This window comes from Brevundimonas diminuta 3F5N (assembly GCF_900163625.1).
In the GTDB taxonomy this organism is placed as follows: Bacteria; Pseudomonadota; Alphaproteobacteria; order Caulobacterales; family Caulobacteraceae; genus Brevundimonas; species Brevundimonas diminuta_A.
Genome location: NZ_FUIE01000015.1, coordinates 1 through 104,542 on the forward strand (window position 1 = coordinate 1; position 104,542 = coordinate 104,542).

At 66.4% G+C, this 104,542-nt stretch carries 137 protein-coding genes and 1 tRNA gene (1 of these 138 cut by a window edge); 57 read left to right on the forward strand and 81 right to left on the reverse strand.

The features are described from left to right. Positions 1–169: 169 nt before the first annotated feature. Together FM111_RS01815 and FM111_RS01820 are read right to left on the reverse strand one after the other, a co-directional pair. Positions 170–712, reverse strand: coding sequence for an FKBP-type peptidyl-prolyl cis-trans isomerase (locus FM111_RS01815; RefSeq protein WP_143276023.1), 543 nt, complete (start codon positions 710–712; stop codon positions 170–172). Then, on the reverse strand, positions 693–1,895 hold the full coding sequence (locus tag FM111_RS01820; RefSeq protein WP_087139028.1) for a threonine ammonia-lyase: 1,203 nt from the start codon (positions 1,893–1,895) through the stop codon (positions 693–695). The genes FM111_RS01815 and FM111_RS01820 overlap by 20 nt, the downstream gene beginning before the upstream one ends. A 149-nt stretch (positions 1,896–2,044) precedes the next feature. Between FM111_RS01820 and FM111_RS01825 the strand changes: the two genes are divergently transcribed. Together FM111_RS01825 and FM111_RS01830 are read left to right on the forward strand one after the other, a co-directional pair. Further along, positions 2,045–2,575 (forward strand): hypothetical protein, encoded by a 531-nt coding sequence (locus tag FM111_RS01825; RefSeq protein WP_087139029.1) that lies wholly within the window; start codon positions 2,045–2,047, stop codon positions 2,573–2,575. A gap of 172 nt (positions 2,576–2,747) precedes the next feature. Next, a complete protein-coding gene (locus FM111_RS01830; RefSeq protein ID WP_087139030.1) occupies positions 2,748–3,002 on the forward strand; it encodes a hypothetical protein in 255 nt (84 codons plus the stop codon). Between the two features lie 12 nt (positions 3,003–3,014). Here the strand turns inward: FM111_RS01830 and FM111_RS01835 are convergent, their stop codons facing one another. Next, on the reverse strand, positions 3,015–3,581 hold the full coding sequence (locus tag FM111_RS01835) for a helix-turn-helix transcriptional regulator (protein ID WP_087139031.1): 567 nt from the start codon (positions 3,579–3,581) through the stop codon (positions 3,015–3,017). A gap of 400 nt (positions 3,582–3,981) precedes the next feature. After that, the gene (locus tag FM111_RS01840) at positions 3,982–5,256 is read right to left on the reverse strand and encodes a dicarboxylate/amino acid:cation symporter (RefSeq protein WP_087139032.1); all 1,275 of its coding nucleotides are present in this window, start codon (positions 5,254–5,256) and stop codon (positions 3,982–3,984) included. Between the two features lie 398 nt (positions 5,257–5,654). Here FM111_RS01840 and FM111_RS01845 point away from each other — a divergent pair, with 398 nt between their 5' ends. From FM111_RS01845 to FM111_RS01870, 6 genes are all read left to right on the forward strand, one after another. Continuing rightward, entirely contained in the window at positions 5,655–8,435 is a 2,781-nt protein-coding gene (locus FM111_RS01845) for a M14 family metallopeptidase (protein ID WP_179204986.1), read from the forward strand. A 358-nt stretch (positions 8,436–8,793) separates the two neighbouring features. Then, a complete protein-coding gene (locus tag FM111_RS16310) occupies positions 8,794–8,955 on the forward strand; it encodes a hypothetical protein (RefSeq protein ID WP_179204987.1) in 162 nt (53 codons plus the stop codon). Beyond that, positions 8,952–9,182 (forward strand): hypothetical protein, encoded by a 231-nt coding sequence (locus FM111_RS01850; protein WP_087139033.1) that lies wholly within the window; start codon positions 8,952–8,954, stop codon positions 9,180–9,182. The genes FM111_RS16310 and FM111_RS01850 overlap by 4 nt, the downstream gene beginning before the upstream one ends. Continuing rightward, on the forward strand, positions 9,179–9,457 hold the full coding sequence (locus FM111_RS01855; protein WP_143276025.1) for a hypothetical protein: 279 nt from the start codon (positions 9,179–9,181) through the stop codon (positions 9,455–9,457). The genes FM111_RS01850 and FM111_RS01855 overlap by 4 nt, the downstream gene beginning before the upstream one ends. 299 nt (positions 9,458–9,756) lie before the next feature. Beyond that, on the forward strand, positions 9,757–10,065 hold the full coding sequence (locus FM111_RS01860) for a hypothetical protein (RefSeq protein ID WP_087139035.1): 309 nt from the start codon (positions 9,757–9,759) through the stop codon (positions 10,063–10,065). A gap of 427 nt (positions 10,066–10,492) precedes the next feature. Continuing rightward, a complete protein-coding gene (locus FM111_RS01870) occupies positions 10,493–11,251 on the forward strand; it encodes a hypothetical protein (RefSeq protein ID WP_087139037.1) in 759 nt (252 codons plus the stop codon). A gap of 195 nt (positions 11,252–11,446) precedes the next feature. Here FM111_RS01870 and FM111_RS01875 read toward each other — a convergent pair whose 3' ends face one another. The 44 genes from FM111_RS01875 to FM111_RS16325 all read right to left on the reverse strand — a co-directional run bounded on the left by FM111_RS01875 (position 11,447) and on the right by FM111_RS16325 (position 42,410). Continuing rightward, complete coding sequence (locus tag FM111_RS01875; RefSeq protein ID WP_087139038.1) at positions 11,447–11,821, reverse strand: hypothetical protein; 375 nt, start codon at positions 11,819–11,821, stop codon at positions 11,447–11,449. Next, positions 11,818–12,030 (reverse strand): hypothetical protein, encoded by a 213-nt coding sequence (locus tag FM111_RS01880; RefSeq protein WP_087139039.1) that lies wholly within the window; start codon positions 12,028–12,030, stop codon positions 11,818–11,820. Before FM111_RS01880 ends, FM111_RS01875 begins: the two co-directional genes overlap by 4 nt. Continuing rightward, a complete protein-coding gene (locus tag FM111_RS01885; protein ID WP_087139040.1) occupies positions 12,027–12,608 on the reverse strand; it encodes a glycoside hydrolase family 19 protein in 582 nt (193 codons plus the stop codon). Before FM111_RS01885 ends, FM111_RS01880 begins: the two co-directional genes overlap by 4 nt. 461 nt (positions 12,609–13,069) lie before the next feature. After that, positions 13,070–13,360 carry a hypothetical protein gene (locus FM111_RS01890; protein ID WP_087139041.1) on the reverse strand — a complete coding sequence of 97 codons (291 nt, stop codon included), beginning with the start codon at positions 13,358–13,360 and terminating at the stop codon, positions 13,070–13,072. Continuing rightward, positions 13,357–13,725 (reverse strand): hypothetical protein, encoded by a 369-nt coding sequence (locus tag FM111_RS01895; protein WP_087139042.1) that lies wholly within the window; start codon positions 13,723–13,725, stop codon positions 13,357–13,359. Before FM111_RS01895 ends, FM111_RS01890 begins: the two co-directional genes overlap by 4 nt. 59 nt (positions 13,726–13,784) lie before the next feature. Beyond that, entirely contained in the window at positions 13,785–14,117 is a 333-nt protein-coding gene (locus FM111_RS01900) for a hypothetical protein (RefSeq protein WP_087139043.1), read from the reverse strand. Positions 14,118–14,132: 15 nt separating this feature from the next. Then, positions 14,133–14,273, reverse strand: a complete 141-nt coding sequence (locus tag FM111_RS16315; protein WP_179204988.1) for a hypothetical protein — start codon at positions 14,271–14,273, stop codon at positions 14,133–14,135. A 3-nt stretch (positions 14,274–14,276) separates the two neighbouring features. After that, on the reverse strand, positions 14,277–17,753 hold the full coding sequence (locus tag FM111_RS01905; protein WP_087139044.1) for a hypothetical protein: 3,477 nt from the start codon (positions 17,751–17,753) through the stop codon (positions 14,277–14,279). Then, a complete protein-coding gene (locus FM111_RS01910) occupies positions 17,753–18,244 on the reverse strand; it encodes a DUF6950 family protein (RefSeq protein WP_143276026.1) in 492 nt (163 codons plus the stop codon). Before FM111_RS01910 ends, FM111_RS01905 begins: the two co-directional genes overlap by 1 nt. Next, positions 18,241–18,819, reverse strand: a complete 579-nt coding sequence (locus tag FM111_RS01915) for a hypothetical protein (protein ID WP_087139046.1) — start codon at positions 18,817–18,819, stop codon at positions 18,241–18,243. Before FM111_RS01915 ends, FM111_RS01910 begins: the two co-directional genes overlap by 4 nt. Continuing rightward, on the reverse strand, positions 18,819–19,406 hold the full coding sequence (locus FM111_RS01920; protein ID WP_087139047.1) for a hypothetical protein: 588 nt from the start codon (positions 19,404–19,406) through the stop codon (positions 18,819–18,821). The genes FM111_RS01915 and FM111_RS01920 overlap by 1 nt, the downstream gene beginning before the upstream one ends. Beyond that, a complete protein-coding gene (locus FM111_RS01925; protein WP_087139048.1) occupies positions 19,406–21,838 on the reverse strand; it encodes a phage tail length tape measure family protein in 2,433 nt (810 codons plus the stop codon). Before FM111_RS01925 ends, FM111_RS01920 begins: the two co-directional genes overlap by 1 nt. A gap of 668 nt (positions 21,839–22,506) precedes the next feature. Beyond that, complete coding sequence (locus FM111_RS01930) at positions 22,507–22,719, reverse strand: hypothetical protein (RefSeq protein ID WP_143276027.1); 213 nt, start codon at positions 22,717–22,719, stop codon at positions 22,507–22,509. 432 nt (positions 22,720–23,151) lie between these two features. Beyond that, positions 23,152–23,535 (reverse strand): phage tail assembly chaperone, encoded by a 384-nt coding sequence (locus FM111_RS16630; RefSeq protein WP_444861013.1) that lies wholly within the window; start codon positions 23,533–23,535, stop codon positions 23,152–23,154. After that, positions 23,508–23,918 (reverse strand): hypothetical protein, encoded by a 411-nt coding sequence (locus FM111_RS01945; RefSeq protein WP_087139052.1) that lies wholly within the window; start codon positions 23,916–23,918, stop codon positions 23,508–23,510. Before FM111_RS01945 ends, FM111_RS16630 begins: the two co-directional genes overlap by 28 nt. A 63-nt stretch (positions 23,919–23,981) precedes the next feature. Beyond that, positions 23,982–24,452: a hypothetical protein gene (locus FM111_RS01950; protein ID WP_087139053.1), complete on the reverse strand. Its 471-nt coding sequence runs from the start codon at positions 24,450–24,452 to the stop codon at positions 23,982–23,984. 64 nt (positions 24,453–24,516) lie between these two features. After that, a complete protein-coding gene (locus tag FM111_RS01955; protein ID WP_087139054.1) occupies positions 24,517–24,924 on the reverse strand; it encodes a phage tail terminator-like protein in 408 nt (135 codons plus the stop codon). A 2-nt stretch (positions 24,925–24,926) separates the two neighbouring features. Further along, positions 24,927–25,382 (reverse strand): hypothetical protein, encoded by a 456-nt coding sequence (locus FM111_RS01960; RefSeq protein WP_087139055.1) that lies wholly within the window; start codon positions 25,380–25,382, stop codon positions 24,927–24,929. 4 nt (positions 25,383–25,386) lie between these two features. Beyond that, positions 25,387–26,322, reverse strand: coding sequence for a phage minor head protein (locus FM111_RS01965; RefSeq protein WP_179204989.1), 936 nt, complete (start codon positions 26,320–26,322; stop codon positions 25,387–25,389). A 108-nt stretch (positions 26,323–26,430) separates the two neighbouring features. Then, positions 26,431–26,649 (reverse strand): hypothetical protein, encoded by a 219-nt coding sequence (locus tag FM111_RS01970; protein WP_143276029.1) that lies wholly within the window; start codon positions 26,647–26,649, stop codon positions 26,431–26,433. Further along, complete coding sequence (locus FM111_RS01975) at positions 26,646–27,008, reverse strand: hypothetical protein (protein ID WP_087139058.1); 363 nt, start codon at positions 27,006–27,008, stop codon at positions 26,646–26,648. The genes FM111_RS01970 and FM111_RS01975 overlap by 4 nt, the downstream gene beginning before the upstream one ends. After that, positions 27,008–27,484, reverse strand: a complete 477-nt coding sequence (locus tag FM111_RS01980) for a DnaT-like ssDNA-binding protein (RefSeq protein ID WP_087139059.1) — start codon at positions 27,482–27,484, stop codon at positions 27,008–27,010. Before FM111_RS01980 ends, FM111_RS01975 begins: the two co-directional genes overlap by 1 nt. Before the next feature lie 3 nt (positions 27,485–27,487). Beyond that, complete coding sequence (locus tag FM111_RS01985; RefSeq protein ID WP_087139060.1) at positions 27,488–27,835, reverse strand: hypothetical protein; 348 nt, start codon at positions 27,833–27,835, stop codon at positions 27,488–27,490. Positions 27,836–27,837: 2 nt separating this feature from the next. After that, positions 27,838–28,782, reverse strand: coding sequence for a DUF2184 domain-containing protein (locus FM111_RS01990; protein ID WP_087139061.1), 945 nt, complete (start codon positions 28,780–28,782; stop codon positions 27,838–27,840). A 15-nt stretch (positions 28,783–28,797) separates the two neighbouring features. Then, positions 28,798–29,274, reverse strand: a complete 477-nt coding sequence (locus tag FM111_RS01995; RefSeq protein ID WP_087139062.1) for a structural cement protein Gp24 — start codon at positions 29,272–29,274, stop codon at positions 28,798–28,800. An 11-nt stretch (positions 29,275–29,285) separates the two neighbouring features. After that, complete coding sequence (locus FM111_RS02000; protein ID WP_087139063.1) at positions 29,286–30,398, reverse strand: DUF2213 domain-containing protein; 1,113 nt, start codon at positions 30,396–30,398, stop codon at positions 29,286–29,288. 34 nt (positions 30,399–30,432) lie between these two features. After that, positions 30,433–31,053, reverse strand: a complete 621-nt coding sequence (locus tag FM111_RS02005) for an HNH endonuclease signature motif containing protein (RefSeq protein WP_087139064.1) — start codon at positions 31,051–31,053, stop codon at positions 30,433–30,435. Positions 31,054–31,116: 63 nt separating this feature from the next. After that, positions 31,117–32,490 carry a DUF1073 domain-containing protein gene (locus tag FM111_RS02010; RefSeq protein ID WP_087139065.1) on the reverse strand — a complete coding sequence of 458 codons (1,374 nt, stop codon included), beginning with the start codon at positions 32,488–32,490 and terminating at the stop codon, positions 31,117–31,119. Continuing rightward, a complete protein-coding gene (terL, locus tag FM111_RS02015) occupies positions 32,490–33,848 on the reverse strand; it encodes a phage terminase large subunit (RefSeq protein WP_087139066.1) in 1,359 nt (452 codons plus the stop codon). Before terL ends, FM111_RS02010 begins: the two co-directional genes overlap by 1 nt. Next, positions 33,835–34,299 (reverse strand): DUF2280 domain-containing protein, encoded by a 465-nt coding sequence (locus FM111_RS02020; protein ID WP_087139067.1) that lies wholly within the window; start codon positions 34,297–34,299, stop codon positions 33,835–33,837. Before FM111_RS02020 ends, terL begins: the two co-directional genes overlap by 14 nt. Positions 34,300–34,324: 25 nt before the next feature. After that, positions 34,325–34,858 carry a putative metallopeptidase gene (locus FM111_RS02025; protein WP_218779156.1) on the reverse strand — a complete coding sequence of 178 codons (534 nt, stop codon included), beginning with the start codon at positions 34,856–34,858 and terminating at the stop codon, positions 34,325–34,327. A 64-nt stretch (positions 34,859–34,922) separates the two neighbouring features. After that, entirely contained in the window at positions 34,923–35,120 is a 198-nt protein-coding gene (locus FM111_RS02030; protein ID WP_143276030.1) for a hypothetical protein, read from the reverse strand. Between the two features lie 310 nt (positions 35,121–35,430). Next, positions 35,431–36,189 (reverse strand): hypothetical protein, encoded by a 759-nt coding sequence (locus FM111_RS02040; protein ID WP_143276031.1) that lies wholly within the window; start codon positions 36,187–36,189, stop codon positions 35,431–35,433. Between the two features lie 294 nt (positions 36,190–36,483). After that, positions 36,484–37,416 carry a toprim domain-containing protein gene (locus tag FM111_RS02045; protein WP_087139072.1) on the reverse strand — a complete coding sequence of 311 codons (933 nt, stop codon included), beginning with the start codon at positions 37,414–37,416 and terminating at the stop codon, positions 36,484–36,486. Continuing rightward, positions 37,413–38,987 carry a DEAD/DEAH box helicase gene (locus FM111_RS02050; RefSeq protein WP_087139073.1) on the reverse strand — a complete coding sequence of 525 codons (1,575 nt, stop codon included), beginning with the start codon at positions 38,985–38,987 and terminating at the stop codon, positions 37,413–37,415. Before FM111_RS02050 ends, FM111_RS02045 begins: the two co-directional genes overlap by 4 nt. After that, positions 38,981–39,235 (reverse strand): hypothetical protein, encoded by a 255-nt coding sequence (locus tag FM111_RS02055; protein ID WP_087139074.1) that lies wholly within the window; start codon positions 39,233–39,235, stop codon positions 38,981–38,983. The genes FM111_RS02050 and FM111_RS02055 overlap by 7 nt, the downstream gene beginning before the upstream one ends. Continuing rightward, a complete protein-coding gene (locus FM111_RS02060) occupies positions 39,232–40,182 on the reverse strand; it encodes a ParB N-terminal domain-containing protein (protein ID WP_087139075.1) in 951 nt (316 codons plus the stop codon). Before FM111_RS02060 ends, FM111_RS02055 begins: the two co-directional genes overlap by 4 nt. Next, on the reverse strand, positions 40,179–40,424 hold the full coding sequence (locus FM111_RS02065) for a hypothetical protein (protein WP_087139076.1): 246 nt from the start codon (positions 40,422–40,424) through the stop codon (positions 40,179–40,181). Before FM111_RS02065 ends, FM111_RS02060 begins: the two co-directional genes overlap by 4 nt. Then, complete coding sequence (locus FM111_RS02070; RefSeq protein ID WP_087139077.1) at positions 40,421–40,900, reverse strand: hypothetical protein; 480 nt, start codon at positions 40,898–40,900, stop codon at positions 40,421–40,423. Before FM111_RS02070 ends, FM111_RS02065 begins: the two co-directional genes overlap by 4 nt. After that, positions 40,897–41,055: a hypothetical protein gene (locus FM111_RS16320; protein WP_179204990.1), complete on the reverse strand. Its 159-nt coding sequence runs from the start codon at positions 41,053–41,055 to the stop codon at positions 40,897–40,899. Before FM111_RS16320 ends, FM111_RS02070 begins: the two co-directional genes overlap by 4 nt. Then, positions 41,052–41,273, reverse strand: a complete 222-nt coding sequence (locus FM111_RS02075) for a hypothetical protein (RefSeq protein ID WP_087139078.1) — start codon at positions 41,271–41,273, stop codon at positions 41,052–41,054. The genes FM111_RS16320 and FM111_RS02075 overlap by 4 nt, the downstream gene beginning before the upstream one ends. Further along, positions 41,273–41,722 carry a hypothetical protein gene (locus FM111_RS02080; protein ID WP_143276032.1) on the reverse strand — a complete coding sequence of 150 codons (450 nt, stop codon included), beginning with the start codon at positions 41,720–41,722 and terminating at the stop codon, positions 41,273–41,275. The genes FM111_RS02075 and FM111_RS02080 overlap by 1 nt, the downstream gene beginning before the upstream one ends. After that, a complete protein-coding gene (locus FM111_RS02085) occupies positions 41,719–42,210 on the reverse strand; it encodes an HNH endonuclease (protein WP_087139080.1) in 492 nt (163 codons plus the stop codon). Before FM111_RS02085 ends, FM111_RS02080 begins: the two co-directional genes overlap by 4 nt. 50 nt (positions 42,211–42,260) lie before the next feature. After that, positions 42,261–42,410 (reverse strand): hypothetical protein, encoded by a 150-nt coding sequence (locus FM111_RS16325; RefSeq protein WP_179204991.1) that lies wholly within the window; start codon positions 42,408–42,410, stop codon positions 42,261–42,263. Positions 42,411–42,499: 89 nt separating this feature from the next. Between FM111_RS16325 and FM111_RS02090 the strand changes: the two genes are divergently transcribed. Continuing rightward, positions 42,500–42,769 carry a hypothetical protein gene (locus FM111_RS02090; RefSeq protein WP_087139081.1) on the forward strand — a complete coding sequence of 90 codons (270 nt, stop codon included), beginning with the start codon at positions 42,500–42,502 and terminating at the stop codon, positions 42,767–42,769. 225 nt (positions 42,770–42,994) lie between these two features. Here the strand turns inward: FM111_RS02090 and FM111_RS02095 are convergent, their stop codons facing one another. Beyond that, the gene (locus tag FM111_RS02095; protein WP_179204992.1) at positions 42,995–43,207 is read right to left on the reverse strand and encodes a helix-turn-helix domain-containing protein; all 213 of its coding nucleotides are present in this window, start codon (positions 43,205–43,207) and stop codon (positions 42,995–42,997) included. Between the two features lie 93 nt (positions 43,208–43,300). On the opposite strand from FM111_RS02095, the gene FM111_RS02100 reads away from it, so the two are divergent. From FM111_RS02100 to FM111_RS02115, 4 genes are read left to right on the forward strand one after another with little or no spacing between them, the layout of a single operon-like run. Further along, positions 43,301–43,903: an XRE family transcriptional regulator gene (locus FM111_RS02100; protein WP_179204993.1), complete on the forward strand. Its 603-nt coding sequence runs from the start codon at positions 43,301–43,303 to the stop codon at positions 43,901–43,903. Positions 43,904–43,958: 55 nt separating this feature from the next. After that, complete coding sequence (locus tag FM111_RS02105; protein ID WP_218779159.1) at positions 43,959–44,411, forward strand: NINE protein; 453 nt, start codon at positions 43,959–43,961, stop codon at positions 44,409–44,411. 11 nt (positions 44,412–44,422) lie between these two features. After that, positions 44,423–44,821 carry a hypothetical protein gene (locus FM111_RS02110; protein WP_087139084.1) on the forward strand — a complete coding sequence of 133 codons (399 nt, stop codon included), beginning with the start codon at positions 44,423–44,425 and terminating at the stop codon, positions 44,819–44,821. 56 nt (positions 44,822–44,877) lie between these two features. Continuing rightward, positions 44,878–45,600 carry a DUF3800 domain-containing protein gene (locus FM111_RS02115; RefSeq protein WP_087139085.1) on the forward strand — a complete coding sequence of 241 codons (723 nt, stop codon included), beginning with the start codon at positions 44,878–44,880 and terminating at the stop codon, positions 45,598–45,600. A gap of 592 nt (positions 45,601–46,192) precedes the next feature. Here the strand turns inward: FM111_RS02115 and FM111_RS02125 are convergent. Further along, positions 46,193–46,522 (reverse strand): hypothetical protein, encoded by a 330-nt coding sequence (locus FM111_RS02125; protein WP_087139087.1) that lies wholly within the window; start codon positions 46,520–46,522, stop codon positions 46,193–46,195. 236 nt (positions 46,523–46,758) lie between these two features. On the opposite strand from FM111_RS02125, the gene FM111_RS02130 reads away from it, so the two are divergent. From FM111_RS02130 to FM111_RS02240, 24 genes are all read left to right on the forward strand, one after another. Next, positions 46,759–47,100 carry a hypothetical protein gene (locus FM111_RS02130; RefSeq protein WP_087139088.1) on the forward strand — a complete coding sequence of 114 codons (342 nt, stop codon included), beginning with the start codon at positions 46,759–46,761 and terminating at the stop codon, positions 47,098–47,100. Next, positions 47,100–47,330: a hypothetical protein gene (locus tag FM111_RS02135; protein WP_087139089.1), complete on the forward strand. Its 231-nt coding sequence runs from the start codon at positions 47,100–47,102 to the stop codon at positions 47,328–47,330. The genes FM111_RS02130 and FM111_RS02135 overlap by 1 nt, the downstream gene beginning before the upstream one ends. Then, positions 47,327–47,599, forward strand: a complete 273-nt coding sequence (locus FM111_RS02140) for a TetR/AcrR family transcriptional regulator (RefSeq protein ID WP_087139090.1) — start codon at positions 47,327–47,329, stop codon at positions 47,597–47,599. Before FM111_RS02135 ends, FM111_RS02140 begins: the two co-directional genes overlap by 4 nt. 8 nt (positions 47,600–47,607) lie before the next feature. Beyond that, positions 47,608–47,826 carry a hypothetical protein gene (locus tag FM111_RS02145; protein ID WP_128115659.1) on the forward strand — a complete coding sequence of 73 codons (219 nt, stop codon included), beginning with the start codon at positions 47,608–47,610 and terminating at the stop codon, positions 47,824–47,826. Beyond that, the gene (locus FM111_RS02150; protein ID WP_087139092.1) at positions 47,823–48,578 is read left to right on the forward strand and encodes an ERF family protein; all 756 of its coding nucleotides are present in this window, start codon (positions 47,823–47,825) and stop codon (positions 48,576–48,578) included. The genes FM111_RS02145 and FM111_RS02150 overlap by 4 nt, the downstream gene beginning before the upstream one ends. Then, positions 48,578–48,787 (forward strand): hypothetical protein, encoded by a 210-nt coding sequence (locus FM111_RS02155; protein ID WP_087139093.1) that lies wholly within the window; start codon positions 48,578–48,580, stop codon positions 48,785–48,787. The genes FM111_RS02150 and FM111_RS02155 overlap by 1 nt, the downstream gene beginning before the upstream one ends. Further along, complete coding sequence (locus FM111_RS16330; protein WP_179204994.1) at positions 48,784–49,524, forward strand: hypothetical protein; 741 nt, start codon at positions 48,784–48,786, stop codon at positions 49,522–49,524. The genes FM111_RS02155 and FM111_RS16330 overlap by 4 nt, the downstream gene beginning before the upstream one ends. After that, the gene (locus tag FM111_RS02160) at positions 49,521–49,967 is read left to right on the forward strand and encodes a recombination protein NinB (RefSeq protein ID WP_179204995.1); all 447 of its coding nucleotides are present in this window, start codon (positions 49,521–49,523) and stop codon (positions 49,965–49,967) included. The genes FM111_RS16330 and FM111_RS02160 overlap by 4 nt, the downstream gene beginning before the upstream one ends. Next, positions 49,964–50,386: a hypothetical protein gene (locus tag FM111_RS02165; RefSeq protein ID WP_087139095.1), complete on the forward strand. Its 423-nt coding sequence runs from the start codon at positions 49,964–49,966 to the stop codon at positions 50,384–50,386. Before FM111_RS02160 ends, FM111_RS02165 begins: the two co-directional genes overlap by 4 nt. 381 nt (positions 50,387–50,767) lie before the next feature. Continuing rightward, entirely contained in the window at positions 50,768–51,619 is an 852-nt protein-coding gene (locus tag FM111_RS02170) for a hypothetical protein (protein WP_087139096.1), read from the forward strand. Next, positions 51,616–51,954 carry a hypothetical protein gene (locus FM111_RS02175; RefSeq protein WP_087139097.1) on the forward strand — a complete coding sequence of 113 codons (339 nt, stop codon included), beginning with the start codon at positions 51,616–51,618 and terminating at the stop codon, positions 51,952–51,954. The genes FM111_RS02170 and FM111_RS02175 overlap by 4 nt, the downstream gene beginning before the upstream one ends. Continuing rightward, positions 51,951–52,607 (forward strand): hypothetical protein, encoded by a 657-nt coding sequence (locus FM111_RS02180; RefSeq protein ID WP_087139098.1) that lies wholly within the window; start codon positions 51,951–51,953, stop codon positions 52,605–52,607. Before FM111_RS02175 ends, FM111_RS02180 begins: the two co-directional genes overlap by 4 nt. Beyond that, positions 52,604–53,299 (forward strand): hypothetical protein, encoded by a 696-nt coding sequence (locus tag FM111_RS02185; protein WP_087139099.1) that lies wholly within the window; start codon positions 52,604–52,606, stop codon positions 53,297–53,299. Before FM111_RS02180 ends, FM111_RS02185 begins: the two co-directional genes overlap by 4 nt. Next, positions 53,299–53,979 carry a Lar family restriction alleviation protein gene (locus tag FM111_RS02190; protein WP_087139100.1) on the forward strand — a complete coding sequence of 227 codons (681 nt, stop codon included), beginning with the start codon at positions 53,299–53,301 and terminating at the stop codon, positions 53,977–53,979. Before FM111_RS02185 ends, FM111_RS02190 begins: the two co-directional genes overlap by 1 nt. Further along, positions 53,976–54,539 (forward strand): hypothetical protein, encoded by a 564-nt coding sequence (locus FM111_RS02195; RefSeq protein ID WP_179204996.1) that lies wholly within the window; start codon positions 53,976–53,978, stop codon positions 54,537–54,539. The genes FM111_RS02190 and FM111_RS02195 overlap by 4 nt, the downstream gene beginning before the upstream one ends. Then, complete coding sequence (locus FM111_RS02200; protein WP_087139102.1) at positions 54,539–54,778, forward strand: hypothetical protein; 240 nt, start codon at positions 54,539–54,541, stop codon at positions 54,776–54,778. Before FM111_RS02195 ends, FM111_RS02200 begins: the two co-directional genes overlap by 1 nt. Continuing rightward, entirely contained in the window at positions 54,775–54,984 is a 210-nt protein-coding gene (locus FM111_RS02205) for a hypothetical protein (RefSeq protein WP_143276033.1), read from the forward strand. The genes FM111_RS02200 and FM111_RS02205 overlap by 4 nt, the downstream gene beginning before the upstream one ends. Next, the gene (locus tag FM111_RS16110) at positions 54,981–55,532 is read left to right on the forward strand and encodes a hypothetical protein (RefSeq protein ID WP_143276034.1); all 552 of its coding nucleotides are present in this window, start codon (positions 54,981–54,983) and stop codon (positions 55,530–55,532) included. Before FM111_RS02205 ends, FM111_RS16110 begins: the two co-directional genes overlap by 4 nt. Then, positions 55,525–55,797 (forward strand): hypothetical protein, encoded by a 273-nt coding sequence (locus FM111_RS02215; protein WP_087139105.1) that lies wholly within the window; start codon positions 55,525–55,527, stop codon positions 55,795–55,797. The genes FM111_RS16110 and FM111_RS02215 overlap by 8 nt, the downstream gene beginning before the upstream one ends. Then, on the forward strand, positions 55,797–56,195 hold the full coding sequence (locus FM111_RS02220; protein WP_087139106.1) for a hypothetical protein: 399 nt from the start codon (positions 55,797–55,799) through the stop codon (positions 56,193–56,195). Before FM111_RS02215 ends, FM111_RS02220 begins: the two co-directional genes overlap by 1 nt. Continuing rightward, positions 56,192–56,638: a hypothetical protein gene (locus tag FM111_RS02225; protein WP_087139107.1), complete on the forward strand. Its 447-nt coding sequence runs from the start codon at positions 56,192–56,194 to the stop codon at positions 56,636–56,638. Before FM111_RS02220 ends, FM111_RS02225 begins: the two co-directional genes overlap by 4 nt. Next, positions 56,638–56,910, forward strand: a complete 273-nt coding sequence (locus tag FM111_RS02230; RefSeq protein WP_087139108.1) for a hypothetical protein — start codon at positions 56,638–56,640, stop codon at positions 56,908–56,910. The genes FM111_RS02225 and FM111_RS02230 overlap by 1 nt, the downstream gene beginning before the upstream one ends. Beyond that, a complete protein-coding gene (locus tag FM111_RS02235; protein WP_087139109.1) occupies positions 56,907–57,326 on the forward strand; it encodes a thermonuclease family protein in 420 nt (139 codons plus the stop codon). Before FM111_RS02230 ends, FM111_RS02235 begins: the two co-directional genes overlap by 4 nt. 186 nt (positions 57,327–57,512) lie before the next feature. After that, positions 57,513–58,637, forward strand: coding sequence for a tyrosine-type recombinase/integrase (locus FM111_RS02240; protein WP_218779157.1), 1,125 nt, complete (start codon positions 57,513–57,515; stop codon positions 58,635–58,637). Between the two features lie 55 nt (positions 58,638–58,692). Here FM111_RS02240 and FM111_RS02245 read toward each other — a convergent pair. From FM111_RS02245 to prfA, 7 genes are all read right to left on the reverse strand, one after another. Beyond that, a tRNA-Gly gene (locus FM111_RS02245) sits at positions 58,693–58,767 on the reverse strand. A gap of 95 nt (positions 58,768–58,862) precedes the next feature. Beyond that, positions 58,863–59,816 carry a TraB/GumN family protein gene (locus FM111_RS02250; RefSeq protein ID WP_179204997.1) on the reverse strand — a complete coding sequence of 318 codons (954 nt, stop codon included), beginning with the start codon at positions 59,814–59,816 and terminating at the stop codon, positions 58,863–58,865. Between the two features lie 39 nt (positions 59,817–59,855). Further along, the gene (locus tag FM111_RS02255; RefSeq protein WP_003164157.1) at positions 59,856–60,053 is read right to left on the reverse strand and encodes a helix-turn-helix transcriptional regulator; all 198 of its coding nucleotides are present in this window, start codon (positions 60,051–60,053) and stop codon (positions 59,856–59,858) included. Beyond that, complete coding sequence (locus FM111_RS02260; protein ID WP_087139110.1) at positions 60,050–60,493, reverse strand: hypothetical protein; 444 nt, start codon at positions 60,491–60,493, stop codon at positions 60,050–60,052. The genes FM111_RS02255 and FM111_RS02260 overlap by 4 nt, the downstream gene beginning before the upstream one ends. A 10-nt stretch (positions 60,494–60,503) precedes the next feature. Beyond that, positions 60,504–60,941: a hypothetical protein gene (locus tag FM111_RS02265; protein WP_256968056.1), complete on the reverse strand. Its 438-nt coding sequence runs from the start codon at positions 60,939–60,941 to the stop codon at positions 60,504–60,506. A gap of 85 nt (positions 60,942–61,026) precedes the next feature. Continuing rightward, positions 61,027–62,241, reverse strand: coding sequence for a DNA recombination protein RmuC (locus FM111_RS02270; RefSeq protein WP_087139111.1), 1,215 nt, complete (start codon positions 62,239–62,241; stop codon positions 61,027–61,029). Between the two features lie 72 nt (positions 62,242–62,313). After that, entirely contained in the window at positions 62,314–63,381 is a 1,068-nt protein-coding gene (gene prfA / locus FM111_RS02275; RefSeq protein WP_087139112.1) for a peptide chain release factor 1, read from the reverse strand. A 189-nt stretch (positions 63,382–63,570) separates the two neighbouring features. Between prfA and FM111_RS02280 the strand changes: the two genes are divergently transcribed. Together FM111_RS02280 and FM111_RS02285 are read left to right on the forward strand one after the other, a co-directional pair. Then, positions 63,571–64,182, forward strand: coding sequence for a response regulator (locus FM111_RS02280; RefSeq protein WP_087139113.1), 612 nt, complete (start codon positions 63,571–63,573; stop codon positions 64,180–64,182). Positions 64,183–64,261: 79 nt separating this feature from the next. Continuing rightward, positions 64,262–65,041, forward strand: coding sequence for a sulfite exporter TauE/SafE family protein (locus FM111_RS02285; protein WP_087139114.1), 780 nt, complete (start codon positions 64,262–64,264; stop codon positions 65,039–65,041). On the opposite strand, the gene FM111_RS02290 is transcribed toward FM111_RS02285, so the two are convergent. From FM111_RS02290 to FM111_RS02315, 6 genes are all read right to left on the reverse strand, one after another. Then, on the reverse strand, positions 65,038–65,634 hold the full coding sequence (locus tag FM111_RS02290) for a glutathione S-transferase N-terminal domain-containing protein (protein WP_087139115.1): 597 nt from the start codon (positions 65,632–65,634) through the stop codon (positions 65,038–65,040). The genes FM111_RS02285 and FM111_RS02290 overlap by 4 nt on opposite strands. Positions 65,635–65,645: 11 nt before the next feature. Further along, positions 65,646–65,909 (reverse strand): putative hemolysin, encoded by a 264-nt coding sequence (locus FM111_RS02295; protein WP_087139116.1) that lies wholly within the window; start codon positions 65,907–65,909, stop codon positions 65,646–65,648. 24 nt (positions 65,910–65,933) lie between these two features. Further along, positions 65,934–67,067, reverse strand: coding sequence for a flavodoxin-dependent (E)-4-hydroxy-3-methylbut-2-enyl-diphosphate synthase (gene ispG / locus FM111_RS02300; protein ID WP_087139186.1), 1,134 nt, complete (start codon positions 67,065–67,067; stop codon positions 65,934–65,936). Positions 67,068–67,146: 79 nt separating this feature from the next. Next, positions 67,147–68,280 carry a helix-turn-helix domain-containing protein gene (locus FM111_RS02305; protein ID WP_087139117.1) on the reverse strand — a complete coding sequence of 378 codons (1,134 nt, stop codon included), beginning with the start codon at positions 68,278–68,280 and terminating at the stop codon, positions 67,147–67,149. A 99-nt stretch (positions 68,281–68,379) separates the two neighbouring features. Continuing rightward, a complete protein-coding gene (gene ptsP, locus FM111_RS02310; protein WP_087139118.1) occupies positions 68,380–70,659 on the reverse strand; it encodes a phosphoenolpyruvate--protein phosphotransferase in 2,280 nt (759 codons plus the stop codon). Positions 70,660–70,721: 62 nt separating this feature from the next. Next, entirely contained in the window at positions 70,722–72,011 is a 1,290-nt protein-coding gene (locus FM111_RS02315) for an aspartate kinase (protein ID WP_087139119.1), read from the reverse strand. A gap of 56 nt (positions 72,012–72,067) precedes the next feature. Here FM111_RS02315 and ubiG point away from each other — a divergent pair, with 56 nt between their 5' ends. Both ubiG and FM111_RS02325 read left to right on the forward strand, forming a co-directional pair. Beyond that, complete coding sequence (ubiG, locus tag FM111_RS02320; RefSeq protein WP_087139187.1) at positions 72,068–72,886, forward strand: bifunctional 2-polyprenyl-6-hydroxyphenol methylase/3-demethylubiquinol 3-O-methyltransferase UbiG; 819 nt, start codon at positions 72,068–72,070, stop codon at positions 72,884–72,886. Continuing rightward, positions 72,883–73,428 carry an AAA family ATPase gene (locus FM111_RS02325; RefSeq protein ID WP_087139120.1) on the forward strand — a complete coding sequence of 182 codons (546 nt, stop codon included), beginning with the start codon at positions 72,883–72,885 and terminating at the stop codon, positions 73,426–73,428. Before ubiG ends, FM111_RS02325 begins: the two co-directional genes overlap by 4 nt. On the opposite strand, the gene FM111_RS02330 is transcribed toward FM111_RS02325, so the two are convergent. From FM111_RS02330 to FM111_RS02360, 7 genes are read right to left on the reverse strand one after another with little or no spacing between them, the layout of a single operon-like run. Continuing rightward, positions 73,415–73,948, reverse strand: coding sequence for a GNAT family N-acetyltransferase (locus FM111_RS02330; protein ID WP_087139121.1), 534 nt, complete (start codon positions 73,946–73,948; stop codon positions 73,415–73,417). The two genes, FM111_RS02325 and FM111_RS02330, sit on opposite strands and share 14 nt — an antisense overlap. Continuing rightward, on the reverse strand, positions 73,903–74,370 hold the full coding sequence (locus FM111_RS02335; RefSeq protein WP_087139122.1) for a DUF6265 family protein: 468 nt from the start codon (positions 74,368–74,370) through the stop codon (positions 73,903–73,905). Before FM111_RS02335 ends, FM111_RS02330 begins: the two co-directional genes overlap by 46 nt. Before the next feature lie 43 nt (positions 74,371–74,413). After that, a complete protein-coding gene (locus FM111_RS02340; protein WP_087139123.1) occupies positions 74,414–75,223 on the reverse strand; it encodes an AraC family transcriptional regulator in 810 nt (269 codons plus the stop codon). A 6-nt stretch (positions 75,224–75,229) separates the two neighbouring features. After that, positions 75,230–75,679: a DUF1178 family protein gene (locus FM111_RS02345; protein WP_087139124.1), complete on the reverse strand. Its 450-nt coding sequence runs from the start codon at positions 75,677–75,679 to the stop codon at positions 75,230–75,232. Next, positions 75,676–76,515, reverse strand: coding sequence for a carbon-nitrogen hydrolase family protein (locus tag FM111_RS02350; protein WP_087139125.1), 840 nt, complete (start codon positions 76,513–76,515; stop codon positions 75,676–75,678). The genes FM111_RS02345 and FM111_RS02350 overlap by 4 nt, the downstream gene beginning before the upstream one ends. A gap of 1 nt (position 76,516) precedes the next feature. Next, positions 76,517–76,774, reverse strand: coding sequence for a glutaredoxin 3 (gene grxC, locus FM111_RS02355; protein WP_003164178.1), 258 nt, complete (start codon positions 76,772–76,774; stop codon positions 76,517–76,519). A 34-nt stretch (positions 76,775–76,808) separates the two neighbouring features. Next, on the reverse strand, positions 76,809–77,615 hold the full coding sequence (locus FM111_RS02360) for a ComF family protein (protein WP_087139126.1): 807 nt from the start codon (positions 77,613–77,615) through the stop codon (positions 76,809–76,811). On the opposite strand from FM111_RS02360, the gene FM111_RS02365 reads away from it, so the two are divergent. Next, positions 77,614–78,510, forward strand: a complete 897-nt coding sequence (locus tag FM111_RS02365; RefSeq protein WP_087139127.1) for a methyltransferase domain-containing protein — start codon at positions 77,614–77,616, stop codon at positions 78,508–78,510. The two genes, FM111_RS02360 and FM111_RS02365, sit on opposite strands and share 2 nt — an antisense overlap. Positions 78,511–78,528: 18 nt before the next feature. On the opposite strand, the gene FM111_RS02370 is transcribed toward FM111_RS02365, so the two are convergent. The 4 genes from FM111_RS02370 to FM111_RS02385 are packed head-to-tail and all read right to left on the reverse strand — an operon-like array spanning position 78,529 to position 81,472. After that, complete coding sequence (locus FM111_RS02370) at positions 78,529–78,711, reverse strand: Flp family type IVb pilin (protein WP_087139128.1); 183 nt, start codon at positions 78,709–78,711, stop codon at positions 78,529–78,531. Positions 78,712–78,738: 27 nt separating this feature from the next. Further along, positions 78,739–79,155: a (deoxy)nucleoside triphosphate pyrophosphohydrolase gene (locus FM111_RS02375; protein WP_087139129.1), complete on the reverse strand. Its 417-nt coding sequence runs from the start codon at positions 79,153–79,155 to the stop codon at positions 78,739–78,741. Next, entirely contained in the window at positions 79,152–80,534 is a 1,383-nt protein-coding gene (gene argJ, locus FM111_RS02380) for a bifunctional glutamate N-acetyltransferase/amino-acid acetyltransferase ArgJ (protein WP_087139130.1), read from the reverse strand. Before argJ ends, FM111_RS02375 begins: the two co-directional genes overlap by 4 nt. Further along, positions 80,531–81,472, reverse strand: coding sequence for a peptidylprolyl isomerase (locus FM111_RS02385; protein ID WP_087139131.1), 942 nt, complete (start codon positions 81,470–81,472; stop codon positions 80,531–80,533). Before FM111_RS02385 ends, argJ begins: the two co-directional genes overlap by 4 nt. Before the next feature lie 276 nt (positions 81,473–81,748). Between FM111_RS02385 and secA the strand changes: the two genes are divergently transcribed. Both secA and FM111_RS02395 read left to right on the forward strand, forming a co-directional pair. After that, positions 81,749–84,601, forward strand: a complete 2,853-nt coding sequence (gene secA, locus FM111_RS02390) for a preprotein translocase subunit SecA (protein ID WP_087139132.1) — start codon at positions 81,749–81,751, stop codon at positions 84,599–84,601. A gap of 150 nt (positions 84,602–84,751) precedes the next feature. Continuing rightward, the gene (locus FM111_RS02395; protein WP_087139133.1) at positions 84,752–85,915 is read left to right on the forward strand and encodes a kynureninase/PvdN C-terminal domain-containing protein; all 1,164 of its coding nucleotides are present in this window, start codon (positions 84,752–84,754) and stop codon (positions 85,913–85,915) included. 4 nt (positions 85,916–85,919) lie between these two features. Here the strand turns inward: FM111_RS02395 and FM111_RS02400 are convergent, their stop codons facing one another. The 3 genes from FM111_RS02400 to FM111_RS02410 are packed head-to-tail and all read right to left on the reverse strand — an operon-like array spanning position 85,920 to position 88,172. After that, complete coding sequence (locus FM111_RS02400; RefSeq protein ID WP_143276035.1) at positions 85,920–86,732, reverse strand: hypothetical protein; 813 nt, start codon at positions 86,730–86,732, stop codon at positions 85,920–85,922. 49 nt (positions 86,733–86,781) lie between these two features. After that, a complete protein-coding gene (locus FM111_RS02405; protein ID WP_179204998.1) occupies positions 86,782–87,669 on the reverse strand; it encodes an alpha/beta fold hydrolase in 888 nt (295 codons plus the stop codon). 5 nt (positions 87,670–87,674) lie between these two features. Then, entirely contained in the window at positions 87,675–88,172 is a 498-nt protein-coding gene (locus FM111_RS02410; protein WP_087139136.1) for a Fur family transcriptional regulator, read from the reverse strand. Between the two features lie 164 nt (positions 88,173–88,336). Between FM111_RS02410 and FM111_RS02415 the strand changes: the two genes are divergently transcribed. Then, positions 88,337–89,128, forward strand: coding sequence for a SapC family protein (locus FM111_RS02415; RefSeq protein ID WP_087139137.1), 792 nt, complete (start codon positions 88,337–88,339; stop codon positions 89,126–89,128). A 129-nt stretch (positions 89,129–89,257) separates the two neighbouring features. Here FM111_RS02415 and FM111_RS02420 read toward each other — a convergent pair whose 3' ends face one another. After that, the gene (locus FM111_RS02420) at positions 89,258–89,665 is read right to left on the reverse strand and encodes a MaoC family dehydratase (protein WP_087139138.1); all 408 of its coding nucleotides are present in this window, start codon (positions 89,663–89,665) and stop codon (positions 89,258–89,260) included. Positions 89,666–89,682: 17 nt separating this feature from the next. Continuing rightward, positions 89,683–90,705 carry an NADP-dependent oxidoreductase gene (locus FM111_RS02425; protein ID WP_087139188.1) on the reverse strand — a complete coding sequence of 341 codons (1,023 nt, stop codon included), beginning with the start codon at positions 90,703–90,705 and terminating at the stop codon, positions 89,683–89,685. 337 nt (positions 90,706–91,042) lie between these two features. Between FM111_RS02425 and FM111_RS02430 the strand changes: the two genes are divergently transcribed. Continuing rightward, entirely contained in the window at positions 91,043–91,309 is a 267-nt protein-coding gene (locus tag FM111_RS02430; protein WP_087139139.1) for a hypothetical protein, read from the forward strand. Positions 91,310–91,370: 61 nt separating this feature from the next. On the opposite strand, the gene phyR is transcribed toward FM111_RS02430, so the two are convergent. Then, positions 91,371–92,162 (reverse strand): anti-anti sigma factor/receiver protein PhyR, encoded by a 792-nt coding sequence (gene phyR / locus FM111_RS02435; protein WP_087139140.1) that lies wholly within the window; start codon positions 92,160–92,162, stop codon positions 91,371–91,373. Between the two features lie 198 nt (positions 92,163–92,360). On the opposite strand from phyR, the gene nepR reads away from it, so the two are divergent. From nepR to FM111_RS02490, 11 genes are all read left to right on the forward strand, one after another. Then, the gene (gene nepR, locus FM111_RS02440; protein ID WP_087139141.1) at positions 92,361–92,567 is read left to right on the forward strand and encodes an anti-sigma T factor NepR; all 207 of its coding nucleotides are present in this window, start codon (positions 92,361–92,363) and stop codon (positions 92,565–92,567) included. Further along, on the forward strand, positions 92,564–93,166 hold the full coding sequence (locus FM111_RS02445; RefSeq protein ID WP_087139142.1) for a sigma-70 family RNA polymerase sigma factor: 603 nt from the start codon (positions 92,564–92,566) through the stop codon (positions 93,164–93,166). The genes nepR and FM111_RS02445 overlap by 4 nt, the downstream gene beginning before the upstream one ends. Positions 93,167–93,249: 83 nt before the next feature. Beyond that, positions 93,250–94,929, forward strand: coding sequence for a sensor histidine kinase PhyK (gene phyK / locus FM111_RS02450; RefSeq protein WP_087139189.1), 1,680 nt, complete (start codon positions 93,250–93,252; stop codon positions 94,927–94,929). Between the two features lie 62 nt (positions 94,930–94,991). Continuing rightward, positions 94,992–95,129, forward strand: coding sequence for an entericidin A/B family lipoprotein (locus FM111_RS02455; RefSeq protein WP_024355200.1), 138 nt, complete (start codon positions 94,992–94,994; stop codon positions 95,127–95,129). Positions 95,130–95,268: 139 nt separating this feature from the next. After that, the gene (ald, locus tag FM111_RS02460; RefSeq protein ID WP_087139143.1) at positions 95,269–96,387 is read left to right on the forward strand and encodes an alanine dehydrogenase; all 1,119 of its coding nucleotides are present in this window, start codon (positions 95,269–95,271) and stop codon (positions 96,385–96,387) included. 74 nt (positions 96,388–96,461) lie between these two features. Continuing rightward, positions 96,462–96,782 (forward strand): hypothetical protein, encoded by a 321-nt coding sequence (locus FM111_RS16335; RefSeq protein WP_087139144.1) that lies wholly within the window; start codon positions 96,462–96,464, stop codon positions 96,780–96,782. Positions 96,783–96,835: 53 nt separating this feature from the next. Beyond that, the gene (obgE, locus tag FM111_RS02470; RefSeq protein WP_087139145.1) at positions 96,836–97,891 is read left to right on the forward strand and encodes a GTPase ObgE; all 1,056 of its coding nucleotides are present in this window, start codon (positions 96,836–96,838) and stop codon (positions 97,889–97,891) included. A gap of 51 nt (positions 97,892–97,942) precedes the next feature. Beyond that, positions 97,943–100,837 carry a DNA polymerase I gene (gene polA / locus FM111_RS02475; protein ID WP_087139146.1) on the forward strand — a complete coding sequence of 965 codons (2,895 nt, stop codon included), beginning with the start codon at positions 97,943–97,945 and terminating at the stop codon, positions 100,835–100,837. A 45-nt stretch (positions 100,838–100,882) separates the two neighbouring features. Continuing rightward, entirely contained in the window at positions 100,883–101,191 is a 309-nt protein-coding gene (locus FM111_RS02480; RefSeq protein ID WP_087139147.1) for a GNAT family N-acetyltransferase, read from the forward strand. 39 nt (positions 101,192–101,230) lie between these two features. Next, positions 101,231–102,454 carry an NAD(P)/FAD-dependent oxidoreductase gene (locus tag FM111_RS02485; RefSeq protein WP_087139148.1) on the forward strand — a complete coding sequence of 408 codons (1,224 nt, stop codon included), beginning with the start codon at positions 101,231–101,233 and terminating at the stop codon, positions 102,452–102,454. A gap of 147 nt (positions 102,455–102,601) precedes the next feature. Beyond that, complete coding sequence (locus FM111_RS02490; protein WP_087139149.1) at positions 102,602–102,952, forward strand: TFIIB-type zinc ribbon-containing protein; 351 nt, start codon at positions 102,602–102,604, stop codon at positions 102,950–102,952. Between the two features lie 13 nt (positions 102,953–102,965). On the opposite strand, the gene FM111_RS02495 is transcribed toward FM111_RS02490, so the two are convergent. Further along, positions 102,966–104,542: the 3' portion of a hypothetical protein gene (locus FM111_RS02495; protein WP_087139150.1), read on the reverse strand. It continues 151 nt past the right edge of the window; the window shows 1,577 of its 1,728 coding nt (coding positions 152–1,728); the start codon falls outside the window, past its right edge; its stop codon occupies positions 102,966–102,968.

The following is a 104,542-nucleotide window of genomic DNA, read 5'->3' on the forward strand; positions in this document are numbered from 1 at the left end:
CCCCTTGAGGGAGAAGGTGGGCGCCGGAGGCGCTCGGATGAGGGGTGTCGGCGCGACATTCAGAAACGAAGGGGCGACGTCGTGGCCGAACCTTCAAGCCGCCGCGACGCCACCCCTCATCCGTCTCGCTGCGCGAGCCACCTTCTCCCTCAAGGGGAGAAGGAAGCGGTCAGCCTGTCGCCTGGCCGACGCCGCGGCCGCCGCCGGGCACGGGGGCCACGTCCAGCAGCTTCAGGCGGAACACCAGCACCGCATTGCCGGGGATCGTCGGCGGGCCGCCCATCTCGCCGTAGCCCAGTTCCGGCGGCAGGAAGAGAATCCACTCGTCGCCGGGCTTCATCATCTGCAGGGCCTCGGTCCAGCCGGGCACCACGCCCTCGGGCGAGAAGACCGCCGGAGCGCCGCGCTTGAACGAGCTGTCGAACACCGTGCCGTCGGTCAGCGTGCCCTCATAGTCGACCTTGACCAGATCGTTGCGGTCAGGCTGGACGCCGCCCGCCGGACCGGAGGCCACGACCTTGTACTGCAGGCCGGACGGCAGGGTCTGCACCCCCTCTTCCGTCGCGTTCTGCTTCATGAAGGCGGCGGATTCCGCGGCGTTCTTCGCCAGGTCTTCGGGCGCCGCAGCCGGACGGCCGCAGGCGGCCAGAGCCAGCAGGGCGGTCGCTGCGACGGCGGCGATGGAGGGGCGTTTAGCCCATGCGAAGTTCATAACCCTGGTCCTTCAAGGCGGCGCCGATTTCCTCGGCATGACGGGAGTCGCGGGTTTCGACCATGATGTCGAACTCGGCCCCCTTGGCGGGCACGTCCAGCGCCAGCCGGTTGTGCACCACGTCGATGATGTTGCCGCCCAGACCGCCGATCACGGCGGCCATGGCCGACAGCATGCCGGGGCGGTCGTCGCCCAGGATGCGATAGACGATCAGCCGCTTCTCGCGGACCATTTCACGGTTCAGCACCACGGCCAGCATGCGGGCGTCGATGTTGCCGCCGGTCAGTTCGACGCCGATCTTCATGCCCTTGAAGCGCTCGGGATTGGCCAGGATGGCGGCCAGACCGCCGGCGCCGGCGCCCTCGGCCACCGTCTTCTCCAGCGTCGCCAGCAGCGCCACGCCCTTTTCAAAATCAGCCTCTTCGCAGACGAAGACCTCGTCGATCAGGCTGTCGGCCAGGGCGAAGGGGATTTCGCCCACGGCCTTGATGGCGATGCCCTCGGCGATGGTCTGGCCGCTGCACTTGGCCGGTTCGCCGCGACGCCGCGCGGTGAAGGACGGATAGCGGGCGGCCTCGACGCCGAAGATCTTGATGTCCGGCTTCATCGCCTTGGCCGCGATGGCGCTGCCCGCGATCAGGCCGCCGCCGCCGATGGGAATGATGAGGGCGTCGAGGTCCGGCGCGTCCTCCAGGAATTCCAGGCCGCAGACGCCCTGCCCCGCAACGATGCCTTCGTCGTCGAAGGCCGAGACGAAGACATAGCCGTGCTCGGCCTGAAGCCGCTTGGCCTCCTCGGTCGAGCCGGAGAAATCGAGGCCGTGGATGACGACGTTGGCGCCGTGGGCGCGCGTGCCGTCCACCTTCACGAAGGGGGTGCCTTCGGGCATGACGATGGTCACGGGCACGCCCAGACGGCCGCCGTGATAGGCCAGGGCCTGGGCGTGGTTGCCCGCCGAAGCGGCGACGACGCCGCGCTTTTTCTCGTCCGGCGTCAGCTGCAGCAGCCGATTCAGGGCGCCGCGCTCCTTGAAGCTGCCGGTGAAGTGCAAATTGTCGAACTTGATCCAGATCTCTGCGCCGGTCAGCTGCGACAGGCGGCGGGAGTAGCGGACGGGCGTGCGGTCGACCTGACCGGCGATGCGTTTTTGCGCCTCGCGGATATCGTCGATGGTGACGGTCATGAAGTCCCTGATTTTGTTTACGGCCGGCCTCTTTCGTCCGGTCTACGATCCCCTTGTGGAACAGGGCGGGACGGCGAGCAACCTTGACTCGCCCCGCCCTGCAAGGTCATGCCGGGTCGACGCCTGAACTGAAACCGGGAGCCGCCCTCATGACCACCTTCTCGCGCTCGCCCGCCCGCCTCAAGGGGCTGGCCGCCCTCGTGATCGGCGGTCTGGCGCTTTCCGCCTGCGCCACGACGCCGATGGGCGGCAGCGCCGTCGGCCCCGCCGTCTTCAACGCCGACGACTTCGCCTGGTCGACCCGCGCCGGCCAGGCCTCGATTGAAGGCCGCGTGGCCTTCGTCCAGGACGGCCGCGCCTTCCAGTGCGCCGGCAACATCGGCCTGATCCCCGACACCCGCTACACCCGCGCCCGCATCGACCGCCTGTACGGCGCCGCCGATCGCGCCGCCGTCCCGGCCGCCGTGGTGCGCGCCCGGTCGGCCGGCGAACAGGGCGCCGACTATCGCTCCTATGAACGGGCCGAGCCCTGCGCCGACGGCGGCTTCCGCTTCTCCGGCTTGCCGGACGGAAGCTGGTTCCTGATCGCCCCGGTCAAGGCCGACGACAGCGTCATGGTGCTGATGCGCCGGGTGCAGACCCGCGGCGGCCGGGCCGTCAATGTCACGCTCGGCGGCTGAAACTCCCCCAGCTGAGCCGTTAGCCAGGCTGTAAACTAGGCCGTTAGCTGAGCAGTTTTTCGACGGCCGCGTTCCTGCGCGGCCGTCGTCGTTTGATCAGCGTTCGCCATCCTTTGGCCCCAAGAAACCGCTCTCTGAGCCGTTCCGTTCAAGGAAAGTCGGGAGCGTCTTCTTGTCCCAGCACAACATCATCGGCTCCGAAGCCTTCAGCAATCACCCCTATGTGCTGGTGCGCAACGTGCGGCCGGGCGGGTTTCGCCGTCGCCGGTCGCGCTCGCTGATCGCTTATGGCGTGGTGGCCGTGCTGGCCCTGTCGGCCGGCGCCGCCGTCGCCGCCTTCGCCATGGGCCCTCTGCTGATCGACAAGGCCGCCGAAGCGCCTGCGACGGCGACGCCCGCGCCCCTGACGGCGCCGATCGCGCCCTAGGCCGCCTTCTTCTCAGGGCACCACGAAGGCCATGGCCTGGGCGAACAACTCGCCCCGGCTGCGGACGCCCATTTTCTGATAGGCCCGCTTGAGGTGAGACCGGACCGTCTCCAGCGAGACGTCCATGATCTGGGCGATGCGGCCCGTCTCATTGCCCGCCAGCAACATCTCCACGATCCGCCCTTCGGACGGCGACAGCAAATGGGTCTCGATCAGGGCCTGGAATCGCACTTCGCCGCCGACGCACTGCAGCGTCAGGCCGATCAGGCAGGTCGGCGCCGACGCCACCTCGCGCGCCCAGATCACCCAGGTCCGCCCGTCGGACCCCGGCGCCGCCAGGCACCGCGTCTCATCTGATCGGGCCTGGGCCATCAGGCGCGGCAAGGCGCGCGATCGTGTGGACAGCCGCCCTCCCTCGACGCCGAACAGCTCGCCGTCCTCTTGAAGCGCGCGCGCGGCTTCATTCAGCCACACCACCTCCAGCGTCCGCGTGACCAGCAGGCGTGCGCGCATCTCGTGATCGATCCAGGCTGCCAGGGCGCGATTGCACTGCCCCTCGACATCGTCGGCAGGCGCCATCCATGGCCGTCGACGGCGATCCGGGTTCAATCGTCTGTCCGGGGCGAACCACGCCCCCTCTCCGGCCCGGCGTCCTGCCCGGCCAGCCTCCCACACAGCTTGTTCCAACACCAACGCTCCAGGACTGGCGCACGGCTTCGCTCGAAGCCGGCCGCATCTTCAACGTAAGCAACGCCTGAGCACTAACGACACCTTAACGCATATCCACAGGAAGCGCATCTTTATTGCTTTTTGCGACTTGAATTTCACATTTCAGGGTTAAGCTTCGCTGCAAATGACGCATTCACGCCCCATCTCATCCTCCCGCGGATACGGCGGGCGTCGCCTTCAAGTCGGTGGGCGCAATTGAAAACGGCGGCCCTTCGCAGGACCGCCGTTTCCATGTGAGCGCCTCGGAAGACTAGGCGACAGCCGGCTGTTCAGCCCCGTCGGTCTCGTCCGAGGGATCGGGGATGTCGTCCAGTTCGCCTTCCCATTTGGCGACCACGGCGGCGGCGACGGAGTTGCCGACCACGTTGGTGGCCGAGCGGCCCATGTCGAGCAGGTGATCGACGCCCAGAACGATGGCGATCCAGGCCTCAGGCAGGCCGAAGTAGGTCAGGGTGGCCATGATGACCACCAGGGAGGCGCGCGGGATGCCGGCGATGCCCTTGGACGTCACCATCAGCAGCAGCAGCATGAAAATCTGCTGCGACACGCTGAGTTGCACGCCGTGGGCCTGCATGATGAACATGGTGCCGAAGGTGCAGTAGAGCATCGATCCGTCCAGGTTGAACGAATAGCCCAGCGGCAGGACGAAGCTGACGATGCGGCGGCGCACGCCGACCTTGGGCAGGGCCTCAAGGATGCGCGGATAGGCCGCTTCCGAACTGGCGGTCGAGAAGGCCAGCAAGGTCGGGGTGCGGATGGCCTGGAACAGCGGGATCACCCGCTTGCCCAGCACCACGGCGCCGGCCAGGAACAGCAGGCCCCACAGCACGCCCATGGAGCCGTAGAAGCCCAGCACGAACTTGGCGTAGGTGCCCAACATCTCCAGACCTTGCGTGGCGATGGTCGAGGCCAGGGCGGCGAAGATGGCGAAGGGCGCCATCTTCATCACGAACTCGGTCACCTTCAGCATGATGGAGGCGGCCTGTTCGACCAGGTGCAGCACCGCCGGGGCCTTGTCGTCCAGGGCGGCGACCGCCGTGCCCACGAAGACCGAGAAGACGACGATCTGCAGGATCTCGTTCTTGGCCATGGCGTCGAAGATCGAGGTCGGCACCAGGTGGGTGATGAAGCCATGCAGCGAGAAGGCGTCCGTCGAAGCCGCCGGCGCGGCGGCCGCCACGGCTTCAGGCAGGTGCATGTTCGCGCCCGGCTGCAGCAGCTGGACCATCACCAGACCCAGCACCAGCGACACGATCGAGGCGCCGATGAACCAGGTCATGGTCTTGACCCCGATCCGCCCCACCGAGGCGGCGTCCTCCATGTGGGCGATGCCCGCCACCAGGGTCGTGAACACCAGGGGCGCGATGATCATCTTGATCAGCCGCAGGAAGACGTCGGTGATCAAATTCAGGTTCGACGCCGCGGCCGACGCCTCGTCAGCCGTCAGGAAATGATTGAGGCCCCAACCCGTCAGGACCCCCAATATCATCGCTCCGACGATGAAATAGGCGAACAAGCGTTTCATACAAAAAGTCGTCCAGCTTTGCAGGCCCGACGTCGCCGGACCGCAGTTACAAACCGATGGAGGATCCCCACCCGCCCAGAAGGAAGAGGCAGCGAATAAACGAAAATCCTCTGACCTCCAACGAACTCCTCGAGGTCTAGGCGTGCGAAGCATGGATTGGCCGTCGAATTTCGGCCTAGAAACGAATATTTTCCGGCCTGGAGTCTGAAAATTCGTCCACGCCTGAAGCAAATTCCGAAAAGGGGCGATCTCACCCGAATTGTCCGAGGCGGCGCAGGAAAATACTCGCCTGATGCGCCGTTGACCGACGCGACGCAAATTGCGTCCGCGCCTCGAAGACGCCAAGCTGCGCTCAAGCCTCGCAGAAGGCTGATCGAGTGAACGCATCAGGAGTCCGCATGTCCCGTCCCACCCTTGGTTCCGCGCGCCGCTTGGCCGCCGGGCTGGCTGTCCTGGCCCTCTCCTCGACCAGCGCCCTGGCGCTGGAGGCGGCGGCCTCCATCTCCACCGTGCCGGCGGCGACCGCAGCGCCCGCCCGCACCCTGACCACGCCGATGGAAGCGTTCGGCCATGAGGTCGGCGCCGACTATCGCCTGATCACCTACACCCAGTTCGAGCGCTACCTGCACACCCTGGCCGGACAGTCGGACCGGATGAAGCTGCTGGAAATCGGCCGGTCGTCGGAGGGGCGGACGCAATACCTCTCCGTCGTCTCCTCGCCGCAAAATCTGGCGAACATCGACCGCTATCAGGAAATCGCGCGTCGCCTGGCCAAGGCCGAGGGCGTCAGCGAGGAAGAAGCCCGCGCCCTGGCCGCCGAAGGCAAGGCCGTGGTCTGGATCGACGGCGGCCTGCACTCGACCGAGACGGTGCCGCCCCAGGCCCTGATCGCCGCCCTCTATGAGTGGCTGACGGCCGAGGACGCCGAGGCCAAGAGCATCCTGGACGACGTGGTCATCCTGTTCGCGCCGCTGAACCCGGACGGGTGGGAGCTGGTCTCCACCTGGTACATGCGCAACGAGGATCCGCTGAAGCGCGAGTACGACAGCATCCCTGTGCTGTATCAGAAGTACGTCGGCCACGATAACAACCGCGACTACTACCTGTCGGCCATGACCGAGACGACCAACGTCAACCGGCAGTTCTTCCGCGAGTGGTTCCCGCAGATCATCTACAACCACCACCAGACAGCGCCGGCGGGGACCGTGGTCTTCATGCCGCCGTTCCGCGACCCCTTCAACTACAACTACGACCCGCTGGTCATGAGCACCCTGTCCGAGGTCGGCGCCGCCATGCACAGCCGCCTGATCGAAGAAGGCAAGCCCGGCGCGACCATGCGCAGCGGGGCGAACTATTCGACGTGGAACAACGGGATGGAGCGCTCCGTCACCTATTTCCACAACGCCGTCGGCCTGCTGACCGAGATCACCGGCCACCCGACGCCCAGCCGGATCAGCCTGATCCCGCAGAACCAGTTGCCGCGTAACGACCTGCCCATGCCGGTCGCGCCGCAGACCTGGCGTTTCGCCCAGTCGATCGACTATTCGCAGTCGATCAACCGCGCGGTGCTGAACTACGCCTCACGCAACAAGGACCGGACGCTGTTCAACATCTGGCGCATGGGCCAGAACGCCATCGACAAGGGCGAGACCGACACTTGGCGCCTCACCCCCTCGGCGGTGGACGCCCTGAACGCGGCGGCCGGAACGCAGGTTGACGCCCGGCGCGGAATCGACCCCGCCCTGTATGAGCAGGTCATGCGCGACCCGGCCCGGCGCGACCCGCGCGGCTATGTCATCCCGGCGGATCAGGCCGACCTGCCCACCGCCGTCGCCTTCCTGAACAGCCTCATCAAGACCGGCGTCGACGTCGAGCGCGCCACACGCGCCTTCACCGTGGGCGGCAAGACCTATCCGGCCGGCTCCTATGTGGTGAAGACGGCCCAGGCCTATCGCCCGCACGTGCTCGACATGTTCGAGCCGCAGGACCACCCGCACGACCTGCAGTATCCGGGCGGCCCGCCCGCCCTGCCCTATGACGCCACCGGCTACACCCTGGCGCTGCAGATGGGGGTTCAGTTCGACCGCATCCTCGACGGCTTCGAGGCGCCGACCGAGCGCGTCGCCGATGTCATGGCCCCGCCGCCCGGCAAGATCGAAGGCGCCGGCCGCGCCGGATGGCTGATCGATCATGCGCCGATCAACGGCTACATCCTGACCAACCGTCTGCTGGCGGCGGGCGTACCGGTCTACTGGCAGGAAGGCGAGACCCGCGCAGGCCGCGCGACCCTGGCCCCCGGCGCCCTGTGGATTCCCGCCGACGACAAGGCCCGTCCGATCGTCGAGGCGGCCGTGCGCGACCTGGGCCTGAACGCCCACGCCGTCGCCCGCGCCCCCGGCGGCGAACGGATCACGCTGAAGCCGGTCCGCATCGGCCTGGTTGATCGTTACGGCGGCTCGATGGCCTCGGGCTGGACCAAATGGATGCTCGAACAGTTCGAATATCCGTTCGAGGTCGTCTATCCCCAGCGCCTCGACGCGGGCGACCTGAACAAGGACTTCGACGTCCTGCTGTTCGCCTCGGACATGATCCCGGCCGACCTGTCCGCCGCCGCCCAGCGCCCGCAACCGGCGCCGGACAGCATCCCCGCCGAATACCGCAGCTGGCTGGGCCACATCACCGCCGAGAAGACCGTGCCGCAGTTGGACGCCTTCGCGCGGGCGGGCGGCAGCGTCGTCACCATCGGCTCGGCTCACCGCCTGGCCGCCGCCATGGGCGCGCCAGTGCAGGACGTGCTGACGGGCGCGGACGGCAAGCCCCTGGCCTCGACCGACTTCTTCATCCCCGGCGCGGTGATGAAGACCGAGGTCGACAACAGCCGCCCCCTGACCTTCGGCGCGCCGCGCCAGATGGACGTCTTCTTCAACCGCAACGCGGGCTTCCGCCATGCGGGCGAAGGGGCCTCCCTGGTGCGCTATCCGCAACAGGTGGCGGTCTCCAGCGGCTGGGCCATCGGCTCGGACAAGCTGTCGGGCGCCGACGCCGTGTTAGACCTGGAGCACGGACAGGGCCGCGTTATCGTCCTGGGCCCCGACGTGGTGAACCGCGCCCAGGCCCGCGCCTCCAGCCGCCTGCTGTTCAACGCCCTGTTCTACGGCCCGGCGACGACGGCGCGCTGAGTCTCAAGCGTCGCCACGAACAGGAAAGGCCGCCCGGCGATCAACCGGGCGGCCTTTTCATGGATGTAGTCTCTCGGAGGCCGGCGCAAAGCCAACCGCCAGCTTCAGAAAGGCTCTGTCTTTTCGGGGAGTGTTGGAGCGGGTAGCGAGAATCGAACTCGCGACATTCAGCTTGGGAAGCTCCAAGGGTAGTCGAAGAATCAATGAGCTAGCCCCCAACCGGGGCCTTCTTGGCCTATTTGTTTTCAATGGGTTACAGGCGTTTTCCCAACTGAAACCGGCCGCCGCCACGCCCTCTTGTTCTTATTTCGTTCTCATGTAGGAGTCCGCCTCGGGTCGGTGCTTGAGGAGGACGAATATGGAAACGAAACCCCTTGGCCCAGACGAGGCCTTCGCTCGCGATCTGGAGCAGCTGGACCGCGAGCTTGAACAGCGAGACGGCGCAGACATTCCCACTCCAACGGTCGATCTGATCGCAGGGCTGGTCGCGGGAATGCGGCTTGTGGGGCGCCCGCAATGAGCGACTTCGTGCCAACCGCTACCGAGCTTCAACTGGCGCAGATGGTCGCCGTCTGGCGCCAGGGCGAGGCCGCCAAGCACGACCCGGTGCTGGTCAATATGCTGGCTCGCCATGCGGCCACGCTGAACCGGATCGCTCCAGGCGCTGCCGAGAAGGTTCTGGCCGCCTTTGAGGACATGAAGGCGCAGGGATTATCGCTTCGCGCCGCATCAGGTGATCATCCATGACGCGATACAAGGGCATGTCGAGCAAGCAGGTGCTGGACGCGAACGACCTGGCGGAGCTGGACGACATCTACCGACGCCTCCAGCGACTTCATGGCCAGTTGAACCCGGTATCGTCTCAGCGCTTTCCGCTAATGGCCGCGTCGGCAACGGTGAAGGCCGCCTGGACCGACCTCAGCGGCGCTGCGTTTAGTTGGAGCTACCCTTACGAGGGCATGGCGCGCGCTGTCGATCGGTCTAGGATCAAGCTTCAGGAGCCCGACTCCACAACCGGCTGAGGGCGTGAGAGGCTTCGCCCAAGGTGGTCATATCCTCAGCGTTCGAAACGCGGTTGCTGACCAAAGCAAAGGCGAGCGCGGCGCGGCGAATCGAGACCTGGCGGCCCTAAGCTGACGCGCCCTCCATCGCAGACAACAATGGAGGGCGCCGCTTCCCCGGATGCGCACGCGGGCCAGCGAGGCGCGGCGCATCACCTTAACTGATCCAATATCCTGGGGTTCCGAAAGCAGGGAGGATTTTGGGCGCGTATCCAGGAGAGATTTGTCGGGCTCAAGGCAATGTGGGACGCTCCGGCATTATGACCGACAGCGCCCGCACTCTCAAAGACCTTGAAGATTTTGCAGAACGGCTTAACGGCCCCCTTGGGGATGCACTCCGGGCTACGGGCGTACTGCTGGAGAGGCGGCTTCGCGAGAGAAGTCTGGTTTGGGCGGATCTAGACGACAATCAGGTCGCCGATCTCTTTCTCACCGCATTCCTGGAAGCAGCGCCGGATGCCTACCCACACGTTGAACGGGCAGCGGTGGAAGAGGCCGTGCAGGCCATGGCTGCAAACGTGAAAATGGAACTGGCCGCCAACGCTGGCGGCAGCACTACGCAGAACTGAAAGCCCCTCGCCGGCGCTTGGGGCATCCGGCGAGGGGCTCTGTCCAGAAGGCAGCCCCAGAGGATGGGAAGGGCTGCGATGAGCCAACTGACCAGACTGAAGACGGTTCCCAACGAAGAAAGGCCCGCCCTCCGAAGAGAGCGGGCCTCAAAGGCGGAGCCCAAAGCTCGACGCTGACTAAGCTGCCAGCGGCTCTGCCCGCCCGCCGACTAGCAAATCGAATAACCTGACGGCGGCGTCATATGAGGGCGCCTTAGCGATCACCTCGAGCCCGGCCCGTGGGTTCTGGCTGTCGATTTCGTAGACGAAATACCCGAAGTCGCCTCCGAGACCGCTTTTCACCGACTCACGGTATGCCTTTGCTGAAAGGGGGGAAACGCACAGCGTGCGCCCTCCGGGAACCGTCGCTGAAAGGAAAACATCTTCCATGGCTCCGCTCTCCAAAAAATACCGATACAATGCCGAGCCCAGGCTGTCCGCCAATCAGCTCGCTGAATATCTTAAGGCTTCGTCCGCGAGGCGTAAAGGAATCATTAAGGACGCCAAGTTTCCAAGAACCGCAGTAGTCGCTCAATACAGACACGCGAGGGAGGCAATATCAAAGTTCATCTGCTCCGATATTAGAGATCATAGAATTTTAGCAGATGTCACAAACGCCTTGACCGAAAAGGAGAGCGACGAAGATGCGACCGGTTGGTCACGTGACGACGCGAGGCGGTCTCTAGAGGCGATTCAGGTTTTCCAGAAAAGCATGAATGCCATGGGCGTGGATAAGTTGGATTGTCGCCCGATCGCTAGCGCGCAGCCGCCTCTCCTTATCGGCGGCGTCACCATTAGTGTTTCCCTCGACGCCACTGCCCATCGCATATCCAAGGGCAAAGATATGGTTGGCGGTGTCAGCTTCCTCTTTTCAAAGGCCGCCGAGACTTCCGGGACCGCGAGAGCTGACCGCTGCAAAGTGGCATCGGTACTCACCATGCTATTTGCCCAGGAACACTTAGCATATCTCGGTCAGGCAGACCCCGCTATTTGCTTTTCCTTCGATGTGATGGCCGGAAAAGCCTACCCGGCGCCCAAAACCTACAAAACGCTGCTCACAAATATGGAGGCGGCCTGCGAGGAAGTAACCTTACGTTGGGCGGTTACCCCTGCTCCCGATGACTATGACGGACCTCCGTGGTCCTAACGCCAAGCTCGCCACCACGGCCGCCCTATTCGCTCGACGGCCTCCGCATCCCTGGCCTCGCAGGCGCGCACGATCCCGATCACGTCCGAGGTCCTGCCGTTCGCCGTCCTGAGAGCGCCAGTCTGCGCCACCCCGAACGCCATCCAGTCCCGCTCGTCGGAGGGCTCCTGCGGAAGGGCGGCGGACGGGACAGGCTCAGTCCACCCGGCCGGGATCAGTGCGGAACACGGCGCACTGTGCATCACGGTAATCGGAGAGCTGGCACACCCTGCGGCGAGCAGCGTCAGCGGCAGCATTGCGATCAGACGCATGGCGGATTTCCTTTTCAGCCTGGGTGACGATTGAGGCGGTGGATTGGTCTCGGGCGTCGGCCCTGTCGCGGATGGCGCTGGCGTCCTGCGCAGCGGCCGTGCGGCCCTCGGCCAGGGTCTTGTGCGCCTCGGCCTGCCGGAGCCTCTCAGCGGCCTTCTGTCGGTCATCGACGGCGCACATGGTCAGAAGGATCAGGGCGAGGGCGAGACAGGCGACGGCGAGCCAGCCGGTGGCGGTGATGTCGCGGAGCCGGATCATCGGCGTTTCTCCGCCTTGACTGCCTCTGCCATGGCCAAGATCACGTCGTCAGAAAGCCCGCCGATGAAGGCTCTATCGTCCCTTTGGCTGGCCTCATCCCGATACAGCGTCCATTCGGTCGCGCCGTCATAAGCGCGGCTCTTCACAAGACGCAGCGGTTGCTTATGGCGGGTCTGTCCGACCGCATATTCGATCTTTGCAGGGGTCATAGGATCAGTTCCTTCGCTTGCGCGGTCCGACGGCGGCGATCTTCCAGCCCGTTCGTCCCGCCGTTGATGGCCTTGGTCAGACCCAGCAGATCGTCAGCGTCGGCCTTGGCGTTCAGCTTGCGGTCGCTCCAGTAGACGCAGCCCACCAGCAGACCGATCGACGGATGCGAGACGATCTCCGGGTGGCGCTCCAGATCGATGCCGATCTGCCGGCCGTCGCGACGATAGTTGTCGCGGCCCGTAGTCTGAATCGGCCCGCGTCCCTTGAACCGGCGGCCGTCGCCCGGCTGGGTGTTGCCGAGATCCGCGCGTCCCTCATAGGCGGCCCCGCTGGCGATCTCCTCCATGTATCGGAAGCCGCCGCTCTCATGGGCGCACTGGCCCATGAAGTGCGCCAGGCGCAGGCCGCTATCGAGGATGCCGTAGGTGCGGAAGTGGACATTGGCCGCGAGGCCCAGTTCCTCGGCAATCGGCTTCTGCGCGCCCATCCGCGCGAACAGGGCCGTCAGGGTTCCGGCGCCGATGATGCCGTCAACGGACACGCCGAGGCGGCCCTGCAATCGACGTGCGTCGAGCATGGAGGTCTCCAGTTCAGATTGTAAGGGGAATGGCCGCACAGCTAGACAAGCGGGCTGGCCAATTACACAGTATCGTCGTTCACCGAGAGGGATCGAGATGCCACGAAGACGATCCAAACACTTACTGGAATCTGCGCTGATCGCCCTGTGTCTCGCGATCTTCGGAGTGCTTTATTGGCTGGCGGCAGGCGGGTAAGCGCCAGATAGCACTGCAACCACATCGAAGATCGCTTCGTTCAGGATCGGCCGAAAACGAGGTTCATAATGAATCAGAAGCCAGTTATTGAGCGCGCCTTCGAGTTGGCCGACAGCGGACGCTTCCGTATTCCTAGTGAAGTGCGCAAGGCGCTATTTCATGAAGGATACACGCGTTCAGATTTGTTTGGCCTAGAGGGTAAGGCGACGTGGAGCCAATTGCGTGACCGATGCAGCAAAGCAGGCAGGCAATCGCTCACGCCTGCTTAGGCGACGCGATTAACGCTCTGCCGTCTCACGTTCCGCCACAAGACATGGGCGGTGTAGGCCACGGCGCAGACCAGCAGCGCCTCAGTGTGCGACGCGCTGTAGTCTCCAACGGCAACCGTCAGGGCGTAGGCCCCCAGGACCAGCGACAGGGCGAACAAGGCTCGCCGCACGTCGCCCGGCCCCTCGGGATAGTCGCCCATCCGGGGCTTCAGCGCTTGCGCACGCAGCTGCAGGCAGGCGCTGCCGTAGCTGCTGGCCAGCGCAGCGATCCAGTCGACCCAGGTCATCCCGACTTCTCCTTGCCCAGGCGGGAGGCCCAGCGCTTGGCCCCCTCGATGACGAGCGGCAGAAGCTCCCAGCCCAGCCCGCCGACGACGAAGCCGACGGCGACGGGATCGACGGCCGCCCTCAACCCCTCGAACGGGATCAGGGCCACAAGCGCGGGGCCGAGGGCATAGGCGCCGATGGTCCCGACCAGCAGCCCGGCCGTGACATTGACCAGAGCCCGCCAGAAGTCGGTCAGCGTCGGCCGATGGCCCGCCTTCACCAGTTGGACGAAGGTGTAGACGCCGTAGACCAGCGACCCGGCCGCGCCGCCGAAGGCATAGCGCAGCCGCCCCAGGTCGAAGCCAGGGGGTAGATCAGACAGCATGCGCCGCCCTCCTCTTTCAGATTGTCAGGAAACAGCCCGCCAGAGGCGAACCGGGTTCGTCAGGCTTCCGGCTCGGCCAGGGCCTCGGGCGCCGGTTGCAGCGCCTGAACCCGACCCTGCGCGGCGGACAGACCGCTCTCCATCGACGTAACGATGCGTTGGAGCATCTGCTTGGTGCCTTCAGCTCCCTGCGTTCCGAGCGGGCGCGGCAGGTCGTCCACGCTATCGGCAATGGCGGCCTTCACACCGGACAAGAAGGCAACTGCCTGTTCCCCCGAAAGGAAGGCAACGGCTGCGTTTGCGGATGGCAACCGAGCTGCCTTGGCGGCTTCAGCGGCGGCGGCCATGGCGGCTTCAGCGGCGGCGAGCCTTTCAGCGTCTGTTTGCGTCATAGCGATCACCCTCCCCTAGTTATGTTCGCTACGGCCGGTGCCGGTCGTTCGATCCTCACCGCCGCGATGGCGGGTAGACCTTCGAGCGTTCACCCAGAAGATCAGGGCGATGACCCCCAAAAGCAGGGCTAAACCGAGATAGATCATCGGCTGCATGGCTCACTCCTCGTTGTAGAAAATCTCGACCTCGATCACGACATTCCCCGTGTTCCCGGCCGCGTCCCTAGCAGAGCACCCGAAGACAGCTCGCTTCGTCTGATTGGTCAGGTCGGTGTCGAATGAGAAGACGTGCTGGAAGGGCGCTGTCGTGTCGGTCCAGCGCGACAGCGAAGCCTCAATCGCAGCGTCACCGCTCATGCGGTAGACAATGAAGTCAACCGGCCCCACGGCCCCGACCGCTTCAACTGTGACGTTGGCAGTGCCGACCGAGCCCGGTCCCGTGCGTGAAGCGCTGATGTACATATGGGACGACTTCACATGGAAGCCGACCCCGCTGGTGTTGTCGAAGTTATAGGGAGCAGTGGTCATTCGACCGCTGTACCCGTTGGCTGTCGTCATGGCGCCGAGCGCAATGCCGACAGGCCCCCACCATTCCCGCAGGTTCGCATTGGCGCCGAACGGCGCGCCATCCGCCCGGACATAGACGGTCGATCCCTCAACAGTCTGCCAGGTGTCAGTCGCATCGTCGAAGACGGTGTTGCCGCCGAAATAAATCTGCTCCGCGCCGAAAGCCACATACGCGCCCCCCAGAGCCGATACGGCCTCGATGATCGCAGGCTTACTGCCTGACGCCTCGGACTTGATGCGCCAGGAAGCGATGGCCTGCTGGTTCTCCAAGTCAATGATCGCGAGGGACTGTTGGGTGACCGCCGCGTTGACTTGGGTCGAAGCGCCCTCACTATAACCAGACAAAACCGTCTGCGTTGCTGTCGCGGGGCGGCTATAGGGCCGGATGAACGGCATGAAGGTGTAGCCGACACCTCCGGGCGAAAGGTTCCGGACCAGAAGCCGTCGGTATGCGGTCCCGGCCGGAGCCGTTGCAAACCCACCCACGCGATCGAAGTTAGCCGGGTTACCACCATGGCCGCCGCCCGGTCGGCCTCCTGTCGCGAGCAGTGCGTTGTCGATGACGTTCTTGCTCTCGTCGCCGAACTCTATCCAGACCTGGCCGATAGCCGCGTGGATAGCGAGCATTGCGCCGCCCTCGTATCGCGCGTGCCCTTCCGCGGTCATCCAGCCAGAGCGCCAGTCCCCAAGCGCCCCTGCAGGCGGGTTGCCATTCAGGAAGCTGTAGAGGACGTTCTGATTGGCGGACCAATAGACATCGAAGTTCGCGCCAGACGACGCGCTGAGGTAGTTGCTGGCGAAGCCCCAGCTCGTATCGCCTGCCACATAGCCCCTGAACTCACTGTCCAGGACCTCGTTTACTCCTGAACGCGCCTCGACCCGATTGACAGCCTCCGCCCGCGCCGTCACCTCATTCGCCAGGGCGTTTTCAAGGTCGATGATGTCGGCCTCGGTGTTCGCCGTTCGAGCTGCAACGCCGCTGATGGCGATTGCGTTGGCCTGGTCGCCGTCGATACGCGCCTGATTGACGCCAGAAATACGAGCGCTGAGGTTGGCCTCCCCTGCCCGTGCTGCCGCGATCTCTGCGCCCTGGGCGTCCAGCTGGGTCCGGGCGTCAGTCAGAAGCTCCGACACGTCGAAGATATCGCCGAAGGCCGCCTCGATGTCGTTTCTGATGCTGACGATGGTCGGGGCGGTAGGAGACGGGTCCAGCAGCGGCGCCGTGCGGGGTCCGTAGACGTACCGTTCGGAGTAGTTCTGGTCGCGCTGGTACCGGACCGCGATGTAATAGGTCGCGCCAGGCTGCAGGCCATCGATCGGAATCGTCGTGACCGTAGGAGGCCCCTGATAGGCTTGCTTCCACGGCCCCGTCACAGTCGGCCCGTACTCCACGATCACCGCCGTGGCCGTCTCGTTGGAGACGATCCCGCCGAGGTCGAAGCCAGGAAGCTGGCCGCCGCCGGGTGCCGGCGGGCGCGGCGTGATCGTCCAGTCTCCGGGGAGCGGTGGCGAAACCGTATTGTCCGCCGGTTGTAGGGCGGGCGCAGGCGGCGGGGCGTCGGCCTGCCCGAAGGCAAACGGATACTTGCCGTCGCTCTCGGAGGCGAAGGTCACATTGATGATGTCGTTCTCGAGGTCGGGGTCGACGTTGAGAACGATGCACTTCTGGCCGTTCAGGACAGCCTCAGGCACCTCGAAGGTGAAGCAGTCACCCACCTCCAGATCGAGGTAATGGCGCAGCGGAGCCGTGCCTCGAATGCCCTCACGCGTATGAGCGATCTGCAGGGCGGCCAGCTCGCGCGCCTGCTTGGAGCCCGGCACGTAGTTGTAGGCCAGCCCCTTGGACCGGGTGACGGCAACGCCCTGCCCGTCCTCTTCGCGCCAGACATCCGAAGTGACCTCATCGGTGGCGACCATCTGCCAGCCGTGGGCCTCTGACCAATACTCCGGACGGATCGTGTTAATCCGCTCCAGCAATGAGGTGGTCGTGTCGTATTCGATGGTGCCCGCTGTATCGTCGGCAGTGATCGTGACGACGGACGTGCGCGGCGCGGCTCGGTGCAGGCAGCTGATCTTGCCCTGGCGCTCTGCGTAGATGCCGCCTCCCGCTTGCAGGAAGCTGTCGAGAACGGCGGCTTTGCTCTGGTCTGCGTCAGGCCAGGCCGCGCAAGCCCAGGCGTTCTCATCGAACACGTTCGCGGCTTCGACATAGCCGGAGAAGTCGATGCCTTCAGGCGTGGCGCCGATGCCGCCCACCTTCATCGAGGCGTAGGGTACGCCGTAGCGGGCGGGACTAAAGCCTCGAGCCTCCCCCTCCCAGCGGCCGATGCTCCAATTCAGGGCATGGATGTACGCATTGGTCGAATAGACCCATGTTGTGGGATCATCGATGCGGCAAGGGCCGGTGCCGCCGGGGTAGGTGCTATCGAAGCGAGGGTCGTAGCAGTACAAGCCCTCGATGTAGTGGATGCCGGTCGGCACCTTGCCCTTGAAGGCAGAGCGCTTCGAGTTCTCGGCGAGCGTGTACATATACGCCGCCTTGCCGCTGAGCTTATAGCTCGCACCCCAGCGAGGCATTGCCGCGCCGTTTTTCAGCCCCGACGGCGACGGCAGATAGGATGGCTCAGGCTGACGACCCCGCTGCCGCCCGAGATACATCTCGTTGGCGTATTCGGTGTTGATCGCCTTGCCCGAAGCGTCGAACGAGACGAAGGCGTCATCAGCCTTGAAAGCCTGCCAGCTCTTGATCGGCCCCGAAGCCGACATCACCCCGACGAAGCCGACGAACATCTTGTCGGGGCCATAGGTGGCGTTGTGGATGATGTTGCCCGCGCCGCCGACGCGACCGAAGGCAAATCGGTTGGGGGCGTTGGGGTCAGCGTTCCATTCGAGGGCTGTGCTGGACGACTTCACCTGCGGCTGGACGGCTTTAAACGCCTCGTTGGCCAGAGCCGCCGCGCCGATGATGTTGGCCGCGTTGAACGCTGCGACGGCCAGCGGGCCAGCAGCCACGACGGCGCTCGTCACAGCCGTGATGGCGGTGACGACCAGGGGAATGATCTGGGGCATCAGTCCTCGCGCGGATACAGGTCTTCGAAGGCGGGGAGACTCATCGGGCCGATGATCTTCCAGGCCGCGAGGTAGGCAGACGGGTCATCGACCCGGCAGACCGCGCCAACGCCGTTGACGAAGCCGATCACCCTGCCGTTGTCGAAGGCGACGGTCAGAGCGCAGCCGAAGGCGTTCTCGTCATGGGTCTTCAGGGCGACGATGTCGCCGGGACGTGCCATGGCGGGCGGGATCTGCCGGCCGGGGAAAGCCGCATCGACCGCTTCGATCAGCGACTTGAAGCCGAGCTTGCGCATCGCTCGCAGCCCAGCCGCCTCGGACGTGTAGCGAAGCCCCTTGGTCAGGCTGACGCGCTTGCCCAGCTTGTGGGCCGAGTGGCCCGCCAGACGGATGCAGTCGCGGTTCGCCTTGGGGTCGTAGGGCTTGCCAACAAAGCGTTCGTGGCAGGCCTTGGCAGCGGCGGCGCGCCGCTCGCCGATCGTCTTCTTCACGTGCGCCACTCCATGGTGCGGGTTGCGTTCACGACGGCCGAGACGTTCGCGTAGCCATTCTCACCCGGCCAGGCGCGGGTGTGGGCTGCGTGGTTCTGGCGGTAGTCCGCGTTGGCTTCTTTCTGCAGCGACCCATCGGTGATCAGTTGCATCGTCATCGTCAGGGACTTCCCGGCGCTGATGGCCGGTTGATCGACCTGACCGGAGAACTCCAGCTTGGGCGCGCTGACTAGAAGGCCCGAGGCGCGGTCAATGGCCCCGGACCAGATCTTGACCTTCGAGCCCTGGATCAGGGGCGATCCAAGAGCGGCCGCCGCGACATCGTCCTTGGGCAACAGCCCCAGGCTGGGACGCGTCGTCTGGTCGCCCGAACCGTTCGTGATGCCGGTGACGGACGACAGCAAGCCGTAGACGGGGTGCTCGCCGTAGTAGGCTTCCCAGCCCACGCCGCCCGCGTCGGAAACGGCGATGCCGCTATCGGTCCAGCAGACCGGGCCGTCGGGGCCAGAGATGCGGACGAGGATGCAGCGGATAGAGACCGCCTTGCGCCGCTCTGCGATGAGGGCGGCTTCCATCAGCCGCGCTCCTCGATGGTGAACGTCAACCAGACGTAACCGTCTTCCCGGATGGTGAAGGCGTCATCCTCGAGAGCGGGGAAGCCCTCTATCCACGGGTCGAACTCGACCACGTCATTGTCGAGGTGGTTGGTGCGGATCATCACTTCGAGAGGGATGGCGATGTTGCCCGAGCCATTGGCGGTCGCATCGGCGTCGGCCGCGTAGAGCCAGCGGCGCCCCAGCGTGAGGATACTGAAGAACTGGCCCTGGCGAACGACGTAGCCCGGCGTCAGGCCCTTGAGGTTGAGCGTCGTGCCGAGCTGAAGCCCGCCGTTGATCCTCGGCGCTCCGGGGTTGCCCACATCGAAGCCCGGTTGAGGCATCTTCATCAGCACCGTGTCGGAGGCCGTCATCAGCTTGCGCCAAGCCCGAGCGTCATTCGGCTCCATCGGCGGCATGTTGAAGTCGACGCTGTAGTGGTCGCCTTTCCGCGCGTTCCGCTGGCGGTTACCTCCCACCAGAGAGGTCACATCATTGCTCAGTCGCATCACCCCGTAGGAGAAGGGCGAACGCGGCTCAGGCGTGGTGGGGAGGACGTGGACCATCAGACAGAGATCTTTCGATTGCCGACCTGGCGGGCGTTCAGCGTATCCATCACGTCGCGTTTCGTGCCGGCCGCTGCGGCGGCGACCATCGGAGCAGCCACGCCGAAGGCTTCCTTCTGGGCAGTGCTGGCGACGTAGGCGTTCAGGCCCTCCCGGTCGGCCGTGACGCGGATTTCGACCTTGGAGGCGATGGCCGAGGTCGCTTGGTCGCGAGCTTGGGCGTCCATGGCCGAGTAGGAACGAACAGCGTTGGTGCTGTGATCTGGGCCGATGTCGTTATCGTTAGCCGCCCCTCTTCCGCCACCGCCCCCACCACCGGCGATCTTCACGCCTATAGCGGCGAGAGCGGCAATGGTCGCGGCGCCGGCTGCGAGGTTTAGCGGGAACGGCAGGGAGGCGATGGCTCGAGCTACGGCGACTACGCCGTGTGAGGCCGCCCGAATGGCGTTCTGGCCCAGCGTGAAGGCGGTCTCTTGCCCGCCGAGTGTCATGGATTGGATGGCCGACGCCAGTTGGTAGGCACGGTAGACCTGCTCAATCGCAAGCAGCGCCCTGTAACCGTCCGAACCTTCAGAGAAGTAGCCGCGGGCGGCGGAGAGCATGTCGCCATATGCCCCGATCGTTGCGGCCGCCCGGTCCCGCTCGAGTTCACCTGCGCGAGCACTGGTGAGCATGCCCCGGCGCTCTAGGTCATCCCGCCGCTCGGCGATCTCCGCCAGGCGCGCGTTGAGACCGGTCACGCTGGTCAGCATTCCACCAATGGCGTCGCCAGCCTCGCCAAAGGCCTCTCCGAACCCTCGCGCCGCATCCCGCATGATGTCGTCCGCTTGGCGAGCGAGGTCGAGTGTCAGGCGGAGGCTGTCGTTGAAGCGGTCAATGGCGTTGTCTTTGTCCCAGCGCTCGCCCTCGATCTGACCCGCCATGCCTATAGCGTCGGAATAGCCGGGGTCGCCCTCTTTGAGGCCGGCTTGGCGTAAACGCTGAGCTTCTGCCAACTGCGCCAGGGCGACCGCCCGCTCACGGTTTGTCGCGCCAATGAGCGACCGCTCCAGGCGGATCATGTCCAGTTGGTCGCGTTTAGCCGTCAGGTCGGCCGCTTCGATGCGCATCTTGTTCAGCAGTGCTTCGCCGTAGCGCTCGATTTCCCTCCGCAACTCTTCGGTTGGGGCCTTGAGCGCGCGCTGGGCAATCTCGTATTGCTTGGCCGCGATGGCGCTCATGCCGTACGTGGCGGCCTGGTCTTTAAGCGCCTCTATGTATCGCAACGTCTCGTCTATGCGCTTTTCGAGGTCGCTCTTTCCGCCGCTGCGCCCCTTGTTCGGATCGCCAGCCTCCTCCAGGGCTCGCCGCACGGCACGGGCCAGTGCTTCGTCACCAATCTCCCTACCCAAGGCGATGAGCGCGGCTCGGGCGTTCGCGATTTCGGCCGTGACGTTCGCCTGCAGGGACCGTCCGATATCGGCCGTGGCGCCATCGAAACGCTGGGCGATCCGAGGCAGCGCCTGCTCCGCCAGACTGGAGATTTCTACGAACGGCAGGCGGTTTGCTTGATCGATGAAGCTGTTGAGCCCGCGCACTGCCGCATTGACCAAGTCTTCAATGCCGCCGATGGCTGCGTTCACGCCGTCGATGACGATCTCGCCCAATGCCGCTGGGAAACGACGCCAGTTCTCGACAATCGTTTTGTAGGCCCCCACCGCCACGCCGATTTGCAGCGCCCAGCCGTCAACCCACGTCTTAGCGATCCAATCCATCACCTCGGAAAAGCGATCACCGAGCCAGCCAAGCGCCTCTCCTACCGGCCCTTCCATGATGTGGCGCCCAATCACAGTGAAGGTGGCCGCGATCGTATCGCCGAAGGTGACGCTGCGACTTTCGACGCGCTTCAGCTGCTCCTCGGTCAGGCCGAGGCCGACCGTGATATCGTCCGGAATGCCCTTTTGGAGTTCGCGGTTGAGTAGTCCAAACCCCGCGGTCGCTGACCCGGCAGCTACCGCGACAGCCGCCAGGGGAGCCAACACCGGAGCAAGGCGAGCGTAGAGCCCCGACAAGACGGTGTTGAAGTTGCGCCCCTCAGCGGCCGCCTGTTGGAACACGTCGGCAATCTGCGGCCCCTGTTGAATGAACACCAACATTGGGTTCATGCCCGATGCCAGCGACACACCGACGTCCGCAAACTGCCGGCTGAGGTTCAACCCCTCCAACGTTGAGGACCGCATAGCCGCCTGCTGCGCCCTCAGCACAGCGTCCTGCTGACGAACTGCCGCATTCATCGTCGCCAGCGCAGTGCTCGCCCGTCGCGCGCCACCGGCAAGGCTATCAGATGCGGCCTCTGCACGGTCAGCCGACGCCGCAAAGGCGTCGAGACGCTGATCGGCAAGCGCGGCCTCTTCCGAAGATATACGAATGCCCAGCTCGGCAAGGTCAGCCATAGAGCCTCCAAAGAAAAAGGCCCGCCGGAGCGAGCCTTGTTCGAATTCTGTTCAGGGTGACGGGGAGGAAGCGGCGCCGCAGGGTGCCCAAAAGACCGTTGGGGGCGGGATGGCGGATCAACCGAAGATATTCGTCTCATTGCCCAGTTTTCTGGCCAGCGGAGACGCATCATTTTGGCATTCAGTACTCAAAGACAGCGACGTTCTAGCTGAGCTATCAGATGGATCTGACCGAGTTTTAGCTGTTGTAGCGGGCGGAGCCCTTGAAGCTGACATCAAAGGCATGATTCAACGGTCAATAGTGGATGATCCTGAACTGTCGGATAGGTTTCTCGGCTTAAACGGCCCAGCAGGCGCCTTTGGCACCCAAGTCAACTTGGCGTACCTGATTGGCCTAATCGACCTGAGGATTCGAGGCGACCTCCTTAAGGTCGCAACTATTCGCAACCTATTCGCGCATCAGGCGCGAGGCTTGAGCTTCACATCGTCGCCCGTTCGTGAGCACTGCCGCGATCTTCAAATGCCTGACGTCTACACTCGATCGTGCGGTGATAATCCGACGCACGGGATCATGGTTCACAGCGAGTATGCTGGTAGAGTCATTCAACTGGGCCTAGACCTCGGCCAGAGAGACGAAAGACTAGCGAATCCGCGCTGGCGGTTCGAAATCACTGTGCAACTTCTAAGCTTCCTTTTGAAGCAAACCAGCCCGGCGCGCCCTGTTCCAACCACACCCTCAACATCGTGGGGAATGCAGCCCTGAGCCCGTCGTATTCGTCGTAGCAATCCCTCGCACCGACCCTAATTTCCTCGCACGCAGACCATCCCGCGCGCATCATCTCAGGCGTGACCACGATCTCCCGCGCCTCTTGCTCAGTCATGGTGATCTCCTGGGGGGGCACTCAATCGGCGTGGCTTTTCAGTGCTGACGCGTGATCGCCAGGAATCCATTCCCGCTCATGGGACCCGCACTCGCGCTCCAGCGCTGGCGCGACGACCTCATCGTTGGTCAAGGCTAGGCGCGGCTCTGGCTCCTCGATCTGGACGAAGAATCGGTGCCAGCCTCCGTACCCGCCCATCTGCGTCTTGGAATTGACTGCTCCGCATAGATACTTGGCATCTGCGGCTATCCGCACATCTCTGAACCGCGCGCTGGGATAATCGACTAGCCTATCGTCCAGAAGTCGCTTCGCTTGCGCGACCAGACTGCCCTGCGTCCATTCCTGCTGCCCAGCCGCAGGCGCCGCTGCGGCAACGCTCAAGCCAACAACTAATGCAACTGCTCTCATGGTGTCCTCCGCCGCGCCAACCTGTCATGGCGTCGCGATGGAGTCACCTTTCTGCTTTTTGCGAGCCGCTAGACCCCGGAGCATCCCCACCACGCCCTTGCCATTGCGGGTGCTGATTTGGCTGCTGGGGTTGTACTCTCCTAGGGCCACCGCCCTAACGGCATCGTCGATCCGGCGGATCAATCGCTTCTCCCAAGCCGTCAGGCCAGCCAGAGCGGCGCCGTTGAAAGCCTCGATCTCGCTCCATGTGATCGGGCTCATGACCTGCGCCACCGCCCGCGTCGCCGTTAGTTGGGCGTAGGCCCACCAAACATGCTGGAGCTCGTCGGGAAACGGCGGGAGCGTCCGATTGCCCGCCTGAACGGCTTCGGCGTAGCGGATCAGACCTTCGGCGAGGTCTTCACCCAGTTTCCCCGGTCGCGGACGAACCTCTCGGCCTGGATGCGAAAAGTCGGGAACTCACGATAGAACTTTCGCTTGCTGTCATCGTCGCACGCCCAGGTCTCGCCCCCAACGACGATGTTGGCGAACTCGGTCGTGGCTGCGGCGAGGAAGTCGATGGTGTTCGAAAGCGACTTCTCCGCCGTGACGCCGGCTCCGGGCGTGCGCTGGTTCAAGAAGCGGTTCGTCTGCTGGTTGGCCAGCTCGGTCAGCGTGTCGCTGTCTTGGCCCAACAGGTAGACGCCTACGGGTTCGCCCGCGTCGGTTTGGATCGGCTGATCGTCCAGATCCTTGAAGTGGCAAAAGGCGGGCGCGTTAGCGTTCGACGCCTTGAAGGCCGAAAGATCCATGGTGCGTATCCTGCAAAAGGACTGGCGGGCGCGACCCGCCAGTAGAGTTTAGGGGATGCGGCCTTATTCGGCCGGGACTTCGTGGATGTCGGTGTCGATGCCAAGGTTGAACGTGCGCTTATTCACGGCGTTGGAGGCGCCGACGTTCACTCGCTTCGACATCACCAGAGCGCCAAAATAGAACTCGCTCTCGCTGCCGGCTTCATCGGGGGCGTCGTTCGCCACGATCTTGAAGGCGTAACGGAAGCGGGTGCCTTCGGCCGCAATGGCCGCCAGTTGGCCGGGGTCGTCGGGGATGTTGGCACAGACGATCGACACGTCGCCGGCGTCGCGCGCGCCCTTGCGCTTGCGAACGCGCGCTGCGGACAACGAGGTGAAGTTGATGGCCGAGGCGGCGTCGCCGAACTCGCCAATGCTTTCGACTTCAGCGATTTCGACCCAGCCGGTCAGCGCGGCGTAGGTGGAAGTGTCGTCGGACGTGGCGACCGGGCCGATAAAGACCTTGGTGCCCAGCCCGTCAGAGAGTGCGCTCATAGGAGGCTCCTTCAGGTGGTGATGAAGCCGGCGCCCATCTCGGCAGTAGGGCGGTCAGGGACGGCTAGGAGGCGGTCCAGCTGATGGTGACCGGCGTCTCCGTGGAGACATCGCCGGGGATCGGTGACGCGGCCCAGGGCTCGCGGTTTACGGTCACGCGGGTGGCAGGGCCGAACAGCTTCAAGCCCTTCGCGAAGTGATCCATCACCTGCTTGGCAGCCCGGCGCTGGACGATCAGGCCCTTGCCCTTGGGCCAGACAACTGTGACCTGCAACAGGCCTTGATCAACCCGGCCCGAGGTCAGGCCCTCCCAGAAGGGAGCGTTGGTGAAGAGGTCGACGCGGAGATAACGACCATCGGCCGGCGAGTTGAACGCCACGTCCGGCATGGCAACCGGCATCTTCGGTGTGCCGACGTTGAGGGTCGCGCAGCGCGCCAGCAGCAGGCCAGCGACAACGACAGGATCGGCCATGACTAACCCTTCTGTCGGGACTGCACGGAGGCCTTGGCCTTGGCGCACTCTTGATCGACCACCTGGGGCCACTGTTGCGCCGCCAGGCCGACCCAGCGGTCGCCAGGTTGACCGCGGGCACCGTACTCGCGAGGGCGGGCGTAGTTGGCCGTGTAGACGACGGTGATAGGCTCGCTGATCTCGGCGCCAGCGATGACCAGATTGATCGGGCCAGCATCGTAGGCAAACGCCTCGACACCATCCGGCTTGGCCGTTGCGGGTGGGAGATTGCTGCCCGTGGTCGCCGTGAGAGACGCGCGGAGGAATCCGGTATCGATCCGGAGGTTGCCCCCTGCCGCTCGGGGCGTCTGCATGATCTCAACGATCCGCTGGGCGCTGCCCCGGTAGACGGCGTCGCGGCGCTCTCTCGTCTCCTTCACCCAGCTGCTGATCTTCGCGGAGAAAGAGCCCTGGGCCATGTCGTCACCTCAGGTTGGCGTAGAAGTCGATCCGATACTCGCAGTCACACCGGCACCCGATGATCTCCTCGGTCCCTGCCCCGAGGCTGGTGTCCATCGGGAACTGGAGGCGGGCGCCGGACGGGCTGACGAAGGGCTCGCCAAAGCGCGCGCTGTCGCCGTTTAAGTTGCGGTGGGTGTGGCGGACTCGAAAATCTCCGGCCGAACGCCAGACTTTCGTCACCGTGTTCTCGGCGACCTTCCCCGAGGCGATGGCCTGCCGGAACGCCTCATGCTTGGCCTTCTGCATTGAGGTCATCGTCTCGACGCGGCCGATAGTCTCCCCGCGCAGCTGCAACAGGCGCCGCTCGTACGCCGTGATGGCCCTGGCGGCGATGGCCGGCTCGACCGCACGGCCCTCCCTAATGGCCTTGGTGACGGAGCGATCGAAGCGCTTATCCCGACGCCCTCGGGTCAGATAGTGCTTCATCGCGGCAGGATCGCCGCTGGACAGCTCGTCCTTGGCCGTGCTGACGAAGCCCGCCTGTTGCGATGTCAGACCAAGGATGCCGCCCTCACGCTTGCCCGTTGCCCGGTTAACCCGCCCCACCACATCCAAGGCGGCCTGACGAGGGTTCACGCCGCGGCGCATGCTCTCCGACAGGCTCTCGCGCACCAACTGGCGCTGCTCGGTCGTGATCCGGGAGATCAGGTCTGACGACTGGCGCGAGAGCCATGTCTCAGCCTCCGGGTTTCGACCGTCGAACCGGACCACCAGAGCCGTTCCGTCCGGCCGGCGCTTGGGCATGTTCTCCGATGCGACGCGGCCAGCCTCGGCATGGGCCTGGCGGGCACGCTCGGCGATCTCGTTGAACGCCTCAGGGTCGATGTGCAGGGCGTCCAGCGCGCCTTCGATGTCATTGGCTTCAATGGCGGCTGTGACCCGCTGGATCTCGGCCATAGCCCTAAGATTGTCGAAGGCGTGGAAGAAGGCGTCAGCGACCAATCGCCCATAGCGATCCGCCAGCTCCTGGTAGAGCCGGGCCTGCGCTCGATTGGATGGCATGGTCTAGCGCTTAAGGATCGTCATCTGAGCGCGGGCGGCTTCCGCGTTCATGTCGAAGCAGTTGTCCAGCATGTCGTGGGCCTCCTGCCTGATCTTCTCAGCCGCCTCTTGGTCGCCTGTCACCAGCGCCCGCAGGATCGCCGCCTGATACTCGCTCTGCTTGGCGTTCAGGTCTTTCCACGCCGCCTGAGCGAGCATTGCAGCATTGACGAAGTTGCTCATGCGCGGACCTGCAGGACATAGAGGATAGTCGTGGTCGCCGGTCGCAGCAGATCGACGTTCACGATGGTCAAGGTCGCACCGTCTGCGGTGACAAGCAAATCCGAGGTGGTGGGCTCGATGCCGATGGCGGGCTCGACCAGGGCTTTGCGGTCGGTGGAGAGGATGCGTTGTCCGTCGATCTCGCGGTTGGAATAGGCGGTCAAGACGATGTGCGCGGCGTAGTCGGTGACGGTCGGCTCGCCGGGGTCGTAGGACGGGCCAGAGCCGGGCGTCTCGCGACGGATCGCGCCGGCGGCTCCGAACTTGCGGATCAAGCGCTCAGCCGTGGCGGCGGCACGGGCGTAGTCGAAGCTGGGCATCAGACGACGAAGATGGCGGGCAGAGGAGCAGAAAAGAACGGCGTCAGCAGCCCTTCGACTGCTGAAAGGCGGACCGTGGCGTCGGCGACTGCGTTACCAGATCCGGCTGCGTACTCGACCTCCAGAACGTCCACCTTCTCGCGCTTGACGGCTCCTGAGGTCGAGGCGGCGACCGACAGGCTGCCGGGACTCACTGCCTCCTGATAGGCCGCATGATAGCTGGCGTGTTCCCAAGCGAGGGGAATGACATCAGCGGGGATCGCTTCGCCATTAAAGGTGGCGCCCGTGCGCGGCTGGGCTCGCTCTTGAGCAAACCCTCCCGCACGGGAACCGGGGAGACGGACCTCATAGAGGCCGTCGATGTAGGCACTTCCGCGTTGGCGCAGGACGGCGGGCGTAGGCGCACCCAAAGGCAGGACAAGGCCGTTGTCGGCCAGCCAACCCTCAAATGCTGTATCGGTGCCGTAGCCCGCCATCGTTCAGCCCTCGGTCTTGGCTTCGCGAGCCAGTTCGATGGCCGCGACGATGTCGGCCTTCTTGGTGGCGTCGCCCAGATCGACGGCCTCGGTTTCTGCGAGGGCCTTCAACTGGCTGACGGTCATGTCGGCCAGATCATCGCCCTCGCTGGGGTTGAAGCCGCCGGCCGAGCCATCGCCGTCATGGTCCAGCGGATGCCTCGGCTTGGAGAACCAGCCCGTCTTCTTGGAGGCAGCGGCTTCTTCGTCGCTGATCTCCACGTCGACCGTTTGGCCGGCCTCGACGTGAACGAGGCCAGCCAGCGTGTTCAGACCTTTGGGACCTTGGGTGTAGTTGGTGAACTTGGCCATGATCAGATCCCGTCCCGATAGGCCATGCCCTTCGGCAGGCGGATCTCGACGCCACCGACGTTCATGATCCCGCCGACTTCCCACGTCATCGAGGACTTCTGGAAGGCAGGCAGGAACTCATGCGGGCCAGGCAAGTGGAACTGCACAACATCGCGGCTGCGGTCGTAGGCGATCATGCGAGCAGAACCGGCAGCGCCGGCCGTCTCCAGCTCGCGCGAGCCGATGATGGTCAGCTCCTGACCGGTGGCCAGCGTGTAGGCGTTGTTCTCCCGGATGTACTTCATCAGGGTGTCGGCGCCGTCACCGATGCGCAGGCCAGCGATGTACTGCAGACGCGACGTCGGCAGCAGCAGGGTGTCCGCGACCTGGGTCTCGTTGGTCGCGTTGTAGGGGGCATTCAGAGCCGCGTTGATGTCCCGCAGGATCAGGTCGGGGTTCTTGGTCGCCCAGGTCGTGCCAGAGCCGGTGCCGTCGGCGGCGACGGTTGCTGCCGGGACATTGGTGTCGTTGACCAGGCCGGTCAGGCCCTTCTCGACGTTGCCGCGGATCGCGATGCCATAGCAGAAGCTCTCGGCGACCTTGGACGCGGCCAGCGCCTTGTCGGCCGACAGTGAGCGACCCAGCTTGGCCGCCCGCTGAAGCTCCTGGAGCGACCACTCATAGCCAATGCCGGCCAGGTGGTTCTGCTGCAGGAACTGGCTTTGGCTGATGTCGGCGAAGGGCATGTCGAAGCCCTTGCCAGACAGGAACTCGGCCTTGCCGGCGATGTCGCCCGAGTAGAACACCGATCCGATGTCCCACATGTCGCCGTCGGTGTTGACGGTCATCAGGCGGGAATAGTCGAAGCTCGGGTACTTGGTCTGATAGACCTGGGTCTCGATCCGCAGAAGCTGCGGCGTGATGAAGCCGAGCGCCTGTTGAGCGTCGGCGAAGTTGATGTCGCGCATGGTGATGACGCTCCTTTAGCGCTTGGCGATGCGGGCGAGGCCCGTCGCAGTGGTGGTGTCGTCGAAGACCCAGCCGCCGGTGGCGATGTGGGTGGCGTCCGCGGCCGTGTCGCCGATGGCGTCAGCAGCGCCCGCGCCGGTGCCGATGGTCACAGCAGCGCCGTCAACATTGGCGCCGGTTGCGGTGACCCAGATCACGCCACCGGTCAGGATGCCGACGCTGGCGTAGCGGGGGTAGATGTCCGCAGCGACGCCGCCGGGCAGCGCCTGGACGCCGTGATCAGCGATGGCGAAGCCGAGGAAGTTGGCGGCGGTGCCGACGGTAGCAGTGCAGCCCCGGTCGCCGGCGCCACGCCAGACGGGCGCGCCGAAGGGAATGCCGGCTGCATCCTCGCAGGTGCGCGAGATGCGGTTCGAGGTTTCGCCATTGGCGACCATGCCCGGATAACCGACGGGAATGTCACTGGCGTAGGTGGATTGAACGACAGCCATGTCAGGTCTCCTTAGGCCGCAGCTTCGGTGATGCCGTTGAGGCGGTTCAGGCGGGCGGCCTTGGCCTCGTCGCGGGCCTTCACCGCATCGACGATGGTCGTGCCGTCCGCGATCACCTCACGCAGCGGGTCAGGGGTCTTGATGTCGGCCGTCTTCAGGTCGAAGGCGGCGTCGACGTAGGCGTCCGACTTATCCTTGGCGGCATCGCCCAGGACGGCGCGCTTGATCTCGGCGTTCGACTTGCCCGCGGTGTCGATGGTCGGGGCGATAGCCTTGGCCTTGGCGACGATGGCCGAGCGTTCGGCGACCAGGGCGTCCAGCGCAGCATCGTCCAGCACCTTGGCCTTCAGGTCCGCGATCTCGGCGTCCTTGGCAGCCAGTTCGGCATCCTTGGTGGCGAGGGCGGTGTCGTGGGTGGTCTTGGCGGCGGTGAGCGCATCGGCGGCTTGGGCCAGCTTGCCCTTCAGCAGATCGATGGCGATAGCGCCGGCGTCCGTGGTTTCGACCGGGAGGCCGTCCACGGTGATGGTCTTGAGCGTCATGCGACGGTCTCCATGGTTGATGGGCGCGGGTTCTCGGCCGGTTTCGGGTGCGCCCTTACGGTCCCCGACACGGCAATGGGGTCCGGCGCGCCCTTTGGGGACCAGCGCCAGGTGATTGATGCGGATGTCGCGCTGGATGGCCTGATACGGCTCACCCTCGGGGGTCATGCCGTCCTCGAAAGCGAGGTCGCAGACGTATCCCATCGAGATTTCGCGGGTTCCGTCCTGCACCGCTTTGATCGCCGCAGCGTCCATGAGCGCCAGCGGCACCTTCACGAACCCGCCGTCCCGAACAACGTCGCCGCCGACGATGCCGACGGCCAGGTCTTTCCAGGTGTCGGCCGTAACGCCTTGGGCGGGGTGATTGATGGTCACCGGTTTGAAGCCGTAGCTGGCCAGGCTGTCCGCCGAGAAGACGCTTTCAGGCGGGCGGTAGACGTTGACGACAGCGAGGTCGGGCCGGCCAACCTCAGAGCCTGCGTATTGCTGGATACCGGTGCGAGCGGCGCGAACCTCGGCGACGGCATAGCCATCGCGCGTCAGGCGCACGCCCGCGACCGGCGCGGTGTCCGTGAACAGCATAGGAGGCTCCTTCTGGCCCCCCCGAGAGGCCGGGTCAGTCGAGGTGCGTCCAGACCTCGCGGCGCTTGATCATGCCGATCAGGCCTTGGGTGACGCCGTAGATATCAGCCAGTTCGATCTGCATCCGTGCGTCGGCCCGGATCGCCCGGACATCTTCGTCGGTCAGCTTGGCCTTGTGGTGTCGAACGCCCTGTAGCGAGCGTCCTTTGCTGGCCATGTCCGCCATGTTTTCGTCGTGCGTGCCGGCGAACAGGTGAGCAGGGTTGCAACAGGGCGGGTTGTCGCAACGGTGACAGACCATCGCGCCTTCCGGTACGGGGCCGAAAGCGATCTCAAATGCGAAACGATGAGCCCGGACCTCGCCGTCACCGACAGACAGGCGTCCGTAGCCTTGTTCTACCCGGCCCTTCGTCCATCCCCAGCAGTCGCCCTCAGGCCCCTGGCCGGGAGATTGGTCAACGCCGCCCCAGAACCGCTCTTCAGCAGAGGCGCGGTTGCGATGGGTGTTGTTCCAGATGGTCGCGCAAGAGGGAGAGCAGAAACGCTTCTGGAGCCAGAAGCTGTCAGCGAACCGAACGGGCCGCCGGAAGTCTGCTCCGCACTGTTCGCAGGGCTTTACATCCGGCAGGAGCCGGGGCTTTTTATGAGCAGGCATTTCGCTTCTCCACAAGCGGTGTGCTTAGGCCCCTCTCGATGCGTCAACATCGTCTGGGGCCGCCTAACCTTCGGCCGTTTCCGCTTCTGGATCAACCTCATTCAGAGGACGTGGAAGCGCGGCGATTTCCTCCTCGCTCTCGTCTTCTTGCTCGCTAAGACGGCCATATTCGGCCATCGCCGCTTCAAGGCCCGGCAGGGTTCCGTCCTCGATGAGCATGTTAACAAGGCCGTCCGAGAGCGCTTCGATAGGCAGGAGGGCGGGAGACGTTCCGCCGGTGCCCGCAAGCGTCCGTGCGGCGTTCGCCTTCCTCTCGAATATCTCGGCCTTCTCGCGTTCGTTCATCTGCTCCAACGGCGCGAACTCGAAGTAGATTTCCGGGGGGCGGGAGCCTAGCGCAGACCGGATCAGCACCTCGTCTAGGCGCTCCAGCCGAGGACGGAGGTAGACTTCCTGCTCAGCCGCCAACCGGTCATGGTAGTTCTTCATGTCCGACGCGCCGGTGCTGTTCATTCCGGCTGGCGACTGCCCCAGCAGACGGGTGGCGGGGATGTCGGCGGCCCCTGCGGCGATCTGCAGGTAGAGGCTCAGAACCTCGGGCAGTTGCGAGAAGCTGATCTGCTTCTGCTGATATTCTTCCTCGGCGTCCATGAGGAGGCCGTTGGTGATCGACTTCGCCTGGTTGGCCAGCGTCACCCGGTCGACAACCTGCTTGCGATAGGTCTCGTCGCCGACGTTCTCCATGAAGCGCGGGATCTTGAAGACGTCGACCTTGGCCTCTTGCAGAAGCTGGGCAATGCTCGTCGCCGCCAGCCCTGCATTCGCAACGGCTTCCTCCAGAGCCTGCAGGACCGAGTCCCCCCAACCTTGCGACATGGTGAGGTCCGGCAGATCTGCGCCGACGAAGGTGATCACGCGAGAGGGGTGGATTTTCAGGCTGCCGCCGGTCGTCGACGACATGGTGTAGGACTTGGGCTGCCCCCAGCCGGCCGACGCCGCATCGCGGTCCACCTCTCCGGCGGTGATCTCGTAACGGCTGGCCACGTGGATGAAGTCGAGACCGCCAGCCGCGAGCCGGCCGACATTGAGCGGCTGAGTGGGGTCGCCGTTCTTTTCGCCCAGGATGATCGCCGAGCCCCCATAGAGGCGGGCCAGTCGCAGCGCCTTGGCAAGCTTCGGCCATAGCTGGATGCGGGCCTCTTCGGCTTCCAGCTTCTCGATCAGCGTGTCTTCAGCCTGCCAGTTTCGCCCTTCGCGGATCATGTCGAAGGCGGGAATGTCCACCACCTTCCGCGCGATCCAGTCCGACCGATACATGGCTAGGGCCTGCGGCTGGGCAAGCTCGCGAACCGCGAAGGCCGCATGGCTGTTCTTGTCCTTCGCCGTGCCGAGGGCCGAAACGAGATTGATGAGGCGGTCGCCGAACTGATGCAGCATCAGACGTTGTCCAGCGAGTAGCGCGAGCCAAGCGAAACCGTGTTGAAGGCGCGGGCCGTGCTATCGGCATCGTCATCATGCGCGGCGTCGGGAAAGGCTTCGAGTTCCATGAACCATTCCTCGTTCCAGGGGCCGCGCAGCACATCCACGTTTCCGGCTTCGCACTGAGCGGAGAACGGTCCGAAGCGGGTTTCCTTGTCGCCAGTCTCTGGCGTGGCGCGAGCCGTATAGCTCGACAGCATCTTGATCAGTGTGGCCACCTGAGCCTTGCCGGCCTGACCCGGATCCTGCGGGAGGCTGATCTCAACCTTCTTCCCGTCTTGCGATGCGGTGTTGGCTATGAGGCTTTCGATCTTGTGCGGAGTGTCTCGCTCTCTGACGTGGTGCAGCACGATGTACCTGCCACTTGATCGCGAGAGCCCGATCTTCGTTCCAGTCGTCCAGTCGGGATCATTGCCGTCCACCTTGGGCGTCCCTGCCAGGTCCCAGCCGCGGACAATCTTGAGGTCGGCCGGCGCCACATCCACCACGGTCACCCATGACCGCTTGAACAGCAGGCCCGCCGCCGCCCTGATCTTCCAGTTGCCGCCAAGAAGGCGTTCGCGTTCGACCTTGGGCAGGGCCAGCAGGTTGGCCATGTAGCCGGGGTCCGCAGCCATCAGGGCCGCGTTGTCCGTCAGCTTGGCCGGAATGAAGGTGGCCGACTTGGGCGGAATGCCCGGATGCTTCTCTTCCAGCTCAGCCGGATCATCAGCCCAGATCAGCGCGTCGTTGATGCGGACGAACCAGCGCACCACGCCAGCGCGCTCTGCGATGGGAAGACCGGTCTCCTGGTCGATCCACCAGGAGATAAACTCCGCGACCCAGCTATCCGCGTCGGGGTTGCAGGTCGCCCGGATGTAGGGCCGAACCCCGCACATCGAGCGGTTCCGGCTAACCATGTACCAGAACTGCTTCTGGCTGAAGTGCGTCAGTTCATCGAAGCAGATCAGCGGAATCTGCGAGCCCTGCCAGTTGAGGACCGTCTTGTCGTGCTCGAGGTGCGCGAAGCTGACCGTCGCCCCAGAGGGAAACTGCCAACTGAGGACATGCTCTTTCGGCGTGGCCCCGATGACCGGATAGAGCTTCTCGCTCTCGTCCCATAGCCCGCCCTCGTTGCGGACCTGGACCGTGGTGCGCCGGAAGAAGACCGCCCCGAAGTTCTCGTTGCCGATGTGCCTCAGCGGCTCCATCAGGAGCGCCCAGGTTTTCCCCCCACCCGCCGCGCCGCCGTAGATGGCGATGTCGGCCGAACTGCCGAGGAAGGTTTCTTGCGGCCCCGGCTGCGGCCGGATGACCGTGGCTTCAGCCGCGTCCATTATCGGGCAGCTGGTACATCACGACGGCGGGAGCGGCCGCAGGCAGGGGCGCCCCGTTCTTGCCGGTCAGTTCGCGCCGGTTGGTGTAGCTGTCGCCCGCTTCCTTCGCGGCCTGTTCGAACAACTGCGCAGCCAGCGCGATGTTGCCCATGGTCTCGGCCTTCTCAGCCATACGCTGGAGCGCCCGGAGGCGCACAGCCCGATGCGAAATGGCGATCTTGCTGGTGTCTTCCAGGAAGGCCTTGCGGGTCTCTTCAAACAGAGTGACCCAGCGCTGCGCCAGTGACCTCGCGGCGCGCTTGTTCGGATCGTAAGCCTCCACCTTCTGGCGAGAGACCGTCAGGCCATATTCGCGTTTGACTGCCTCAGCCACGACCGAGGGCGTGTCGAAGCAGGCAAGCGCTTGCACGATATAGGTCTGAACCTCGGGCGGCAGGGCTTCCTTGGCCATCAGGTTGTCTGGTCCCTGTCTGGTCTCAAGCCGCCCTCAGCAAACACGTCCCGCAAGCCTGTGCGATCGACGCCCTGCCTATCAGCGGCTCATGGGACGCGGCCTCTACAAGGTCCCTGACCCCGGAAGCATCTGCGCCATATCTGCGGACCACACCGACGAACTCTTCGACGTCATGGCCGCGCATGGTGAAGGCGGGCAACCCGCTCTTTCGGAACTTCGGGGCGCCCCACTCATCACGCTCTTGGCCGCAGTGGTAGAGCTCATGCTCAACCAGGGCGCAGAACTCGGCGTCCGAAGCGTGCGCCGCATAGGGCGCGCTGAAGGTCAGAATGAAGTCGGGGATATGGCTGAACCACTCCCTGACCTGTTGCTCGGCGCGAGCCTTGGCCCATCGACCCATGGCGCGAGGCGAGCCGATCTCCGCCTGACCGACTACGGCGCGGCCCTGACGTGAGTTGGCGGCTGTCGTCCACAGCACGCCGATGCTGGCTTGTCGGAGATGGGCGTGATCCTCGTTTGTGAGGTCGCCGCCGTCTTCGATGAAGGTCTCGCTCAACCACTCCGTCAGGCCGGGTGCCGGGACGAAACGGTCAATGTTGGCGAGGCTGACTTCTAAGAGGTCAGGCGGCGGAAGGGGGCGCACTGGCCTTTTTCGTTTCAGTCTTCGGCGCGGTCTGGGCCTCAACCTTCACCCGCTCCGCAACACCAGCCGCCTCCAGGCGATCCGCTGCCTTCGCGTCCTTGGCGTTGAAGGTGGCGCCGGCGGCGGCCGAACCGTCCGACAGGGAGAAGCCGACGAGGGCTTTCATGGGGACCATGGCCATCTCCTATTGGTATCCGCCGATCCAAACTCGCTGGAAGGTGTTCCCAACCACTTGGCAGCGCAGGCGCTCAAAGTAGTCTCGCCCGATAGTGCGTCGCTGGATGATGGTCGGCTCGCACTCATCGCCGCAGCAGGCGCACGTCATCCGCCTAGCGTGCGACTGAGCGATCAGCCCTCCGACGTCAGCCATCTGACCTCCGGGCAAAGAAAAAGGCCCGCCGGTTTCCCGTGGGCCATGTTTCCGGACGCGCGAAGCGACCTTGTCTTTTCGTACCCTGCTTCGACCGGTCGGGCAATGACTGCTCCTAACCGAAATCCGCGCCCCTGAACCACGTCAGCGGCTTTTGATGCGGCTCAAGCGGAACGGTGTCGTTCGCCACCTGCTTCGGTTTTGCCGTGGCGACGCCGCGGGCGTGGATGAGGTTGTCGCCCAGCGCCCGGATACGGGCCGTTTGTCCCTCGTCGGCCGTCTCCCCCGTTTCAGCCTGGACCGTGGCGCGCCAGTTCTTCGCCAGCGCGCGATCGCCAGTCATCAGCGCCGTGAGAAGGCGAGCATCCGAGGGGCTTAGCCCTTGGAGGGTCTTCTTGACCCGAGTGGCTCCGTCAATGGCCTCCTGAGTGATGTTCTGGCCTGGCGCGCCATCGGACGTGGCGCGGATGTAGTCTGGCCTGCGCTCGCCACCCGTCGCCCCGACAGAGATGTGGATGTCCAGCTCATGAGCGCGGAACGCCTCATAGGCCCGTTGCGAGAGCGCGGGCTTGCCCTTGGGATAGCCCTCGGACGGCTTGCCGTAGCGCGTGCGCAGGATCGTGAAGACGTCCCGACGCCACGCAGCCAGGATCACCCCGGACCGTTTGTCCGCGTTGACCTCAGCCCCTTGAGCTTTCAGGCGAGCGATCTCGGCCCGGCGATCGCGCAACTGATCATTCGAGACGACCGGAGCCTCGGCCGTCTCCACGCTGGCGACCTTGCGCAGCGTGATCTTCTGTTTCTTCTTCCTGCTCATGTCGCTGTTCCTTCTAAAACCTATTTGCTGGTTGGAGAGAGCCTGAGCGGAAGGCATAGGACGACTAGCCCAGGCGTCAGGCGACACCCGAGCTAGTCCCTATGCCTCCGCGATCTTGCTGGCCGGAGCCGAGCCGTCGCATTGGCCGATCCAGTGGAGTGACCATCCCCGGATCGTTGAGAGCTACTTGCGACACGTCATCGTCACCGTGCCGGGGATCGCGCTTCTCTCTTTCGGACTGCGCTTCGCCTGTGATCCCGCCCCGTGGTAGGCTTCCGGTGTCTGGCGCCACTGTCTTCAAACCGTCCGCCAGCCCGGCCCTGCGTTCCTCGAGAGCGCAGGGTCTCTCAATCATCCCATCGCCTCCCTGAGGCGCAGGGCGACGGCCCTCAGCCCCTCCCGCTGGTGCATGTCGTTGAAATCGTCACCGAGGGCCGGAGGCATGACCCATGTCCGGCCGGAGCGGCGCGCGTAGAACTCGCCTGCACCGAGCCCCTCGAGACTCTCCACCGGCTTGTCGTGGTCGGCAGCGATCCTTGAGCCAGGGATGGCTTCAGCCACCTGACCGACGTTGGATGCCGAGAAGGCCGAGAGGACCGTCGCAGAGACGCCTAGGAGGCGCAGCGCAGCCCGCACAGTCATCGCCGTGGCGATCCCCTCGCAGACCCATGTGTCGCGCCCTGTCGCGATCCTGTGTGAAGCGCCGGACATGACGCCCCTCAGGATGTTCTTCTTCGTGCCGTCCGGTGCGATGAACTGGAGCGTGGTGATCATCTTGCCGACGCGGCCGGGGATGATCAGGAGCGGTCCCTGGGCATCGGGCAGAGCGTTGGCCAGCATTTCGCCGAGCCGTCCTGACGGGAAGAAATCTCGCGGGTCGTCGCAGACGAGGCCCCTCTCCTCAGGGAAACCTTTCGCCTTCAGGTAGGGATGCACGTCCGTCCGGCAGCCCCGCACTATGTCGACGCAGATGCGTTCGACCTGGCGACGCTCCGCCTCGCGCTCGGCTTCTCGGGCCCGCCGCTGGGCATCGATCTTGGGGTCGGCTGGGCGGTTGTCATTGGCGCCGTCGATGCGGAATTTCTGACCTTGAGCCGTCTGGTAGTTATAGACGAAGCCGCCCTTCTGATCGTCATCGATCTTTACGGCTGCATCGTTCTTGCCGTTCTTCCCGAGCGAGTCCGTACGGGTCCATCGACCCGGCGAGCATCGACGTTTGGGAGGAGCAACCTTCACGGCGTCACAGGCCCGGCGCATCGCCTCGTCCAAGGAAAGAGCGATCATGCGGCCCTCCGCAGATTGCTCTGCTTGCGGAAGCGCTTCACCTCGCGCTCGATAAGCGCATAGGCATTCGGGTCGACAACGGCGGGGACCGCCATGTCGTACCAGCCAAAGGGCAGCTTCGCGCTTGGGTAGATGCCGCGCCAGGATCCGTAGGCCCATCGGCGGGCGTGATCTTCGCCCTTTCGCGTGGACTGCGCGCAGTAGTGGAGCGCAGCTTTCCAGACCTCTCGCGGGCTCTTCAGGCACTCTGCCCGAAGGCCGGCGCGCGCCTCGATCCCCAGCGTTGTGGGGTCGAACTCCTTCAGCTCGCCTTCCACGGCGTGGATATGAGAGCGGGCTGGTCGCTCCCACCCGCAGGACATGCAGGTGTTGCCGCTCAGGCCGCCCGAGCATTCCGGGCAGACGACCTTCTCTCGTATCTGAGGATCGCGCTCGCGGGCCACGCTGTCGCGCTTCTCAGCCTTATCCAGCTCGCCTGGGCCATTCTCCCAGACGTCGTACATGTCGAGGGCGAAGCGTTCGAAGTTGCCGCTATGGTCGAGCCACAGCGCCTTCTTCTCCTCGCCGGGGATCGTGCGCATGACGCGGCCGATCTCCTGCATGTGGCTGGACAGGCTCTTGCGGTAGGGCTTGCAGGAGACGCCGATCCGAACGTCAGGAACGTCAAAGCCCTTCGTCAGCACGCCGCAGGACACCAGGCCGTGAATGATGCTGTCCGGGCGCCGGAACTCCGCGATCTTTTCGGCGCGAGCGTCGTCGTCCTTGTCGAGGTAGCTGATCTGCTGGAAGTTGTAGCCTGCTGCGGCAAACGCCGCGCAGAGTTCCCGTCCGTGCTCGACGGTGGGGCTGAACACGATGGTCTTGGCAGGCCCGCCGAAGTGCTCCTGCGTCTTGGCCTCCCACTCCTTGACCACATCACCGACAATCTTGATCCCGGCCGAGGCGGCGCTCTCGTCAGAGAACTCGCCGAAGCTGTTGCGGGTCAACTCGCTCTCATCGGGGCTTCGCGCGATGTAGATCTTGGGCTCGACCAGATAGCCCCCCGCGATGAGCTGGCGCGTTGGGATGACGTTCACCATCCCGTCCCAGTGGTTGCCCATGCCCTTGGTGAAGGGCGTCGCCGTCAGTCCGATCTTCACGGCGTCGGGATAGCGGGCCATCAGGTCGAGGGTGGACTGATACTGAGCGTGGCATTCGTCCACGATGATCAGGTCGGGCTCCCGAGGAAGACCGCGGCGAGCCAGCGTCTGGGCAGAGCAAATCTGGACGTGCTCGCGCGGCGACCAGCGCCGATTGATCCCCTGGATGACGCCATGCTCGACGCCGTACTCGTCCATGACCTCAGACGTCTGATTCACCAGAGCGACACGGTCGACGATGAAGAGGGCATAGCTCCCCTTGCGGCTGGCTTCCTTTAGGAGATGAGCGGCGCAGATGGTCTTTCCTGCCCCGGTGCCGGCGCACAGGATCAGCCGCCGGATGTGCGCGCGGATGTTCTCTCGCAGCGACTCAATGGCGCCGTCCTGATAGGGGCGCAGAACGATCTCTTTGCTCTCGAAGAGGTTTAGCACGCCGCGATCTCCGCGTAGGCGGCGCGCTCGGCGTCGGCTCGCGAAAGCCCGCCGTCGAATTCCATAATGGCCGCGCGCTCTTCCCACAGGTCGAACCGCGGCCAGACCTCACGGCACACGTCGGCCCAGCGCGCGCGGACCCAGGCCACCGCCTCTTGGGTCAGGCGGCCGCGACGGAGAGCGAAACGCCACTCCTGACGGATCACGTCGCCGCCATTGGCGCGAATGCGAGCGAGGATAGAGCTCATGCTGGCACAACCTCCATTTCCTCCAGTTCCTTGACCCGCGCCTCGGCCTTCCTCAGCCGGTATTCCAGCCGCTTCACCTGAGCCATGTACTCGTTCATCCGGCCGGTAGCGGTGTCAGCCCGACGCTGTGCGTTGCCCAGGGCGCGCCCCAGATCAGCCGACGTGGCTTCCTTCAGCTTGGCCCTCAGGTCATCCCGCTCGCGCGTAACCGCGTCGGCCTTCGCCTTGGCGTCGTCGAGGTCGGCTCGCAGTCCAATCACCTCATCGATCAGGCCATCCGTGGTCAGCCGCGCCAGTGCGCGCCGAACCTTGGCTTCAGGGTCATCAGCAGCGGGCTCCTCTTCGAGCGCTGACGCGGCATCCTGGCCCGCACCTTCCTCAGGAGCAGGCTCGGCGGTGCCGAACTCGCTCATGGCTTGATCGGGCTTTGACGACGCGCCGATGTTGGCCGTGTTCTGCTGGTAGGTCGTGCCGCCGCGGCTGACGGTCCGCTCAGGTGCTATCTGCGGCTTTTCCGCAGATGCCTCTTCCCGATAGCGGCGGACGGTCTTCTCATCGACCTGGCATTGGCGGGCGATTTCGCGATTGCTCCAGACGGCCCACTCCGGATCGTTCAGCAGGGTCTGGACGGCGCGGCGCTTGTCGTCGTTCGTGCGGCGCAGGCCGTGCGAGGCGTTGGCCCCGACGCTGAACAGAATGGCGTCGCGCTGCGTCCCCTGCCGGATATCTGCGGGGGCATCGTAGACCTGGGCCAGCGCATAGGCCTCGTAGCGGTGGAAGCCGTCCGCGAGCCAGTAGGATACGCCGTCGAAATAGACGGTGATCGGCGGGAACGTGGCGCCGCCTTTGATGGCGTCGGCATATTCCGAGACGACCCCGCGATCGATGGCAGCGCGAGACTGCGTTCCACCATTCACCCGGACATCAGCGATGTTGATCGTGCTCATGCCATGCCCTCCAGTTCGTCGGCCAAGGCGCGCAGGCTCTGCGCCGTCTCAAGCGGTTGGAGCCATCCGGCGTAGAGGGCGGCTTGGCGCGTGAAGAGGCGCGCGACTCTGATGCTGTCTTTGCGATCGGTCGCCAGACTGGCGATCTCGCCGGTGACGACGTCGGAGATGCGCGCGACCTGCTCGGATGGCGCGAGAGCTGCGCAACGCTGAGGGTTCAGGGGGATGATCTGAGCGCTCATGCTGCCCGCCCCTGCTTGATCAGATTGCTGATGTAGGCCTTGTCCCGAAGGAAGATGCCCTCGAGTTGGATCAGCGTCAGGCTCGGGAAAGCCGCCCGCACCGTGGCGACGCAGGCCCGCAAGGCGCGCATGTTGCTGACGCCCTCGCGCTGCCCATTGGCAGGGTTCGGGCGAAGCGACTTTGGCGTGACGCCATGCTGGCGGCACACGGTTTCGATCAGGCTCCGGACCGGCGCGTCACAGGCGCCCAGCGGCCAGGCGGGAGCAACGTCGTTCGCGGGCTTCGTTTGAAACAGCGCGCGGATTTCTATCTCTGACCGGCCGTAGCGGATGGCCAGGGCCTGCCACGGCGTCGGCCGATCCTTGGCCCGGTGAGCTTCGATCTCGCGGATTTCCTCGTGGGTGAGCCCGCCCCGGCGACAGGTGGCGAAGACGCCAGCATTGCCTTGGGCCCCGGCGTTGGTGGCGCGGGTCATCCGATCACCTTGCCGTCGCGCACACGCACGTCGGTCCCCGGCTGGACGGACTTCGGAGAAAGGGCGGAATAGACCGACGAACCGACCCGGTACGTGACCAGATGCTGGCCGTCCCGGCGCAGGGTACAGGTCTGGACGTTGACGCGCTGGGTCATTGCGCCACTCCAACCTTGGGGCGGCGGCGCAGGCTGACGACGTCCATTTCGGCGCGCATCTGAGCATTCCGAGCCGCGCGCAGGTTGGCGCCGGCAATGCCCATGCGACGGGTATCCTGGCGGTGATACGCCTCGTTCCACTCGTCCTTGCAGCGGAGGAAGTCGGCCTCAGCGACGGCGAGGCGATAGCGAGCCCTTAGGGTGCGGAAACCAAACATCAGCAGGCCTCCCGAAGGCGTGTGACGTTCGTGGCGACGGCGCGCAGTTCGCGGGCCTCGTGCTTCACGCGGTCGAGGCCGTCCATCAGGGCGTCGATGGCGGCCAGATCACCCGCCTGGATCGCCGAAGCGATGGGGAGGATGGCGGCCGCAGCCTGAACCACGTCGTGGGATTCCTTGACCGGACACGCCGTCGTGGCGACGGCAGGTGGCTCGATCTCCGCGGCGAAGGCTCCGAAGATCACCGACTGGCCGCAAGCGTCCTCCAGGGTCCACACCTGTTCCCACGTCGGGATATCGCGGGCGTGTTCGGGATTGGCGCTGCACAGTTGCGAAACGCGCTGGCGGCTGATGCCAAGGCGCGCCGCAGCTGCGTCTTGTCGGCCGACCTTCACGACCAGCTTAGCGAAGAGGGCCTTGAGCCTAGCGTGGTCGAATGGAGCACTCATGATGCGCTCCCGTTCAGGCAGGCGTATTCGCCCCAAGCCTCTGCGGCTCTCTTGTCGTAGTGGGTCGCAGCTTCCTTCGCAGTGTCGTAAGTTCCGAGGTTCTCCAGCACCCCGTTGATGCGGATTCTCGCAGTCCAGCGCCTTCCATTCCGAAAGACGCCCTTGAACGTGCGGCCCGACGCCGGGGATCGATTTCTGACGTTCTCTGCCGCCGTGCAGAGGCGAAGGTTTTCCCTTCGATTGTCCAACGGATCGCGGTTGATGTGATCGACCACTTGGCCAGTCGGGTCTCCCATGATCTGGCGGTGCATATAAACTTGCGCAGGACCACAACCGTCCGATTTGCGCCGCCTTCTAACAGCACGAGGAACTCCGCTGTTCTTATGCGATGCAGACCATCGGTATTTGCTCAGCTCGCCAAAGTCTTCGGCGCTGACTTTGGTCGTTAGACCGCCTGTCAAGGGAATGGTGTGTTCACTTTTGTTCATTGCGCTTATCCAGCAGCTTGCAAGGTGACGCTTCCCCGCTGCGGGCCTACTCAGGCCGCATGCAAAGGAGGCTCGGGGTCGGGATCGTTGGCGGGTTGGGGAGGAGGTTCAGGCGACGGGCGCAGGACGCTCGGGTGCAGCGTCCGCACGAGGACGCCGTGAACGATCTCCGCGATGCGGGCGTATTCGGCGTCAGTCATGGGGGTCCCCCGGCGAGGGCGCGGTGGGGGATGACTCCCTCGCCGGGGCTCTCCACAGTGCGGATGTCAAACAGCACCGGAGAAATGGAATGTCCGTCGAACGCGAAATCGAAATCGAGAGCATCGTCTTCGAGGCGGAGCCCCCTGAAAGTCACTTCCGGCGCTCCGCCCTGGTCACATGGAGAATCTCCACAGCGGGAACGAACAACCAGTTCACCGTGCCGATCCGCATCATGGTCACGCCGGAATACCCGGAGACCGAGGTCGTTAAATTCGCTCGCGCAGCCCTTCATGTCGTCATGGCCTCGCTTGCGAACCAGACGACGCAGTGGCGGATTGAGGCTGAGAAGGATCAGTGACCCAGGACTGATTCAGGTTGTCCCACTCCCGGCCAAAGATATCGCTGACCGAAGGGATGGGCTCTTCGCTGAAGCCGCCCTGCCCGTCCGCCACCCGCCGGTAGCCACGGCGCGTGATGAGACCAGCGCCTTCCGCCTTGGTCAGCCAGTAGTCATGCACGGCCTGTGCCTCAGCGAGGTCAGCCGCACGCTCGGCAAGGCGTTGGAGGATCAAAGCGCTGTCCATCACGCAGCCTCCGATGAGGGAGAGGTGTCGTTGGCAGGCGAAACCCAACGCGCCGGAGCAATGCCCAGCACTTGTTCAATTTTGACGGCCAGCCGGAGCGAAGGCGTCCGTTGGCCGTGGGCAATTTCGTGAGCGTAGCTTGTGCTAATTCCGACGCGATCTTTCAGCGCTTTGGCGAGCGTCGACTTTTCGCAAATCTCGGTCTGGGTCATGCGAGATATTTCGCACATAGCGAAAATCTTCGCAAGGTCGATTTCGCTATGTGCGTAGGGACGCCGCCCGGCATTCTATCGCAGACTGCGAATATGTCGGACGTTCAATGGTTTGCTCGGGATTGGCGCAAGGAGCGAGGCCGCACGCTCGAGAGCGTTGCGGAAGAACTTGGCACGTCGGTGGGCTATCTCAGCGACATGGAGAAGGGGAAACGTCGCCATAATAGCGACTGGGCCGAACGCCTTGCCCGCGTCTATGCCATCACTGCACAGGACCTTTATCGGCATCCCGATCGCGCGGTCGCGGGTGTTACGACCGATTCTGTCCCAGTCGTTGGCTTAGTGGGCGCGGGGTCTGTCGCGACCCTGTTTGCTGAAGGCCAGGGTCCCTTGGATTATGTCGAGCCGCCGCAGAACGCGACGCCACACACCGTTGCCCTCCAGGTTCGCGGAACCAGCCTAGGTCCCGCATGGGACGAGTCGATCATCTACTACGACGACGTGCGCTCGCCGGTGACGCCCGACCTGCACGGCCGCCTGTGCGTGGTCGGCCTGCCAGACGGGCGCGTGTTGGTTAAGATCTTGAAGGCCGCAGGCGACGGCACGTTCCACCTGCTGTCGAACTCCCTCGAAGAGCCACTGCTCAATGAGGAGGTCGCCTGGGCCGCTCGTGTAAAGGCGGCTCATCCGCGCTGATTGACACCTCAGGCCACGCCTGAAAGAACCGCGTCATCATTTGGGGGCTGAAACCATGACGACCAACTCTTTGAGCGCCGATACCCAGGCGATCATGAGCTTCGAAGCGAACAAGAAATCCGCGGGCGTAGCCTACCTGCTGTGGTTTTTCACCGGCGGCATCGGCGGACATCGCTTCTACATGGGCCGCACAGGCTCGGCCATCGCTCAGTTGATCTTGTCGATCTTGGGTTGGCTCACGATTTGGGCCGCGGGGTTTGGCCTTCTGTTCCTTATACCGCTCGGGATTTGGCTTTTGGTCGATGTGTTCACGCTCGGCGGAATGGTGTCGGACCACAACAACAAGCTGATGCAGCGCTTGAATGCTGGCAGCGCACCGCGCGCCAACCCGGCGGATGAGTTGGCGAAGTTCGCAGCGCTTCGCGATAGCGGCGCGATCTCAAACGATGAGTACGAGGCTCAGAAGCGCCGGCTTCTGGGCGTGCCTGACGCCGTCGTTGTTCCCTGACGGCACAGCGCGTGAACAAGCTCATCATAGCGGGGGCTGCGGCCCTGGTGATCGTCGGTGGCGTCGTCGCTGCCAATGCGATCCTCAGTCCGGAACCCACAGTCCCAGCTTCAACACAGGCCATGCATGAAGTGGGCCCAGGCTTCTTCGTTGTCGCGGTTCAGCCCAATGCCGATCCAGCAACGTTCGAAGATCTCGCCGGCCTGAAATGCCTGGACGTCGACAATTGCATGGTCGGGTTCTGGAAGCACGGCGAGGAGCCCACGGCCCTCCCCTTCACTGAGGCGCAGATCAAGGCCCAGCTCTTTGCGTACGCGGTCAACCGGGAGACGGGCTTCAAACGAGTGGCCTGGGACTGTGCGTCCTACCCGGCGACGCCGCGCAAGGACTGCATAGCTAAGGCCGGCTAACACGCGTCACCTGCTGCTGACGGCGAACTGATCCTAAAAAAGAGGGGCATGGTGGCATGAAGGCTGAAGAGTTGCCCTCGTTGTCATTCTTTGGCGATGCCAGCAGCAAGAACAGCACGTTCATGGTGGCGGGCGGCTTCGCCGTAAGCGGCAACCGCATCAATGAAATTGAGGATCACATCGCCAAGCTGCGCGATGATGCGGGCATAAAATCTGAATTTCATTGGGCCGACTATCGCGGCGGAAGCCGACGCCAAGCCTATGAAGCCCTTGTGAAGTACGGCTTCGATCTCGTGAATAAGCGGAAGGCCGCGCTACATCTGATCATTGCGCGCTTCGAGGGGTACAACCATCGACAGAAAGAGGGGGAGGATCGGGACACAAGCGTCAACCGCATGTACTTCCAACTCGGCCTTCACCGGGTAGCCCGCTTCTATGGAGCGAGCCGCGCAATCCACTTCAGATTGGACGCAGGCAACGACTGCAAAGACATTTGCGGGATGCGAAACGAGCTATGCGCAAAGGCTTATCGACAATACGACACACGCCCGAACTGCATCCGATCCATCGAGCCCGTAAAATCTCAGAACGTTGGCATCGTGCAGATGGCGGACGTCATCATGGGCGCGGTAGCCGCCAAGCAAAACGGCATCACTCACAAGAACGCTAAAGCTGATTTGGCTGATTTTGTTCTTCGCTCATCGGGAAGACAATCTTGGGGGGTGAGTACCCCAAAATCCGCGCGCTTTCTAACGGTGTGGCACCACGAAAAGCGATGAGGTCCCCCGCAGCCCTATCTCGCGGTTTCCCGGAGCACAGCTGGTCAAGCCAGCGTATTCGAACTGCGGAGGCCTTGCATTCAAGGTAGGCGATTCTGACCGAATCAGCAAGGCTGAAAGGCGCCATTTTATCGCAACGTCAAGACTGGTGCGCGCACCATCAACAGCCCCGACCCCGCCCCACCAGGCGGGGTTTTTGTTAGGCGCAATTGGAAACGGCGGCCCCGGATGGAGCCGCCGTCTTTTACGACGGGCCGCGGTTAGGCTACGAGCCACCGCAGAGAAGCTTTAAAGCTTAGGCCCGGCGCCTGTGGGCTAGTTCCTGTGACTGATGCCGTGCCGTCCGACCAATCGCCTTGGAGGTTGATCGTCACAACGTCCACCCCAAAGACGGAGGGCATGTGCGCGGCGTGTCGGCCCGTGGTGATGGTGGCCGAAAAGCTGCCCCCGTCAACGGCATAGGTGCCTGTATAGAAAAGCGCGGAATCGCCTCCACGGACGCACCCGTCATGCAGCACGATCACCCCATCGCCCTGGCCCATGGGGGTAGCGAAACTGACAGCGTAAAGACCGTTCTTCATGACGCCGCTCCTTACGCCGCGCACTGCTTCGCGCGCTGGGCCTCTTGGATGCCCTGAATACGCGCACGGATAGCCTTGTCGGCGTCGGACTTCGCCATGGCATTGCCGATGCCGTAGTCGCCGAGGAAGCCAGCAACCGAGCGCCAGTCGAAGTCGGCCGTCTCGGCGATCTGGGTCTGCACTTGGTTGGCTCGGACCAGCTCAAGGCGGAGGTCGTTGCAGTCCATGGCCTCAGCCTCGGCCGACGACCACTGCGTGGCGATTGGATAGCGCTTCGTCGCGCAGGCAGAGGTGACGGATGCGGCGACGACCAGCGCCGCCACGATGGCGATCTTCTTCATTCGGGGTGCCCCAGAGATATGCGTCCAAGCCCCCTGCCCGGACATAACGCCGTCATATCACGTTGTTTTCATCCGTCTATAACAGAGGTCAGTAACGGGCGTTTTCCATCAATACCGATGGCTTCCCCACCCGGAACAGAACGCGTGCGAGAACAGATTTTCGCACATTGCGAAAATAATGCTTGACGACAAACTTCGCTATCTGCGAAATATCTCCCATCACCGGGAGACGAACGATGTCACTCAAGAACGAAATCACCCACGATCCGAAGGCGGCGGCCTGGTCTGCACTGAGCGCTTTTCGCGCCACCTTCCCCGCTCCGACCGCAGAGAACCGCGCGATCGAAGCGCGCCTGGAAGCCGACCTCACTGCCCTGCGCGAAGCCGATGGTTCGCTGTTCGAGGATCGTGCCGACGAGCTGATCCGCTGGGCGGACAAGAACGAGGCGCTGGCCGAGCAATACCCATCGGCCGCGAAGGACTATCGCCACACGGCGTCGCTCTTCCGCGCTGAGGCCGCTGAACTGCGCCGCAAGGCCATTGTGGTTCGGGCCGCCACCTTCGGGATGGCCGCGTGATGAACCGGGACGCCATCATCGCCGCGGAAGACCTGTGCATCGACATGGACGCTGATCTGGCTCGCGCCCGCTCTGCACTGTCGCTGTCGAACACGGTCAAGGCCGAGCGCCACGTCGCTGACGCTCTGACGGCCGCCAAGCGGATCATCGCCCTGCTGGAAGGTGCCCCGTCGCTCCAGCCCGCGATCCGCATCCCCGCCAACGATCCTTTCCGGGAGATTGCAGCTTGAACAAGCGCCAGCAAGCCAAGGCCGCCACGCGCGCCAAACTGATCGCCGCCGCCAGAAAGCTCTGGGCCGAGCCCGGCACCTATGAGCGCATGGGCATCCGGGAGATTTCGACCGAAGCCGGAATGTCGACCGGCGCGGTGTTCGCCAACTGGAAGAGCAAGGCCGACCTGTGGCGAGACGCCATGGGCTACGAGCCTCCGGTCGACTGCGCCGAGGTTCGTGCCGTTCTGCAGGCCTCCGCAGCGACGCTCTACCCGAGGGCTGCCTGATGGGCGCCGTGATCCCCTTTCCCCGCCAGCCTCACGCGCAGTCGCTGATCAAGCACACGGCGACGCTCAACTGGCTGGACCGCCACGGCGCGGCGCATCGCGAGCGTCATGCGGCTTGGACCGCCCGTGAAGCGGCGCGCATGGCCTGGAACCGCGCCCGCTCCATGCGGGAAGCCGGAGAGGCCCTGACCTTCCGCATCGATCACCGCTCGCAGGTGATCGGATGACCCATACCCATCCCGAAGCCAGAGACGAGGCGGGCGCCAACAACGCCCCCTCGATGGCTCCCGCTCTCACTGAGGCGCACATGCCCCCGCTGACCATCGAACCCAACTACGGCCTGATCTGGGAAGGTGAACGCCCGCCCATCGCCAAGGCATACGTCGCCGCGCAGAAGGCCATGGACGCCATCAAGAAGGCGGCGCGCAACGATCACTTCCGGACCAAGTACGCCGATCTGGCCGAGGTGGTCGAAGCGGTTGTGCCCGCGCTCAACGAGCATGGCATCGGCGTCATCCAGAACGCGGTGAATGACGGAGACTGGGTATCGATCACCACGACCCTGCTCCACGAGAGCGGATCGTCTGTCAGCAGCACCCTGCGCCTGCGCCCCTCCAAAACCGACCCTCAGGGCGTTGGCTCGGCGATCACCTATGGCCGTCGCTACTCCCTGCTGGCGATGACCGGCGCTGCGCCCGAGGACGACGACGGCAACGCCGCCAGCGGCCCGCGTCAGGACCGCCGTGAGCAGACCGGTCCGTCCGCCGCTGCTCAATACGCGGCCGACCAGCTACGCCAAGCGCGGACGAAGGACGAGTTCACCCACTTCTGGAACAGCGAGAAGGAAGGTCTGCGGCAGTCGCTAAGCGACGGCGACTACGCGCACGTCGTCAAGGTCATGCAGTCCGAGGCCAAGCGCTTCGCACCGGCCGAGGCTGCCAATGCTTCGACGCCCTTCGACGAGAAGGACGCGGCCTGATGACCAAGATGTACGTCAACTCCAAGGGCCAGGACGTCGAGATTGCATCGATGGCCTATCCCCATCTGTGTTCGGCCCACGCGAAGTTGGTCCGGGAGCAGCGTGACGGCCTGCGCCAGGCGGAGATCGACGCCATGGCGGCCGAGATCGCCACACGGGACGAAGCGCATGCAGCCGCACAGGCCGCCGAGGCGGAGGGCGCAGCATGACGGCTGAGGCCATTCACCTCACGAACGCCACTCCGTTCGACCTCATCGCCGAGGACGCGGAGACTTGGCTGGAGGAAGCCCGCAACTGGGCTGACGGCCAGCCTGTCGAGAACCAGAAGCAGGCGGATGCCGTCTCCACGATCATCGACGCTCTGCGGAAGTCCGCAGATGCCGCGGAGAAACAGCGCAAGGTCGAGGTCAAGCCGTTCGATGACGCCAAGGCCGCTGTGCAGGAGCGGTATGCGCCACTCTTCGCTCCGGCGACCAACAAGTCACCGGGCAAGGTACACAAGGCGGTCGCCGCGCTGAAGGCTGTACTCGCTCCCTACCTGCGCAAGTTGGAGGAGGAGAAGCGCGCCGCTGAGGCTCGGGCCCGCGAAGAGGCCGAACGCGCTGCCCGCGAGGCTGCAGAAGCCCTGCGCGCCGCCAATGCCGCAGACCTCGCTGCCCGAGAAGCGGCTGAAGAGAAGGTTCGTCAGGCTGAGGCTGCGGACAAGGCGGCCAAGCAGGCGGCCAATGAGCGCGCCCATGCCAACGGCGGCGAGCGCGCCATCGGCCTGAGAACCAAGCACGTCGGGATGATCCTCGATCTGAACGAGGCCGTGAAGTTCTACTGGCGCCAGGACGACAAGCCGTTCCGCGAACTGATCCAGCGCCTGGTCGATGCCGACATCCGGGCCGGCCGTCGCGGCACCGCCATCCCCGGCGTCGAGATCCGAGAGGAGAAGGTGCTTTGACCCGCCACCTCCTCAAGCTCACGCCTAGCCAGCGCGATACCGCCCATGCCTGGGTGGAGAAGGCTCTCCGTCTCTGGCAGCCCGGCGCAGCCTGGATACTGGAGGTTCGCGAGGCCACGCGCTCGGACGAACAGAACCGCGCCCTCTGGTCGCTCTTGGGGCAAATCCAGAAGGCTCGCCCTGTCCACAACGGAGTCCAAATGGACACCGAAACGTGGAAATGCCTGTTCATGCACGCGCTCGGCCGCGAGGTCCGCTTCGTCCCGACGCTGGACGGTTCGTCCATGCTCCCGCTGGGCCTGCGTTCCTCAAAACTGACCAAGCGCGAGTTCTCGGACCTGATTGAGCTGATCCTCGCTTGGTGCGCGGAGAACGGCGTCGAGGTCGAGCACTTCGACGCGGCGAACGACGACCACGCCTCTGCAGATCGCGAGGCAGCATGACCGTATTCACCTACGAAGAGCGTCACGTCATCGCCGCCGCCGCGAAGCTCCGGCGCGAAGCCAGAAAAGCTGCCACCAAGGCCCGCCCGAAGAGCCCCAAGGCGGATCGCGGCCGTGAGCGCGACAACGGCTTCCGCCAGTATATCCGGCGCCAGCCCTGCGAAGCCCGCCACCTCGGCGGCTGCTCCGGACCCGTTCAACATGCCCACGTCAGCTATCGGGTGCACGGCATCGCGAACAGCTTTGGCCGGGGCGTGAAGAACCACGACCGCCACGGCAACCCGCTCTGCGACGGTCACCACAAGATGCAGCACCGCATGGGCGACGAGCGCGCCTTTTGGTCCCTGCTCGGCAAGGACGCCTACGAAACCGCCGCCGCTCATTACGCGGCCTACCAGAAGGCCCACGACCATGCCTGAATCAACCAAGAGCCCGGCAGAGGTGCTGGAGTGGAAAGGCGGGAAGTGCCGCGTTCCGATGTGGATGGGCGGTTTTCCTGCTGGATTCTGCGGCGAGCCCGCGAACGGACCTCAGTTGCCGAGGGAGGTTCTGTTCTGGGTTCGTGGGTGGCGTAAGGGGGATAGCCCATATTGCCACGGCCCGTGCTGCCCGGCGCATGGCGGCCCCAAAGACGGCGAGCCCATCCTATTCGCAGACGGAACCGACGAGCGAGGCTATCGCATGTGGTGTGCCGTCATGCCCGATTTCGAGAACCTTCAGGAAAGCCCTGCCGGGTTCGACACGGACGGAAACGTGGCAATCGAGAAGCTCCGCCAAGCCTCCCGCCGTGGGGGTGAGGCATGAGCGGGCTGGCAAAAGCGGCTTATCACGGCACGCCCATCACACCGAACACGGTCCTTCAAGCGCTCGGCTTCCGCGACTACTGCGTCTCCTACTACCGCCCGGATCAGGTCGAGTGGATCGACGCGAACGCTCGGTCGTGGTTCGCGGACAACGGCATCTTCTCCGCATGGATGAAGGGAACCGAGTTCAGCGACGCCTACTGGCATGACTATTACGACTTCTGCCGTCGCTGGTGCTTGGACGGAAACTGCGCATGGGCTGTCATTCCTGACCCCATCGGCACCGGCACCCAAGAACTGGACTACTTCATTCGGGAGTGGCCTGCCGACCTACGAGACTACGGCGTGCCGGTCTATCACCTCGATGAACCGATCCACCGGGCGGTGAGCCTGCTGGAGCGCTTCGGGCGGCTCTGCGTCGGAGCTACCGGTGAGTATCGGGTGATCCTGTCAGTCGCCTTCTGTGAGCGCATGGACGAACTGTTCAACGCGATCCATGCGGCCTTTGGCTCCATCCCGCCGGTCCACTTCTTCCGTGGCCTCCAGCTCCTGAAGCCGGACTGCGACTGGCCCATCACATCGGCCGATAGCACGGACATCGCGCGGAACCACAACCGGCTGAAATCCATCTCCCCGCTGGAGAGATCGAGAAGGCGCATTGGCGACCAGGCAGCCGAGGTTGCCACACTGCTTGAAGAGATGTTCGGCAACCGTCCGGAAGGATCCGAGCACCACCTTTGGGCCGTCCAACAAGCTGCCGGACGCTGGGATGCTATGGCCGCTCGCCGGGGCACCGCATGGCCCCCTGCGCGCCTGTCGCAGCGCCAGCTTTTCGGAGCAGCGGCATGAGCGGGGTGAAGCATACGCCGGTCGAACTGCACGCTGTTTTCAACGGCCTGTATTGGGACGTTGCAGTTGGTCCGCACGACTACAGCCAGCGGGTTGCGTCATGCCACGCGAACCACGTGCTTGGGCACGGCCTTGAGGACGCGGAGCGTCACGCCCGCCTCTTCGCCGCCGCGCCTGATCTGCTGAAGGCCGGGCAAAACGTCGTCGAAGAATGGGGGATGCGCACTGGCGATGACGACGCGCTGCTGCCCTCATCCGAACAGCCTGAAAGCATTGCCGCCCTGATGCGCGCCATCGCCCGCGCCCGTGGTGAGCAGGACGGGGGTGGGGAATGATCGCCGCCCTCTACGTCGAAACCAACGGCGCCTATTACGGCCTGGATGGCGTGGATCCGTGGGACGAGGCTCGGGACGCGCGGCTATATGACGGCCCGCGCCCGGTCGTCGCGCACCCGCCCTGCCAGCGCTGGGGCAAGATGTGGTTCGGCCAGCCTCTGACGGTGAAGAAAACCGGACACCGCAAGACCAAGGGTGCCGACGCCGGCTGCTTCGCCGCCGCTTTGACCGCCGTGCGCAACTTCGGCGGTGTGCTGGAGCATCCGTGGGGTTCTCAAGCCTGGGCGTGGTTCGGACTGACGGTTCCCGACCGCAGGGGCGGCTGGGTCCGAGCCGATCAGTTCGGCGGATGGACCTGCTGCGTCGAGCAAGGCCGCTATGGTCACTATGCCCGCAAGCCGACGCTTCTCTATGCGGTTGGCTGCGATCTGCCGGATCTGGATTGGGGCCACAGCCCCATGAATCTGGATCCCGCCGTAGTCGAGCGCATGGTCCTCGAGCGCGCCAAGCGTCTCGGCGAGGTCGGCGCGCGCGGCGGCGGCACGGACAGCACCCCCCGCATCCACACCCCCGAACCTTTCCGCGACCTCCTGATCGGCATGGCCCGGTCGGTTCGTCGCGATGAACTTCCGCTTTTCAGGAGCGCAGCATGACCAAACAATCAGTGGCTGGGCCAGGTGGCTATCTGGTCAAAGATTTCGCGGACGGCTGGTATTGGACGCCGAACGCAGCGTTGGACCACGCTGGCGGCGCTCCGGTGTGGTCAGTGTCGGACGCCCGATATGAAACCGATCCGCCCGCCCTCTCCACCCGCGAGGAAGCCCCTGACTGGACCGCAAGAACCGAAGCCGCTTGGGCCGAGAACAACCGCGAGAAGGCCCCAGCCTCAGCCCTTGATAATTTGGTTGATCGGTTCGCCGCCGCTCTAAAAGAGAAACTGCACGCCTCCGAGGCCAAGTACGGTCACAACGACGCATGGATGCGCGACGACTGGCTTGACGACCTGATCGAGCAGCTTGGCGAGCACGTTCAGAAGGGCGATCCGCGCGATGTAGCGGCCTACTGTGCCTTCGCTTGGCACCACGGATGGTCCCTCACCCCCCGCCATGAAGCCCCAGCCTCGGAAGGGGAACGCGAGCCTCTGTGTATGGCCTACAAGACTGGCTATGCGGAGGGTGTCGAGGACAGTAACGGCATGTTTGACCGGGAGTCCTGCGAAGAAGGATGGGGCCAATATGCGGAGAAGCTTTCCGTCCAGCCCGCGCTTCCGGCTCGGCTGCCGCTTCCGACCGTTGACGACGGACGTGGCGGTCGCCGTCCCATCAATCCGCAGGATGACCGCTGATGACCGACGCCAAGCATGAAGCCCCAGCCGAGGGGGCGGGGGAGTTGCTGCCGTGTCCGTTCTGCGGAGGCGAGGCAAGCGAACGCATGATCTCGCCGGGCATCAATACGTCTGACGATTTCGAGGCGATCTCCTGCGGAAGTTGTGGCGCAATGATCTCTGACGCCACACCCGCCGAATGGAACCGACGCGCCCGTTCGTCTGCGCCGGAAGCCCGCGAGGATGCGCAGCCGGTTCATGCGCTAGACGTTGTTCGTGACCCTGCGGTTGAGGGCACAAATCGTTTTGTCGGTGCCACCCACCCCGCCCCCGACGCGCTGCCGGTGGCTTGGGCGCCAGCGGAAGACATCGATCTTCTGACGCGCTCGACCAGGGACGGCCGAACCGCCCGGCGAACCGTCAGCCTGTTCAATCACCGGAGGGATGGCCTCTTGCCTCTCTACGGCAATGCTGCCTCCGACGTTCTGCGGACAATCGAAATGCTGCGAGCCAGCGAGGGCGATAGCGTCAACATCCTTTGTGACAACCCCGAGGCAACCGGCCCAGCCGACGCAATGGCCGTCGTGTGTTGCGGCCTGTGGACCGACTGGAAAGACCGCCGGTTCTATGGCCGGGACGTGGCCGACGCCTTGAGCAAAGCCCTCGCCGCCCTGCAAGCCGAACAGAAAGGCGGTGCGTGATGGAGATCAAATCACGGCCAGCCGGAGATGACGATGTTCACAAGCGCCTCGTCATGGCTATCGAGGTGCCGCACAATGCCTATCTGTGGGTTCCGGAAGACGCCATCGACTTCACGCCGCGCGTCTTGCCTATCGTCTACGGCGATGGACGTGCCCTCTTTCGGATCACCACCATCAATGACCGGCCGGCTTGGTGGATGATCCGAGGATGCAGCACTTGGGGGTGTGGCCTTGACCGTGATGACGCTCCCGGCCCCGACTTCGGCGAGCTGACCGATGACATCCTGACGGCCATGGAAGAGGCCTTCGGCGACGCCCGATGCTCCTATAGCGGAAGCAGCCTACGCTATCCGAGGGCCGAGCGCATTCAGTGGTGCCAGTGCGAGCAATGCGACGACGAGGAGACCCTGTCGGCATTCCCCGAGGTTGATGGGAGCGGAGGGTGTTCTTGGTCGCGAGCCGATTGGCCGGACGGCTTTGAGACCACACCTCACCCGCTGAGCGCGAGGGGGAATCTCCTAACCGTATCCAACCTGCAAGCCGAACAGGGGGCGAAGTGATGGCTGCGCACGACGAGCACAACAAACTCGCCACCGATTTCGTCATGAAGGTCGGCAAGGGCACGCGGACCTATTCTGAGGTCTGCGTTGTTCTTGAAACGATCATTCTTGGTGCCATGCGGCTTCTGGTCGGCATCTATGGGCTCAGGCCGTCGACAGCATCGGGACTTGTCGAGGCTGCCGTTCAGTCCGCAGTCGAACGCTTCACAGCCCCCTCGGATAAGGAGGGCGGGGAGTGATGGTCCTTACTATTCCTGCCGTGATCGTTCCAATTATCGCCACCATGGCAATCTGGATTGTCGCCGTCGTGTGGCCGACCGGCTCAAGCATCGGAAGTTACGACTTCGGACCACAGCTCCGATCTGTTCTGCATTTCTTCCTAGCTGTCATCGGATCGCTGCTGACCTGGCTCCTCTTTTTCGCATTTCTTCTGGTGACAGCATGACCCACCCCCTCACCCCGCGCGAGAAGGTGGCCGTGTTTGAATCGTGCCCTGGTTGCGGAGCCGACGAACCCATAAATCGATGCTTGGGATGCAGGCACGACTTTTCACCCGGCAACCGTCAAGCGATCCTTGACAGTTCACCGCTCGCCGCCCTCACCGCCCTCGCATCCGGCTCCGGCGATCATGCGGAACTGGGGAATAGATTGCGGGCATCGAAGAGGAACCGTCATGGCATCTATGGCCGAGTGCTGGTCAACCCTGACGGCCCAGCCGCAGCCGCAGCCCTAGAAGCCCTCCTCGCAGAGAACGCGGCGCTGCGGGGTGAGCGGGATGCGCTCGACTTGGCGCTCGGCGTGTCGAAGATGATGGTCAATGACCAAGACCATCGGGCCACCGAAGCAGAGCGCAAGCTGGCTGAGGCGGTGGGGCTGTTGGGCGATGTGGTGTTCGTGCGGAAGGACAACGCGGGACGGTCGGCTGAATACATGCTGTCCGAGGTCATCACTAAGGCCCGCACCTACCTCAGCAAGGAGGCCGAACGTGGGTGAGAAGCAGTTTACGGTCGTCTTTGACGGCGACCTCCGCAAGTTCAAACCGAACCCGTTCCAGACCGACACGCCATTCGGTCGTCCATCTGCCTGCGGCCTCGGCAACATGTTCGAGCGCGAAGACGAGGCTGCAGAAACGATCAACCAGATGGAAGAGGCCTTGCGAGCTATCCGAGCAGCGTGGCCGGTCGGCACGAACACGCCCGAACAGGCCAATGCCCTCGTTCTGGTCAATCGGGCCATTGATAGAGCGGAGTCGTATTGATGACTGACCCTATGGAACTGGTGGGGCGGCTGGAATGGACCGCCCGGGACGATTATCCGAAGCACATCGTCAACCCGCTCCTCACCGAAGCCGCCGCCTGCATCCGCGAGATGGTGGAGTGGCGGCCTATTGAGACGGCTCCGAGGGATGGGGCATGGATACAGGCATGGAGAACGCCCGCCAGCCCTAACGACGGATGGTGGGAGCCCCTCGTCCATGTCCGATGGGACGACGAGGACGAGGCGTGGGTCTGGCCTGACGACACCTATGAGGTGTTCACAGAGTCCGGCTGTGAGCGCGCTGACTTTAAGATCGCGGACTGCGAGTTCTACAGCGACACCTCATTCACCCATTGGCGCCCGCTCCCCCTCCCTCCAGCACCAGGAGCAGAAGCATGACCGCTGACCTGTCCGCCCTCATCGCTAGGCTGGAGGCTGCCGAGGTAGGGAGCCGGGAGCTGGATGCTCATGTCGAGATCGCCGCGCGCGCCTTCGAGGCGGCAAAGACTGGCCTCGCCCGGGAGCATTGGGCCATTTGGCGCGCGAGTTCATCCGGCATCGTCAGTGATGGTGCCACCCAATACGCATCGGCCACCGTCACCACCTCCCTCGACGCCGCCCTCGCGCTGGCGGAGAGGGTGCTGCCAGACCGCGAGATAGCCCTTTCTCAGCGTAAACCGCGCCACCTGGAGACGTGCGCTGAATGGTGGCATGCGAGCCTGTTCAAGGTCCGCACAGGTGTGGTCTTCGGGGTCGGTCCCAGCACCGTAACGGCGAAGGCCTCAACCCCCGCCCTGGCCCTAGCCATCGCCATCCTTCGCGCCAAACAGGGAGAGGGGTGATGGCCCGAGAGATCAAAGCTGTCGTGGTGATGCACTACGATGAAACCGGCTGGCTGGACGTGAAGATCGCAGACCCTGACGGAAATGTCGTGGTTCTAACCGTGGACGATCGCGTCCCGGCGGATCGGGTTTACGAGCATACGATCCGCGAAGACCCGGCCGACGTTCTCGCCATTGCTCCGAGGCCGTGGGGCCATAAGGACGACGAGCGCGGCCAGTCTCTTGAAACGCGGCTGCACCATTTGGAGCATGGCCTGAAGGTGGTGAAATGACCCCCATCGTCCTGATCTGCGCTGTCCTGGCGTTCTCAGACGGCGATAGCGGATGGTGCCACCGTGAGGACGGCTCTCGGGTCAAGGTTCGGCTCGGCGGCATGGATGCGGGCGAACTGCCGCCCTACACCCGCTGCCGTCGTCAGCCTCGCATCTGGGCCTGCTCTCGGGTCGCCAAGCGGTTCGCGCCGATAGCAGCAGATCGTGCGCGCGGCCTCGGAGCCTTCGGCGCTCGTTGTACCCAGACCAGCACCGATCTGTACCGCCGCCCTGTCGTCACCTGCACCGTCGCAGGCGAGGACATAGGCGCCACCCTCGTCCGCGAGGGGCTGGCCATCAACGAACCAAACTACCGGCCTTCGTATGCTGAAGAGCAGGAAGAGGCGCGGAGAGAAAGAAGGGGGGTGTGGCGGTGAGCCGCGTTCCGACAGTTCGACGCACCGATCTGGACCGGAGCCTTGCCGCTCTCAAGGCGGCAGGACACGAGATAGCAGGCGTCACCATCAAGCCGGGGGGCGAAGTCATGATCTTGACGGGATCGCCTTCGACGGCCCACCAATCCGCCTCTGTGTCCGCTCTGGACGCTTGGCGGGAGAATAGGCGTGGCCAGGGTGCGGCTTAAGGGCCTGAACCAGATCACCAAGAAGCGCGCGGACGGCACCCGCGTGACCTACTGGTATGCGTGGAAGGGCGGACCTCGCCTCCCCGGCTCTCCGGGCTCGCCTGAGTTCATGGCCGCCTACAACGCCGCCGTGGCCGAGCGGAGGGCGCCGAAGACCGACACGCTGCGATCCCTTGCCATCCTCTACAAGCAGTCGCCAGAGTTCGACGGGCTGGGCGAGACCACGAAGCGCGAATGGACGCGCTGGCTGGACGTCATCATGGACGATAGCAGCGGCCCCCTGTCCATCGGCGGCCTGCCGTTCGATGCGCTGGACGACCGCCGCGTGAAGGCCGAGATATTGGCTTGGCGCGATCAATGGGCAGACCGACCCCGCAAGGCCGACTACGGCATCCAGGTGCTGTCGCGTGTGCTGTCGTGGGGAATGGATCGCGGCCTGCTCGCGCTCAACGCCGCAGCCGGGATCAAGCAGCTCTACACGAGCAATCGAGCTGATCAGATTTGGGCGGCCGACGAAATCGATCGCTACGCCGCCGCAGCGAAATCGCCCGAGGTTGGCTTCATTGTCCGCCTCGCCTGCCTGACCGGCCTGCGCCGCGAAGACCTGGCCTCGCTGTGCTGGTCTCACGTCGGAGACCTCGCCATCGTCAAGGCGACGAAGAAGAGCCGTGGGAAGAAGACAGCCGTCATCCCCCTGCTGGACGACACGAAGGAACTGCTTGACGAGATCCGCGCCCAGCAACATCGCCGCCACGCCGATCTGGCGACCGCAGCCGAGCGGAAGAACCGACCGGCGCCAGTCAGATGCCTGACCGTTCTGTCGAACACGCGCGGCAAGCCGTGGAGCCTGGACGGGCTGGAACATCAGGTCGTCGACGCCAAGGCCGAGGCCGGGATCGACAAGCACCTGCACGACGCGCGAGGCACGTTCGCCACCCGCCTGCGGAGGGCCGGCCTGACCGCCGCCGAGATCGCCGACATCCTCGGATGGGAAGAGGATCGGGTGCAGCGCCTACTGGCCGTTTACGTGGATCGGGACAGCATCGTCATGGAGATCGCGAACCGCATCCGGCGGAACGAAACGGCGACAGATTCTCCCAACTAACTCCCAACTGCGTCTTTCGCAGCGGGTCGGAGAGGCTCTAAGTCGTTGAAATGATTGGAGCGGGTAGCGAGAATCGAACTCGCGACATTCAGCTTGGGAAGCTGACGTTCTACCTCTGAACTATACCCGCGTCGCCGAAGCGAGCGGCGAAGATATAGGGCGCGGGGCAAAAGAAAAGGCCCGGCGAACCGGGCCTTTGGTTTTTTTAACGCCGGTCGCGGCGGATCAGTCGCGGACTTCCTCGACCGTCACGCCGCGCTTGGCCAGCATGGCCTGGACGCTGTCGGCCCCCGCCAGGTGCCCCGCGCCGACCGAGATGAAGGCCGTGCCCGAGCCTTCCAGCAGGGTCACGATCTGATTGGTCCAGTCGGTGTTGCGGCGCGTCAGCATGACCTCGAACATTTCGGGCGATTCCGCCTTCATCTCCTGGCCGATCAGGGCGTCCAGGCCGTCCACGTCGCCGGTCGACCAGGCGCCCACCATGCGGCCCAGGAACTCCGGCGCCTGATCGAACTCCTTCAGACCCGAGCGCAGCATGGCCAGTTGCGCCTCTTCCGACATGTCGGCGATGAAGCCGATCTGCTGGGGCATGGTTTCAAAGCCCTTGATCGGCTTGCCGGTCGCGGCGGCGCGGGCGTGCAACACCTGGTCCCCGCCGTTCTGCGGCAGGTAGCCGGCCTTGGTGATGCTGGCCATGGCCAGTTGCAGGGCCGCGAACCACGGACGCAGCGGGTCCAGTTGGGCGGCCGTCGCGCCAATCGAGCGGGCGGCGGCGTCGAGGTCGGCCTGTTCCTCGGCGGTCAGCAGGCTGGACAAGGGACGGTCGGGCGAGACCCCCTTGGACTGGATGATCGGCACCGCGCCGGCCACGTCGTTCAGGTCGGCGATCTCGAACCAGTATTCGTCGGCGCTGGCGAAGGCGCGGTCCAGCTTGGCGCTGCCCCACGGCGTCTCGGGTTTCAGCACATGGACGGTGCCGAACAGATAGAGGGTCGAATCCGCATCCTTCACCACCCACAGGCGCGGCCCGGACCCGGCCGGGGCGACAGTCACAGCGGCGGGATCGGCGGCCGCGGGCGCGGCCTGAGCCAGCGCAGGCGTGGTCGGCGCCAGCAGGACGGCGGCCAGGGCGGCGGCGGAGACGGAGGCGGCGGCGCGGCTCCAGAGTCGGCGGATCATGGTCAGGCTCCTAAGGGTCGCAAGGGGAGAAAACAGCCGTCAGCCTTCTTCGTCGATGAAGATGGACTCGATCGGCATCTGGAACAGCCGGGCGATCTTGAACGCCAGCGGCAGGGAAGGGTCGTAGCGGCCGGTCTCGAGCGCGTTCACCGTTTGACGCGACACGCCCAGTTCGTCAGCCAGGTGCGCCTGGCTCCAGTCGCGCTCTGCGCGCAGCACCTTGAGACGGTTCTTCATGCGCGCCCCTCCTTGCCGGGACGCGACAGGTTGAAACGCGCCACCTGGGCCATCGCCTCGCCGAACAGGAAACCGCCTGCAGGCAGCGTCGCCAGCATGACAGGGCTGGCTCCATCGCCCATCAGGCTCGAGATGACGAACAGGGTCGAGCCGTAGGCCAGGGCCCACCAGCCGCCCTGAGCCTGCGCCATCAGGGCCAAACGCTCTTCCAGCTCATCGATCGCCGCCTGTCGGCGAAGCACGGCGATCCAGACGAAGACAGGCAGAACAACGGCGGCGGCGGCCAGCGCCTTCAAAGGCAGCGCGTCGCCGCCCTTGGACAGATAGGCGCCGCCCCAGGCGGCGCCGGCGAGCCAGACGACGCCCGCCGCCATCTTCAGCAGAAACAACACACCGGTTCGGGCCAGGGGCCTGTCGCCCAGGAAAGCGCTATCGCTCACGACATCCTCCTCAACGACGGCCCAACCACCACCAGGCCCAAGCCAGGCCGTAGCCGGTGAGTTGGAACAGAAGAATGGCCAGCATGCCTGCCCCGATCAGATCGGCGGGCGTCTCGCCCAGGCTGGCGGGAACGGCGATGTCCGCCGGGCGCGTGGTCAGCACCATCATGAGAACAAGGCCAATCAGCATTCCGGTGCTGCCGCCCCAGTACCAGGCCCATTTGTGCGCTTCGCGCGCAGCCTCGTCGAGACGGCTCCACCACCAGAAGGACACGCCCAGGACGGCGACCATCATCACGACGGTGAAGGCCAACGTCGTCCAGAACGCCCCCGAACCGGGACGATCGGCCAGGAAACCGCTGGCCAGACCGCCGACAACGCCGATCAGCAAGACCAACCCGAACAGCGCGGCGACGCCTTTCAAGCCGAGAGGTTTCGTCGATTTCATGGGCCCCGCCGCACGTGAACTGATTTGACAAGCAAGTTTTACAGCCCGACCGCAGGGCGTCAAGCATGTTTGTCACACCCAGTCGTCACTCCGGGGCGTTCAGCAGCTCCGGGCGGCTGAGGGCGCGAGGGGACTGCTCGACGGCGTTCAGTTCGGGCAGCTCCTTGCCCTCATGGTCGACCTTCAGATCCTCGAAGCGGCGGGCCGATACCATGACCTGGCTTTCCAGCGAGCCGACGAACTGATTGTAGCGGCCGACCGCCGCGTCCAGCGCCTTGCCGACCGAGGCGGCGTGGCCGCCCATGACCGACAGGCGCTTGTAGAGCTCCTTGCCCAGCCTGGCGACGTCCTCGGCGTTCTTGGCCTGCTCCTCGGCGCGCCAGCCGTAGGCGACGGCCTTGCATAGGGCGAACAGGGTGGTCGGCGTGACGATGACCACGCGCGAGGCCATGGCCGTGGTCATCAGGTCCGGCTCGTGATCCAGCGCAGCGGCCAGGAAGGCGTCGCCCGGCACGAACATGGCGACGAAGTCGGGGCTGGGCTTGAACTGGTCCTGGTAGGCCTTGGACGACAGCTGGCGCACATGAGTCTTCATGCTCGCGGCGGTGCGCAGGGACATGGCGCGAGCCTGCGCCTCTTCATCCCCGTCGGCCTCGTCGGCGAAGGCCAGCGACACCTTGGCGTCGATGACGAACATGCCGCCGCCCGGCAGTTTGACGATGAAGTCCGGGCGCTGCTGACGGCCCTCGTCCGTGGCCGACGAGTTCTGCTCCTCGAAGTCGAAGCGGCCGGCCATGCCCGCCGCCTCCAGCACGTTGCGGCAGGTCTGCTCGCCCCAGCGGCCGCGACGGCCGGTGTTGCCCTTCAGCGCCTCGGTCAGGCGCCGCGCCTCGTCGCGGGTGGCGGTCGAGGCGGCCATCAGCAGGCCGAGCTGTTCCTTCAGACCGCCGGTCTCGTCGGCGCGCGCCTTCTCCAGCGCCGTGACGTGTTCCTGGAACTTGGCCAGGGTGTCGGACACGGGCTTGAGCTGGGCCTCCATCCGCTCGCGCGCGACGCGGTCCTGAGCCTGGAAGGTCTCGGTGGCGCGGGCGACCAGCTTGGACGCCACGGCCTCGGCCGACTGGGCGGCCTGGGCCTTGAGGAACTCCGCCATGGAGTCCCGGCTCTCCTCCATCAGCGCCAGTCGCGCATCGGCGGCGTCCAGCGCGCCGCGCGTCTTCTGCCAGCCCATATAGGCCCACAGAAAGCCGCCCGCGGCGATCGCCACAAAGGCCAACAGGATGATGTCCAGCATGTTCATGCTCCGTTCCTAGCGGGAGTCGGAGCCAGATTAAAGCCGGGCGGCGTCAGGTGCGGACGCCGCTGCACCCGATCAACCCAGTTCGGCTTCCAGATCAGCCAGGCGGGCGGCCTGATCCTCGGCGATCAAGGCATTCAGCATGGGGTCGAGGTCGCCCTCGAGAATCTGCGGCAGGCTGTGCAGGGTCAGGCCGATGCGGTGATCCGTCACCCGCCCTTGCGGGAAGTTGTAGGTGCGGATGCGCTCGGAGCGATCGCCCGAGCCGACCTGTGACTTGCGCGCATCCGAACGGGCGGCGTCCTTGGCCTGGCGCTGCATGTCGTAGAGGCGCACGCGCAGATTCTTCATCGCCTTGTCGCGGTTCACGTGCTGCGACTTCTCGGACGAAGTGGCGACGATGCCGGTCGGCAGGTGGGTGATGCGCACCGCCGAGTCGGTCTTGTTGACGTGCTGGCCGCCCGCGCCGGACGAGCGATAGGTGTCGATGCGGATGTCCTTGTCGAGAATCTCGATCTCGACGTCCTCGACCTCGGGCAGAACGGCGACCGTGGCCGCCGAGGTGTGGATGCGCCCGCCCGCCTCGGTCGTCGGCACGCGCTGGACGCGGTGGACGCCGCTCTCGAACTTCAGGCGGCCGAAGACGCCCTCGCCGCTGACGGTGGCGATGATCTCCTTGAAGCCGCCGGCGTCGCCCTCGGCGGCGCTGTCGATCTCGACCCGCCAGCCGCGCGTGGAGGCGTAGCGCGAATACATGCGGAACAGATCGCCCGCGAACAGGGCCGCCTCGTCGCCGCCGGTGCCCGCGCGCACTTCCAGCACGGCCGAGGCGTTTTCATCGGCGTCGCGCGGGGCCAGCAGCAGGGCGACCTCGCGCTCCAGACCCGGCAGGCGCTCGGTCAGGGCGTCCAGTTCGTCGGCGGCCAGGGCGGCCATTTCCGGATCGGCGGCCATGGCCTTGAGGTCGTCCGCCTCGGCGCGGGCGCGGGCCAGAGCCTGCACCGCGTCGGCCACCGGCTTGAGCTCGGCGTGCTCCTTCGACAGGCGCACGATCTCGACGCCGTCGGTGGCCGCGCCCATGCGCGCCTCCACCTGATGGAAGCGGTCGAGCACCTGATCGAGCCGGGCCTGAGGCAGTCGCAACGGCGTGTCCTTGCTGAGAAAATCGAGCGCGGAGCCTTACCTGCGACGCGCCGCCCTGTCGATAAAAACGCCTCTACACGCGCTCATGGAGCAATTGTGAACAGCCGTCACAAGCCCGTCAGCCCGGTTTCTTCGCAACTGCAAAACCCCTAGCTCCTGTAAGGCTGAAACAAAATAGGAGACAGGGGCATGACCGTCATCAAGCCTCAGAACGCCGCCCCGCCGGGCGCGGCGAACACTGATGCGGCGCGACTGTGCGCCCTCTACGACGGCCTGTTGCAGACGGGCGGCGTCGTGTCGACCGAGGCCGAACGCGAGCTGAAAGCCCTGGCTAAGATCTTCGACCTGGACGCCGAGCGCCCGGCCGCCGAACTGTGGCCCTACGTCCGGGCCGTCCTGGTGCGGCAGGCGCCGCCGGAAGCCGTCTCGATCCCGGTCGAGATCGAGCCGAAGACCGTGCTGCTGGTCGAGGACGACGCCGACGCCGCCGCCCATCTGACCGAGGCGTTGGACGCCGCTGGACACCGCGTGGTCGGCCCCTTCCACAGCGCCGAGGCGGCCGAGGCGGCGACAGCCCTGCATTCCATCGACCTGGCCCTGCTGGATATCAATCTGTCCGGCGAGGCGACGGGCGTGGACCTGGCGCGCAAGCTGAAATCGCGCTGGGGCATGCCGGTTATCTTCCTGTCCGGCGACGTGACCGCGGCGGCGCACAACGCCGAGCTGGCCGCCGCCATGGTGATCAAACCCTACACCGGCCGCGACGTGCTGGACGCCATCGCCCGGCTGGAGTTCGCCTGACGCCCGATACGACGGCCATTGCCAGGCGGGTCGCGACCTGCGTCTGATGGCCCTGAACCCCACCCGCCTGAGGCGCTGAATGGACACCTTCTTCCTGTTCCTGCTGGTCGGTGTCCTGGCTCAGGCGGTCGACGGCGCCCTGGGCATGGCCTACGGCGTCATCTCTTCCTCGGTGCTGCTGGCGCTGGGCGTGCCCCCGGCCACGGCCTCGGCCAGCGTCCACGCCGCCGAGGTCTTCACCACCGCCGCTTCAGCCGGAAGCCACGTTTGGCACAAGAACGTCGAATGGCGGCTGCTGCTGCCCCTGGCCGTCGCCGGCGTGGTCGGCGGGGTGCTGGGCGCCTATGTGCTGACGGGATTGGAGGCCTCGACCATCAAGCCCTTCGTCGTCGGCTATCTGGCGCTGGTCGGGGTGTGGATCCTGTGGCGCGCCGGCCATGACATCCGTCCACGCCACCTGCCCGCCTGGGTCACGGCGCCGCTTGGGCTGGTCGGCGGTTTTCTGGACGCCGTGGGCGGCGGCGGCTGGGGGCCGACCGTCTCTTCGACCATGGTCGGCGCCGGGCATGAGCCGCGCAAGGCCATCGGCACGGTGAACACGGCCGAGTTCTTCCTGACCGTGGCCGTCTCGGCGACCTTCGTCTGGGCCCTGGTCAGTGGCCACTGGGAGGAGGCCGGCGCGCTGAAGAACCATGCGGCGGCCGTCGGCGGGCTGGTGGTCGGCGGCCTGATCGCCGCCCCCTTCGCCGGGCTGATCGTCAAGAAAGTCCCGCGCAAGGTCCTGACCTATGCGGTCGGTTTCCTGCTGCTGATCCTGGCCGCCTTCCAGGGCGCCCAGTTGCTGAAGCTGATCGGTTAGCGCGGGAAGGTGTCGATGAAGCTGGGGCGCTGCTCCAGCGCCGCCTGCAGGGCGACCAGGTTCGGGCGGCCCGTCTTCCAGTCGTAGTCCGGGTGGCGGAAGCCGATCCAGGTGACGGCGATCCCGGCCGTCAGCACGCCCATGTCCAGGGCCTCTGCGTCCGGCGCGGCGGCCTCCAGCGCATCGAGAGCGCGGCCCATGTTGACGGTCCAGCGCGCGATCCACGACGGCGAGCGTTCATGCTCGGGCCGACGCTTCTCCAGCACCAGCTTGACGCCTATCTCCAGCGCGGCGTTGGCCAGGGTCTCCAGCCGCTTGACCCGCAGGCGCTCCGCCCCCTCGGCCGGCAGCAGACGCGGCCCGGCGCCCAGCACATCCAGGTATTCGGCGATGACCGGACTGTCGGTCAGCGGCAGGCCGTCCTCGGCGATCAAGGTCGGAACCTGCACTACGGGATTGGTCGACAACAGTTCCGGCGCATCGCCATAGGGATCAACGACGATCTCCTCGATCCGGTCGGCCAGGCCCTTTTCACGGGCGACGATGCGAACCTTGCGCGCGAAGGGCGAGGGGGTGGTGATGTAGAGTTTCATTGTAGCCGTCTTCACTCGACCGCCTTGGGCGCCACGCAGCGCTTGTCGCGGAACAGGGCCCATTCCTCGCACTGACGGCCGTCTTCAAAAACGCAGACGCCGTACTCGCCGCCCTGGGCGTCACGGCGGATTTCGGATTTGCCGCCCTCACGCTGGCAGTTGACGGATGCCGGGTTGGCCATACCCACAGCTTGAGACGACGGCTCGGCCTCTTTCGCCGGGGCGCAGGCGGCCGTCGTCAGCAGCGCCATCGCCAGGATTGCGTGTTTCAGCATCGTCTCTCCCCCTCGTTTCGCCGACTATTCGGCCGCCTTGCGGGCGGCGTCCAGCTCGGCGGCCTTGGCTTCGACCTGGGCGACAATCTCGTCGATCATGCCGTCATTGGCCTGTTTGTGAGCGATCTTGCCGTTCAGATAGACCATGCCCGCCCCCTTGCCGCCGCCGGTGAAGCCGATGTCGGTATAGAGGGCCTCGCCCGGCCCGTTGACCACGCAGCCGATGATCGACAGCGACATGGCCGTCGAGACGTGCGCCAGGCGTTCTTCCAAAATTCCCACCGTCTCGATGACGTTGAAGCCCTGACGGGCGCACGACGGACAGGCGATGATGTTCACCCCCCGGTGACGCAGGCCCAGCGATTTCAGGATGTCGAAACCGACCTTGATCTCTTCGACCGGATCGGCGGCCAGGGACACGCGGATGGTGTCGCCGATGCCCGACCACAGCATGTTGCCCATGCCGATGGCCGATTTGATGGTGCCGGTACGCAGCGGGCCCGCCTCGGTCACGCCCAGATGCAGGGGGCAGTCGATGGCGTCGGCCAGTTGCTGATAGGCCGCCACCGTCAGGAAGGGGTCGGACGCCTTCACTGAAATCTTGAACTCGTGGAAGTCCAGATCCTGAAGGATGCGGGCGTGGTTCAGGGCGCTTTCCACCATCGCGTCCGGACAGGGCTCGCCGTACTTCTCAAGCAAATCCTTCTCCAGCGAGCCGGCGTTGACGCCGATGCGCATAGAGCAGCCGTGGTCGCGAGCCGCCTGGACGACTTCCTTGACCCGGTCGATCGAGCCGATGTTGCCGGGGTTGATGCGCAGACAGGCCGCGCCCGCCTGGGCCGCCTCGATGCCGCGTTTGTAGTGGAAGTGGATGTCGGCCACGAGCGGTACGCGAGCCTCGCGTGCGATGGTCCGGAAGGCCGCCGTCGACTCCTCATCCGGGCAGGAGACACGGACGATGTCGGCCCCGGCCTCTTCCAGCTGACGGATCTGCTCCAGCGTCGCCGCCGCGTCGGTCGTCGGCGTATTGGTCATCGACTGGACGCTGATCGGGGCGTCGCCGCCGACAGGGACGGAGCCGACCAGGATCTGGCGGCTCTTGCGGCGCTCGATGTGGCGCCAGGGACGGATATGGCCGAGTTCGGAATGGTCGCTCATGACGCCGGGAACATAGGACAGGAAGAGCGGCAAAACCACGACAGGCGGCGAAAGATCGCGCCTCCGCTCGCCAAAAAGATCAGCCGGCCGCGGGCGGGGCGGCGGACGGCGCTTGAGCGGCGGCGGGAGCCGTGACCGCTGGCGTCGCAGCAGCAGCCGCCGCAGCGGCCGCCTGGGCCGCGCGGGCGCGGGCCTCGACGGCGGCGGCGGCGCGGGCCTCGGACTCACGCGCGGCCGCCTGGGCGCGATTGTTCAGCGACCCGAGCGGCGACTGAGGCGCGGGCAGGACGCCGCCGTGCTCGCCGTTCAGATAGACGTCGAAGGCGGCCGGATCGGGCGTGTCGATGGTGGCCGACAGACCCGGCGGCGCGCGCCAGGCTTCGCCCGCCGCCAGCTGGCGCGCGAACAGGATGCGACCGTCGCCCTGGCGGATGACCAGGATGGCGGGTTTGCGCGCCTGTAGAATGACCTGAGAGGCCGTGGCCGAGGCGCCGTAGATGGCCCCCCGCGGGTTGAAGGCGGCCTGCACCGGCGGCGCGGGCGGCGGGACGGCGTTGGGGTCGTCCGGGTCAATCCCGGTCAACTGAGCCTCCAGCCCCGGCGTAATGTACATGGCCGGCGTCGTCTGGTCCGGCGGGGCCGCCTTGGGCGCCCCGAGATAGAGGGCGCGGTCCCGTTGATGATCGGCCTGCTCAGCCCAGTCCTTGGGCACGGCGACCAGGTCCGAAGGGTGCGGCGCCTCGATGCGGTTGATGCGCTGGAAGACGTTCCAGCCGATCACCACCGCCAGGAAGACGCCGATGACGCCCAGGATCTTGGGCGAGTTCTGGCGCATCTGCTGCAGGGCGGCGCCCGTCGGCGGCTGCAGCGGCACCGCCGCATCGGGATATTCCTGCTTGAACCGCTCGACCGCGTTCAACTCGTCCAGACCCAGCGCCCCGGCGTAGGCGCGCACATAGCCCATGGAGAAGATACGCGACGGCAGGACGGCGTATTCGCCCTGCTCCAGCGCGGTCAGGAAACGTGGATGCACCCGCGTCTTGGTCGATAGCTCGGCCATGGACAGGCCCGACGCCAGACGCGCGGCGCGCAGAGAGGCGCCCAGGGAATCGTCCGAGGGCTCCTCAGGCGTCGCTTCAGGCGTCGCCTCCGGGGTCTGATCCAGCGTCGCGTCGGCGTCGAAGTCGAACGCGGCTTGCCGATCCTGGTCCATAGGGTCGGGGTTCCGTCACGCAGGGGCGCCGATGCGCCCGTCCTCCCCGCTTAGACGAGGCCGCAAGCGCGGGCAACGCGGGAAAGCGGCCCCGCTTGTTCAGACTTCGACGTTGAGCTTGCGCGCCAGGGACTCGATCTCGCCGCGCACCGACCCGGCCGAAGAGCCGAGCAGAACATTCATCCCCCGCCGCGCCGCGTTCAGATCGGCCGACAGGATCATGCGCTTGACCGGCCCCACCCCGCCCGCCGGAACCGACAGACGGTTGTAGCCCAGGGTGATCAGGGCGAAGGCCTCCAGCGGGCGGCCCGCCAGCTCGCCGCAGACCGAGACCGGCGTGGCGCTGTCGGCGCACTTCTGCTGGATATCGGCCAGGGCGCGCAGGAAGGGCGGCGACAGGGGATCATAGCGGTCCGCCACGCGCGGGTTCGTCCGGTCGGCGGCGAACATGTACTGCAGCAGGTCGTTGGTGCCGATCGAAACGAAGTCGGTCAGCGGCAGCAGGGCGTCCAGGTGCCACAGCAGGCTGGGGCATTCGATCATGGCCCCGACCCGCAGCAGGGACGGCAGAGGGCGGCCCCGGCGCCGCGCCCAGTCGCATTCGACATCGACCAGTTCACGCGCGGCGCGGAACTCGTCCACCGTGGCGATCATGGGGAACATGACGCGCAGCTCGCGCCCGGCGGCGGCGCTGAGCAGGGCGCGCAACTGCATCCGCAGCAGAGCCGGGCGATCCAGGCCCAGGCGGATCGCGCGGCGGCCGAGCGCCGGGTTCTCTTCGCGCTCATTGTCGAGATAGGGCAGCACCTTGTCGCCGCCGATGTCCAGCGTGCGGAAGGTGACGGGCCGGTCGCCCGCCGCATCCAGCACCAGCTTGTAGAGCGCCGCCTGGGCGTCCAGACGCGGCAGCTCGTCGGAGACCATGAACTGGAATTCGGTGCGGAACAGGCCGATGCCCTCGGCCCCGGTAGCGTCCAGATTCTCCAGGTCCACCGCCAGTCCGGCGTTGGCCAGCAACATGATGCGCTTGCCGTCCCTGGTGACGGCGGGGGTGTCGCGCAACTGGTCGAACTCGGCGCGGCGCTGTTCGCGCACGGCCATACGGCTCTCGACCGCCGCCAGCATGTCGGGGCGGGGCCGCAGATAGGCCTCGCCCGTCTCGCCGTCGACGATGACCTGATCGCCCTCGGTCAGGCGGTCGCGCAGACCCTGAAGGCGGCCGACGCAAGGAATCTGAAGCGCGCGGGCGACGATGGCCGCGTGCGCCGCGGCCGAGCCTTCCTCCAGCAGCAGGCCGCGCAGCTTGTGGCGCGGATATTCCAGCAGGTCCGCCGGCCCCAGGTTCTTGGCCACCAGGATGGCGTCGTCAGGCAGGTCGCGCTGGCCCGGATGATCGCCCGCCATCAGCCGCAGCAGGCGGTTGGCCAGATCCTCGAAGTCGTGCAGCCGCTCGCGGATATAGGGGTCGCGGGCGTTGGCGAAGCGGGCGCGATGTTCGTTGCGGACGCGGTCGACGGCGGCCTCGGCCGTCAGGCCCGAGCGCACCGCCTCTTCCAGCGACCGGTTCCAGCCCCGGTCGTCAGCGAACATCCGATAGGTCTCGAGCACCTCATAGGGGGTGCCGCCCAGCTTGCCCTGGCTGCCCTCCAGCAGGGCGTCGATGCTGGTGCGCAGACGCTCCAGCGCCTCCTTGAGCCGCACCTCTTCGGCGGCGGGATCGTCGGACAGCAGCTGTTCCGGTGCGATCGGCGCCTCGTGCAGCACCGCCTGCCCGAACGACAGACCTTCGGCGAACTTCTGCCCCTTCAGCCGCTCGGGCCGGTGGGGCGCCACCTCGACGTCGCGCAGCTCCTCCAGCGCCAGCAGCTCGCCCGAGGCCACCGTCTCGGCCAGGACCATGGCGATGGTCTGGATGTCCTCGACCTCTTCCTCGTCATAGCGACGGGCGGCGCGATTCTGGACGACCAGGACGCCGATGGCCCGGCCGCCGCGCAGCAGGGGCGCGCCGAGGAAGGCGTGATAGGGATCTTCGCCGGTTTCGGGCCGATAGGAGAAGCTGGGATGCGACTGGGCGTCCGACAGGCTGATCGGCGCGGCCGTGCGGGCCACCTCGCCGACCAGGCCCTCGCCGGGGCGCAGGCGGGTGTTGTGGACGGCCTCGGGGTTCAGGCCCTCGGTGGCGAACAGCTCAAGCTCGCCTGAGGCGCGCCGCAGATAGATGGAGCAGACCTCGGCCACCATGGAGCGGGCGATGATCCGCACCACCATGTTCAGCCGGTCCTGCGCAGGCGCGCCGCCGCCGGCCCCGGCCAGGGCCTCGCGAATCTGGCGCAGCAGAAGGCGGGGCCCCCTCGCCGTCACTGCCACGCCCTTGACCATGCCTGCTCCCGCCTTGCCGCCCTCTGGTTTCAGCTTCCAGATAGGGCGGCGCTTCCGTTATCCTAGTCTTCCGCGTCCAGACCGTAGGCCGCGTGCAACGCCCGAACCGCCAACTCAGCGTAATCCGAATCGATCAGCACGCTGATCTTGATTTCGGAGGTCGAGATGGCCTGGAACTTCACGCCCTTGTCGGCCAGGGCGCGGAACATGGTCTGGGCCACGCCGGCGTGGCTTCTCATGCCCACGCCGATCACCGAGACCTTGGCCACGTCGTCGTCGACGCGCAGCTCCTCAAAGCCGATGTCCGCCTTGGCGGCGGTCATCAGCTCGGCGGCGCGGCGCGCATCGCGGCGGCCCGTCGTGAAGGTCAGATTGACCGCGCCTTCGGTGCGGGCCTGGCTCTGTACGATCATGTCGACGTTGACCTCGGCCTCGGCCAGGCGGGTGAAGACGTCGGCCGGAGCGTCCGTCCGGTCCGACAGGCCAAGCAGCGTGATCCGGGCTTCGTCCCGGCTCATGGTCACGCCGGAAACGATGCGCTTTTCCACGATCTCATCCTCGTCGCAAATCAGGGTGCCGGCGTGTTGCGGCAGGTTTCCGTTTTCATCCGGTTCGATGAAGCTGGACAGGACGCGCACCGGCACGCGCTTGTGCATGGCCAGCTCGACCGAGCGGGTCTGAAGCACCTTGGCGCCCAGCGACGCCATCTCCAGCATTTCTTCGTAGGACACCTTCTCCAGACGCCGGGCGCGGCTCTGGATGCGCGGGTCGGTCGTATAGACGCCGTCCACGTCGGTATAGATGTCGCACGGCGCGCCCAGGGCCGCCGCCACCGCCACGGCCGAGGTGTCCGATCCGCCCCGGCCCAAGGTGGTGATGCGCCCGTCGCGGGTCACGCCCTGGAAGCCCGGCACGATGGCGATCTCGCCCGCGTCGAGCGCGGCCCCCAGCGCGTCGCCGGGCACCTCTTCGATGCGGGCGCGGCCGTGGGCGTCATCGGTCAGGATCGGGATCTGCCACCCCATCCAGCTGCGCGCCTTGAACCCCATGTTGCGCAGGGTCAGGGCCAACAGGCCCGACGTCACCTGCTCGCCCGAGGCGACCACCACGTCGTATTCGTCATCCGACAGGACGCCGTCGCCGTACAGGCCGGGCGCCGCCGCGCCGACGCCGTCGGTCCAGGCGACCAGCTCATTGGTCTTGCCAGCCATGGCCGAGACGACCACGGCCACCTTCTTGCCCCTGCCGGCTTCGGCGGCGACGATGCGCGCCGCGCGACGGATGCGTTCCAGGTCGGCCATGGAGGTGCCGCCGAACTTCATCACCAACCGGTTCGTGTCGGCCCGCGTCATCCTGGCGTCTGATCCCCTGCTTGCATGGCGGGCGAAGGCGGTCCATGCCTGAGCCCATGCCCGCTTCTAACGACAGCCTTGATCCGCGCAAACCCCAAAGCGAAGAGGGTTTTTCACCCTTTGCAACCGATCGTGCCGAGGGGCCGAGCATCGATCCGGCCGATGTGGCGCGCTTTTCGGCTCAGGCGGCCGAGTGGTGGGACCCCAAGGGCCCCTTCGCCCCGCTTCACCGCTTCAACCCGGCGCGGCTGAAATTCGTGCGCGACCGGGCGGCCGAGCATTTCGAGCGCGACGTCCGAGGGCGGGCTCCGTTCAGTGGCCTCAGCCTGATCGACATCGGCTGCGGCGGCGGCCTGATCGCCGAGCCGATGCGGCGCATGGGCTTTGACGTCACCGCCATCGACGCCTCGTCCGAGAACATCGGCACCGCCCGCGCTCACGCCGATCAGGTCGGTCTGGACATCGCCTATCGCGCCGCCACGGTGGAGCAGATGGTCGAGGCGGGCGCCGGCCCCTTCGACGTGGTGCTGACGATGGAGGTCATCGAGCACGTCGCCGACCCGGAAGCCTTCATCCGGGCCTGCTCCAAGCTCATCAAGCCGGGCGGCATAATGATCGTCGCCACCCTGAACCGCACCCTGAAGGGGCTGCTGCTGGGCAAGGTCGCGGCGGAGTATGTGCTGCGCTGGGTGCCGGCGGGCACCCACGACTGGCGCCAGTTCCTCAAGCCCGACGAACTGCGCGCCATGCTGGACGGCGAGCCCCTGACCGTCACCGGCCCCTATGGGCTGGCCTATGACCCGCTGAACGACCGCTGGAGCGAGGGCGACGACGTGGGCATCAACTACATGATGATGGCGACCCGCGACGCATGAGCGGCCCACGCCGCATCGTCCTGACCGGCGGCCCCGGCTCGGGCAAGACCACCTTGCTTGAGGCCCTGGCGGCGGCGGGCCATGCGACCTCGCCCGAGGTCGGGCGCGCCGTCATCCGCCGCCAGCAGGCGATCGACAGCGAGGCTCTGCCGTGGAAGGACCGGGCGCTGTTCGCCGAACTGATGCTGGATCGCGAGTTAGAGGCCCACGCCCGCGCCGAAAGCGCCGCCGGGCCGGTCTTCTTCGATCGCGGCGTCCCAGACGTGGTCGGCTATCTGACGCTGTGCGGCCTGCCGGTCCCGGCCCATATGGAGCGGGCGGCGCGCGACGTTCGTTATGACCGGCGCGCCTTCATCGCCCCGATCTGGCCGGAGATCTTCGGCCAGGACGCCGAACGCAAACAGGACCTGGACGAGGCCCGCCGCACCTTCGACGCCATGGTCGAGACCTATCCGCGCTTCGGCTATGAGTTGATCGAACTGCCGAAGGCGCCCGTCGCCGAACGTCTGGCCTTCGTGCTGACGACGCTTACAGCGGCCTGACCATATAGCGGGCGTCGTCGCCGTAGCTGGCCAGCTTCTCGGCCATGCCCGGCGGGTTCTGGATCTCGAAACCGTTGCGCGCCCAGAAGCTGGATGCGTCATTGACCGCCACCAGGGCGACCGCCGGCCAGCCCGCCGCCTTGGCCTGCTCGGCCAGGCGCTCGACCACCGGCCGGGTGTGGCCGCCGCCGCGCGTGTCCGGGTGCAGGGCCAGGTCATGCAGATAGACCACCTCGGCCTCGGCCGGGATGGCGTCGATCAGCACGTTCAGCGCCGGGGCCGCATTCAGCTTCCAAGGATAGGCGACCAGATAGCCCATGACCGGCCCGTCTTCGGCGGCCAGGACGAAGCAGCCCTCGGGGTGCAACTCTAGGCGGTTGGCGAAGCAGGCGCGCTCTTCCGGATGATCGGGGAAGGACAGCTGGGCCACCGCGACCACGCCGTCGAGGTCGTCCGCCGTCATCGGCCGCCAGCTCAGAGTGGACAGCGGGCGTTCAGCTCCGCCCTGTTGAATCGCCATTGCACGCTCCGGTTCTCATCGTCGTCCGCCCCTTCGATCCGGGCGGTCAGTCTATCCCCCGCGCGTTCATAGATGATGCGGTGCGGAAAGTCGTTGTCGGGGTTGGCGAAAACCGCCCGCTGCGGGCCGCTGTCGATCAGCCGGAAGGGCGTCGCGGGCGCTCCGTCGGGCTGGGCGAAATAGGCCAGGCCGCCGTCCTTCAGGGGACCGATACGGGCGCTCTCAAAACCGCTGCGGCCATTGCGCACAGTCACCGAGTGGCCGACGATCAGCCCCGCACGCGGGTCGCTCCAGGTCTCGGAGGCCTCGCGCCCGTCGGAACAGTCCAGCCAATAACCCGCCAGCCATGACAGGTCGGGCGCAGGCGTCGCAGGCGCGGCGGTCTGCAACAGGACGGCGGCCAGCAGGCTGAAAACGGACATGGGCTCTTCCCTCCTCAAGGACGGAAGGTAGTTTACGCCGCCCTCACGGCGCGGGCTTGTAGGAATGCGACGCCAGCCGCCGCGCCAGCTCGACCTGTTCGCGCGCCCAGGCGGTGGCGGTGCAGCCCAGGAAGCGGCGGAAGTCGCGCGCCATCTGCGGCTGGTCGAAATAGCCGGCGGCCAGGCCCGCCTCCAGCCAGGAGGCGGCGTCAGCGCTCTCGCCCATGGCGTGATCGAAGATGCGGCGGAAGCGGAAGACCGAGCGCAGGGTGCGCGGCGCCACGCCGACGCGATCGCGGAACCGGCGCTGCAGGGCGCGGCGTTCGGCCGAGTTCAAAGGCGGCGCCTCCAGATCGTCCTCGGCGGCGGCGACCTGGGCGCGGACGGCGGAGTCGATGCGCCAATCGCCCGCCCGGCGCTGTTCTTCCAGCCAAGAGCCGAGGGCGGCGGCCTGTCCCGCCGGATCGCCGGACGGCGCCGCGAAGCCGTCCAACCGCGCCACGAGGTCCAGCCGCCGATCCGTCGCCTCGATCAGCGGGCGGCCCAGGAATTCCCGCGCCCCATCGGGCTCGAACTTGGCGGCGACGATCTCGACCGGACCGACCGGGCGGATAGCCATGGGCCGGGTCATCTGACCGGCGAAGATCACCGGCGGTTGCAGGCGGAAGGCGCCGTCAGCGTCCTGTTCCTCATAGGCGGCGGCCAGATCGACGACCAGTTCGGGACAGCCGTCCGGGGCGATGCGCTGCACCCCGCCGCTGGGGCGAGGCGCGGCGTAGGTCCACAGCAGGCGCACGAAGGGCCGTAAGGTTTCAGGCGGGGCGAATTCCTCGTACCGCTCCCCCTCCCCCATCTGCGGTCAGTTCGCCTTCTTGGGGTCGGGCGGCAGGCTGGGCAGGGGGGCGCAGGGCACGCCGTCGTCCTTCAGCTTCTTGACCTCGGCGGGGGTGGCCTCGCCATAGATCTCGCGCTTTTCGCTGCGGCCTTCATGGATGTCGCGCGCCTCGCGGGCGAAGGCGTCGCCGACGTAGTCGAAATTCTGCTCGACGTGGTCGCGCACCTCGCGCGCGGCCTGCATCATCATCGACTGGACCTGCTTCAGAGCTTCAGGTTTCAGGGCGTCGGGCGAAGGCGCGGTCTTCTTCGTGCCGGAGACGGCCGGGGCCATCACCTGCTTCCTCACCGCCGTCGAGCCGCAGACGGGGCATTCGACCAGGCCGCGCGCCGCCTGGTCGTCATAGTCGGACGAGGAGCCGAACCAGGCTTCGAAGCCATGGTCGCGGTCGCAGGACAGGGCGTAGCGGATCATAGCGGCGGATCAAACGGGCGGTCGTGGCGCAGGGCGGGCACGCTGGCGCGCGCCTTGTCCACAGCCGAAAGGTCTAGCCGGGCGTGCAGGACGGCCGGTTCGTCATGGTCGAGCCGGGCGATCACCTCGCCCCACGGCCCGACGACCAGGGAGCGGCCCCAGGTCTGGCGGCCGTCCTCATGCGTCCCGCCCTGGGCTGGCGCCAGGACGAAGGCGCCGGTCTCGATGGCGCGCGCGCGCAGCAGGGTCTCCCAGTGCGCCTCGCCGGTCGGGCGGGTGAAGGCGGCGGGGACGGCGATCAACGTCGCGCCCGCCTGGGCCAGGGCGCGGTGCAGATGCGGGAAGCGCAGGTCGTAGCAGATGGTCAGACCAAGACGCCCCCAGGGCGCAGCGGCGATCGACGCCGCCGCGCCCGGCCGCACCGAGGCGCTTTCGCGATAGGTCTCGCCGTTCGGCAGGTCGACGTCGAAGACGTGCAGCTTGTCATAGCGGGTCGTGATCGCCCCGCTGGGGTCGATCAGCAGGGACCGGTTGGCGGCGCGCGGATCATCCGACACGCCCGAGCGGACGATCGCCGAGCCGACCAACAGCCAGACGCCCAGTTCGGCGGCCAGGGCCTTTAGCCCGGCGACGGCGGGGTCGGCACCTTCGTCCGACAGGGCGGCGTCGCGCAAGGCGCGGCGTTGCTCAAGGAAATTGGTCCCCTCGGGCGTCAGGATCAGCTGCGCGCCCCCGGCCGCCGCCTGGCGGATCAGGGGCTCGACATGCGCCAGCCCCGCGGCCGCCGTCGCCGGCGTCCGCGTCTGGATCAGCGCGATGTCGAGCGTGTCGGTCACTTCAGGCCGCCAGCAGGGCGTCCAGCTCGCCCTTGCGGTCCAGGGCGTGGATGTCGTCCGAGCCGCCGACATGTTTTCCGTCGATGAAGATCTGCGGGAAGGTGGCCGCGCCGCCCGAACGCTCGACCATCTCGGCCTTCTTGGCCGGGTCGTTGGAGGCGACAATCTCCGTATAGGCCGCGCCCTTGCGGTCCAGCAGGGCCATGGCGCGGATGCAGTAAGGGCAGCCGGGTTTGGTGTAGAGGACGACTTCGGCCAAGGGGAACTCCTGAAGGCGAATGGGAAGGTTCCCCTCACTTAAGCGGTTCGCGCGCGTTTTTCACCCTCGCGATGACGGCCAGGTCCACGGCGCGGGCTCCGGCCTCCATCAAGACCCGCGCGCAGGCCTCGGCCGTGGCCCCCGTGGTCAACACGTCGTCGATCAGCAGCAGGCGCCGCCCCTTGATCCGCCGCCGCCCCGCCTCGGTCACGGCGAAGGCCGTCTTGACGTTCAATCGCCGCCCACGCGCGGACTTGCCGCCCTGGCTGGCGGTCGCCAGGGGGCGGATCAGGGCGTCGGGCAGATAGTCGAGCCGCGTGTCGCGGGCCAGAGACCGGGCGATCTCCGCCGCCTGATTGAAACGGCGCGACAGCAGGCGGGCGCGGTGCAGGGGCACGGGAACCACCGCGTCGGCCGTCTCGATCAGAGGCGCGGCCGCGCGGCTGATCCAGCGCGCGAACAGGGGGGCGAACTGCTGCTGATCGCCATGCTTGAACTTCAGGATGACGCCGCGCGACGCCTCGTCATAGACGCAGGCCGCCCGCGCCCGGTCGAAGGCGTAGGGGCTGGCCGTGCAGGCCGCGCATCGCTCAGCCGCGAAGTCGCCGCCGTCATATTCGAACGCCGCGCCGCAGCCGTCGCAGACCGGCGCCTCCAGAAAGGCCACCCGGCTCCAGGCGTCCGGCGACAGGCCCGCCGTGGCCGACGCCTCGCGACTGTCATGCGCGACGGGCGGCAGCAGAATATCCAGCAGGCCCCGGCCCGCATCGCGCGCGCCGGATGCTAAAGGCGCAGTGACGCCTTTCAATCGACCCCGCCAGCCCCCATCCTGAACCGACATGAGCGCCCCCTCTCCCTCCTCCGGTCCCCCGATCATCTTCGACGCCGCGCGTCGGGCCGCGCGCCTGAACCGCGCCGCCCGACGTTTCCCCGACGCCGACTTCCTGCACCTGCGCGCCGCCGACAATGCGGTGAACAGTCTGGAAGTGATCCTGCGCGAGTTTCAGACGCCCGTCGACCTGTCGCCGCACCCCGGCGTCTTCGCCCGCGCCCTGGCCGACAGCCCGGCGCGCGAACGGGTGGGCCAGGTGCGCGCTGTCGGCTCGACCGCCGAGCGCGCCGCGCCGGGCGGCGGGCCGCTGGGGCTGGAGGACGGATCGGCCGATCTGATCGTCAACCTGCTGGGCCTGCACTGGGCCAATGACCTGCCGGGCGCTCTGAGCCAGATCAGGCGGGCGCTGAAGCCCGACGGCCTGTTCGTCGCCAGCCTGTTCGGGGCGGCGACGCTGAAGGAGTTGCGCGGCGTGCTGACCGAGGCGGAGCTGGAGGTCAACGGCGGCGCCCAGGCGCGCGTCTCGCCCTTCGCCGACGGCTTTGACGGGGCGGCCCTGCTGCAACGGGCCGGGTTCGCCCTGCCGGTGACGGACGTGGACCGGGTGACGGTGCGCTATGGCGATCCCTTCGCCCTGATGCGCGACCTGCGCGCCATGGGCGAGACCAACGTCTTGGCCGGACCGATCCGGCCCTTGAGCCGCGCCGTTCTGGCCCGCGCCGCCCAGCTTTACGCCGAACGCCACGCCGAGGCGGACGGGCGCATCCCCGCCACCTTCGAGATGGTGCACCTGGCCGGATGGGCGCCGCACGACAGCCAGCAGAAACCCGCCAAGCGCGGCTCGGCCAAGACGCGTCTGGCCGATGCGCTGGGCGTCAGGGAACAGACCGGCGAAGAGGGCTGACGCCCGCCTTCCTTGGGTCTAGGCCCCGCCGATGGCGGCGCTGATGGTCGTGGAGATGTAGTCGTACATGGCCGTCGACCGCGCCGCGAAGGCGGCCACGGCGCCGATGATGACCAGGAAGATCAAAGCGCAGATCAAGCCGTATTCAATGGCCGTGGCGCCGCCTTCGTCGCGGTGGAACCGGCAGATGAAACCCTTCACGCCCGGCCCTCCCCTGTCGTCGGCCTGTCAGAGCAGATCGCGCAGCCAGGCGATCAGCGGTTCGTCGGCCGGAGGCATGGGATAGGCCGACAGCTTGTCCGGCTTCACCCAGGCCAGACCCGCGTGCTCGCGCGCCTCGACCACGCCGGACCAGCGCCGGCACAGGTAGAGTGGCATCAACAGGTGAAAGGATTCGTAAGCGTGACTGGTAAACACGAAGGGGGCCAGGCAGGCCTCCTTGACGTCGATGCCCAGTTCTTCCTTCAGCTCGCGGATCAGGGCGGCCTCGGGCCGCTCGCCCGGCTCGACCTTGCCGCCGGGGAATTCCCACAGGCCCGCCAGTTGCTTGCCCTCGGGCCGTTTGGCGATCAGCACGCGGCCGTCGGGGTCGATCAAGGCGACGGCGACGACCAGGACGGTGGGAACGGCGGGCGTCTCGCTCACGAGCGGTAGTCTCCGTTGATCTCGATGTAGCGTTTGGTCAGGTCGCAGGTCCAGACCGTGGCCGAGGCGCGGCCCGAGGCGACATGGACGGTGATGTCGATCTCGGGGTTCTTCATATAGGCGCTCATGACCGCCTCGTCGTAGGTCGGCGAAGGGGCCCCGTCGACGGCGGCGACGTGGGGGCCGAAGCGGATGGCCAGGCGGTCGCGGTCGACCGCCTCCTCCGTCTTGCCCACGGCCATGACGATGCGGCCCCAGTTGGCGTCCTCGCCCGCGATGGCGGTCTTGACCAGGGGACTGTCGGCGATCGACTTGGCCAGCTTGCGCGCCGAGGCGGGGCTGGCGGCGCCGTCCACCGTCACCTTGACGAACTTGGTCGCGCCCTCGCCGTCCCTCACCAACTGGTGGGCCAGGTCGAGCATGACGTCGTCCAGCGCGGCCGAGAATTCCTTCAGGCGGCGATCGCCGACGCGGCCGATGCGCGGCGCGCCGGACGCGCCCGTGGCGAACAGCAGCGCCGTGTCGTTGGTCGAGGTGTCGCCATCCACCGTCACGCTGTTGAAGGTGGTGCGGACGTGCAGGTTCAGCAGGGCCTTGAGCACCGGCGGGGCGATGTCGGCGTCGGTGACGATGAAGGCCAGCATGGTCGCCATGTCGGGCGCAATCATGCCCGAGCCCTTGGCGATCCCGGCGATGCGGACCTTCACCCCCTCGATCTCGCACTCGGCATAGGAGCCCTTGGGGAAGGTGTCCGTGGTCATGATGCCGAGACCGGCCTGCGCCCAGGCGTCGGCCTTCAGACCGGCTTCCACCTCGGGCAGGCGGGCGGTGATCTTCTTGTCGTCCAGCACCACGCCGATGACGCCGGTCGAGGCCAGCATGACGTCGCGCTGGCGGCAGTCGAAGCGTTTGGCGACCTCGGAGGCCGTGCGGCGCGCGGCGTCGGCGCCCGCCTTGCCGGTGAAGGCGTTGGCGCAACCGGCGTTGACGACCAGGGCCTTGACCCCCTCGCCGCCCTTGTCGGCGTCCAGCTGGCGCTTGCACCAGTCGACCGGCGCCGAACCGACCTTGTGGCGGGTGAAGACCCCCGCGCAGGACGCGCCCTGCGGAAAGCGGAAGACCACCAGATCATCGCGCTCATGCTTGTAGAATCCCGCGCGGGCGGTGGCGATCTCAACCCCGCCGATCGGCGGAATGGCCGGGAAGGGCACGGCCAGCGGCGAAACCATCAGGCCGGGCTTGCCCGGCGCGGCGGCGACCGCCTGGGTGGCTGATTGCGTCGCGCGCTTCAAGGCCGAGGCCAGCGGGTCCAACGCCTTTTCAATGGCGTTTTCGATCTTCTTGCCGGTCGAGGCGGACTTGGAGGGCGGCTGGCTCATGAGGCGTTTCCGGCGGAAGAAGCGGAGGTTTTCTGGGCCGCAGGCGCAGCTGCGGACTCAACGGGGGCTGAAGGCGGGGCGGTCTTGGCCCCGTCCAGGGTGATCTCGACCTCGGCTTGACCGCGAAGCTGTTCGAGCAACTGGCGGACGCCTTCATAGGTCAGGTAGCGCACGATCTGGGGCCGCGCCTGATCCAGCGTCGGCGGAGTTTCGACGCGGCGATCCTCGACCTTGAGCACGGCCCAGCCGGTCTCGGTCTGGATCGGGCCGACGACCGCGCCCGGCGTCTGCCCCTGCAGGGCGGCGGCGTAGGGAGCGGGCAGGACGTCCAGCGTCGAATAGCCCAGGTCGCCGCCGGAATAGCGGGTGGCGTCGTCGATCGAGCGCTGGGCGGCGACGGCCTCGAAGGCCGCCCCCTGGCCCAGGACGCCCAGAACGGCGTCGGCCTGTTCCTTGGTCGGCGCCAGAATCAGGCGCACCCGCACCTCTTCGGTCGCGCGGGCCAGACGCTGCTGCTCGGCGTAGAGGCGTTCGACCGCCTGTTCGGACACGGCCCCGGACACCACCTTCTCGACCAGCATGTCGCCCAGGATGCGTTCGCGCACGGCCTGAAGACGGCGCTGGGCGGCAGGGCTGGAATCGAGGCCCCGGCGTTCGGCCTCGGCGGCCAGCAGCTTCTGATCGACCACCTCGTCCATCACCCGGCGAAACAGTTCGGATGAGGCGTCCAGGGGATCGTCCTCGCCGATCAACCCCTGCGCCACCGCCTCGCGGCGCACGTCCGAGGCCCAGACGGCGCGATCGTTGACCCTGGCCACGACGCGGTCGTTCTTTTCCGGGGCGGCTTCATCGCCGCCACGCCCACAGGCGGCGACGCCCAGCGCCAAACCGGCGACGGCGACCAGAAACAGGCTGTGGAGGGGACGTCGCGCTCGCATCGGACGCTCCGGGCAAGGGTCTGTGGACAGGCCGTCGAAACGGACATTCGCGCCTGAAACACGCCGCCTTAAAAAGGCCCTCGCGTTGACAGGGATAAGGGCGGTGCTTAAGTCCCGCCTGCGCCCAAGTCGAGGGGTTTTCGATCGTCTGCGCGGCCCTTCGCGCGCCCTCATCTGCAGGGAAGGCCCGGGGCCGGCGTGATCGCGGCCCTCCGACCGGGTGAAACTGTCTTTCTCAGAGCCTTCAGCCGCTCGACCGCCTGACCCGGATCGCCCATGCTCGGCTTCGCCAAGAAATTTCTCGGTTCCTCCAACGACCGCAAGGTCAAGGCCTTCATGGGCCAGGTCGATAAGATCAACGCCCTTGAATCCAAGTTCGAGGCCTTCTCGGACGACGAACTGCGCATGATGACGCAGACGTTCCGCGACCGCGTCGAAGGCGGCGAGAGCCTGGACAAGCTGCAGAACGAAGCCTTCGCCGTAGTGCGCGAAGCTTCCAAGCGCGTGCTGGGTCAGCGTCAGTACGACGTGCAGATGACCGGCGGCATGATCCTGCATGAAGGCGGCATCGCTGAAATGCGTACCGGCGAGGGCAAAACCCTGGTCGCCGTGGCCCCGGTCTATCTGAACGCCCTGGCGGGCAAGGGCGTCCACGTCGTCACCGTCAACGACTATCTGGCCCGCCGCGACGCGGAACAGATGGGCAGGGTCTATCGCTTCCTGGGGCTTGAGGTCGGCGTCATCGTCAACGGCCTGTCGCAGGGCCAGCGCCAGATGGCCTACAACGCCGACATCACCTACGGCACCAACAACGAATTCGGCTTCGACTACCTGCGCGACAACCTGGTCTACGACCGTCGCGAAATGGTGCAGCGCGGCCACCACTTCGCCATCGTCGATGAAGTCGACTCCATCCTGATCGACGAAGCACGCACACCGTTGATCATCTCGGGCCCGACCGAGGACCGTTCGGACCTCTACAAGGTGCTGGACGCCCTGGTGAAGGAGCTGGTCAAGGACAAGGACACCTACGACCTCGACGAAAAGCAGCGCCAGGCCCTGCTGACCGAGCTGGGCTCGGAGCGGATGGAGCAGATGCTTCAGGAAGCCGGCCATTTCGCCGAGGACACCGTCGACCTGTACGATCCGGCCAACGTCAGCCTGGTCCACCACACCAACCAGGCCTTGCGCGCCAACACCCTGTATACGCGCGACAAGGACTACATCATCAAGGACGGCGAGATCGTCCTGATCGATGAATACACCGGCCGCATGATGACGGGCCGTCGCCTGTCCGAAGGTCTTCACCAGGCCATCGAGGCCAAGGAAGACGTCAAGATCATGCCCGAGAACCAGACCCTGGCCTCGGTGACGATCCAGAACTATTTCCGCCTCTACGAAAAGCTGTCCGGCATGACCGGCACGGCCGCCACCGAGGCCCAGGAATTCCTCGACATCTACAAGATGGACGTCCTGGAAGTGCCGACCAACCGTCCGATCCAGCGCAAGGATTACGACGACGAGGTCTATCGCACCTTCAAGGAAAAGAACGCCGCCATCGCCGCCCAGATCGCGGAATGCCACGTTCGCGGCCAGCCGATCCTGGTCGGCACCGTCTCGATCGAGAACTCCGAGGAACTGTCCGAAGTCCTCAAGACCTACGACTACAAGGTCGAGCGCTCACGCACCCTCAAGCCCGAATACGCGGGCCGCGAGAAGGAAGCGCAGAAGGCCGGCGACGCCGCCTATGACATCGACTACGTCACCGGCCGCGGCATTCCGCACAACGTCCTGAACGCGCGCCAGCACGAGCAGGAAGCCTATATCGTCGCCGACGCCGGTCTGCCCGGCGCCGTGACCATCGCCACCAACATGGCCGGCCGCGGCACCGACATTCAGTTGGGCGGCAACCTGGAGATGCGCATCCAGCGCTGGACCCAGGAACAGCGCAACATGGCTGTCGCCGTGACGCCGGAAGACCTTGAGGCCAAGGAAGCCGAATTCAAGGCCGAGATCGCCGCCGCCAAGGAACAGGCCATGGCCGCCGGCGGCCTGTTCGTCCTGGGCACCGAGCGCCACGAGAGCCGCCGCATCGACAACCAGCTGCGCGGCCGGACCGGCCGTCAGGGCGACCCCGGCACCTCGAAATTCTACCTGTCGTGCGAAGACGACCTGCTGCGCATCTTCGCCGGCGACCGCCTGGACTCGATCATGAAGTCGTTCGGCGTGGCCGAGGGCGAGGCCATCAGCCACCCGTGGCTGAACCGCGCCGTCGAGACCGCCCAGAAGCGCGTCGAAGCCCGCAACTACGACATGCGCAAGAACGTGCTGAAGTACGACGACGTCGTGAACGACCAGCGTAAGGCCGTGTTCGAACAGCGTCAGGAGTTCATGGACTCCGAAGACCTGTCGGAACTGGTCGGCGACTTCCGCAACGACGCGATCAACGACCTGGTCGAACGCTACATGCCGCCCAAGGCCTATGCCGAGCAGTGGGACATCGTCGGCCTGGACGAGAAGGTAAAGTCCACCCTCGGCCTGGAACTGCCGCTGCATGACTGGGCCGCCGAGGAAGGCGTCTCCAACGAGGAGATCGAGGAACGCATCCGCGCCGCCGCCGACGTGCGCGCCGCCGAACGCCTCGAACTGATCGGCGCCGACCAGACACGCGGCCTCGAAAAGCAGTTCATGCTGCAGATGATCGACATGCAGTGGCGCGAGCACCTGGTCCACCTGGACCACCTGCGCGGCGTCATCGGCCTGCGCGGTTACGGCCAGCGCGACCCGCTGAACGAATACAAGACCGAAGCCTTCAACCTGTTCGAGACGCTGCTGCACGACCTGCGCCACAACGTCACGCGCTGGCTGATGACGGTCGAGTTCCAGTTCCAGGCGCCGCCGCCGATGGAGATGCCTGAATTCCAGGAAATCCACCTGAACCCCGGCACCGGCGAAAATGAAATGCTGAACCCGATGGCTCAGAACCCGGAAGGTCAACTGACGGGCGATGATCGCTCCAAGCTGCCGGTCGAGGCCCTGCCCATCGGCTGGGAGCGCACCAGCCGCAACGGCGACTGCCCCTGCGGCTCTGGCCGCAAGTTCAAGCACTGCCACGGTAGTCTTATTTGAGGCGCGCTGACGTCCGCGGCGCTACGCTCGCGACGCGGTCGCTCGCTGCTTGAGCGCCAAAGACTGAGTTAAGAGAGGCGGGTGCGTACGGCGCGCCCGCCTTTTTCTTTGGCCGGTGACGCCGCGCGCGGCGCGGGTTAGCGTAGCGCCATGAACTACAAGCCCCTGTTTTCGCGCGCGCTGGGCCTCGATCCGGAACGCCTGCATTTCGCCGCTCACAGCCACCACCTGTGGCCCGACGTCAGCTTCGACGGCCAGGTCCAGGCCTGGGCCGAGGCCAACCGCTTCGCCGACCGCAAATGGGATCTGGTGTTCGGCGAGGTCATCCCCGAGGCCCAGGGCCATGTCGCACGCGAGCTGGGCCTGCCCTCGCCCGACAGCCTGATCTTCGCGCCCAATACGCATGAAATCCTGCTGCGCATCGTCTCGGCGGTCGACAAGGCGCCGGTGCGCATCCTGGTCACCGACGGCGAGTTCCACTCCTTCCGTCGTCAGTCGGAACGCTGGGAAGAGGCCGGGCAGGCCGTCGTCACCCGCGTGCCCCTGGCGCCGTTCGCGACCTTCGCCGAACGTTTCGTCGCGGCGGCCAAGGCGGGCGGGCATGATCTGATCTTCGTCAGCCAGGTCTTCTTCCGCACCGGCGGCCTGTTCGAACGCATCGACGAGCTGGCGGACCTGGCCGATCCGGCCGGGCCGTGGGTGGTCGTGGACGGCTACCATGGCTTCATGGCGACGCCGACCGACCTGTCGGCCGTGGCGGACAAGGTCTTCTATCTGGCGGGCGGGTATAAATATGCGATGGCGGGCGAAGGCGCCTGCTTCCTGCACGCCCCGCCCGGCTTCGGGCCGCGCCCGGTCGTGACCGGCTGGTTCGCCGAGTTCGGCCACCTGGAAGGCCCGCCCGGCGGCGTCCAGTACCGCACCGACGGCCGCCGCTTCTGGGGCGCCACCTTCGACGCCAGCGCCCTGTATCGCTTCAACGCCGTGCGCCGGATGCTGGACCAGCACGGCCTGACCACGGCGATGATCGCCGACCACGCGCGCGGCCATCAGTCCCGTTTCCAGACGGCGATCCGGTCGAACGAGGCCGGAGCGCTGGCCCAGGCCGAGATCCTGAACCCGGTCGAGGGGGCGGCGCCGCGCGCGCGCTTCCTGGCCCTGCGCCACGCCGACGCCCCGCGCTGGAAGGCGGCCCTGCAGGAAATGAACGTCATCGCCGACGTGCGCGACGACGTCATCCGCTTCGGCTTCAGCCTGTATCAGAGTGAAGAAGACGTGGAGCGGCTGATCCACGCCTGCGCCCGGCTGGACTGAGGGCTCAGAAGAACAGGCTCTCAGCGTCGCGCCGCGCCTCGGGCGGATCAGTGCGCCGGGGCGAGGCGGGACGTGCAGAAGGCGCGCGGGGCGACGCAGGCGACGCCTTGGCCTCAGCCCGCCTGGGCGCCGGATCCCCCGGCAAGGACGGCGTCGGGGATGCCGCCCGCGCGGGAGCCGCAACGGGCGACGCAGAAGGCGCGGCGGTCTTGGCCGGCGGCGGCCCCAGACGCGGATAGGCCGGCCCCGTCGGCTCGACCGCCCGGCGCGGCTCGACCGCAGGACGCTCTGCCTCCGCCTCAACCTTATCCGCTGGAGCCGAGGCCGCCAACAGCTGACGCGCCTGCGCCCGCGCGCGCGGATGATCGCAGCGGCACAGCATCAGCCCCGTCGACCCCCTCCAGATCAGCAGCGGCCGTCGCGGCGGCTCCGCCCAGCGACGGGCCAAGCGCTCGATCTCGCGGTTCAGTTCGGGATCATCCGTCGGAACGGGCCGAATCTCATGGCCCTGAGCCTCAAGCTCTGAGGCGATCTGGGACAACCAGACGACGCCGCTGGAACGCGGGCTGTCCGGCTCATAGGCGTAGACAGGACTGAGGCCGAAGGCGGCGCCGCCCGCCGCCCCTTCCAGCCGCGCCTCGAACCCATCGGGCGCGACGATCGACTGAGGCTCATGACGCGCGACCGCCAGCCACCATGTGGCCAGCGCCACCCCCAGCATCAGCAGGCCCAGGACAGCGCCGATCAGCGCGCCCAGCAGGATGCGTGGCAGGTGAGAAGAAGAAGCGGACGGCGTCATCGCAGTCAGGACTAGCATCGAACCGCCCGGCGACAACCCCTGAGGACGCCTCGCTTTCAACGAGATCTCAGACCGCCAGGTCGAACAGGGCGTCGCGCGTGATCTCGGCGTGGGTCATGGGGAACAAATGGCCGCCGCCCGCCACCGTCTCGACCTGCATATTCGCGCGACGCGACGAGGGTCGAACCGCGCACAGGCTGCCGGTCTCGCCCTTGAGGATGCGCACCGCGCCCGGATAGCGAGCCAGCGCCCGCCACGGATCATGCGCCTGGGCGCCGTAGTTGGACGCCTCCCACGCCGGGCTGCAGGTCAGTTCCAGACCGCGATCCGTCTCGGCCAGGCCGTCGGCCAGATAGTCGGCCAGCATCAGGTCCGGCCAGCCCTTGAAGGCGCCGCGTCCGCGATAGGCGGCCAGGGCCTGTTCACGGCTGTCGAACACCGCGCGGCGCTTCAGGGTGCGCGAGACGATGGGAAAGTGATGCGACAGCCGGTTCGCCAGCGGCAGGTTCAACGCCATCACCATGGGGCGCGGCCAGACGACCGGGTCGAGCAGCAGCAGGCGCGACACGCGTTCGGGCTGTTCGGCGGCGGCCAGCAGACCGCTGGTCCCTCCGATGGAATGACCGGCCAGGGCCACCGGCGGACCGCCGATCGCCTCCAGCAGGCCGATCAGATCGTCGCGATGATCCTTCCAGCTCCTATGGCCTTCGGGTTCCGCGGGCAGGCGCGTCGCGCCGTGGCCGCGCAGGTCGGGCGCCCAGATGCGCAGGGCGCTGGACAGGGGCTGCAACAGGGTGCGGTAGGTGCGGGCGTTGAAACCGTTGGCGTGGACGAAGACCAGATCGACCGGGCGTTCGTGGTCGCCGAAGTCCAGCACCGCCATCTCGCCGCCGCCCCAGCGGTTGTCGATGGGGACGCTGATCCGGCGCGGCGCCGACAGGGCCAGAGCGTCCATCAGGTTCAGGCCGCCACGCGACAGGCCGGGCAGCGGCCATGCCCCTCTATGGTGGTGCGCTCGATGGCGTAGCCGGCGCCGGCGGCGGCGCGGGCGAAGGCGTCGCCGCCCTGAACCGCCACCTCTTCGGCGGCGCCGCAGCAGTCGCAGATCAGGAAGGCCGCGGCATGCCCCTTGTCCTCGCCCAGGGCGTCGGCGGTGCAGGCGACATAGGCGCTGATGGAGGCGATGCGGTGCGCCAGGCCCCGGCGCTCCAGGAAGTCCAGCGCACGATAGACGGTCGGCGGCTTGGCCGCCTGTCCATCCAGCCCATAGCGGGCGATCAGGTCATAGGCCTTCACCGGCTCGCCCGCCGTCAGCAGCAGCTCCAGCACCCGGCGACGCGGGGCAGTCATGCGCTCGCCGTCCACGGCGCAGCGCGCCTCGACCGCCGTCAGGGCGCGTTCAACCTCGGCGGCGTCAGCCCCTCCGGCCGCGTGTTCATGATCGCAAGCGAGACCCATGGCCTACAGCTAGGAGGTCAGGGCCGCCGCTGCAACCGCATCGACGGTCGCACCCGCTCGAGCCGCGCCCGCCGCCGGCGCAATGTGGCCAAACAGCGGCGTTTGCGGCGGCCCCGGCCATGGGCTAGAAGAACCGTCCTTTCTGTTCAGAAGATCCGTTTTTCATGACCGACGCCATCCAAGCGAACAGCCCCCTGTCGGGCAACGTCCTGTTCTATTCCCAGCCCGAGCCCCTGTCGGCCGAGGCTCACGGCAAGCTGGGCGTGACCCCGGCGGACAAGCCCTACGCCTTCGTCGCCCAGACCAATGTGGTGCCGCTGACGGTCACGGAGTTCGCCCCGGCCGCCCTGACCTATCCGGTCATCTTCGTCGGCGACGCCAAGCAGCCGGTCGCGGCCATGGGCCTGAACGCCGGCGAGAACCTGTTCATCGAGGACGGCGACTTCCGCCCCGACGCCTACATCCCGGCCTACGTCCGCCGCTATCCCTTCGTCTTCGCCAATGACGAAGAGCAGAAGCGCCTGGTGCTGTGCATCGACCGCGCCGCCCCCTTCGTGGTCGAAGGCGGCGAGACGCCTCTGTTCGAGAACGGCCAGCCCAGCGGCTACGTCAACTTCGGCATGGAGTTCTGCAACAACTTCGAGCAGGAGCGCGTGCGCAGCGAATCCTTCGTCGCCCTGCTGAAAGAACTGGACCTGTTCGAGGTGCGCGAGGCCAACTACACGCCGCGCAACGCCGACGGCTCGGCCGGAACGCCGCAAAAGATCGCCGAGTATTTCGCCGTCTCGGAAGACAAGCTGAAGGCCCTGCCGGCCGAGAAGCTGGCAGAACTGCGCGACAACGGCGCGCTGGGCCAGATCTACGCCCACCTGGTGTCGCTGCTGGGCTGGGATCGTCTGATCGCCGTGGCCCTGACCCGCGCCGCCAAGCAGCAGCCGGCCGCCGCCAACGCCTGATGTTTGAGGGCCTAACGCGCGGTCACGCTGCTTGAGGCCTCTAGAAGTCCAAAAGATCAAACGCCCCGTCAGGAAACTGGCGGGGCGTTTTTTCTTATCCTTCTCCCCTTGTGGGAGAGGGACGCGACCTTAGCGGCGCGCCACCAGGGCTCGGGTCAGGCAGGAGAAGACCAGCCGCCCCGCCTCATCCAACAGGTCCTGCTGGGCGATGATCACGCCCTTTTCGTCTCCGACGGGATCCTTGCCCATGATGGTCAGGCGTCCGCGCAGAAGCTCGCCCGCCGGGGGGCTGCGCAGGAAGCGAAGGCCGTCGACCGCCAGGGTCTTGGCTCCAGCCCAGCCGCTGGTGCGGTCGGCGGCCAGACGGCTCCACAAGGCGTAGACCATGGCCTCGGGCGCGCCGTAGGCCACGTCCCACCCCGGCTGGAACCGTTCGGCGAACAGATCCAGCGCCGCCGCATCCACGGCGCAGGCGCCCAGGGGGATGACCTGACCGATCTCGAGGTCCTCGAAATGGACGTGCAGCGGCTCGGTCATGCGTGGTCTTCCCTCCGTCAGGCGGCCGGTTCTTCCGACACCCTGACCATCAGCTTGCCGTCATGGTCGCCCGTGAACAAGCGATTCAACGAGCCGACCGCGCCTTCCAGACCGTCGTCGACATGAACCTTCCAGTGGATTTTCCCGTCGGCCAGCCACGGGCCCATCTCGGCAACCATCTCCTTGGCGCGGTGGGCGTAGTCGAGGACCAGGAAACCCTTCACGTCCAGACGGTGGGTGATGATGCGGGCGAAGTTGGGCGAGGGCGGCATCCGCGTGGCGTTGTAGGCCGAGATCAGGCCGCACACGGCCATGCGGCCGTGCACCTTCAGCCGGTTCCAGACGGCGATCATGATGTCGCCGCCGACGTTCTCGAAATTGAGGTCGATCCCGTCGGGAGCCAGGCGGTCCAGGGCGTCGCCGACGTCCTCGTTCTTGTAGTCGACGGCGGCGTCGAAGCCGAGCTCTTCGGTCAGCCAGCGGCATTTCTCGGCGCCGCCGGCGATGCCGATGACGCGGCAGCCGCGCTGCTTGGCCACCTGGCCGGCGATGGAGCCGACCGCTCCCGCCGCCGCCGAGATGACCAGGGTTTCGCCCGCCTTCGCCTTCAGCACGTCGGTGACGCCGAAATAGGCGGTCATGCCGGTCATGCCCAACACGGACAGGTTGGCCGTCAGCGGCAGGCCCGGCGCGCGGTGGACCGGCCGCAGCCCCGCTTCGGACACGACGGCGTAGTCGGCCCAGGCGCCCGACAGAGGCATGACCAGATCGCCTTCCTTGTATCGTTCGCCGCGCGACTGCTCGACCACGCCCAGTGTCAGGCCGCGCATGACATCGCCCAGACCGACGGGCGGCAGATAGCCCTCGGAGTCATTCATCCAGGTGCGGTTGGTCGGATCGATCGACAGATAGACGGTGCGGACCAGAACCTCGCCGTCCTTCAGGTCGGGCGTGACGCTCTCGACCAGTTCCAGGTCGCCGTCCTGAATCAGGCCGTGCGGCCGCTGACGCAGGATCCATTGTCTGTTGCGCAGGCTCATCATCCGTCTCCAAGCGTTTTCTTTCAGAACCCATAGTGGCGCCTCGCCGCCAGAGAGCAAGCACGCCGGATCGGCCGTTCGCCCGGCCCGCCGCCAAAAAAGAAGGCGGACCCGTTCAGGATCCGCCTAGAAGTCGCATCATCGAGAATGAGGCGAGGGCGAAGACCGACGGTCAGGCCGGTCCGGGGGAATAGCCCTCGACGACCAGATAACGGCGCGCGCGAAACTCGGTTCCAAAGGACGCCGCCCCTCCGACGCCCTGTCGCCGTCGCGGAACAGCCGAGCGACCGCAGCGTTGGCCATAGAGGATTTCCGACCGCGAAAAGGAGGCGAGCCGATGACCCATCAAGACCCGCATTCCCACTCCGCCGACGCCGTTCATGACCACCACGCCGTCGAGGCTCAATATGTACGCCAGGGCCGAGGCGGACGGCGAATTCTGGTCATCCTGCTGCTTTCAGCCGGAGCCGCCGCCGTCCTGCTGATCGGCATGTGGGCCGTCAGCAACAAAGGCTTCCAGCGCCAAGACCGCGCCGCCGAACCAGCGCCGGTCGAGGCGACGGCCGAAGCTCCGGCTGCGGCGCTGGCCGATCCCGCCACCTGAATACGAAAAAGGCCCCGAGACAGCGCTCGGGGCCTTTCGAAACAGTCTCGCCGCGTCGACCTTACGCGGCCTGCTTCTGACGCGACGGATGGAAGAACAGAGCCTGGCTGATCGCCGCCTTCACCGTCTCCGGCTGGAAGGGTTTGGTGATCAGGAAGGTCGGTTCGGGACGCTCGCCCGTCAGCAGCCGCTCGGGGAAGGCGGTGATGAAGATGACAGGCACGTCAAAGCGCTTGAGGATGTCCTTGACCGCATCGATGCCCGACGAGCCGTCGGCCAGCTGGATATCGGCCAGCACCAGGCCCGGCGTGTGACGCGCCACGGCGTCCACGGCCTCGTCATGGGTGGTGGCGGTGCCGGTGACGCGATGGCCCAGCTCCTTCACCAGGCTTTCGATGTCGGCCGAGATGATGGCCTCGTCCTCGATGATGAGGACGTCGGTGGTCAGTTCGGCGTCGATGTCGGACTGGGCCTCCGCGATCAGGCGCTCGACCGTGCGCGGATCGACGGCGAGAATCTGAGCCGCTTCGGACGGCGTGAAACCTTCCAGCGCAGTCAGCAGGAAGGCCTGGCGCGAGCGCGGCGAAATCCGCATCAGGCGATGAGCGGCGTCATCGCCCTCGACCGCCCCGCCGTCTTCAAGCTGGGCGCCCGTGGCCGACCAGATGGTGTGGAAAACGTGATACAAGGCCACCCGCGGAGTCATGTCCGTCGGCAGTTGGCGTTCCCCCGCTGCAAGAGCTTCGAGAGCCACGCGAACATAGTTGTCGCCCGTCGTCTGGTCGCCGGTCAGCGCCCGCGCATAACGACGAACGTAGGGCAGATGAGGCGCAAGTCTGGCCAGAAGGCTCATATGGTTCTTTCCCCGACAGTCTTCACGCCGCACATTAGTCAGCGCACCAGCGGATTCAACGTATCAAATGGGCCACGGTTCCCGAGCCGTCATCCAGCTTGAGCATAAAAACGCCTGGCGTTAGGAACCCTATGCGTAAGGCGGCGTTTTCCGCTTCTACAGGCGTTTCAACTGGCTTGGGCGGCAGCCGTAAACTCGATGATCAACACCAAGGACACCCCCGCTCACCCCGACGGGACACCGTCGCACGATCGAGGGCTTGAAGAGGTCCGTCTGCGCCAGCAGGCGATTGGCGTGAAGCTGCGCCATATGTTCGACGAGGTCGTGAACGAACCCGTTCCCGACGAATTCCTGGAGATCCTCAGACGCGCCGATCAAGCGTCGTCCACTAAGGAGGGACAGTGACCAGCACCCCATCCCGGCCCCCGTCGGCCGATGACGGCGCCTTCAAGGCCGAACTGGTCACCCTGATCCCTCATCTGCGCGCCTTCGCCCGCACCCTGACCGGCGACCCGACCGCGGCCGACGACCTGGCCCAGGAAGCCATGATGAAGGCGTGGGACGCGCGCGCCAGCTATCAGATGGGCACGAACATGAAGGCCTGGACCTTCATGATCCTGCGCAACCAGTTCTACTCCGAGAAGCGTCGGTCCTGGCGTCAGACCCAGCTGGATCAGGAAGCCGCCGAACGCACCCTGATCGCGGTGGACGATCCCGAGGCGCCCGTCGCCCTGGACGAACTGCGCCAGGCTTTGCAGACCCTGCCCGAGGAACAGAGGGAAGCCCTGATTCTCGTGGGCGCCGGGGGCTTCGCCTATGAGGAGGCGGCCGAGATCTGCCAGTGCGCCGTGGGCACGGTGAAGAGTCGCGTGTCGCGCGCCCGCAAGGCGTTGCAGGCCACGCTGGAGCGCGGCGGCTACGCCCGCGACGGAAAGTCGGCCGGGGACGCCATGCGATCCATCCTGGCCGACGCCGACAGGCTGAGCGGCGCCGGGCGGAGATAGTCGTGCTGCGGATCGGCCGGGTTCTGGGGCGCAAGCTCGGAAGGCCCAGCGTACAGGGAATCCGCTTCCGCCTGGGCGTGGCCATGGCCATCGCCCTGCTGCCGATCCTGCTGCTGGCCGTGATCCAGACCGAGGCGGGCTTCCGCCGCCAGGCCGCGGAGCAGCGCATCGACCTGCAACTGGCCGCCGACCGCAGCGCCGCCCACGCCAAGAACAACATCGACAGCGCCGTGGTGCTGCTGCAGGCCCTGGCCCCCGAGGGCGTCGGCTTCTATTGCGAGCCGCGCCTGACGACCCTGGTCGAACGGATGGACAGCATCGCCGGCCTGGCCCGTTTCAGCGCCACGGGCGAGCCGGTCTGCGCCTCCCGCGCCGTTCCTCCGCCCACGGGCGCCGAGGTGCGCGAACGATCCTGGTATCAACGGCTGAGACGCGGCGAAGACGTGGTCATGGAATGGACCGCCGGGAAGCCGAACGCCCTGCTGGTCGCGGTCCGCTCCGAACGGCCCATGGGCGCCTTCCAGGGCGCCATGGCCGCCATCCTGCCGTTGACGGCGCTGCAGCCGGACATTCGCGATCCCGCCCTGCCCATCGGCGCTCAGGCGGCGGTGATCGATACCTCCGGCCGGGTGCTGACCACGACCGACGCCCAGGCCTTCCAGCTCAACGATCCCCAGGCCATCGCCGCCTGGGCCGCGCAGGCCCAGCGCGGCGACACCCCCCTGTTCGAGGCCAAGGACGCGCGCGGCCGCCGCCACGTCTATGCGGGCGCGCCGCTGTCGGGACGCGACGTCTTCGTCCTGCTGTCCGCCCCCGCGCCGGGCCTGTTGTCCTGGGCGCGGCTGAACCCCTTCGGCACCCTGCTGCTGCCGCTGGCGGCCTGGCTGGCGACCTTCGCCGCCGTCATGCTGCTGTCCGAACGGATCGTGGTGCGCTGGCTGGCCTATCTAGAACGGGTGGCCGCCATCTATGCGCGCGGCCGCTTTTCGGTGCGCCCGGTCCAGGCCGAGCACGCTCCGGCCGAAATCCGCGTCCTGGCCCGCACCCTCGGCGCCCTGGGCGACAACATCACCCGACGCGACAAGGCCCTGCTGGAGGCCCTGGACGAGAAGGACGCGCTGATGCGCGAAATCCATCACCGGGTGAAGAACAACCTGCAGATCATCTCCTCCCTGCTGTCGATGCAGCAGCGGGCGGTGACCGATCCCGGCGCGCGCGCGGCCCTGGGCGACACCCGCCAGAGGATCGCCGCCCTGGCCCTGATCTACCGCATTCTCTACCAGAGCGAGCACGTCCGCGAGGCCGACTCAGAGACCTTCCTGCGCGAACTGGTCGGCCAGCTGATCGCCGGCGAGGCGGTGCGCGGCCCCCTGGTGACCACGACGATCGAAGCGGATCCCCTGGTCATCGACCCCGACAAGCTGGCGCCCCTGGCCCTGTGGGTGGTCGAGGCCGTCTCCAACGCCCAGAAGCACGCCTTCGCCGGGCGCGGCGGCGACCTGCAGGTCCGCTTCCGGGTTCAGGGCGACGTCAGCGTGCTGGAGGTGCAGGACGACGGGCCCGGCGTCGCCGACGCGGCTGAAACCGGGGTGGGACGCACCCTGATGATCGCCTTCGCCAAACAGTTGCGCGGCGAGGCCGAGATCCTCCCGGCGCCCGAGGGCGGCTCGATCGCCCGCCTGACCTTCGTCACGCCCGAAGCCCACGGCCCGGCCCATGTGCGCGAGGTCGCCGCCTTCCGGGTCAGTGGAACCCGACCTTGAGCGTGGCGTTCTGAAAGCCTGAGGGCTTCCGTCCCGACAGTCCCACGTCTCAGGAGCATTCCATGCGTAAACTCATCATCCTGGCCGTCGCCGCCGCGGCCCTGACCACCGCCGCCTGCAACACCATTCAGGGCGTCGGCAAGGACACCCAGGCCGCCGGCCAAGCCGTCGAAGGCGCGGCCAGGGACGCCAAGAACTGATCCTTCCCTGATCGTAAAGACTGCCCCGCAACCCCGCCGAGCGCCTCGCCCGGCGGGGTTTTATTTTTCACTGGCGCGACCCTGAAGGCTCATTTAGCGTCGCCGCGCCCTATGACAGGGCCAGGACTTTGAAAAGAAGATGCGCGTCGGCTGCCCCCGAGAGATCAAGACCAATGAACATCGCGTCGGCCTGACGCCCGCCGCCGTGCGCGAATACGTCGCCCACGGCCACGCCGTGGTCATGGAGACGGGCGCGGGCGTCGGCGCTGGTTTCGCCGACGCCGATTACGTCAAGGCCGGTGCCCGCATCGCCCCCGACGCCCGCACCGTCTTCGCCGGCAGCGACATGATCGTGAAGGTCAAGGAGTTGCAACCAACCGAGTTCGCCCTGCTGAACGACGGCCACATCCTCTTCACCTATCTGCACCTGGCGCCCGATCCCGAGCAGACCAAGGCCCTGCTGGCTTCCGGCTGCGCCGCCGTCGCCTATGAGACGGTGACCGACCGCAACGGAGGCCTGCCGCTGCTGGCGCCCATGTCCGAGGTGGCCGGGCGCATCGCCGTCTTCTCGGCGGCCGAGACCCTGCTGAAACACAAGGGCGGCATGGGACTGCTGTTCTGCGGCGTGCCCGGCGTGGCGCCGGCGCGGGTGCTGGTGCTGGGCGGCGGGGTCGTGGGGCTGAACGCCGCGCGCATGGCCATGGGCCTGGGCGCCGAGGTGGTCGTGCTGGAACGCTCGATCCCTCGCATGCGCCAGATCGACGAGCTGACCGGCGGCCGCGTCATCACCCGCTATTCCTCCCTGCACGCCATCGAGGAAGAGTTGCCCAAGGCCGATGTGGTGATCGGCGCCGTCCTGACGCCGGGCGCCGAGGCGCCTACCCTGGTGCGGCGCGACCAACTCGCTTCAATGAAGAAGGGCAGCGTCCTGATCGATGTCGCCATCGACCAAGGCGGCTGCTTCGAGACCTCGCGCCCGACCACCCACGACCAGCCGACCTATGTGGTCGACGACGTCATCCACTATTGCGTCGGCAACATGCCCGGCGCCGTACCGCGCACCAGTTCGGAAGCCCTGAACAACGCCACCCTGCCCTTCGGACTGGCCCTGGCCGACCGGGGGCTGGAGGCCCTGCGCGCCGATCCGCATCTGGCCAAGGGGCTGAACGTGCTGAAGGGCGAGATCACCCACCCGGCCGTGGCCCAGGCTCTGGGCATGGAATGGCGCGACCCCTTCGGCGTCTGGGCGCGCGGCTGAAGACGCACGATCGGGCTTGCCGTCGTTCAGGCGGCGCCTCAGGAACACGATCCTAGCTGTTCAGGAGCGCGGCCATGCTGCTTCTCGCCATGATGTCCATCGTCGCGTTCCAAGAGACGACGCCCGCAGCCGAGGCGCCCGCAGCGGCGTCCGTGCGCTGGTCGACGCCGCCGCATATCGAAACGCCGCCCAAGGCCCTGCAGGACAAGGTCAGCGGCGTCGCCACCCTGCGCTGCGCCTTCACCGACGGCTCGCCGAGCGCCTGCCGCATCGTCGCCGAGAGCCCGGCGGGGTACGGCTTCGGCATGACGGCGTTGCGCGCAACGCGTTCCGCGCGGGCTGCAAACGGCCTCGACGGGCCCCACGAATTCTCCATCGTCTTCGAAGTTCGCTGACCTCGAACGGGTCCGGCCTGTAATTCGCCGCTCTCTTCGGTCATAAGGCGCCCATGAAGTTCCTCGATCAGGCCAAGATCTATATTCGCTCCGGCAACGGCGGCGCGGGCTCCGTCTCGTTCCGTCGCGAAAAATTCATACCCAACGGCGGCCCCGACGGCGGCGACGGCGGCAAGGGCGGCGACGTCTGGGTCGAGTCGGCCGACGGGCTGAACACCCTGATCGACTTCCGCTATCAGCAGCACTTCAAGGCCCCGACCGGCAACCACGGCCAGGGCCGCCAGATGCACGGCGCCAAGGGCGAGGACGTGGTCCTGCGCGTCCCCGTCGGCACCCAGGTGCTGGACGAGGACAAGGAGACGGTGCTCGTCGACCTGGACGAAGCGGGCATGAAGGTGAAGCTGCTGTCCGGCGGCAACGGCGGCTGGGGCAACACCCGCTTCAAGGGCCCGGTCAACCAGGCCCCGCGCCACGCCAACCCCGGCCAGGAAGGTCAGGAGCGCTGGATCTGGCTTCGGCTGAAGCTGATCGCCGACATCGGTCTGGCGGGTCTGCCGAATGCGGGCAAGTCGACCTTCCTGTCGGCCGTCTCGGCGGCGCGGCCCAAGGTGGCGGACTATCCCTTCACCACCCTGACGCCGAACCTGGGCATGGTGGACCTGAGCCCGTCGGAACGCTTCGTCATCGCCGACATTCCCGGCCTGATCGAAGGCGCCAGCGACGGCGCAGGGCTGGGCACGCGCTTCCTGGGCCACGTCGAGCGCTCGGCCAGCCTGATCCACCTGATCGACGGCACGCAGGACGATGTGGTCGAGGCCTATCGCATCATCCGCGGCGAGCTGGAGGCCTATGGCGAGGGCCTGGCCGACAAGACCGAAATCCTGGCGCTGAACAAGATCGACGCCCTGACGCCCGAAGCGCGCGAGGAGAAGGCGGCGGAGCTGGAGGCGGTCGCGGGCCGTCGACCCTATCTGGTGTCCGGCGTCTCGGGCGAGGGCGTGACCGAACTGCTGCGCGCCGCCTGGGCCGAGGTGAAGAAGAACCGCGGCGAGGTCTCGGACGAGGGCGAACACGTCATCCCCGAAACGCCGGGCGGCTGGCAGCCGTAATCCGTCACATGGCCGGATGACGGGGGCGTCGCCGCCCCCTATGTTCGCGCCATGACCGACGCGCCCGCCGAATCCGCCTCCCGCCCCCTCACGCAAGACGGGCCGCCCCTGCGGCTGTGGTTGATCGACGCCTCGGCCTACATCTTCCGCGCCTATCACGCCCTGCCCCCGCTGACCCGCAAGTCGGACGGCCTGCCCGTGGGCGCGGTGCAGGGTTACTGCAACATGCTGTGGAAGCTGCTGAAGGACATGAAGGGCGAGGACGGGCCGACGCACCTGGTCGCCGTCTTCGACCACTCTGAGAAGACTTTCCGCAACGATCTCTATGATCAATACAAGGCCCACCGCCCCCCGGCGCCTGAGGATCTGGTCCCGCAGTTTCCCCTGGTGCGCGAGGCGACCAAGGCCTTCGGCGTCCACTGCGTCGAGATGGCCGGCTATGAGGCCGACGACCTGATCGCCACCTATGCCTGTCAAGCCCGCGATGCGGGCGGCGAGGCGGTGATCGTCAGCTCCGACAAGGATCTGATGCAGCTGATCGGCGACGGCGTGGTCATGTACGACCCGATGAAGGACCGCCGCCTCGAAGAAGAGGCCGTGTTCGAGAAGTTCGGCGTCACGCCCGACAAGGTGGTCGAGGTTCAGGCGCTGATCGGCGACAGCGTCGACAACGTGCCCGGCGCCCCCGGCATCGGCCCCAAAACGGCGGCCCAGCTGATCCACGAATACGGCGATCTGGACACCCTGCTGGCCCGCGCGGGCGAGATCAAGCAGCCCAAGCGCCGCGAGACCCTGATCAACTTCGCCGACCAGATCCGCCTGTCGCGCGAACTGGTGAAGCTGACCTGCGACGCGCCGATCCCCGAACCGATCGACGACTTCATCATCCGCGACCCAGACCCCGAGGCCCTGTCGGCCTTCCTGGAGACGATGGAGTTCCGTTCGCTGGCCCGCCGCGTCGGCGACGGCAAGGCGCCGCAGAAGGAAGGCTCCGCCTTCACCCGTCAGCCGACAGCCCCCGTGGCCACGCCGCGCTATGGCCAGACCGAGGTCGCCGCCCCCGTCGACACCCACGCCTTCGACCGGGAGCGCTATGAGTGCGTACAGACGCTGGAAGGCCTCGACCGTTGGATCGCGCGGGCGAAGGCGGCGGGCGTGGTCGGCTTCGACACCGAGACCGACGCCCTGTCTTCGACCCACGCCGGGCTGTGCGGCGTGTCGCTGGCGGTCGGGCCGAACGAGGCCTGCTACATCCCCCTGACGCATGAGCACGAGCCGACCGGAGACGGCGGCCTGGACTTCGGCGACGGCGGCGATGCGCGCCCGCCCCTGCAACAGATCGACAAGCCGACGGCCCTGGCCCGGCTGAAAGACCTGCTGGAAGACCCGTCGGTCCTGAAGGTCGGCCAGAACATCAAATACGACCTCGCCGTCATGGCCCGGCGCGGCGTGCGCGTCGCCCCGATCGACGATGTGATGCTGATCTCCTACGTCCTCGAAGGCGGTCTGCACGGCCACGGCATGGACGAACTGGCGCGGCTGCACCTCGGTCACGAGCCCATCCCGTTCAAGAGCGTGGCCGGGACCGGCAAGAGCCAGAAGAGCTTCAAGCACGTCGAGCTGAAATCGGCCGTCTGCTACGCCGCCGAAGATGCGGACGTGACCCTGCGCCTGCACCGCCTGCTGAAGCCGCGTCTGGCGGCCGAGGGCCTGTCGAGCGTCTATGAGACGCTGGAGCGCGGCATGCCCGCCGTTCTGGCCGACATGGAGCGGGCCGGCGTGCGGGTCGATCCCGACCGGCTGCGTTCCCTGTCCTCGACTTTCGGCCAGCGCATGGCCGAGCTGGAGGAAGAGGCGCACAAGCTGGCCGGCCGCCCGTTCAACGTCGGCAGCCCGCGCCAGATCGGCGAGATCCTGTTCGGCGAGATGAACCTGCCCGGCGGCAAGAAGACCGCCAGCGGCCAGTGGGGCACCGACGCCAGCGTGCTGGAAGAGCTGGCCCAGAACCATCCCCTGCCCCGCACCATCCTGGACTGGCGCCAATTGTCCAAGCTGAAGGGCACCTACACCGACGCCCTGGTGGCGGCGATGGACCCGCAGACGAACCGGGTCCACACCTCATACCAACTGGCGGCGGCGACGACGGGGCGTCTGGCCTCATCCGACCCCAACCTTCAGAACATCCCGATCCGCACCGAGACGGGCCGCCAGATCCGTCAGGCCTTCATCGCCTCGCCGGGCCATGTGCTGATCAGCGCCGACTACAGCCAGATCGAGCTGCGCCTGCTGGCCCACATCGGCGACATTCCCGAGCTGAAGCGCGCCTTCAAAAACGGCCTCGACATTCACGCCGCCACCGCGTCCGAAATGTTCGGCGTGCCGGTCGAGGGCATGTCCAGCGAGACGCGCCGCCGGGCCAAGGCCATCAACTTCGGCATCATCTACGGCATCAGCGCCTTCGGCTTGGCCGCCCAGCTGGGCATCGAACAAGGTGAGGCCGGGGCCTACATCAAGACCTATTTCGAGCGCTTCCCCGGCATCCGCGACTACATGGACAAGACCAAGGCGCTGGTGAAGGAGCAGGGCTTCGTCACCACCGTCTTCGGACGGCGCATCCACATCCCGGCCATCCACTCCAAGTCCGGCGCCGAGCGCCAGTTCGGCGAGCGCGCGGCCATCAACGCCCCGATTCAGGGCGCCGCCGCCGACATCATCCGCCGCGCCATGATCCGTATGCCGGGCGCCCTGCTTGATGCGGGCCTCCAGACCCGGATGCTGCTGCAGGTCCACGACGAACTGGTGTTCGAAGCCCCCGAGGCCGAGGCCGAGCGCGCCGTCGCCATCATCCGCCGCGTGATGGAGACCGCCGCTGAACCGGCCGTGGCCTTGAGCGTTCCGCTGGACGTCGAAGCCAAGGCCGCTGGCAACTGGGACGACGCGCACTAAATCCACTTCTTCGAGCAAGCCCTTATCTCTGAACAAGGATGTGACATGAGCCTGGATCCCGAAATCCGCGACAACGAAGAGGCCAAGCGCTACGAGCTGGACGTCGACGGCGAGACCGCCGTGGTCATCTACAACCCCGTCGCGGGCGGGCGCCTGATCACCGAGACCCTCGTGCCAGTCCCGCTGGAAGGGCGCGGCATCGCCAGCCGCATGGCCAAGCACGTCCTGGCCGATCTGAAGTCGAAAGACCTGCTGATCCTGCCGACCTGCCCCTTCTTCTCCAGCTACCTGAAGAAGCACCCGGAATACGCCGATCAGGTGCATCCGACCTATCGGGCCATGCTGGGCCTGTAGGGCATCGCTTCAAGCCCCGCCTCCTGCTAGGGCGGGGCGATGAAGTCTTCAGACATCGACGTCCTGATCGTCGGCGCCGGCGCGGCCGGCATGATGTGCGCCATCGAGGCGGGCAAGCGCGGCCGCCGCGTGCGCGTGATCGACCACGCCCGCGCGCCGGGCGAGAAGATCCGCATCTCGGGCGGCGGGCGATGCAACTTCACCAATCTGGGGACCGGCGGCGCCAATTTCCTGGGCGAGAATCCGCGCTTCGCCCTGTCGGCCCTGCGCCGCTTCACTCAGCACGACTTCATCAAGATGGTCGATCGCCACGGCATCGCCTGGCACGAAAAGACACTGGGTCAACTGTTCTGCGACGACAGCGCCAAGCAGATCATTCGTATGCTGACCGACGAGATGAAGGCGGCGGGCGTCACCCTGTCGCTGGGCCTCGGCGTCAAGGCGGTAGAGCGCGCGGGCGATCGGTTTCAGGTCGATCTGGACGACGGATCGCGGGTGACGGCGGCCTCGCTGGTCGTGGCGACCGGCGGCAAGTCCATTCCCAAGATGGGGGCCACCGGCTGGGGCTATGAGGTCGCGCGGCGCTTCGGTCTGCGCGTCACCGACACCCGGCCTGCGCTGGTCCCCCTGACGTTCGAGCCGGGGCTGCTGGAACAGCTCAAGCCGCTGGCGGGGGTAACGGTCGACGCCGTCGTGTGGCACAAGGCGCCCAAGGACGCGGGCGCGGGTCGCCCGGCCAAGGAAACCGTCTTCCGCGAGGGCCTGCTGTTCACCCATCGCGGCCTGTCGGGGCCATCGATCCTGCAGATCAGCACCTACTGGCGCGAGGGCGAGGCGATCACCGTCGATCTGGCCCCCGACCGCGACGCCGCCGCCGAAATTCTGGCCGCCAAGACCGAAAACGGCAAGCAGGCCGTGCACACGGCCGTCGGCCACGTCGTGCCGCGTCGTCTGGCCGAAGCCCTGTGTGCGCGCGAAAACCTGTCGGGCAAGCTGGCCGAGGTCGGCGACAAGAAGCTGCGCGTCCTGGCCGAGGCCGTCAACGCCTGGACGGTCAAGCCGGTCGGCTCCGAAGGCTATCGCACCGCCGAGGTGACGCTGGGCGGGGTCGACACCGCCGCCCTGGACCAACAGACGATGGAGGCCAAGACCGTGCCCGGCCTGTTCTTCATCGGCGAGGTCGCGGACGTCACCGGCTGGCTGGGCGGCTACAATTTCCAGTGGGCCTGGTCGTCGGGCTGGGCGGCGGGCCAGCACTGCTGATCGCGTGAAAACAGGGCCCTGCGGCGACGCGGCGCGTTGTCGCGGGGGCGGGCGATCCCTACCTCTTTTGCTGTAGCGGGACGGGCCCCTCTGGCGGCGCTTCGGCGGCGTGATGTCGGACCGCATTCAACGACGAAAGAGGATTTCATGCCCCTGCTGATGTGTCCCAACGACAATGCGCCCATGCAGACGCTGGACCGCCACGGCGTCCAGTTCGACATGTGCCCGACCTGTCGCGGCGTCTGGCTGGATCGCGGCGAACTGGAAAAGCTGATGGCCGCCGCCGGCGATGAGGGCCGCGCGTCCGCGCCCGCCGCCCCGACCCACGTCCCGCCGCCGCAACCGGCCCAACCTCAGCAGCCCTGGGGAGCCCAGCCGACCTATCGCGAGCCGCCGCGCCATCGCGACGACCGCTATGACCACGACCGTCGCCGCGACGACGACTACCACTACCGCAAGAAGAAGAAGCGGTTGGACATCTTCGACATCTTCGACTGACGCCGAAGGGCGGTCAGGCCGCCAGGCCGACCGCCTGCATCAGAGGCCGCAGGGTCAGCACCGCCTGCGGCTCCGCTCCCAGGGCGGCGCGGGTGTCCGGCGCGCGCATCAACCGCACCGCTTCCGCGCGTGCGCGTTCAGCGACCGGGCCGGTCGGTCCCGTTTCCGCCGCCGCCAGCCTCAACAGGGCCGCCAGCTTCTGAGGGATCGGCGCCGGCGCGCGAGCGATCTGCGTCGTCAGCCGGGCGTCGGCCTCGACCGCGCCTCCGACCAGGCCCAGGGCGTCGACGACAGCCTGGGTCTCGCGCTCGGGCAGGCCCGCGTTACGCACCGACCGTTGCAGAATGACCAGCGACAGCAGACGCTGCCCCGGCGGCGCGGCATCGGTCGTCAGCCGACCGCGCAGCTCGGTCTCAAAACGCAGGGAGGCGACGCAGGCGTCCAGCCAGCGCGCGGCCGCCCGCTTATTGGCGCCGCCGGTGACGTTCTCGCACAGACGGGTCAGGCGCTCCGCCTCGGCCAGGACGGACGTGCAGTCGGCGACATAGGCGGCGACGAAATCGGCGGCGACCAGGCTGCGCGAGCGTTCGATGAAGGCGGTCTGCACCTCTTCCAGAGTCAGCAGCCGTCCCGCCGTGGCCGTCAGGGCCGTGGCCAGGGCGCGCAGAATGTCGATCTCGCCCACCGCATCGCCCGGCCGCAGGCGGCGCTGGCTCATCAGCTCGCGCAGCACCATCCGCGCCAGGGCCGCCGCCAACAGAGGGAACTCCCCTGCCGCCAACCGCTCGCCCAGTCGCGCGGGCGGGCCTTCGACCGGCGGCACCAGCAGGGTCAGGCGCGGGTCATGAGCGAGGATGGCCCCGACCTCGCGCGGCGCGACCATCCGCACCGCCGCCGCCAGGCTGGAGCCCTGATCCAGACCGGGACCGAGAATCTGCGCCAGGCCCGCGCGCGATCCCAGAAGCTCGCACAGGATCTGCTCGACCGCGACGAACACCAGTGCGCGCGGCGGCCCCTCAAGCGGCGCCCGGTCGCAGATGTCCATCAGCCGCTCCAGCCGCGCCCGCGCCCCCGTCAGGGCGCGCAGAGACCCGGCCACCGCGCCGCCCATGAGAAAGGCCCGGTCCGCCGCGCCGACAAGACTGTGCGCCAGATCGGCGACGGACCGCGTCTCCAGATCCGCGAACGTTCGGCTGCGGCCCGCCTTCAGCAACCGCTCGATCGCCTGCTCGGCCAGGCGCTGATAGTGGCGCATCAGCTCATGCACCGACTGGCCGGGAACGGCCTGAGCCTCGGGCACGGCGACCTTCTGGATGGCGTGCTGCAACTCCACGCCGGAGGCTTCCAGCCGCTCGGCCAGATCCGGCCGATGCAGCAGTTCGAAGGCCGTCGCGCCCTGGCGCCCCAACCAGTCCTCCAGGATGCGGCCAATGGTCTCGCGCGCATGGGGGGCGTAGAGGTCCTGCACCCCACGACAGGAAGGGCCGCGCGGCTCGACCGGCGCCGGGCGCTTGCGCTTCAGTTCCGGCGCGCCGCGCGTCAGGACGACGACGCTGGCGAACTCCATGGTCTCGGGGTCCAAGGTCTCCT

What these genes read in the sequence shown, in the direction of transcription:
- FM111_RS01815 (WP_143276023.1), bottom strand. Translation starts at nt 712, where the DNA reads ATGAACTTCGCATGGGCTAAACGCCCCTCCATCGCCGCCGTCGCAGCG.
- FM111_RS01820 (WP_087139028.1), bottom strand. Translation starts at nt 1,895, where the DNA reads ATGACCGTCACCATCGACGATATCCGCGAGGCGCAAAAACGCATCGCC.
- FM111_RS01825 (WP_087139029.1), top strand. Translation starts at nt 2,045, where the DNA reads ATGACCACCTTCTCGCGCTCGCCCGCCCGCCTCAAGGGGCTGGCCGCC.
- FM111_RS01835 (WP_087139031.1), bottom strand. Translation starts at nt 3,581, where the DNA reads ATGGCGCCTGCCGACGATGTCGAGGGGCAGTGCAATCGCGCCCTGGCA.
- FM111_RS01840 (WP_087139032.1), bottom strand. Translation starts at nt 5,256, where the DNA reads ATGAAACGCTTGTTCGCCTATTTCATCGTCGGAGCGATGATATTGGGG.
- FM111_RS01845 (WP_179204986.1), top strand. Translation starts at nt 5,655, where the DNA reads ATGTCCCGTCCCACCCTTGGTTCCGCGCGCCGCTTGGCCGCCGGGCTG.
- FM111_RS16310 (WP_179204987.1), top strand. Translation starts at nt 8,794, where the DNA reads ATGGAAACGAAACCCCTTGGCCCAGACGAGGCCTTCGCTCGCGATCTG.
- FM111_RS01850 (WP_087139033.1), top strand. Translation starts at nt 8,952, where the DNA reads ATGAGCGACTTCGTGCCAACCGCTACCGAGCTTCAACTGGCGCAGATG.
- FM111_RS01855 (WP_143276025.1), top strand. Translation starts at nt 9,179, where the DNA reads ATGACGCGATACAAGGGCATGTCGAGCAAGCAGGTGCTGGACGCGAAC.
- FM111_RS01860 (WP_087139035.1), top strand. Translation starts at nt 9,757, where the DNA reads ATGACCGACAGCGCCCGCACTCTCAAAGACCTTGAAGATTTTGCAGAA.
- FM111_RS01870 (WP_087139037.1), top strand. Translation starts at nt 10,493, where the DNA reads ATGGCTCCGCTCTCCAAAAAATACCGATACAATGCCGAGCCCAGGCTG.
- FM111_RS01875 (WP_087139038.1), bottom strand. Translation starts at nt 11,821, where the DNA reads ATGATCCGGCTCCGCGACATCACCGCCACCGGCTGGCTCGCCGTCGCC.
- FM111_RS01880 (WP_087139039.1), bottom strand. Translation starts at nt 12,030, where the DNA reads ATGACCCCTGCAAAGATCGAATATGCGGTCGGACAGACCCGCCATAAG.
- FM111_RS01885 (WP_087139040.1), bottom strand. Translation starts at nt 12,608, where the DNA reads ATGCTCGACGCACGTCGATTGCAGGGCCGCCTCGGCGTGTCCGTTGAC.
- FM111_RS01890 (WP_087139041.1), bottom strand. Translation starts at nt 13,360, where the DNA reads ATGACCTGGGTCGACTGGATCGCTGCGCTGGCCAGCAGCTACGGCAGC.
- FM111_RS01895 (WP_087139042.1), bottom strand. Translation starts at nt 13,725, where the DNA reads ATGCTGTCTGATCTACCCCCTGGCTTCGACCTGGGGCGGCTGCGCTAT.
- FM111_RS01900 (WP_087139043.1), bottom strand. Translation starts at nt 14,117, where the DNA reads ATGACGCAAACAGACGCTGAAAGGCTCGCCGCCGCTGAAGCCGCCATG.
- FM111_RS16315 (WP_179204988.1), bottom strand. Translation starts at nt 14,273, where the DNA reads ATGCAGCCGATGATCTATCTCGGTTTAGCCCTGCTTTTGGGGGTCATC.
- FM111_RS01905 (WP_087139044.1), bottom strand. Translation starts at nt 17,753, where the DNA reads ATGCCCCAGATCATTCCCCTGGTCGTCACCGCCATCACGGCTGTGACG.
- FM111_RS01915 (WP_087139046.1), bottom strand. Translation starts at nt 18,819, where the DNA reads ATGGAAGCCGCCCTCATCGCAGAGCGGCGCAAGGCGGTCTCTATCCGC.
- FM111_RS01920 (WP_087139047.1), bottom strand. Translation starts at nt 19,406, where the DNA reads ATGGTCCACGTCCTCCCCACCACGCCTGAGCCGCGTTCGCCCTTCTCC.
- FM111_RS01925 (WP_087139048.1), bottom strand. Translation starts at nt 21,838, where the DNA reads ATGGCTGACCTTGCCGAGCTGGGCATTCGTATATCTTCGGAAGAGGCC.
- FM111_RS01930 (WP_143276027.1), bottom strand. Translation starts at nt 22,719, where the DNA reads ATGACTGAGCAAGAGGCGCGGGAGATCGTGGTCACGCCTGAGATGATG.
- FM111_RS01945 (WP_087139052.1), bottom strand. Translation starts at nt 23,918, where the DNA reads ATGGATCTTTCGGCCTTCAAGGCGTCGAACGCTAACGCGCCCGCCTTT.
- FM111_RS01950 (WP_087139053.1), bottom strand. Translation starts at nt 24,452, where the DNA reads ATGAGCGCACTCTCTGACGGGCTGGGCACCAAGGTCTTTATCGGCCCG.
- FM111_RS01955 (WP_087139054.1), bottom strand. Translation starts at nt 24,924, where the DNA reads ATGGCCGATCCTGTCGTTGTCGCTGGCCTGCTGCTGGCGCGCTGCGCG.
- FM111_RS01960 (WP_087139055.1), bottom strand. Translation starts at nt 25,382, where the DNA reads ATGGCCCAGGGCTCTTTCTCCGCGAAGATCAGCAGCTGGGTGAAGGAG.
- FM111_RS01965 (WP_179204989.1), bottom strand. Translation starts at nt 26,322, where the DNA reads ATGGCCGAGATCCAGCGGGTCACAGCCGCCATTGAAGCCAATGACATC.
- FM111_RS01970 (WP_143276029.1), bottom strand. Translation starts at nt 26,649, where the DNA reads ATGAGCAACTTCGTCAATGCTGCAATGCTCGCTCAGGCGGCGTGGAAA.
- FM111_RS01975 (WP_087139058.1), bottom strand. Translation starts at nt 27,008, where the DNA reads ATGCCCAGCTTCGACTACGCCCGTGCCGCCGCCACGGCTGAGCGCTTG.
- FM111_RS01980 (WP_087139059.1), bottom strand. Translation starts at nt 27,484, where the DNA reads ATGGCGGGCTACGGCACCGATACAGCATTTGAGGGTTGGCTGGCCGAC.
- FM111_RS01985 (WP_087139060.1), bottom strand. Translation starts at nt 27,835, where the DNA reads ATGGCCAAGTTCACCAACTACACCCAAGGTCCCAAAGGTCTGAACACG.
- FM111_RS01990 (WP_087139061.1), bottom strand. Translation starts at nt 28,782, where the DNA reads ATGCGCGACATCAACTTCGCCGACGCTCAACAGGCGCTCGGCTTCATC.
- FM111_RS01995 (WP_087139062.1), bottom strand. Translation starts at nt 29,274, where the DNA reads ATGGCTGTCGTTCAATCCACCTACGCCAGTGACATTCCCGTCGGTTAT.
- FM111_RS02000 (WP_087139063.1), bottom strand. Translation starts at nt 30,398, where the DNA reads ATGCTGTTCACGGACACCGCGCCGGTCGCGGGCGTGCGCCTGACGCGC.
- FM111_RS02005 (WP_087139064.1), bottom strand. Translation starts at nt 31,053, where the DNA reads ATGCCTGCTCATAAAAAGCCCCGGCTCCTGCCGGATGTAAAGCCCTGC.
- FM111_RS02010 (WP_087139065.1), bottom strand. Translation starts at nt 32,490, where the DNA reads ATGCTGCATCAGTTCGGCGACCGCCTCATCAATCTCGTTTCGGCCCTC.
- terL (WP_087139066.1), bottom strand. Translation starts at nt 33,848, where the DNA reads ATGGACGCGGCTGAAGCCACGGTCATCCGGCCGCAGCCGGGGCCGCAA.
- FM111_RS02020 (WP_087139067.1), bottom strand. Translation starts at nt 34,299, where the DNA reads ATGGCCAAGGAAGCCCTGCCGCCCGAGGTTCAGACCTATATCGTGCAA.
- FM111_RS02030 (WP_143276030.1), bottom strand. Translation starts at nt 35,120, where the DNA reads ATGGTCCCCATGAAAGCCCTCGTCGGCTTCTCCCTGTCGGACGGTTCG.
- FM111_RS02040 (WP_143276031.1), bottom strand. Translation starts at nt 36,189, where the DNA reads ATGCCTTCCGCTCAGGCTCTCTCCAACCAGCAAATAGGTTTTAGAAGG.
- FM111_RS02045 (WP_087139072.1), bottom strand. Translation starts at nt 37,416, where the DNA reads ATGATCGCTCTTTCCTTGGACGAGGCGATGCGCCGGGCCTGTGACGCC.
- FM111_RS02055 (WP_087139074.1), bottom strand. Translation starts at nt 39,235, where the DNA reads ATGAGCTCTATCCTCGCTCGCATTCGCGCCAATGGCGGCGACGTGATC.
- FM111_RS02060 (WP_087139075.1), bottom strand. Translation starts at nt 40,182, where the DNA reads ATGAGCACGATCAACATCGCTGATGTCCGGGTGAATGGTGGAACGCAG.
- FM111_RS02065 (WP_087139076.1), bottom strand. Translation starts at nt 40,424, where the DNA reads ATGAGCGCTCAGATCATCCCCCTGAACCCTCAGCGTTGCGCAGCTCTC.
- FM111_RS02070 (WP_087139077.1), bottom strand. Translation starts at nt 40,900, where the DNA reads ATGACCCGCGCCACCAACGCCGGGGCCCAAGGCAATGCTGGCGTCTTC.
- FM111_RS16320 (WP_179204990.1), bottom strand. Translation starts at nt 41,055, where the DNA reads ATGACCCAGCGCGTCAACGTCCAGACCTGTACCCTGCGCCGGGACGGC.
- FM111_RS02075 (WP_087139078.1), bottom strand. Translation starts at nt 41,273, where the DNA reads ATGTTTGGTTTCCGCACCCTAAGGGCTCGCTATCGCCTCGCCGTCGCT.
- FM111_RS02080 (WP_143276032.1), bottom strand. Translation starts at nt 41,722, where the DNA reads ATGAGTGCTCCATTCGACCACGCTAGGCTCAAGGCCCTCTTCGCTAAG.
- FM111_RS02085 (WP_087139080.1), bottom strand. Translation starts at nt 42,210, where the DNA reads ATGAACAAAAGTGAACACACCATTCCCTTGACAGGCGGTCTAACGACC.
- FM111_RS16325 (WP_179204991.1), bottom strand. Translation starts at nt 42,410, where the DNA reads ATGACTGACGCCGAATACGCCCGCATCGCGGAGATCGTTCACGGCGTC.
- FM111_RS02090 (WP_087139081.1), top strand. Translation starts at nt 42,500, where the DNA reads ATGTCCGTCGAACGCGAAATCGAAATCGAGAGCATCGTCTTCGAGGCG.
- FM111_RS02095 (WP_179204992.1), bottom strand. Translation starts at nt 43,207, where the DNA reads ATGACCCAGACCGAGATTTGCGAAAAGTCGACGCTCGCCAAAGCGCTG.
- FM111_RS02100 (WP_179204993.1), top strand. Translation starts at nt 43,301, where the DNA reads ATGTCGGACGTTCAATGGTTTGCTCGGGATTGGCGCAAGGAGCGAGGC.
- FM111_RS02105 (WP_218779159.1), top strand. Translation starts at nt 43,959, where the DNA reads ATGACGACCAACTCTTTGAGCGCCGATACCCAGGCGATCATGAGCTTC.
- FM111_RS02115 (WP_087139085.1), top strand. Translation starts at nt 44,878, where the DNA reads ATGAAGGCTGAAGAGTTGCCCTCGTTGTCATTCTTTGGCGATGCCAGC.
- FM111_RS02125 (WP_087139087.1), bottom strand. Translation starts at nt 46,522, where the DNA reads ATGAAGAAGATCGCCATCGTGGCGGCGCTGGTCGTCGCCGCATCCGTC.
- FM111_RS02130 (WP_087139088.1), top strand. Translation starts at nt 46,759, where the DNA reads ATGTCACTCAAGAACGAAATCACCCACGATCCGAAGGCGGCGGCCTGG.
- FM111_RS02135 (WP_087139089.1), top strand. Translation starts at nt 47,100, where the DNA reads ATGAACCGGGACGCCATCATCGCCGCGGAAGACCTGTGCATCGACATG.
- FM111_RS02150 (WP_087139092.1), top strand. Translation starts at nt 47,823, where the DNA reads ATGACCCATACCCATCCCGAAGCCAGAGACGAGGCGGGCGCCAACAAC.
- FM111_RS02155 (WP_087139093.1), top strand. Translation starts at nt 48,578, where the DNA reads ATGACCAAGATGTACGTCAACTCCAAGGGCCAGGACGTCGAGATTGCA.
- FM111_RS16330 (WP_179204994.1), top strand. Translation starts at nt 48,784, where the DNA reads ATGACGGCTGAGGCCATTCACCTCACGAACGCCACTCCGTTCGACCTC.
- FM111_RS02165 (WP_087139095.1), top strand. Translation starts at nt 49,964, where the DNA reads ATGACCGTATTCACCTACGAAGAGCGTCACGTCATCGCCGCCGCCGCG.
- FM111_RS02170 (WP_087139096.1), top strand. Translation starts at nt 50,768, where the DNA reads ATGAGCGGGCTGGCAAAAGCGGCTTATCACGGCACGCCCATCACACCG.
- FM111_RS02175 (WP_087139097.1), top strand. Translation starts at nt 51,616, where the DNA reads ATGAGCGGGGTGAAGCATACGCCGGTCGAACTGCACGCTGTTTTCAAC.
- FM111_RS02180 (WP_087139098.1), top strand. Translation starts at nt 51,951, where the DNA reads ATGATCGCCGCCCTCTACGTCGAAACCAACGGCGCCTATTACGGCCTG.
- FM111_RS02185 (WP_087139099.1), top strand. Translation starts at nt 52,604, where the DNA reads ATGACCAAACAATCAGTGGCTGGGCCAGGTGGCTATCTGGTCAAAGAT.
- FM111_RS02190 (WP_087139100.1), top strand. Translation starts at nt 53,299, where the DNA reads ATGACCGACGCCAAGCATGAAGCCCCAGCCGAGGGGGCGGGGGAGTTG.
- FM111_RS02200 (WP_087139102.1), top strand. Translation starts at nt 54,539, where the DNA reads ATGGCTGCGCACGACGAGCACAACAAACTCGCCACCGATTTCGTCATG.
- FM111_RS16110 (WP_143276034.1), top strand. Translation starts at nt 54,981, where the DNA reads ATGACCCACCCCCTCACCCCGCGCGAGAAGGTGGCCGTGTTTGAATCG.
- FM111_RS02220 (WP_087139106.1), top strand. Translation starts at nt 55,797, where the DNA reads ATGACTGACCCTATGGAACTGGTGGGGCGGCTGGAATGGACCGCCCGG.
- FM111_RS02225 (WP_087139107.1), top strand. Translation starts at nt 56,192, where the DNA reads ATGACCGCTGACCTGTCCGCCCTCATCGCTAGGCTGGAGGCTGCCGAG.
- FM111_RS02230 (WP_087139108.1), top strand. Translation starts at nt 56,638, where the DNA reads ATGGCCCGAGAGATCAAAGCTGTCGTGGTGATGCACTACGATGAAACC.
- FM111_RS02235 (WP_087139109.1), top strand. Translation starts at nt 56,907, where the DNA reads ATGACCCCCATCGTCCTGATCTGCGCTGTCCTGGCGTTCTCAGACGGC.
- FM111_RS02250 (WP_179204997.1), bottom strand. Translation starts at nt 59,816, where the DNA reads ATGATCCGCCGACTCTGGAGCCGCGCCGCCGCCTCCGTCTCCGCCGCC.
- FM111_RS02255 (WP_003164157.1), bottom strand. Translation starts at nt 60,053, where the DNA reads ATGAAGAACCGTCTCAAGGTGCTGCGCGCAGAGCGCGACTGGAGCCAG.
- FM111_RS02265 (WP_256968056.1), bottom strand. Translation starts at nt 60,941, where the DNA reads ATGAAATCGACGAAACCTCTCGGCTTGAAAGGCGTCGCCGCGCTGTTC.
- FM111_RS02270 (WP_087139111.1), bottom strand. Translation starts at nt 62,241, where the DNA reads ATGAACATGCTGGACATCATCCTGTTGGCCTTTGTGGCGATCGCCGCG.
- FM111_RS02280 (WP_087139113.1), top strand. Translation starts at nt 63,571, where the DNA reads ATGACCGTCATCAAGCCTCAGAACGCCGCCCCGCCGGGCGCGGCGAAC.
- FM111_RS02285 (WP_087139114.1), top strand. Translation starts at nt 64,262, where the DNA reads ATGGACACCTTCTTCCTGTTCCTGCTGGTCGGTGTCCTGGCTCAGGCG.
- FM111_RS02290 (WP_087139115.1), bottom strand. Translation starts at nt 65,634, where the DNA reads ATGAAACTCTACATCACCACCCCCTCGCCCTTCGCGCGCAAGGTTCGC.
- FM111_RS02295 (WP_087139116.1), bottom strand. Translation starts at nt 65,909, where the DNA reads ATGCTGAAACACGCAATCCTGGCGATGGCGCTGCTGACGACGGCCGCC.
- ispG (WP_087139186.1), bottom strand. Translation starts at nt 67,067, where the DNA reads ATGAGCGACCATTCCGAACTCGGCCATATCCGTCCCTGGCGCCACATC.
- FM111_RS02305 (WP_087139117.1), bottom strand. Translation starts at nt 68,280, where the DNA reads ATGGACCAGGATCGGCAAGCCGCGTTCGACTTCGACGCCGACGCGACG.
- ptsP (WP_087139118.1), bottom strand. Translation starts at nt 70,659, where the DNA reads ATGGTCAAGGGCGTGGCAGTGACGGCGAGGGGGCCCCGCCTTCTGCTG.
- FM111_RS02315 (WP_087139119.1), bottom strand. Translation starts at nt 72,011, where the DNA reads ATGACGCGGGCCGACACGAACCGGTTGGTGATGAAGTTCGGCGGCACC.
- ubiG (WP_087139187.1), top strand. Translation starts at nt 72,068, where the DNA reads ATGCCCGCTTCTAACGACAGCCTTGATCCGCGCAAACCCCAAAGCGAA.
- FM111_RS02325 (WP_087139120.1), top strand. Translation starts at nt 72,883, where the DNA reads ATGAGCGGCCCACGCCGCATCGTCCTGACCGGCGGCCCCGGCTCGGGC.
- FM111_RS02330 (WP_087139121.1), bottom strand. Translation starts at nt 73,948, where the DNA reads ATGGCGATTCAACAGGGCGGAGCTGAACGCCCGCTGTCCACTCTGAGC.
- FM111_RS02335 (WP_087139122.1), bottom strand. Translation starts at nt 74,370, where the DNA reads ATGTCCGTTTTCAGCCTGCTGGCCGCCGTCCTGTTGCAGACCGCCGCG.
- FM111_RS02340 (WP_087139123.1), bottom strand. Translation starts at nt 75,223, where the DNA reads ATGGGGGAGGGGGAGCGGTACGAGGAATTCGCCCCGCCTGAAACCTTA.
- FM111_RS02345 (WP_087139124.1), bottom strand. Translation starts at nt 75,679, where the DNA reads ATGATCCGCTACGCCCTGTCCTGCGACCGCGACCATGGCTTCGAAGCC.
- FM111_RS02365 (WP_087139127.1), top strand. Translation starts at nt 77,614, where the DNA reads ATGAGCGCCCCCTCTCCCTCCTCCGGTCCCCCGATCATCTTCGACGCC.
- FM111_RS02360 (WP_087139126.1), bottom strand. Translation starts at nt 77,615, where the DNA reads ATGTCGGTTCAGGATGGGGGCTGGCGGGGTCGATTGAAAGGCGTCACT.
- argJ (WP_087139130.1), bottom strand. Translation starts at nt 80,534, where the DNA reads ATGAGCCAGCCGCCCTCCAAGTCCGCCTCGACCGGCAAGAAGATCGAA.
- FM111_RS02385 (WP_087139131.1), bottom strand. Translation starts at nt 81,472, where the DNA reads ATGCGAGCGCGACGTCCCCTCCACAGCCTGTTTCTGGTCGCCGTCGCC.
- secA (WP_087139132.1), top strand. Translation starts at nt 81,749, where the DNA reads ATGCTCGGCTTCGCCAAGAAATTTCTCGGTTCCTCCAACGACCGCAAG.
- FM111_RS02395 (WP_087139133.1), top strand. Translation starts at nt 84,752, where the DNA reads ATGAACTACAAGCCCCTGTTTTCGCGCGCGCTGGGCCTCGATCCGGAA.
- FM111_RS02400 (WP_143276035.1), bottom strand. Translation starts at nt 86,732, where the DNA reads ATGCTAGTCCTGACTGCGATGACGCCGTCCGCTTCTTCTTCTCACCTG.
- FM111_RS02405 (WP_179204998.1), bottom strand. Translation starts at nt 87,669, where the DNA reads ATGGACGCTCTGGCCCTGTCGGCGCCGCGCCGGATCAGCGTCCCCATC.
- FM111_RS02410 (WP_087139136.1), bottom strand. Translation starts at nt 88,172, where the DNA reads ATGGGTCTCGCTTGCGATCATGAACACGCGGCCGGAGGGGCTGACGCC.
- FM111_RS02415 (WP_087139137.1), top strand. Translation starts at nt 88,337, where the DNA reads ATGACCGACGCCATCCAAGCGAACAGCCCCCTGTCGGGCAACGTCCTG.
- FM111_RS02420 (WP_087139138.1), bottom strand. Translation starts at nt 89,665, where the DNA reads ATGACCGAGCCGCTGCACGTCCATTTCGAGGACCTCGAGATCGGTCAG.
- FM111_RS02425 (WP_087139188.1), bottom strand. Translation starts at nt 90,705, where the DNA reads ATGAGCCTGCGCAACAGACAATGGATCCTGCGTCAGCGGCCGCACGGC.
- FM111_RS02430 (WP_087139139.1), top strand. Translation starts at nt 91,043, where the DNA reads ATGACCCATCAAGACCCGCATTCCCACTCCGCCGACGCCGTTCATGAC.
- phyR (WP_087139140.1), bottom strand. Translation starts at nt 92,162, where the DNA reads ATGAGCCTTCTGGCCAGACTTGCGCCTCATCTGCCCTACGTTCGTCGT.
- nepR (WP_087139141.1), top strand. Translation starts at nt 92,361, where the DNA reads ATGATCAACACCAAGGACACCCCCGCTCACCCCGACGGGACACCGTCG.
- phyK (WP_087139189.1), top strand. Translation starts at nt 93,250, where the DNA reads ATGGCCATCGCCCTGCTGCCGATCCTGCTGCTGGCCGTGATCCAGACC.
- FM111_RS02455 (WP_024355200.1), top strand. Translation starts at nt 94,992, where the DNA reads ATGCGTAAACTCATCATCCTGGCCGTCGCCGCCGCGGCCCTGACCACC.
- ald (WP_087139143.1), top strand. Translation starts at nt 95,269, where the DNA reads ATGCGCGTCGGCTGCCCCCGAGAGATCAAGACCAATGAACATCGCGTC.
- FM111_RS16335 (WP_087139144.1), top strand. Translation starts at nt 96,462, where the DNA reads ATGCTGCTTCTCGCCATGATGTCCATCGTCGCGTTCCAAGAGACGACG.
- obgE (WP_087139145.1), top strand. Translation starts at nt 96,836, where the DNA reads ATGAAGTTCCTCGATCAGGCCAAGATCTATATTCGCTCCGGCAACGGC.
- polA (WP_087139146.1), top strand. Translation starts at nt 97,943, where the DNA reads ATGACCGACGCGCCCGCCGAATCCGCCTCCCGCCCCCTCACGCAAGAC.
- FM111_RS02480 (WP_087139147.1), top strand. Translation starts at nt 100,883, where the DNA reads ATGAGCCTGGATCCCGAAATCCGCGACAACGAAGAGGCCAAGCGCTAC.
- FM111_RS02485 (WP_087139148.1), top strand. Translation starts at nt 101,231, where the DNA reads ATGAAGTCTTCAGACATCGACGTCCTGATCGTCGGCGCCGGCGCGGCC.
- FM111_RS02490 (WP_087139149.1), top strand. Translation starts at nt 102,602, where the DNA reads ATGCCCCTGCTGATGTGTCCCAACGACAATGCGCCCATGCAGACGCTG.